Here is a 115343-nt window from a genome sequence, read left to right as displayed (position 1 = left end):
GATGATCTTCTGGCGCTCCAGGGCGGCCAGTCGGCGCAGCTGCATCTCCAGGATGGCGTTCGCCTGGATCTCGTCGATCTCCAGGAGGCCCATCAGGCCCGTACGCGCGATCTCCACGGTGTCGCTGCGCCGGATCAGCGCGATGACCTCGTCGATGGCGTCCAGGGCCTTCAGGAGGCCACGCAGGATGTGCGCCCGCTCCTCGGCCTTGCGCAGCCGGAACTTCGTACGGCGGACGATGACCTCGATCTGGTGCGCCACCCAGTGCCGGATGAACGCGTCCAGGGAGAGGGTCCGCGGCACACCGTCGACCAGCGCCAGCATGTTGGCGCTGAAGTTGGACTGCAGATCCGTGTGCTTGTAGAGGTTGTTCAGTACGACCTTGGCGACCGCGTCCCTCTTGAGGACGATGACGAGGCGCTGGCCGGTACGGGACGACGTCTCGTCGCGGACGTCGGCGATGCCGCCGACCTTGCCGTCCTTCACCAGGTCGGCGATCTTCTGCGCGAGGTTGTCGGGGTTGGTCTGGTAGGGGAGTTCGGTGACCACCAGGCACTGGCGGTTCTGGATCTCCTCGACCTCGACGACCGCGCGCATGGTGATCGAGCCGCGGCCGGTGCGGTACGCCTCTTCGATGCCCTTGCGGCCGACGACGAGCGCGCCGGTCGGGAAGTCGGGGCCCTTGATGCGCTCGATCAGCGCGTCCAGGAGCTCCTCCTGCGAGGCCTCCGGGTTCTCCAGGCACCACTGGGCGCCCGCCGCGACCTCACGGAGGTTGTGCGGCGGAATGTTGGTGGCCATGCCGACCGCGATGCCCGCCGAGCCGTTGATCAGCAGGTTCGGGAAGCGGGCCGGCAGGACGGTCGGCTCCTGGGAGCGGCCGTCGTAGTTGTCCGTGAAGTCGACGGTCTCCTCGTCGATGTCACGGACCATCTCCATCGACAGCGGCGCCATCTTGCACTCGGTGTAGCGCATGGCGGCCGCCGGGTCGTTGCCCGGGGAGCCGAAGTTGCCGTTGGAGTCCACCAGCGGCATCCGCATCGACCACGGCTGCGCGAGGCGGACCAGCGCGTCGTAGATCGAGGAGTCGCCGTGCGGGTGGTAGTTGCCCATGACGTCGCCGACGACACGGGCGCACTTGTAGAAGCCCTTCTCGGGCCGGTAGCCGCCGTCGTACATCGCGTACAGGACGCGGCGGTGCACGGGCTTGAGGCCGTCACGGACGTCGGGCAGGGCTCGCGACACGATGACGGACATCGCGTAGTCGAGGTACGAGCGCTGCATCTCCGTCTCGAGCCCGACGGGCTCGACGCGCTGGGCGATGATGGCGCCCTCTTCAGGCGTACTGGGCGTGTTCTCGTCGGTCATTGCTGGTGGGGATCCTTCCTGGTGCGGTCAGCTGAGACCGACTCAGATGTCGAGGAAGCGGACGTCCTTGGCGTTGCGCTGGATGAACTGGCGGCGCGCCTCGACGTCCTCGCCCATCAGGACCGAGAACAGGTCGTCGGCCTGCGCGGCGTCGTCCAGGGTGACCTGGCCGAGGACGCGGTGCTCCTGGTCCATCGTGGTGACGCGCAGCTCCTCGGCGTTCATCTCGCCGAGACCCTTGAAGCGCTGGATCGAGTCTTCCTTGATCCGCTTGCCGCTCTGCCGGCCCAGCTCGATCAGCGCGTCGCGCTCACGGTCCGAGTACGCGTACTCGAAGTCGTCACGGCCCCACTTGATCTTGTACAGCGGGGGGCGCGACAGGAACACGTGCCCGGCCTCGACCAGCGGCCGCATGAAGCGGAACAGGAAGGTCAGCAGCAGGGTGCTGATGTGCTGACCGTCGACGTCGGCGTCCGCCATCAGGATGATCTTGTGATAGCGCAGCCTGGCGATGTCGAAGTCCTCGTGGACTCCGGTGCCGAAGGCGGAGATCAGTGCCTGGATCTCCTGGTTCTGCAGGATCTTGTCGATCCTGGCCTTCTCGACGTTGAGGATCTTGCCTCGGATCGGGAGGATCGCCTGGTACTGCGGGTTCCGGCCGGACTTGGCCGAGCCGCCGGCGGAGTCACCCTCGACGATGAAGATCTCGCACTTGGTGGGGTCGTTCGACTGGCAGTCGGACAGCTTGCCCGGCAGGGACGCGGTCTCCAGCAACCCCTTGCGACGGGTGAGGTCGCGGGCCTTGCGGGCGGCCACGCGCGCGGTGGCGGCCTGGATGCCCTTGCGGATGATGTCCGCGGCCTCGTTCGGGTTGCGGTCGAGCCAGTCGTTGAGGTGCTCGTAGACCGCCTTCTGTACGAAGGTCTTCGCCTCGGTGTTGCCGAGCTTGGTCTTGGTCTGGCCCTCGAACTGCGGCTCGGCCAGCTTCACCGAGATGATCGCGGTCAGACCCTCGCGGATGTCGTCGCCCGTGAGGTTGTCGTCCTTCTCGCGGAGCAGCTTCTTGTCGCGCGCGTACTTGTTGATCAGCGACGTCAGCGCGGCCCGGAAGCCCTCTTCGTGCGTACCGCCCTCGTGCGTGTGGATGATGTTGGCGAAGGAGTACACACCCTCGCTGTAACCGCTGTTCCACTGCATCGCGACCTCGAGGGACAGGCTCTTGTCCTTGTCCTCCGCCTCCAGGTCGATGATCGTCGGATGCACCACTTCTCCCTTGCGGGAGTTGAGGTACTTCACGTAGTCGACGATGCCGCCCTCGTAGTGGTACGTGACGGACTTGACCTCGTCCTTCTCGTCCGCACCCGCCTCGTCGGCACCGACCGTGGCCTTCGCCACCTCGCGCTCGTCAGTGAGTTTGATCGTCAAACCCTTGTTGAGGAACGCCATCTCCTGGAAGCGCCGCGAGAGCGTCTCGAAGGAGTACTCGGTCGTCTCGAAGACGTCCGGGTCGGCCCAGAAGGTGACCGACGTACCGGTCTCGTCCGTGGCCTCGTGCTGCACGAGCGGGGCCGTCGGCACGCCCAGCTTGTAGTCCTGCGTCCAGCGGTGTCCGTCGGTCCTGATCTCGACGGCGACCTTGCTGGACAGCGCGTTCACCACGGAGACGCCCACGCCGTGCAGACCACCGGAGACCGCGTAGCCGCCGCCCCCGAACTTGCCGCCCGCGTGCAGCACCGTCAGCACGACCTCGACGGCGGGCTTGCCCTCGGACGGGACGATGCCCACCGGGATGCCTCGGCCGTTGTCGATGACGCGCACGCCGCCGTCGTGAAGGATCGTCACGTCGATCGTGTCCGCGTGGCCGGCCAGCGCCTCGTCGACGGAGTTGTCGACGACTTCCTGCACCAGGTGGTGCAGGCCTCGCTCACCGGTCGAACCGATGTACATACCGGGTCGCTTGCGGACCGCGTCCAGACCCTCGAGGACGGTGATGGCGCTGGCGTCGTACGAGGCGGTGACCTCACCGTTCGACGAGGTCACCGCGCCGTTGTCGCCGGCGTCGCTGGACGGGATGTTCTCGTTGGGGTTGCCGGAATCGGCCACGAAGCGCCCTTTCTGGCACAGCACCAGCCAGGCTCGTCGGCGGGTTGCCGGAGCGGCTGCGGCATGTTGCGTTGGTAAGCCTTGATCAGCGTTGCTCAGCTTTTCCCGGGCGGTCCCCATCAGTGGGGCGGGATTAGCTCCCAGTCTACCGGTAGCACCGACAGTGATGGGGGTTTGCCGGTACCTGAGTCCTCATGTGCCGCCCTCAACCGGCGTCTTCCGGGTCCCCATATACGGAGCGGGGCTCCAAGAGGCTCACAGCGGCACTCAGCGCTTCCGGCTGTCAACCCTTGGCTACTTGGGAGTCAGATCGCGATTCGCAACCGCACGCCGTTGCGCGGCCCGGCCGTCACGCACCCAGATATGTGATGTCAGTCACCCATAGGTGTCGCCGGGTCCCTTGCTGCCCGGAGCACGCAGCGGACCGTAATTACGGGCGGGTCCGCTCGGGCCGAGCACCTTGATCACCTTCACCGTGCCGTGACCGAGATCCTCGTTCAGCCGGGCCACCAGGGTGGGCGCCAGCAGGCGCAGATTCGTCGCCCAGGCCGTCGAGTCGCAGCGCACGACCAGCACCTGCTCGTCCTCGTCGTACCGCTCCGGCACGCAGTGCTTGGCCACGTCCTCGCCGACGATCTGCGGCCAGCGCCCCATCACCCCGCCCACCGCGGCCGGGGCCTCCCAACCCCGCTCGGTGATCAGCCGGTTGATCGCCGCACCGAACGCCATGGGGTCGCGTCCGTCGGCGCGCGCGCCGGAGCGCAGGCCCCCGCGCCGCGCCTGCTTCTTCTGCCGCGCCGCGTCCCCACGCGCGCGTGCCTGTTCCTTGGCCGCCCTGAGCGCCACGCGCGCGAGGTCGACGCCGGACGGCTCCGCGGCCTTCTCCGGGACGACGGGCTCTTCGTCGGTCATACGCGCTCCACCGCCCCGTCCGACACCGAGAACCGCGTCCCCGCCAGCACGTGCGGTACGTCGTCGTCGACCGCGGCCGTCACCAGGACCTGCTCCCCGGGCGCGACCAGCTCCGCCAGCCGCTCACGCCGCCGAGTGTCCAGCTCGGCGAACACATCGTCGAGCACCAGCACCGGCTCATTGCCCTCGGCCCGCAACAGGTCGTACGACGCCAGCCGCAGCGCCAGCGCATAGGACCAGGACTCCCCGTGCGAGGCGTACCCCTTGGCCGGCAACTGCCCCAGCTTGAGCACCAGATCGTCCCGATGGGGTCCTACGAGGGTGATGCCCCGCTCGATCTCCTGCTTGCGCGCCTCCGCGAGCGCCCCCATGAGCTGCTCGTAAAGATCCTCACGCGTGTGTGCCTCACCGGGCGCGGACGGCTTGTACTCCAGGGCGATCGGGCCGCCGCCGGGCGCCAGTTGCTCGTACGCCTTGTCGGTCAGCGGCTGGACGGCCGCGATCAGGTCAAGGCGCTGGGCGAGCAACTCGGCGCCCACGCGCGCGAGATGCTGGTCCCAGACGTCGAGCGTCGACAGGTCCATCGAGCGGCCGCCGTGCCGCCGGGCCAGGGCCGCGCTCTTGAGGAGCGTGTTGCGCTGCTTGAGAACACGCTCGTAGTCGGAGCGCACGCCGGCCATGCGCGGGGAGCGTGCGGTGATCAGCTCGTCGAGGAACCGGCGCCGCTCGCCGGGGTCGCCCTTGACCAGGGCGAGGTCCTCGGGCGCGAACAGCACGGTCCGCACGATGCCGAGCACGTCCCGCGGCCTGACCTGCGAAGACCTGTTGATCCGGGCGCGGTTGGCGCGGCCGGGGTTCAGCTCCAGCTCGATCAGCTGCTGCCGATCGCCCTGTTTGACCTGCGCCCGGATGACCGCGCGTTCGGCGCCCATGCGCACCAGGGGGGCGTCGGAGGCGACGCGGTGGCTGCCGAGGGTGGCGAGGTAGCCGACGGCCTCGACGAGGTTCGTCTTCCCCTGCCCGTTGGGGCCCACGAACGCGGTGACGCCGGGGTCGAGCGGGACCTCGACCCCGGCGTACGAGCGGAAGTCGGCCAGCGACAGATGCGTGACGTGCATGGTCGTTCGCCGACCTCCCCCGGGTTGTGGACTGCCGGGCAGCCCTGTGGATTACTTCGTCTCTACCGCGTGGCCGCCGAACTGGTTGCGCAGCGCCGCGATCATCTTCATCTGGGGCGAGTCGTCCTGGCGGGAGGCGAACCGCGCGAACAGCGACGCGGTGATCGTCGGCAACGGCACCGCGTTGTCGATGGCGGCCTCCACGGTCCAGCGGCCCTCGCCGGAGTCCTGTGCGTAGCCCTTGAGCTTGTCGAGGTGCTCGTCGCCGTCGAGCGCGTTCACCGCGAGGTCCAGCAGCCAGGACCGGATCACCGTGCCCTCCTGCCAGGAGCGGAAGACCTCGCGCACGTCCGTGACGGAGTCGACCTTCTCCAGCAGTTCCCAGCCCTCGGCGTAGGCCTGCATCATCGCGTACTCGATGCCGTTGTGGACCATCTTGGCGAAGTGCCCGGCGCCGACCTTGCCGGCGTGCACGGAGCCGAACTCGCCCTCGGGCTTGAGGGCGTCGAAGACCGGCTGCACCTTGGCGACGTTCTCGGCGTCACCGCCGTACATCAGCGCATAGCCGTTCTCGAGGCCCCAGACGCCTCCGGAGACGCCGCAGTCGACGAATCCGATGCCCTTGGCGGCCAGTTCCTCGGCGTGCTTCTCGTCGTCCGTCCAGCGGGAGTTGCCGCCGTCCACGACGACATCGCCCGGCTCCAGGAGCTCGGCCAGTTCGTCGACGGTCGACTGGGTGGGGGCACCGGCCGGGACCATCACCCAGACCACGCGCGGACCTTGGAGTTTGCCCACAAGCTCTTCCAGGCTGTGGACATCGGCGAGGTCCGGGTTGCGGTCGAATCCGACGACGGTGTGGCCTGCGCGGCGGATCCGCTCGCGCATGTTGCCGCCCATCTTGCCGAGGCCGACGAGACCGAGCTCCATCAGTTGTTCCTTAGGTTGCCGAGTGTCGTGTGGGGCACGTGATTCGTACCCACGTCCGAGCCTAAACCCGGACGCTCACGCACACCTGTGGGCATACGCGCTCAAACGTACGCCCCGACCTGCGGGTTTCCGAGGGCGCGCTCAGCCGCTCAGCCGCACCGGCATGATCAAGTACTTGTAGGCCTCGTCCGCCTCGGCGTCCAGCGCCGGCTTGCCGCTGAGCAGCGCGGGCTTCGTGGACGTCGTGAACGACAGCTGGGCGACCGGGGAGTCGATGGCGCTCAGGCCGTCCAGCAGGAACGTCGGGTTGAAGGCGATCGACACGTCGTCGCCCTCCAGCTGCGCGTCGACCCTTTCCACAGCCTGTGCGTCGTCGCTGGAGCCGGCCTCCAGGATCAGCACGCCCTGCTCGAAGCTGAGCCGCACCGGGGTGTTGCGCTCGGCGACCAGGGCCACGCGCTTGACGGCCTCCACGAAGGGGGCGGTCTCGATCACGGCGATCGAGTTGAACTCCGTCGGGAACAGCGAGCGGTACTTCGGGAGGTCGCCCTCCAGGAGCCGGGTCGTCGTACGGCGGCCCGCGCCCTCGAAGCCGATGAGGCCCTCGCCCGCGCCGGAGCCGGACAGCGCCAGGATCACGCTGTCGCCGCTCGTGAGGGCCTTGGCGGTGTCCAGGAGCGTCTTGGCGGGCACCAGGGCGACCGCGGACGCCTCGGGGTTCTCCGGCTTCCACAGGAACTCGCGGACCGCGAAGCGGTAGCGGTCGGTGGAGGCCAGCGTGACCGTGTCGCCCTCGATCTCGATGCGCACACCGGTGAGCACGGGCAGCGTGTCGTCGCGCCCGGCGGCGATGGCCACCTGGGCGGCGGCGGCCGCGAAGACCTCACCGGGGACCGTGCCCGTCGCGTTCGGCATCTGCGGCAGGGCCGGGTACTCCTCCACAGGCAGGGTGTGGAGTGTGAAGCGGGAGGAGCCGCAGACCACCGTCGCCCGTACACCGTCTGTGGAAATCTCCACCGGGCGGTTGGGGAGCGCGCGGCAGATGTCCGCGAGCAGGCGGCCGGAGACCAGGACCGTGCCCTCTTCCTCGACCTCGGTCTCCACCGACACGCGTGCGGAGACCTCGTAGTCGAAGCTGGACAGGCTCAGCTGGCCGTCCTCGGCCTTCAGCAGAAGGCCGGCGAGGACAGGCGCCGGCGGACGGGCCGGGAGGCTGCGTGCCGCCCAGGCAACTGCCTCCGCGAGTACGTCGCGTTCCACCCGGATCTTCACTGTTGCCGCCTCCTGCTGTTGCCGGCGCTTCTCGGCCTGCCTGGCTTCGTCGTCTGTCTCGGTGTTGTCAGCCCCTGTGAAGGGAAGGACACCGGGGAACAGTCTGACGCACCCCACTGACAGTAGGTGCCGCTCGGGGTCAAGTCGTGACGAGGGGCAGTCGGGAGCGAGACAGCGAGTTGTGCACAGGGCCCACTTCGAAACGGTTTCCCAGCTCTCTCTAGTTGCTAGTAGTAGTAGGGCCTGTGGAAACCGTGGATAACCTCGTTTTCCCAGCTCAGAGCGGGAATTTTGTCCACTGGCCCTGTGGGCGGAGGCGGTGGACAACCGGGCGCTTCTGTGGAGAACGGAAAGTTCTGCACACTCCATGCACAGCCGAGGGGCACTTCTCCCCAGCGCCGTCCCCAGCTTTACCCACGTTTCCCACAGCCCAACCCGGCACCTTCGTGTGACGCCTTTCACTCGACCCGGTGATCAGGCGCGTCGCGTTGCCGAACAGTGGACAGGGATGTGGAGAAGCTGGTGATCTCTGGGGACAACCGGCCCTGGCCTGTGGGTTGTCGGTGGACAACTTCGTGCACAGCTTGTGGATCATTCGGCTGTCCACAGTCTGTGGAGATCGTTCGTCCACTAATCCACAGGCACCTGACCTGGCCTGACGGTCTTTCGGCAGGGGCGCCTGTGGACACGATCTGGACAACTTCCCAGTCCCCAGGGTGTGGACGGGAGAAAGTCACCGAATCTGTGGAGAGAGGCCGTAACCCGGCCCGTATTCGAACAGCGGGTTGCCGCGACACGAAGAAGGGCGCCCTCGGGAACTCGTCCCGGGGCGCCCTCAGCGGTCGTCCGCGCGGCTGTCAGCCGTTCTTGATGCGGTTCGTCAGCTCGGTCACCTGGTTGTAGATGGAGCGCCGCTCGGCCATCAGATTGCGGATCTTGCGGTCCGCGTGCATGACGGTGGTGTGGTCGCGGCCGCCGAACAGCGCGCCGATCTTCGGCAGCGACAGGTCGGTCAGCTCCCGGCACAGGTACATGGCGATCTGCCGTGCCGTCACCAGCGCGCGCCCGCGCGAGGTGCCGCACAGGTCCTCGACGGTGAGCCCGAAGTAGTCGGCGGTCGCGCTCATGATGGCCGTCGAGGTGATCTCGGGGGCCGAGTCGTCGCCGCCGGGGATCAGGTCCTTGAGGACGATCTCCGTCAGGCCCAGGTCCACCGGCTGCCGGTTGAGCGACGCGAACGCCGTCACCCGGATCAGCGCGCCCTCCAGCTCGCGGATGTTGCGCGAGATGCGGGACGCGATGAACTCCAGGACCTCCGGCGGGGCGTTGAGCTGCTCCTGCACCGCCTTCTTACGAAGGATGGCGATCCGGGTCTCCAGCTCGGGCGGCTGGACGTCGGTGATCAGACCCCACTCGAAACGGTTCCGCAGCCGGTCCTCCAGCGTCACCAGCTGCTTGGGCGGCCGGTCGCTGGAGAGCACGATCTGCTTGTTCGCGTTGTGGAGCGTGTTGAACGTGTGGAAGAACTCCTCCTGCGTCGACTCCTTGTCCGCGAGGAACTGGATGTCGTCGACCAGGAGGATGTCCATCTCGCGGTACCGCTTGCGGAAACTGTCGCCCTTGCCGTCGCGGATGGAGTTGATGAACTCGTTGGTGAACTCCTCCGAGCTCACGTACCGCACGCGCGTGCCCGGGTAGAGGCTCCGCGCGTAGTGTCCGATCGCGTGCAGCAGGTGCGTCTTGCCGAGCCCCGACTCCCCATAGATGAACAGGGGGTTGTACGCCTTCGCCGGCGCCTCGGCGACGGCCACCGCGGCCGCGTGCGCGAAGCGGTTGGAGGCGCCGATGACGAACGTGTCGAAGAGGTACTTCGGGTTCAACCGCGCGGTCGGCTCGCCGGGACGGGTCGCCGGCGCGGGCTGCGCGGCCAGCGGGCCGGGAGCACCGGGGCTCATGGAGCCGCCGCGGTGGCCGTGCCCGGAGTTCGACGGCGGCTCGGACCGGTCCCGGCGGCCGTCGCGCTGGTCGTAGTCGGACCGGGGCGCGTCGTAGTCGGGACGCGGCTGGTCGTACTCGGAGCGCTGACCGTCGTACGGCGGACGCTCCATCGACTGCGGGCGGTAGTCCTGGGACGGCGGCGCGTAGGAGTCCTGCGGATTGTACGGCTCCTGCTGCTGGCCGTAGGTGTCCTGGGACGGCGAGGCGTAGGGGTCGCGCTCCGGGAAGCCGAGCCGCGGCTGCTGCCAGCTGTACTCGTCCTGGGACGGGCGCGGCCAGGCGCCGGGCTCGGGGCGCTGGTACTCGGAGGGGTAGGCGGGGCGGGCGGTGGGCAGCTGATCCTGGCGTGAGGGGGGCAGCTGGTCGCTCGGGGCGCCGGGCAGTTGGTCGGGGCGGTTCGACCGGCGGTCTTCGGCGCGGTGGCGGCCGTAACCCTCGTACTGGCCGGAGGAGAGCTCGGGCTCCTCGTAGCGCTGCTGGGGGCGGGGCTGCGGGGCCGGCGGGCCGGGAGGCTCGCCCGCGGAGTCGTCGACGGTGATCGCGATCCGGATCGGGCGGCCGCATTCGCGGGTCAGTGATTCGGCGACGATGGGAGCGAGGCGGCCTTCGAGGACGCCCTTCGCAAACTCGTTCGGTACGGCGAGCAGGGCGGTGTCGGCCACCAGCGCGAGGGGCTGGCAGCGGCGGATCCAGTGCTCGTCCTTTGCCTCGACCCCCTGCGCACGGCCCTCACCGAGGAGCTGCTCCAGTACTCGTGGCCACACTGCGGCAAGATCGGCAGGCACGTCAGCCACAGGGCACGCTCTCTCGTGGGTCCCACGAACGTGTGGTTGCGGGACGGATCGGGTGGTAAATGGGGTGGCGGTGGGGACAAGGGAACGAATCGGAGTCCAGCCACGGTAGTCAGGGCGACGGGTGCGGTTCAAGTTGTTGTCCCCAGGCTGTGGATAGTGTCTCCCGGTGGCCCCTGGTTTGACCGGATGGCTCAGCCGCGCGTACCGTAACCAGGTCGAGTTGTCGATGGCTGCTGCCGCCTGCCTCCGATGGGCACAGATCGCTGAAGGTGATCGGGAAGCGGTGCAATCGGGCGTGACGCGAGCTTCTCGTGGGCGCACGGTGACAGCCAGGACGGCACCCGCCAAACCCCGATTGATTTCTGGAGCCCCCGAGTGAGCAAGCGCACCTTCCAGCCGAACAACCGTCGCCGCGCCAAGACCCACGGCTTCCGCCTGCGGATGCGTACCCGTGCCGGCCGCGCGATTCTCGCGAACCGTCGTGGCAAGGGTCGCGCCAGCCTGTCCGCCTGATCCCGGTCAGGTCATGCCGTCGTGCTGCCCACCGAGAACCGGCTGAGGCGGCGCGAGGACTTCGCGACCGCGGTACGACGAGGGCGCCGGGCCGGACGCCCGTCCCTAGTCGTCCATCTTCGTAGCGGTGCCACGGACCCGCACGCGCCAGGGGAGAGCGCTCCCCCGACGCGTGCGGGTTTCGTCGTGAGCAAGGCCGTGGGTGGTGCGGTGGTGCGCAACAAGGTGAAGCGCAGGCTGCGTCACCTGATGCGCGATCGAGTCGCCCTGCTGCCCCCCGGTAGCCTGGTAGTCGTACGAGCGCTGCCCGGTGCGGGTGACGCCGACCATGCACAGCTGGCCCGAGACCTGGATGCCGCCCTGGAGCGGCTGCTGGGAGGGGGCGCGCGATGAAGTACCCGCTGCTTGCACTGATCAAGCTGTACCAGTGGACGATCAGTCCCCTGCTCGGCCCGGTGTGCAAGTACTACCCGTCGTGCTCTCACTACGGCTACACGGCCATCGACCGGCACGGTGCGATCAAGGGCACGGCACTTACCACCTGGCGCATCCTGCGGTGCAATCCGTGGTCGCTGGGCGGTGTGGACCATGTGCCGCCCCGCAAGCGTCCGCGGTGGCACGAAATGCTGCGCGGCGCCCGGCGTGCACGCAAGGGCGGGACCTCCGCCGCCGAACAGGCCATCGAGGGACAGACTCCTTCGAGCCCGGCCGCCGAGACCCCGTCCCATGTCCAAGGAGCATGATTAGTGGACACGATTGCCAGTCTTTTCAGCTTCATCACGACACCCGTTTCCTGGGTCATCGTCCAGTTCCACTCCGTCTACGGGAAGATCTTCGGTCCCGATACGGGCTGGGCCTGGGGCCTGTCGATCGTGTCTCTCGTGATCCTGATCCGCATCTGTCTGATCCCGCTCTTCGTGAAGCAGATCAAGGCGACCCGGGCCATGCAGACGCTGCAGCCCGAGATGAAGAAGATCCAGGAGCGCTACAAGAACGACAAGCAGCGCCAGTCCGAAGAGATGATGAAGCTGTACAAGGAGACGGGCACCAACCCGCTCTCCTCGTGCCTTCCGATCCTGGCGCAGTCCCCGTTCTTCTTCGCGCTGTACCACGTGCTCAACGGCATCGCGACGGGCAAGACGATCGGCGTCATCAACGACCCGCTGCTCGCCAGCGCTCGTAAGGCGCACATCTTCGGTGCCCCGCTGGCGGCGAAGTTCACCGACAGCGCCGACAAGGTCGGCCAGCTCGGTGCCACGCTGACCGACGTCCGCGTCGTCACCGCGATCATGATCGTGATGATGTCGGCGTCGCAGTTCTACACGCAGCGCCAGCTGATGACGAAGAACGTCGACACCACGGTGAAGACGCCGTTCATGCAGCAGCAGAAGATGCTGATGTACGTCTTCCCCGTCATGTTCGCCATCTTCGGCATCAACTTCCCCGTCGGTGTCCTCGTCTACTGGCTGACCACCAACGTGTGGACCATGGGCCAGCAGATGTACGTCATCCGCAACAACCCGACGCCGGGTTCCAAGGCCCAGGCCGCCTACCTGGAGCGCCTGACCAAGCACGTCACGCACCACGGCAGGACCCGCAGGCGGAGCGAGAAGACCATCGTCAAGGCGATCGTCGCCAAGGGCAGGGACCGCAACGAGTTCGAGCGCAAGTTCATCAACGCGCTGAACAAGGCGGGTCTCGCGGCCCAGGCGGACGGCACCGTGGCGAAGGGCGAGGCCGAGGTCACCACGCTGACCGAGGACGGCACGCCCACCGCCGGCGGTGCTCCCAAGCGCCAGCAGCCCAAGCGTCAGTCGAAGGCACAGCGCCAGGGCGGCCCCAGGGTGGCCGGCGAGTCCACCGCCTCCGCCTCCTCGACGCCGTCGACGTCGCTGGAGAAGTCCGACGAGCCACAGGACGCCAAGCCCGCCGACAAGCCTGCGGACAAGCCCGCTCCGAAGTCCGGTGCGAGTGGTCGCAGCAAGGCCCAGTCCGGGCAGCGCAAGGGCGGTCCGCAGCGCCCCAAGTCCCCCTCCAAGAAGTAAGAAGGAGCCCATCCCGTGACGGAAGGCACCACCTCCGCTCCCGCCGAGGGTGTAGACACCCTGTCCCGCCTGGAGCAGGAGGGTGAGATCGCGGCGGACTACCTCGAGGGTCTGCTGGACATCGCCGACCTCGACGGCGACATCGACATGGACGTCGAAGCCGACCGCGCCGCTGTCTCGATCATCAGCGACTCGGGTGGCCGAGACCTGAACAAGCTGGTCGGCCGTGACGGTGAGGTGCTGGAGGCGCTCCAGGAGCTCACGCGCCTCGCCGTGCACCGGGAGACCGGGGACCGCAGCCGCCTGATGCTGGACGTCGCCGGCTACCGCGCCAAGAAGCGCGCCGAGCTCTCCGAGCTGGGCGCCAAGGCCGCCTCCGACGTGAAGAACACCGGCGAGCCGGTGAAGCTCGACCCGATGACGCCGTTCGAGCGCAAGGTCGTGCACGACGCGGTCAAGGCCGCGGGCCTGCGCAGCGAGTCCGAGGGCGAGGAGCCACAGCGCTTCGTCGTCGTGCTTCCCGCCTGATCGGTCCTACGTTCCTCCGGCCCCGTCTGTAGCGCAGACGGGGCCGAAGTTTGTCAGCCTGATAGCTCTGGTGGTCGGCGCTCGGTGCGCTGATGCGGTACGGAAGGACGGTCCCCGTGACGGAGGCAGCGGAACTCCCCCCTGCGCCCGAACAGGCGCGTGAGGTGTTCGGCGATCGGTTCTCGGATGCGGTCCGGTACGCGGAGCTGCTCGCCGAGGCGGGCGTGCAGCGCGGCCTGATCGGTCCGCGTGAGGTGCCCCGGCTGTGGGAGCGGCACCTGTTGAACTGCGCGGTCCTCTCGGAGGTGGTGCCCGAGAACGTGACCGTCTGCGATGTCGGCTCCGGGGCAGGTCTGCCGGGCATTCCCCTGGCGCTGGTCCGGCCGGATCTGAAGATCACGCTGCTGGAGCCCCTGCTGCGCCGGACGAACTTCCTCACCGAGGTCGTCGAGCTGCTGGGCCTGGATCATGTGACGGTCATGCGTGGCCGGGCCGAGGAGGTCATGGGCAAGTTGCCGCCCGTGCACGTGGTGACGGCCCGCGCCGTGGCCCCGCTGGACCGGCTGGCCGCCTGGGGGATCCCGCTCCTTCGCCCGTACGGAGAGATGCTCGCCCTCAAGGGAGACACCGCCGAGGAGGAGCTAAAAGCGGCCGCCACGGCGCTGAGCAAGCTCGGTGCGGTGGAGACGTCGATCCTCCATGTGGGCGACGGCGTCGTGGATCCGCTGTCCACGGTGGTCCGGGTCGAGGTCGGGGAGAGCCCCGGTGGTGTGCGCTTCGCGGCCAAGAAGGCGAAGGCGGCCCGGACCGGACGGGTACGTCGCCGTCGCTGATCCGTCCTGACGACGAGACGTACTCCACACAAGCTGTCAAACCTACGCATGCCGGAGTGTCGCGACAGTTTGGGTCACCACTGCTGTGCATCGTGTTTCACGTGAAACGTCGCTCCTTGTTGCACGGCATCATCAGCCGGGGCCGCGCCGCGGAACCGCGCGACCGAAAACCCCTAGGTTCGCTGAGAGAAGACGCTTCGGATGACGCTCCGTCCCCCTTCAGGGGCACGGAGTTGTCCACAGAGGTGGATTTCTCCACAGAACACCAGGCCTCACTGGTTCACGACCCCGAAGACATGGGAGGCTCTGTTCATTGCGAGCCTGAAGTCGAGGAGAGTGAATCCTTGCGGTCCGACGCCAACATCGCGGGACCGATGACCGATCCGGTCCCCGGTCCCCGTACCGAGTCGATGGGGGAGGATGTTTCACGTGAAACACCGCCTCCGATGGACGACACTCCGATCGGTCGTGCTGCCCAATTGGCTGTAGAGGCTCTTGGCCGTGCTGGCGAGGGGCTGCCCCGCCCCGAGCAGACACGCGTCATGGTGGTCGCCAACCAGAAGGGTGGCGTGGGCAAGACGACGACGACCGTCAATCTTGCCGCTTCCCTTGCTCTGCACGGTGGCCGTGTCCTGGTGATCGACCTCGACCCTCAGGGCAACGCATCCACTGCGCTGGGGATCGACCATCATGCCGAAGTCCCGTCCATCTATGACGTCCTGGTCGAGAGCAGGCCGCTGGCGGAAGTCGTTCAGCCTGTACCTGACGTCGAGGGTCTGTTCTGTGCCCCCGCCACGATCGATCTCGCCGGTGCGGAGATCGAGCTGGTCTCGCTGGTGGCCCGGGAGAGCAGACTGCAGCGGGCCATCCAGGCCTACGAGCAGCCACTCGACTACATCCTCATCGACTGCCCGCCCTCGCTCGGCCTGCTGACGGTCAACGCCTTGGTGGCCGGTGCGGAGGTCCTCATCCCGATCCAGTGCGAGTACTACGCGCTGGAGGGACTGGGTCAACTGCTGCGCAACGTCGACCTGGTACGGGGTCACCTCAACCCCAATCTGCACGTATCGACGATCCTGCTCACCATGTACGACGGCCGGACGCGTCTCGCGTCCCAGGTCGCCGACGAGGTGCGCAGCCACTTCGGTGACGAGGTGTTGAGGACGAGCATTCCCCGCTCGGTCCGGATCTCCGAGGCACCGAGCTACGGGCAGACGGTACTGACGTACGATCCGGGGTCCAGCGGTGCCCTGTCTTATCTTGAGGCGGCACGAGAACTCGCTCTGAAGGGCGTCGGTGTCAGCTATGACCCGACGCAGGCCCACATCGGCGCCCAGAGCAACCCGAGCATGGTGGAGGGCATTCAGTGAGTGAGCGACGGAGGGGTTTGGGCCGTGGTCTCGGCGCACTGATCCCCGCTGCCCCGACGGAGAAGACGCCGGCCCCCGCCGCGGTGGGAGGCAGCGGTTCCGCGTCGCCGACGTCGGTGCCGCTGCTGACGACCGACCGTGGTGTGGCCGCGGCGAAGGTGGCATCGCTGCCGCCTGTTTCACATGAAACAGAGGAGCCGTTCCTCAACGGTGTGGAGACGCCGGCACCTCCCATCGGTGCCCACTTCGCGGAACTCCCCATCGACTCCATCACGGCGAACCCGCGTCAGCCGCGTGAGGTCTTCGACGAGGACGCGCTGCAGGAACTCGTCACCTCCATCAAGGAGGTCGGCCTCCTCCAGCCGGTCGTCGTACGGCAGACGGGTCCGACCCACTACGAGCTCATCATGGGTGAGCGGCGTTGGCGGGCCTGCCGTGAGGCGGGACTCGAAGCGATCCCGGCGATCGTGCGGGCCACGGACGACGAGAAGCTTCTCCTGGACGCCCTCCTGGAGAACCTGCACCGCGCACAGCTGAACCCGCTGGAAGAGGCCGCCGCCTACGACCAGTTGCTGAAGGACTTCAACTGCACGCACGACCAGCTGGCGGACCGCATCGGTCGCTCCCGCCCGCAGGTCTCCAACACCCTGCGTCTGCTGAAGCTGTCGCCGGCCGTTCAGCGCCGGGTCGCGGCAGGAGTCCTCTCGGCGGGTCACGCACGGGCACTGCTCTCCGTGGACGACTCGGAGGAGCAGGACCGGCTGGCTCACCGCATCGTGGCCGAGGGCCTCTCGGTACGGGCGGTCGAGGAGATCGTGACCCTCATGGGGTCGCGTCCGCAGTCGGCTCAGCGCTCCAAGGGACCGCGGGCTGGTGCCCTCGTCTCCCCGGCGCTCACCGATCTCGCGGGGCGTCTCTCGGACCGCTTCGAGACCCGCGTGAAGGTCGACCTGGGTCAGAAGAAGGGCAAGATCACTGTCGAGTTCGCTTCGATGGAGGACCTTGAGCGGATCCTCAGCTCCCTCGCCCCGGGCGAGGGGCCGGTCCTCCAGAAGAGCCTTATGGACGGCGATTCCGAGGAGACCGAGGACTGAGTTCCTCCGTGGCCGGCCGGGCACTCTCGCCCGATCGGCCACCGGAGCGGGCCGTGTCCGGTGTGTACCGGACACGGCCCGCTCTTTGCTTTCAGGCAGTATCGATGGAATCGCATCGTCGATACGATGCGTTCGGGTATGGCACATCCACCTGGCAGCACCTCTTGGGGAGGCAGGGCCATGCGAACGATGAGCCGAACCGGACTGGTGGGCGCTGCCCTGGGACTGGGCGCGGTCGGCGGCTTCGTCGGCAGCCTGCTCAGGGAACACAGCGCTCTGACGGCCGCCCGCGGCGCCGCGGGCGAAGGAAGCGAGGAACAGCCTTCATGGGGCGCCGGCTCGTACCGCTCACGCTGGACAACCTCCCGGACCTTCCCAAGCGGTGCAGGTCATGTGTCTTCTGGGAGTTGGACCCCGTCAGCGGAGAAGCCGCGGTAAGAGGGGGCACGCCCGCTCTGGAGAAGGAAGGGTGGATCTCCGCCGTCCTGCTGGACTGGGGATCCTGCGGTCGGGTCGTCTACGTCGACGACGTACCGGCGGGCTTCGTGCTCTACGCCCCTCCCGCTTACGTGCCACGGGCGACGGCATTCCCCACGAGCCCGGTGTCGCCGGACGCCGTCCAGCTGATGACCGGCTTCATCATGCCGGGCTACCAGGGACAGGGACTGGGCCGCGTGATGGTTCAGACGGTCGCCAAGGATGTGCTGCGCCGAGGCTTCAAGGCGATCGAGGCCTTCGGTGACGCGCGCTGGAAAGAGCCCGGCTGTGTGCTGCCCGCCGACCACTTGTTGGCCGTCGGCTTCAAGACCGTTCGCCAGCACCCCACTTATCCGCGGTTGCGGCTGGAACTACGAACGACCCTCTCCTGGAAGGAAGACGTCGAGATGGCGTTGGACCGGCTGCTGGGGGCCGTACAGAAGGAGCCGGTGCTGCGTCCGCTCTAGCAGCGAGTGGGCCGCACACGAGGGCTCAACGGGGCTCCACGAACACGAATGGGCCGACCCGTCCGGGTCGGCCCATTCGTGTTTCACGTGAAACATCACTCAGCGATGAAGTCCTCGAGGTCGCGAACGATCGCGGCCTTCGGCTTCGCACCGACGATGGTCTTGGCGACCTCGCCGTTCTGGTAGACGTTCAGCGTCGGGATCGACATGACGCCGTACTTGGCGGCCGTACCCGGGTTCTCATCGATGTTCAGCTTGACGATCTCGATCTTGTCGCCGTACTCGGCGGCAATCGCCTCGAGGGACGGAGCGATCTGGCGGCACGGACCGCACCAGGCGGCCCAGAAGTCCACGAGGACGGGCTTGTCGCTCTTGAGGACGTCCTGCTCGAAGGAATCGTCGGTCACGTGCTTCAGGGTGCCGGCCACGGCGGGCTCCTTAACTGGTTGGTGCGGTGGGGCGGGATGGAGGTCAGACAGCGGTCTTCTCGGGCTCGGCGTTCTCCTCGTCCGCCAGTGCGGCGAGGAAACGCTCGGCGTCGAGGGCGGACGAGCAGCCGGTGCCGGCCGCGGTGATCGCCTGCCGGTAGGTGTGGTCGACGACGTCGCCGGCGCCGAAGACACCGGTCAGGTTGGTCTGGGTCGAGGGGGCGTCCACCTTGAGGTAGCCCTCTTCGTCCAGGTCCAGCTGACCCTTGAAGAGCTCGGTGCGCGGGTCGTGGCCGATCGCGATGAAGAGGCCCGTGACCGCCAGGTCGGAGAGCTCACCGGTCTTGAGGTTGCGCAGCTTCAGACCCGCGAGCTTCTGGTCGCCCTGAATCTCCGCGACCTCGCTGTCCCACACGAACTTGATCTTCGGGTCGGCGAAGGCGCGCTCCTGCATCGCCTTGGAGGCGCGCAGGGTGTCCCGGCGGTGGACGATCGTCACGGACTTGGCGAAGCGGGAGAGGAAGGTCGCCTCTTCCATCGCGGTGTCACCGCCGCCGATCACGGCGATGTCCTGGTCCTTGAAGAAGAACCCGTCACAGGTGGCACACCAGGAGACTCCGCGTCCGGAGAGCACGTCCTCCTTGGGCAGACCGAGCTTGCGGTGCTGGGAGCCCGTGGTGACGATGACGGCCTTCGCCTTGTGGACGACGCCCGCGGTGTCGGTGACGGTCTTGATGTCGCCGGTCAGGTCGACGGAGACGATGTCGTCCGGAACGAGCTCGGCGCCGAAGCGCTCGGCCTGGGCGCGCATGTTGTCCATGAGGTCCGGGCCCATGATGCCGTCCCGGAACCCGGGGAAGTTCTCCACGTCGGTGGTGTTCATCAGCGCACCGCCGGCGGTGACGGCGCCCTCGAAGACCAGCGGCTTCAACGACGCGCGCGCGGTGTAGAGCGCCGCCGTGTAGCCGGCGGGCCCGGAGCCGATGATGATCACGTTACGGACGTCGCTCACGACTGGATTCCTCGTCTCTGGACTGCATCGTCAGACCGGTGGGAGCTCCTTTCAGAACTCTCACCCCACCCAACGGATCCTAAGGGGCGTGCATTCCCGCTGTGTCCGGGCACACGGGGGCGAACACAGTGTGCGGGGACGCGGCCGAGAACACCACGGAGCACGCAGACGAAGCGCGGGCGGTCAGGGCTGGGCGTAGGACTTCGTCAGCAGGACCTTCGCCTGAGTGGACGGAGCCTTGGTCGCGCAGGTCGCGTCCACGACGTACGCGGTCACCTTGGCGCTGTCGGAAGCGTCGGTCAGGACGACCAGCAGGACGGGAGTCCCCTTGTAGGTGCCCTGCTTCGTGGCGAGGGCCGCGTCGGACCGGCCGATGCCCCTCTGGATGCACGCGGGAACGTCGGGCACGTTGAAGATCTTGGGAGAGACGGTGTCGGCGCTGGGATCTCCCGCGATCCCGAAGCTGTGGTTGGTGCCGGAGCTGCTTCCGGAGCGGTCGTTCTTGCCGAGGAGATCGGCCACCTGCTTCTGAAGCCCGCCCTCGGAGAAGGTGTCCGCAGCAGTGGACCGGCCGTTCGCCTCCGTGTCGGAGGGCTTGCCGTCGTTGTGCGTGGCGACCAGGACACCACCGAGCCCGAGAGCGGCGACCGCGAAGACACTGCCGAGGACGGCGACCCGTCGACGCCCGGCCGACTTCCGGTCCTTGCGACCCGGCCCAGTAGTCCTGACCCGGGCATGACCCGCCGGCCGGTCAGCCGTTGCCGATGTTTCACGTGAAACATGTGCGCTGTCGCTGTCGCCCTGAGTGGACAGGGACGAAGACGCACCCACGAGCACAGGGGTGGCAGGGATGTCCGTGTGATCGGGCGCCGACGCGTCGAGCAGCGCCTCGGCCGCGAGGGCCGCGTCGATCCGTTCCGCGACATCGTCGGGCATGCGCTGTGCGACCGGCACCGTGCCGAGCAGTCCCCGGATCTCCTCCAGGGAGGCGTACACGTCCGCGCAGAGTTCGCACCCGTCCAGATGCCGTCGTACGTCGGCGGTCCGGGACGGCGGGAGGAGTCCTTCGGTGAGGTCGGAGATCTCGGCGACGTCCGGGTGCCCGGCCATGTCCGTCGTGGATGTCACGCTCGCCCACCTCCGCCCTTCACTGCAGCTGGATCGCTTGGCCCTGTATCGCGTGGACCGGTGCTTGGCGGTCCCGCTGCGGGTGGGACGGATGTCCCCTGCGTCCGGTTCCGCCCCTGGCCCCCTTCCTTTCCGTCACCCGCGTTCTCCGGCCGCAGGTGGGTGAGGAGGGGGAGCAGTCTGGCTCTGCCCCGCGCGCAGCGGCTCTTCACTGTCCCGGTGGGGACGTCGAGCACGCGGGCGGCTTCGGCGACGGGGTATCCCTGCATGTCCACCAGGACGAGGGCCGCGCGCTGGTCGGGCGGCAGTGTGCCGAGGGCTTTGAGGAGCTGGCGGTGCAGGTCGTTGCGCTCGGCCGGCGCCTCCGCAGACTCGTGCGGTTCCAGGAGCTGCTCGAGCCGTTCGTTGTCGTCGACGGGAGAGGTCTTGCGGGAGGCCGCCTTGCGGGCCCGGTCGAGACAGGCGTTCACGGTGATCCGGTGCAGCCACGTCGTGACGGCCGACTGGCCGCGGAAGGTGTGGGCAGCCCGGTAGGCGGAGACGAGGGCGTCCTGCACGGCGTCAGCGGCCTCCTCGCGGTCGCCCAGCGTCCGCAGGGCGACAGCCCAGAGCCGATCACGATGCCGCCGCACGAGCTCACCGAAGGCGTCGGGGTCGCCCTCCACGTGGCGGGCGAGCAACTCCTGGTCACTCGCTCCCGCGTATCCGGCGCCTTCCGCCATCTGACCCCCTCTGCCTTGCCGTCAGCCTCAGCTGGTCACCTTGATGTCCGCCACCCGGCCGCGGTTGCCGTCGTCCGTGAGCGGCAGCTTGGTCAACCAGACCAACAGGTAGCGGGACTTGAGGGACTCGTTCGGCTTGAGGGTGACGCTCGTACCCGAACCGCCGGCGACCTTCTTGTAGGAGTCGAAGGACGTCGGTTCCGAACTCGCGTCACTGGATGCGGCGCGCAGTTCGACGGACGTGTCCCCGATGAAGGTAACCGTCACCTTGCCGACCTGCTGGACCTTGCCGAGATCGAGGATGACACCGAGGCCCGGTTTCAGGTTCCCGAAGGTAGCGCCCTTGTAGTAGTCCGTCTGCCAGTAGGTCGAGAGGCTGTTGTCGTAGGTCTTGCCTATGTCGCCCGGCTTCTCGGACCCATCGCCGAACGGGTCGAAGTCGCGGGCACCGCTGATGGCGATCGGCTTGCTGACCGCCTTCTGCGGGTTCTTGTCGTTGCCGTCCGTCGTCTGGGTCTGGTTCGTGTCGTCGGACTTGTTGCCCTTGTCCATGAGGGCGTCCGCCAACTGCCAGCTGCCGAGGCCGAGCGCGGCGATCAGGAGAGCCGAGACGGCCCACTTGAGGGCCTTGCCGGTGCGGCTCTGCAGCGGGGCCGGCGGTGTCGGCAGCTGCTGAGTGGCGCCCGGGTGCGGCGCGGGGCGGCCGTACGAGCCCTGTTGGTACGTCGTGCGCTGGTACTCCGGCGGAGCCGTGAACGCGGGCTCCGGTGGCCGGATGCGCGGCATCTCGCCGACGGCCTTGACCAGTTCCTCCGGCGTCGTGCACGGAGCCTCGTGACGGGAGGCGGTCGCCCCGTCGTTGGCGAGCGCCCGCATGGAGAGCTCGGACAGGCCCCGGTGGACATGGGCACGCACCTGGTCGGGCGCGATCAGGCCGACGTCCTTGGGCAGCCCGGCCAGACCGTAGGCGTCGTCCTCGTACGGCCAGCGCTGTGTGAGCGCCGCGTACAGGAGGGCGCCGACGGACTCCGTGTCGGTGCGCTGCGGGGTCTCGGACGTGATGCCGCGCAGCGCGGCGTTCACGGCGAGGCCGCGGATACGCCACTGACCGCTGGAGGTGCGCAGCACGGCGTTCGGGTTCAGCCGCAGATGCGCCAGGCCCTCGCGGTGCGCGGCGGCCATCGCCGAGGCGATCTGACTGACCATCTGGTACGCGTCGTGCGGCTCCAGCGGGCCGGGGGCGAGCAGTGACGTCAGCTCGACCGCGTCGGGCAGCCACTCGTGGACGACGTAGACGAGGTCGTCCTCCTCGACGGCGTCGAGGACCTGGACGAAGCGCGGGTCGCCCAGCAGCGCCGACGAACGGGCCGCGGCCAGGACGGAACGTGCCCGCGCATGGTCCGCGGGCAGGAGGTGGACGCCGACAGCGCGGCGCAGTTTCTCGTCGACGGCGCGCCAACTGCTGAATCCGTCCAGACGGGTGACGCACTCCTCGAGCCGATACCGCTTGGCGAGCTTGTGACCGCTGTGCAGCTCGGGCGGTGAGGCCTTCTCGGGACCCTCGGTCCCGCCACTCCCCTGTGCCTCGTCGTTCTCCGTGTCCCGCTCCCGGTTCTGGGCCACGCCGTCGGCCGTGGACTGGTCCGCCTCGGCGGTCAGCGGCTCATCGCCGCTGTTGTCTGCCACGTCGACGGCAGCCGTGCTCCGTTCCGCCACCGTCGTCCCTGCCTCCCCACTCATCGCGCGCCGACCGACTTCCGTGCGCGCCGTCCGACGCCGAACCCAATTGTGCCCACAGTCCGCCGCTATGCACGACACACGATGGCGGACGATGGTTGTGCGCGTACCCCGGCCTCAGCGACCCAGACGTCCACGGACCATGCCTACCAGCGAGTTCAGCTCCTCGATCCGCATGCGCCGGGCCGCGACGAAGAAGATCCCGAGCAGCACTGCTCCACCGGCCAGCAGTGCCGCGAAGGATCCGACAACGCCTTGGCCGAGCGTGTGGCCGATCCCGTAGCAGGCCGCGCCGCTGAGCAGCGCCGCGGGCACCGACGCGATGCAGAGCCGCGCGTACGTCCGCAGGACGCGGTTGCCGTCCAGGTCGCCGTTCAGCCGCTTGCGCAGCCGGTTCCAGGCGACACCGACGCCGATGGCGTAGGCGAGACCGTACGAGGCGGCCATGCCGACCACGGCCCAGCGGGCCGGCAGGAGGTAGTAACAGAGCACCGAGGCCCCGGCGTTGACCGCGGCGACGATGACCGTGTTGTAGAAGGGCGTCCGGGTGTCCTCGTAGGCGTAGAAGGCGCGCAGGACGACGTACTGCACCGAGTACGGGATCAGGCCGAGGGCGAAGGCCATCAGCATGAAGCCCATGTTCGTGGCCTCGCTGGTGCCCGAGGAGCCGAAGATCAGCGTGCACATCGGGATGCCGAGGGAGAGGAGACCAAAGGCGATGGGCACGATCGCCACGGCGGTGGTGCGCAGCCCTTGGGAGATGTCGTCGCGTACGGCGCCGCCGTCGCCCTCGGCCGCGGAGCGCGAGATGCGCGGCAGCAGCGCGGCCATCAGGGAGACGGTGATGATCGCCTGCGGCAGACCCCAGATCAGCTGGGCGTTGGCGTAGGCGGCGAAGCCGGTGCCGTCGACGGGTGAGGACTTGCCAGCGGAGGTGGACAGCTGGGTGACGACCAGTGCGCCGGCCTGGTTGGCGAGGACGAAGAGGACGGTCCACTTGGCGAGCATCGCTGCCTTGCCGAGACCGTGGCCCTTCCAGTCGAAGCGCAGCCGCAGCCGGAATCCCGTCTCGCGCAGGTAGGGGATCATCGCGAGGGCTTGGACGACCAGGCCGAGGAGGATGCCGATGCCGAGGAGTCGCTGACCCTGCGGCGGGATGTTCCCGGCCTCCATGCCGGAGTTGGCGGAGGTGCCGTACACCCAGATGAACATGCCGAGGGTGACGATGATGACGATGTTGTTCAGGACCGGGGTCCACATCATCGCGCCGAACTTCCCGCGCGCGTTGAGGATCTGCCCCATCACGACGTGGATGCCCATGAAGAAGATCGAGGGCAGGAAGTAGCGGGTGAAGGTGACGGCGACCTCATTGGCTGCCGGGTCGTCGGCGACCTTCACCGACAGCAGGCGGACCAGCAGCGGTGCGGCGAAGACGGCGAGTGCCGTGAGCGCGCCCAGCGCAATCATGACAAGGGTCAGCAGCCGGTTGGCGAACGCCTCGCCACCGTCCTCGTCCTCCTTCATGGCGCGTACGAGCTGCGGCACGAAGACGGAGTTGAGGCCGCCGCCGACGGTCAGGATGTAGATCATCGTCGGCAGCTGGTAGGCGACCTGGAAGGTGTCGCCGAGCAGGCCGACGCCCAGGGCGGAGACGATCAGCGCCGAGCGGACGAAGCCGGTGAGGCGGGAGACCATCGTGCCCGCGGCCATCACGGCGCTGGACTTCAGCAGCCCCGTGGCTTTCCCACCGGCCTTCTTCGCGGCCGGAGCAGCGGTCACGGCGGGTGCGGCGGCGAGGTTCATGGTCCGGTCGTCCACGGGCGGCGGAGCCTGGTACGCGGGAACCGGTCCCGGCCCGCCGGGGGCTTGCGCCGGACCCGGAACCGCGGGGGAACCCGACGCGGGGAAGCCGCCGCCCTGTTCCTGGTCGCGGAAGAGGTGCGCGAAGGCGTCCGGCTCGTGGCGCTCCTCGCCGGCCTGCGTGACCAGGTCGTCGACACCGACGTACTGGGTGGTCCGGGGATCGTCGCCGTACGGCAGGTACTGGGTCGCTCCGTCCGGCTCGGGCGCCGGGGTCTGGGCCCACACACGGGGGTCGGGTGCGTACGGGGACTGGGGCGGCTGGCCGTAGAGAGGCTGTTGAGGCTGGTACGTGCCCGGGGGCGGCGGGGGATGCGCGGCGCGGTCGTAGAGCGCCTCGGCGACCGGGTCCTGAGCGGTGAGGTCCTGGGCCCGGTAGGGGTCCTGGTCGTAGGCGTCCTGGAGGTACATGTCGGCGGGGGGCTGCGGCGGTACCTGGCCGTGCTCGGGCGGCGGGCCCTCGGGGTGACCCGAGCTGCCCGCGCCCTGGCCGCGATCACCGTCGTACGGCGCGTTCATGACTTACTCCACCTCATCGTCCCGGGCCCACCGGCCACGACATCCTCAACGGTCCACTCTCTCACCCGTGCCGGACGGGTCGGCGCTTTCCGCTGCGGTGTCCGGTGTCGGGTCACTCGGCTGCTCCGGGTCGTCTGCCCGGGTGCCGGTGCCGGACTCCTCCGTGAGACGGTCCGAGGGGTCCTCGGGGTTCTCCGGGCCGTCGGTGGGATCCGCCGCCTCGTCGGGGCCGTCCTCCTGGGCCTCGCGGGCGGCCGCCCTCTTGCGCTGGGTGTACATCCGGAAACCGGCGAGGACGAGCAGGAGGAAGCCGCCGCCGATGACCAGCATCACGGTGGCCGTGAACTCGGTGACCTTGACGTCGAAGGTGACCGGGGCGCCGTACGGCTGGCCGTCCTGCGTGTACAGCTGGGCGATCACCGTCGCCTGGCCGTTGGCCTTGGCCGAGGTGGTGAACTTCACCGTCTGGCTGTGCCCGCCGGACACCGCGATGGGCTGCTCGAAATAGTCGTGGCCGTGGATCTGCAGGCGGGTCGGGCTCGTCGACGTCAGGCGCAGCATCAGGTGGTCCACGCCCTGCACCAGGTTGTTCTGCACGGTGACCGGGATCGTGGCGCTGCGTCCTGACAGCTTGGTGTCGGACTTGTCGATCAGTCTGACCTGACCGGTGATGTCGTAGAGGTAGGCCTCCACACCGGTGCGGAAGCTGGTGGCGGCGTTCGCCCGGCCCCGCCACGACGTCGACATCTCACGGTTCATGGCCCGCCCGAAGGGGGTCACCACGCGGGCCTGGTCGGTGAGGACCACCTTGAAGCTCTCGAGGCTGCTCTGCGTCCTCGCGATCTGCTCGAAGGCCGACCGCGGCAGCTCCTGCTTGCGCAGAGAGGAGGGGTACGAGGACGCCGACGGCACCTTCGTCGTGGCGCCGGGGTCGGGCTTGGCCTTCGCGGCCGCCGTGAGGTCCTGGGACGCGGACCAGGTGCCGTCCTGCAGGGCGGTCAGCGCGGTGGCCATCGCCTGGGCCTGGCGGGCCGACGGCATCCGCTGCGGGGCGACGACGATGCTGCGCTGGTCGTCCGTCTGGAGGTTGAGCGAGAGGCTCTGCGCGAGGAACTCCTGCACGGCGAGCGTGGCGTCGGAAGCCTTCGTCAGGTCGCCCTGGAACGCCTTGGACAGCCGGGCGTCCGCGACGACCGCCGTGGTGCCGCCGCCGATCGGGCGGGCCGCTGAGGGGGTGTAGGACAGGCCGCCGGTCTCCTGGAGGCTGTCGCTGCGCGCGATCACCTTGTCGGCCCCCGCGGAGGTGGCGACCTTGACGATCGACGGGTCGACGGCGCCGTCGACGGGCCACGCGAAGTCGGTGCTCGGCGTCACGTGCAGGATCGTGTCCACCGTGGTGGCGGCGACGTCGGTCGCCTCGTTGAGGTGGTTCAACGAACCGGTGACGCTCGTGCCGTTGTGGGCGAGGGAGGCCAGGTCGGGATCGGCGAAGGGAAGCGCGACGACGTCCTTCTCCGCCACCGCGCTCTGCAACTCGTCGAGGAACGCCTTGGCGACCGCCTGATGGGTGCCGGCCGTCGTGGTGGTGCCGTCGGCGGACCGGATCCGGTAGCTGCCCGTCATGGCGTCGATCGAGGCCAGCAGGTCCGGATCGATCACCCACGTGACGTCCAGGTCCTTGCCCAGGGACAGCATCTGGTCCAGGCGGCCGCCGGCGGAGATCTCCTTGGCGAGGTCGTCGTTGAGGAAGACCGGCGTCTGCTGCTCGTTCGATCCCGTCTCCGCCGTCATGTGCACGGTCGAGATCAGTGGCCACAGGAACGTGGTCTTCGTCTTCGTGTCCGCCTCTTCGGGCTGCCACGGCAGGAAGGTCCGCTGGATGCCGAGGACCTGGTCCCAGGGTTGCGCGGACGTCTGGCCGGACAGGGAGACGGCGAACGGGTAGACGCCGTCGTCGCCGAGGTCCAGCTTGTCGACCGGCACGGAGATGCTGAAGTGCTCGGCGACGCCGGGAGTGAGTTTGGAGAACTTCTGGACGTACTTGCCGCCGACCTCGGAGCCGGTCGCCGCCTGGGTGTCGGTGCTGCTCTTCGCGGCGTCCTCGATGGCCGACCGTGTGTTCAGCGGAGATCCCAGAGAAAGCCCTACGTGCGCCCCGGTGACCGCCTGCTTGCCGTTGTTGGTCACCGTGCCGGTCACGGTCACCGTGTCGCCGTCCGTGGGGGCGCTGGGGCTGAGGGAATCCAGGGCCACGGACACCGAGCCCGAATCGGCCGCCTGAGCGAGCGTGGCGGCAGGCAGCTGGAACAGACCGGCCAGCAGAGGCGCACCGGCGAGCAGCGCTCCGGTGCGCCGCAGCCACCGGCGGGCAGGTGAGGGACTCGTCCCCGGGAAGTCTGCCGCCTCGGCCACGCGTTCGCCCGTCCCTAGTCGTCGTCAGTGGTCGTCGGAATGTGCGTCCACGCATGGTAACGATGCGCGCGGAGGGGAAGTGCCGCGGACTGGTCCACAAGATCGGCAGACTGGGGCAGGTGCCCTGTATGTGCGGGTATGCAATACCGGCCGCCGCGCATGTCCGGCGAAGCTCTTTGTGGACGTTTAATGGAGACGCCCGCGGTCGCCCGCGCCACGTACCCTCTTCTGTTGTGCCGAACGCCAACGAAGACACCTCCAGCGCCCTCCGTCAGGTGCCGCACCGTGCGGTGAGCGAACCACTCCAGGTCGCCCCTGTCGCCGAGGACCTCGCCCTCCGTTTCCAGGAAGCCGGGTTCTCACTCGCCCTGGTCGGCGGCCCGGTCCGGGACGCGTTGCTCGGCCGGCTCAGCAACGACCTCGACTTCACGACCGACGCCCGCCCCGAGGATGTCCTCAAGATCGTCCGGCCGTGGGCGGACGCCGTGTGGGAGGTCGGCATCGCCTTCGGCACGGTCGGGGTACAGAAGGACGGCCACCAGCTCGAGGTGACCACCTACCGGTCGGAGGCCTACGACCGGACCTCCCGCAAGCCCGAGGTGTCCTACGGCGACTCCATCGAGGAGGACCTCGTCCGGCGGGACTTCACCGTCAACGCGATGGCCCTCGCGCTCCCCGAGAAGAAGTTCATCGATCCGCACGGCGGACTCGACGACCTCGCGGCAGGGGTCCTGCGCACCCCGGGCACTCCCGAGGCGTCCTTCTCCGACGACCCGCTGCGCATGATGCGCGCGGCGCGCTTCGCCGCCCAGCTCGACTTCGAGGTGGCTCCCGAGGTCGTCGCGGCCATGAAGGACATGGCCGGACGGATCGACATCGTCTCGGCGGAGCGGGTACGGGACGAGCTGAACAAGCTCATCCTGTCTCCGCACCCCCGGAAGGGACTGACCCTGCTTGTCGACTCCGGCATCGCCGATCACGTCCTGCCCGAGCTGCCGGCCCTGCGCCTGGAGCGCGACGAGCACCACCGGCACAAGGACGTCTACGACCACACCCTGATCGTCCTTGAGCAGGCGATCGAGCTGGAGCAGGACGGCCCCGACCTGACTCTCCGGCTTGCCGCACTCCTGCACGACATCGGCAAGCCGCGTACGCGTCGGTTCGAGGACGACGGCCGGGTCTCGTTCCACCACCACGAGGTGGTCGGCGCGAAGATGACGAAGAAGCGCATGACGGCGCTCAAGTACTCCAACGAGCTCGTGAAGGACGTCTCACATCTGGTCGAACTCCACCTGCGCTTCCACGGATACGGCACCGGCGAGTGGACGGACTCGGCGGTCCGCCGCTACGTCCGTGACGCGGGACCGCTCCTCGACCGCCTCCACAAGCTGACCCGCTCGGACTGCACGACGCGGAACAAGCGGAAGGCCGCGGCGCTCTCCCGGGCGTACGACGGACTGGAGGAGCGGATCGCCCAACTGCAGGAGCAGGAGGAGCTGGACGCGATCCGTCCGGACCTCGACGGCAACCAGATCATGGAGATCCTCGGGGTCGGCCCCGGCCCGGCCGTCGGTCGCGCCTACAAGCAGATGCTGGAACTCCGTCTGGAGAACGGGCCGATGGGGCACGACGCCGCGGTGGCCGCGCTCAAGGAGTGGTGGGCTCAGCAGGACTGAGTCCGTGGAGCGGGGTCATGTTTCACGTGAAACATGACCCCCACTGCGAACGACCGGGGCCAGGGCGTCGGAGGCGCCAATGAGCTGGGCGCGCCAAGGGGCGATGTTTCACGTGAAACATCGCCCCTTCTGGGTCCTGCTCGTTCTTACTTGTCCTTCAGGCAGAGCAGGAAGTCACTGCCGTCGCCGGACTCCGTGTACGAGTACTGGAAGTCCTTCGCCTGCTCCTCGCACTTGCTCTCCGCCGTCACGGCCGAGTAGTTGCCCTTGATCTTGGCCAGCACCACGTACTGGGCCTTCGCGTCGCTGCAGCCCACGACCTCAAGGTCCGGGTTGGTGTCGCTCGTGCTGCCTCGGTGCATGCAGTCGCCGACCTTCGCCGTGTCGGCGTCGTCGCGGCTGGTTATGTAGCCGCCGATGGCTACGCCCGCGACGACCAGGACGATGACGATGTTCTTGATCGTCTTGAAGCTGAGCTTGCGACCCTGCGGCGGGGCCGGGGCGAACGGAGCGGCTCCCTGAGGGGGGAACCCGGGCTGGCCAGGCTGCTGCGGGTAGCCGGGCTGCGGCGGGTAAGGAGCCTGGCCCTGGGGCTGGCCGGCAGGCTGCTGGGCCTGCGCGAACGGGTTCTGGCCCTGGGGCGGCGGAGTTGTCACTTGGGGGTCCCCCTCAAACATGGATGCGTGTCGCGCGTAAGAAGCGCGTAAGACGGACGTAAATTACCGGCCGCCACTGACATCTCTGTAGCCCCATCGAACTCTGTTTCTTTGATGTGACACTTACTGGCGCTCAAAGCGGGCCATAGCCGCCGCAACTGCCCCGTAGACAACGGCGATTGCGAGGACCAGCGTCACCGAGCGGCCGTCGGGCGGCAGCATCAGGGCGGCCACCGCTGCCGCGCCGACGAAGGCGATGTTGAAGAGGACGTCGTAGACGGAGAAGACCCGCCCGCGGAATCCGTCCTCCACCGAGGACTGCACGATCGTGTCCGTCGCGATCTTCGCGCCCTGGGTGGTGAGGCCCAGGACGAACGCAGCGACCAGCATCGGTGCGGTGGCGAACGGGAGGCCCAGCGCGGGCTCCAGGACCGCGGCCGACGCGGCGCAGACGGCGATCCAGGGGCCCGGTCCGAGGCGTCCGGCTGCCCAGGGGGTCAATACGGCCGCCACGAAGAAGCCGGCGCCGGAAATCCCCAACGCAAGCCCCAGCAGGGCGAGTCCGTCGTCCGTGGTCGTGGAGAAGGCGTAGCGGCAGAGCATCAGCACCATGACCAGCAGGGCGCCGTAGCAGAACCGCATCAGCGTCATCGTCAGGAGCGCCCAGGCGGCCTCCCGACGCGGTGGTGCGGCGAGGTGCCGTACGGCCGCCGCCAGGTCGCGAGCGGTGCCCGAGAGGGCCGTCGTCAGCCTCTGCCGCACCAACTCACGGTCCGGCCCCAGCAGTTCGGGTGCGAGACGCAGTGACGCGAGTGCCGCGCACAGGTACAGGGCGGCGCCCAGCAGCACCACTGCCGCGTCGGAGTCCGCGAACACCAGCCGTACGACGAAGGCGAGACCGCCGCCCGCGGTCGCGGCGAGCGTACCGGCGGTCGGGGAAAGGGAGTTGGCCATCACGAGGCGCTCGGCGTCCACCACGCGTGGCAGCGCGGCGGACAGGCCCGCGAGCACGAAACGGTTGACGGCGGTGACGCACAGGGCGGAGACGTAGAAGAGCCAGTCCGGGACATGGACGAGGATCAGGACGGCCGTCGCCGTCGCCATCAGCGCGCGCAGCAGATTGCCGTAGAGGAAGACCTGGCGGCGGCGCCAGCGGTCCAGCAGGACGCCGGCGAAGGGGCCCACGAGGGAGTACGGGAGCAGCAGGACCGCCATGGCGGAGGCGATCGCAGTGGCCGAGGTCTGTTTCTCCGGGGAGAAGACGACGTACGACGCGAGCGCGACCTGGAAGACGCCGTCGGCTCCCTGTGAAAGCAGGCGTACGGCGAGCAGACGCCGGAAGTTCCCGAGGCGCAGGAGAGCGCGCAGGTCCCGCACGACAGCCATGGGCACAGCCTCACATACGGGGAGGGTCCCGGGGTCGGTGACCCGGGGACCCTCTCAGCCCTGGCAGGAGCGTTCTCAGTGACGCGCGCCGGTGGTGCTCAGCGCTCGACCTCGCCCTTGATGAACTTCTCGACGTTCGCGTAGGCCTCGTCGTCGAAGTACTGGACCGGCGGGGACTTCATGAAGTAGCTCGACGCGGAGAGGATCGGGCCGCCGATACCGCGGTCCTTGGCGATCTTCGCGGCACGCAGGGCGTCGATGATGACACCCGCGGAGTTCGGGGAGTCCCAGACCTCGAGCTTGTACTCCAGGTTCAGCGGGACGTCGCCGAACGCGCGGCCCTCAAGGCGGACGTAGGCCCACTTGCGGTCGTCGAGCCAGGCCACGTAGTCCGAGGGACCGATGTGGACGTTCTTCGCGCCCATGTCGCGGTCCGGGATCTGCGAGGTGACGGCCTGCGTCTTCGAGATCTTCTTGGACTCCAGGCGGTCGCGCTCCAACATGTTCTTGAAGTCCATGTTGCCGCCGACGTTGAGCTGCATGGTGCGCTCGAGACGGACACCGCGGTCCTCGAACAGCTTCGCCATCACGCGGTGCGTGATGGTGGCGCCGACCTGCGACTTGATGTCGTCACCGACGATCGGGACACCGGCCTCGGTGAACTTGTCCGCCCACTCCTTGGTGCCGGCGATGAAGACCGGAAGGGCGTTGACGAAGGCGACCTTGGCGTCGATGGCGCACTGGGCGTAGAACTTCGCCGCGTCCTCGGAGCCGACGGGCAGGTAGCAGATGAGGACGTCGACCTGCTTGTCCCTGAGGATCTGGACGACGTCGACCGGCGCCTCGGCGGACTCCTCGATGGTCTCTCGGTAGTACTTGCCGAGACCGTCGAGGGTGTGGCCGCGCTGGACCGTGACGCCCTTGTTCGGGACGTCGCAGATCTTGATGGTGTTGTTCTCGCTGGCACCGATGGCGTCCGAGAGGTCGAGGCCGACCTTCTTCGCGTCGACGTCGAAGGCGGCGACGAACTCGACGTCACCGACGTGGTATTCGCCGAACTGGACGTGCATCAGGCCGGGCACCTTGGACGCCGGGTCGGCGTCCTTGTAGTACTCGACTCCCTGTACCAGCGACGCGGCGCAGTTGCCCACGCCGACGATGGCTACGCGAACCGAACCCATTCCGGTTGCTCCCTGTGTGTACGAGTGAGGCCCTGGCAGGGACCTCACGTGGTGGTGTCGCCGGGCGTATCCGGCCCGGGGGTGTCCCCGGGCCGGGGCAGGACGCCCGGCGCTCCCTCTGTGGTGTCGCGAGCGGGTTCTCCGTGGGCGGGACCCTTCAGGTCCCGGCCCGCCCGCTCACTTTCGATGAGCTCGTTCAGCCAGCGCACTTCGCGCTCCACGGACTCCATCCCGTGGCGCTGGAGCTCAAGCGTGTAGTCGTCGAGGCGCTCTCGGGTGCGTGCCAGGGAGGCGCCCATCTTCTCCAGGCGCTCCTCCAGCCGGCTGCGACGGCCCTCCAGCACGCGCATCCGTACGTCCCGGGACGTCTGCCCGAAAAAGGCGAAACGAGCGGCGAAGGTCTCGTCCTCGTACGCGTCGGGGCCGGTCTGCGAGAGCAGTTCCTCGAAGTGTTCCTTACCTTCCGCCGTCAACCGATAGACGATCTTGGCGCGACGCCCTGCGAGTGGAGCTGCGAGGGCGTCCTCGGGGGCGTTCCCCGGTTCCTCGATCAACCAGCCGCTCGCGACCAGCGTCTTGAGGCACGGGTACAACGTTCCGTAGCTGAAAGCCCGGAACACGCCCAGCGACGTATTGAGCCGTTTGCGCAGCTCATAGCCGTGCATCGGGGATTCGCGCAACAGGCCGAGGATGGCGAACTCGAGGATCCCGGCACGCCGGCTCATCCGCTCGCCTCCTCGTCTTATGTCGCGCCGATGTATCGACTCGATACATCATGACGATAGAACGGCCTTCCGGATGCGACAAGTGGGGAGACGGTGAACGGGATCACATCACTTATTCACCCGAGGCAAGTTGCCTGATTTGGGGTGAACTTCGGGGCTAGGCAGGTTTTGACGGTGCGTAGTCTGTGCGCCATGGACACCACCGGGAACCGAGTGACGCGAGGGGGCGTCATCGTGCTCGGTGCAGTACGGATGAATGCAGGATCGACCGCATCCGTACTTCGGGGGGACCGGAAACCAGCCGCCGTTTCCAGGCGCGCACGGGTGCGCCTGCCCGAGGAGTAGTCGTTCGATGAGCGAGCACCGTCGCAAACCGCCGCAGCCGCAGGGAGGCGGACGTGCCGAATCCCGACGCGGCCAGTCCGGTGCGTCCTCCGGCCGCCGTGCGGCACCGCGAGGCGCCACCGGATCTCCTGCCGACGCGTACGGGTCTGATTCATACGGTTCGGGAGGCGAGGAGCCGTCGTACGGCGGCCGCGCCGAGGCCCGCCGCGCTGCACAGAGAAGCGGGGGCGGTCGCCGCAGGGCGCCCGAACCCGGTGGCCCCAGCGGACCCGGACGCGGCAGGGGCCGCGCCGTACCCGCCAAGAAGAGGCTGATCGACTATCCGCGCGCGGGCAAGTACGGCGCCGCGCGCTGGGTGCCGTCGTGGAAGCTCATGGCCGGCATGTTCATCGGCTTCTTCGGCAGCCTGGTCGCCGTCGCGGGCGTCGCCTACGCCCTCGTGGGCGTCCCTGACATCGCCAAGACCGCCGAGGCGCAGAACAACGTCTACTACTGGGCCGACGGCAGCGAGATGGTCGCGACGGGTGGTGAGACCAACCGTCAGATCGTCAACCTCTCGCAGATCCCCGAGGCGATGCGGTACGCCGTCATCTCCCAGGAGAACAAGACCTTCTACACCGACAGCGGCATCGACCCCAAGGGCATCGCCCGCGCCGTGTTCAACATGGCCAGGGGCGGTGAGACGCAGGGTGGCTCCACCATCACCCAGCAGTACGTGAAGAACGCCATGCTGGACGACCAGTCGCAGACGATCTCCCGGAAGTTCAAGGAGATCTTCGTCTCGATCAAGGTGGGCACCACGGTCAAGAAGGACCAGATCATGGCCGGCTACCTGAACTCCGCGTACTACGGGCGCAGCGCCTACGGGATCCAGGCCGCCGCCCGCGCGTACTTCAACAAGGACGCCGTCGATCTCAACCCGGGCGAGTGCGCCTTCCTGTCGGCGATGCTGAAGGGCGCCACGTACTACGACCCGGCCGGTGCGACGTCCATCGACTCGGCCGCCACTCCCCAGGCCAACAGCAAGCGTGCCCTGGTCCAGATGCAGGACACCCTGAACAAGATGGTCGAGTACGACCACTTGGACGCCACGGAGCGGGCGAAGTACACCACGCTGCCCAAGGTGCAGAACCCGCGGTCGAACGCCGCGCTCAGCGGGCAGGTCGGCTACCTCGTCGACCTCTCCAAGGCGTATCTGATCAACAACACGAACATCACCGCCGACGACCTGCAGAAGGGCGGCTACTCGATCTACACGACCTTCGACAAGAAGAAGGTCAAGGAGCTCGAGGACTCCGTCAAGAAGGTCCAGAAAGCCAACATCAAGCCCAAGCAACGCCCGGAGACGGACACGCACGTCCAGTTCGGTGGTGCTTCCGTGAATCCGACCACCGGGGCCATCGAGGCCATCTACGGCGGTGAGGACGCGACGAAGCACTTCACCAACAACGCGGATGTGACGGGTGCTCAGGTCGGTTCGACCTTCAAGCCGTTCGTTCTCGCGGCGGCGATGAAGTGGGGCGTGCGGGACAAGAGCCTCGGTGCGGAGCAGGCGCAGGACGAGCGCACCCAGGTGTCCCCGAAGAGCCTGTTCAGCGGTAAGAACAAGCTCAAAATCAAGGACTACGACGATACGGTCTGGAAGAACGAGAAGGGCCAGGAGTGGCTGCAGACCAACGACGGCAACGAGTCGTACGGCAGTCCGCCCAACTACGACATCGACCTCCGCGAGGCGATGCGTGAGTCGGTGAACTCCGCCTTCGTGCAGCTCGGCATGGATGTCGGCCTGGACAAGGTCAAGGAGGCGGCCGTGGACGCCGGTCTGAAGTCGGACAGCCTCGCCGGCACCAGCTTCCCGTCCTTCTCCATCGGTATCTCCGACCCGAGCGCGATCCGCATGGCGGGTGCGTACGGGACCTTCGCCGCCAGTGGTGAGCAGCGTGACCCGTTCTCCGTCCAGAAGGTCACCAGCAAGGACGGCACGGTCTTCACGCACAAGGACAAGCCCAAGCAGGTGTTCACCCGGGCGGTCGCCGACAACGTCACCGACGTGCTGAAGACCGTGGTCGACAAGGGCACGGGCACCAACGCCAAGCTGGACGACCGGGAGGTGGCCGGCAAGACCGGTACCACCGACGGCAACAAGTCCGCCTGGTTCGTGGGCTATACGCCGCAGCTGTCCACGTCGATCACGATGTTCCGGTACGACGACGACGAGACCAAGAAGAACCGCACCTTCCTGGAGATGTACGGAACGGGTGGTCAGAAGAAGATCCACGGTGCCTCGTTCCCGTCCGAGATCTGGCACGACTACATGGAACAGGCGATGAAGGGCGAGAAGGTGCTGTCCTTCCCGACGCCCGAGCCCATCGGTGAGATCGTCAACGAGGAGCCGAGCCCGACGCCCACTCCGACGCCCACCGAGACCGAGGAAGCCACTCCGACCCCGACGCCGACGCCGACCGAGACGGTCGAGAGTCCGACGCCCACGGTGAGCGAGTCCTGCCGGTTCGAGTTCCAGTGCGGTGGCGACGACGGAGGTACCGACGACGGCGGCACGGACGGAGGCGCGTCCTCGACGCCGACGGCCACGGAATCGACAGGCACCGGCACCAGTAGAGGCGAGGACAACGGAGGCATCTTCGGAGGTCCGAACGGCTAGCTGCCAAAACGCCCAGCACGGGTGTTTCACGTGAAACATGCATATGTTTCACGTGAAACAGGGGCCGTCACATCCACCGGATGTGGCGGCCCTCGGCGTATTGCCAGGCTCGTACGGCAGGATGTGCGGCATGCCCAGCGCAGAATCGACGCAAGCGAGCGAGCACGAGTCAGACATGGTGCGGCCCACCAAGGAGGACGAGGTCGCCCGGTCCGGCAGTGAGCTGATCGGCGGTCCCCTCGGGCGACGTGCCCTGCTCGGGACGTCCTGGTGGACTCCCGTCCGGGTCGTCGCTCTCGTCGCGATCGGCATGTTCGCCCTCGGCCTGATCCAGAAGGCCCCCTGCTACAACGGCGCCTGGTTCTTCGGCGCCAGCTCCCAGTACACGAAGGCGTGCTACTCGGACATCCCGCACCTGTACCAGGGGCGTGGTTTCGCCGACGGACTCGTGCCGTACTTCGACAAGCTCTCCGGCGACATGCCGTACCTCGAATACCCGGTGCTGACCGGCGTGTTCATGGAGGTGGCCTCCTGGCTCACGCCGGGCAGCGGCACCATCCAGGACCAGGAACAGTGGTACTGGATGGTCAACGCCGGGATGCTGATGGTGTGCGCGGCCGTCATCGCCGTCTGCGTGGCCCGTACGCACCGGCGGCGGCCCTGGGACGGTCTGTTGGTCGCCCTGGCGCCCGCCTTCGCGCTGACCGCCACCATCAACTGGGACCTCCTGGCGGTCGCTCTGACGGCCGCGGCGATGCTGATGTGGTCCCGAGGTCGCTCGCTCGCTTTCGGCGTCCTCCTGGGGCTCGCCACGGCCGCCAAGCTGTACCCCGTGTTCCTTCTGGGCCCGCTGTTCCTGCTGTGCTGGCGCGCCGGCAAGTGGCGGGACTTCGGCAAGGCGTTCGGCGGAGCGGCCGTCGCCTGGCTGGTCGTGAACCTGCCGGTGATGTACTTCGCCTGGGACGGCTGGGCGCAGTTCTACCGGTTCAGCCAGGAACGAGGCGTGGACTTCGGGTCGTTCTGGCTGATCATGGCCCAGAACTCGTCCGACCCGCTGGACACCGACACCGTCAACACCCTTGCCACGCTGCTGGTGTTGCTGTCCTGCGTGGGCATCGCGGCCCTCACCCTGACCGCCCCGCGCCGACCGCGTTTCGCGCAGCTGGCGTTCCTGATCGTCGCGGCGTTCATCCTCACCAACAAGGTCTACTCACCGCAGTACGTGCTGTGGCTGGTGCCGCTGGCGGTCCTGGCGCGCCCCAAGTGGCGGGACTTCCTGATCTGGCAGGCCTGCGAGGTCGCGTACTTCCTGGGCATCTGGCTGTACCTCGCCTACACGACCAGCGGAGATGCGCACAAGGGCCTGCCGCAGGACGGCTATCACTGGGCCATCGCCGTGCACCTGCTGGGGACGCTGTACTTCTGCGGCATGGTGGTGCGCGACATCCTCATGCCCGACCGGGACCCCGTGCGCAGGTCCGGGGACGACGACCCCTCGGGGGGCGTGCTCGACGGCGCGGAGGACGTCTTCGTCCTCGGACCGGCGGCGAATCCGCCGCGGCACGCCGCCTACTACGAGGGCCCGCAGGTGGAGTGGGGCAGCGGCGGAACGGAGTCTTCCATGGACCGTTCGCTCTGAGCGAACAGGCCATCCGGACGAGCAAGCAGAAGGCCGGGTACGGAGGTTTCCGTACCCGGCCTTTCGCGTGTCGAGAGGGGCTGAGCCCAGCGTGTGGCAGAGAGCCTGGCTCAGCGGTCGACGATCCGGTCGAACTGCGTGGTGGTGTGCCGCAGATGGGCCACGAGCTCGTCACCGACCGTCGGCTCGGCCGCCTCTGACGGCACGAACAGGATCGAGACCTGCATGTGCGGAGGCTCGGCGAACCAGCGCTGCTTGGCGTCCCAGACGAATGGAGAAAGGTTCCGGTTGACCGTGGCCAGGCCGGCCCGGGCGACGCCCTTGGCGCGCGGCATGACGCCGTGCAGGGCCTTCGGGGCCTCCAGGCCCACCCCGTGCGACGTACCGCCCGCCACGACCACCAGGAAGCCGTCGGAGGCCGCCTTCTGCTGCCGGTAGCCGAACCGGTCGCCCTTGGTGACGTGAGTGACGTCCAGGACCGCCCCGCGGTACTCGGTGGCCTCGTGGTCCCCGAGCCACAGCCGCGTGCCGATACGGGCGCGGAAGCGGGTCTGCGGGAACTGCTGCTGCAACCGGGCGAGATCCTCGGCCTTGAGGTGGCTGACGAACATCGTGTGCAGCGGCAGCCGGGCCGCGCGCAGCCGGTCCATCCAGCCGATGACCTCCTCGACGGCGTCCGAGCCGTCGGTGCGGTCCAGCGGCAGGTGGATGGCGAAGCCTTCCAGGCGGACGTTCTCTATGGCCTGGTGCAGCATCGGCAGGTCCTGCTCGCTGATGCCGTGCCGCTTCATCGAGGACATCACCTCGATGACCACGCGGGCCCCCACGAGGCCGTACACGCCGTCCACCGACGACACCGAGCGGATCACCCGGTCGGGCAGCGGGACGGGCTCCTCACCACGCCGGTAGGGCGTCAGCACCAGCAGGTCACCGCCGAACCAGTCCTTGATCCGCGCGGCCTCGTACGTCGTACCGACGGCGAGGACGTCCGATCCCAGACGCGTGGCCTCCTCCGCCAGCCGCTCGTGCCCGAAGCCGTAGCCGTTGCCCTTGCAGACCGGGACGAGCCCCGGGAACTGCTCCTGCACGTGCTTGTGATGCGCCCGCCAGCGCGCGGTGTCGACGTAGAGCGTGAGCGCCATGGCCGGACCTGGAACCTTTCTCGTGGCTGCGGTGTATCAGAGGTATGGAATCACTGAACGTGACGTCAGCGGCGCGACATGTAGATGTCGAGGGCCTTGTGGAGCAGTTTGTTCAGCGGGAAGTCCCACTCGCCCAGGTATTCGGCGGCCTGTCCGCCCGTGCCCACCTTGAACTGGATCAGACCGAAGAGGTGGTCGGTCTCGTCCAGCGAGTCGGAAATGCCCCGCAGGTCGTAGACGGTGGCACCGAGCGCGTACGCGTCGCGCAGCATCCGCCACTGCATCGCGTTCGAGGGCCGGACCTCACGGCCGATGTTGTCGGAGGCGCCGTAGGAGTACCAGACGTGCCCGCCGACGATCAGCATCGTCGCAGCCGACAGGTTCACGCCGTTGTGCTGGGCGAAGTACAGCCGCATGCGGTTGGGGTCCTCGGAGTTGAGGGCCGTCCACATACGCTGGAAGTAGGAGAGCGGGCGGGGCCTGAAGTGGTCGCGCAGGGCCGTGATCTCGTACAGCCGCTGCCATTCCTCGAGGTCGTGGTAGCCGCCCTGGACGACCTCGACACCGGCCTTCTCGGCTTTCTTGATGTTGCGGCGCCACAGCTGGTTGAAGTTCTTGTGGACCTCTTCCAACGACCGGTTGGCGAGGGGCACTTGGTAGACGTAGCGGGGCTGTACGTCACCGAAACCGGCGCCGCCGTCCTCGCCCTGCTGCCAGCCCATCCGACGGAGCTTGTCGGCGACCTCGAAGGCGCGCGGCTCGATGAAGTCGGCCTCGATGTCGCGCAGTCGCTTCACGTCCGGGTTCTGGATGCCGGCCTTGATGGAGGTGGCCTCCCAGCGCCGGATGATGACCGGCGGGCCCATCTTCACCGAGAAGGCGCCCTGGTGCTTGAGATGCGCGAGCATCGGCTCCAGCCACTCGGTGAGATTCGGCGCGTACCAGTTGATGACCGGGCCCTCGGGGAGATAGGCGAGGTAGCGCTTGATCTTGGGGAGCTGCCGGTAGAGGACGAGGCCCGCGCCGACCAGTTCGCCGGTGCGGTCGTCGAACCAGCCGAGGCTCTCGGAGCGCCACTCCGCCTTGACGTCAGCCCATGCAGGGACCTGCATGTGGCTCGCCGAGGGCAGAGTCTGGATGTACGCCAGATGCTGCTCGCGGCTGATCGTCCTCAGGGTCAGGCTCATTCGGGGCGCTCCTCGGGCTGGTGTGTCCCCATGGGTACAGGGGCTCCGGCTCTCGCGCCGAAGCCTACTGCGCCTTGCGAGCGCCCCGACTGGGCGTACGGAACCTGCGCCCCGGCCTGTGGCCCGTCGAGGCGTTCCGTGGTGCTTTGTGCGGTGTTGGGGAGGGGACTCCCTTGGCGTCAGCCGCCGATGACCCCGCCGAAGAGGCCGCCGTGCGCCATGCCGAGGAAGAAGCCGACCCCCGCGGCGCCGAGACCCAGGATGAGTCCGAAGCGTTCGCGTGTCGTCTCCGAGATCCACTGGCCGTACGCGCCGGTGGCGAGGCCGATCAGGCCGGCCCAGGAGCTGAGCAGATGCAGGTTGTGGAACATCGACGAGACGAAAGCCGTGATGCCGAGCACCAGGGTCACCGCGAGCAAGGTGTCCTGGAGCGGGTGGGGCTTGCCGTCCGTGGCGAAAAGGCCGCCGACGGTATTGGGTCGCAATGCCTGTGCCATAGGGCACCTCCTGCGGAAGACGGCGCACGGTAGCGCCATACACACCCGATGTGTACAGACTGACGGTCCCCCGGGCCGGATTTCAACCGGAAGCCGGTGTGCGGGTAGTCTGTACCGTCTGCACGGTGTCTGCCCTTGTCGCGGCGGTGTCTCCGACAAGGAGCCCCCGATTGTCAGTGGTGGCCGATACCGTTGCTTACGCATCACAACCCTCCTGCCACGGAACGACCGTGGCCGCTGAGTCCGAAGGAGGTGGGTTCCACATGCGTCACTACGAGGTGATGGTCATCCTCGACCCCGATCTGGAGGAGCGCGCTGTCGCCCCCCTGATCGAGAACTTCCTCTCCGTCGTCCGTGAGGGCAACGGGAAGGTCGAGAAGGTCGACACCTGGGGCCGTCGTCGTCTCTCGTACGAGATCAAGAAGAAGCCCGAGGGCATCTACTCGGTCATCGACCTGCAGGCCGAGCCTGCGGTCGTCAAGGAGCTCGACCGCCAGATGAACCTGAACGAGTCGGTCCTCCGGACCAAGGTCCTCCGCCCCGAGACCCACTGAGCATCTAGCTCAGCTGATCTCGGGATTCGAGTAGCAGCACCAAGCAGCCAGCAGCAAACCCGCCGAGAGGTTCCCCCATGGCAGGCGAGACCGTCATCACGGTCGTCGGCAATCTTGTCGATGACCCCGAGCTGCGTTTCACCCCGTCCGGTGCGGCGGTCGCGAAGTTCCGTGTCGCGTCCACTCCCCGCACCTTCGACCGTCAGACGAACGAGTGGAAGGACGGCGAGAGCCTGTTCCTGACCTGCTCGGTCTGGCGTCAGGCGGCGGAGAACGTCGCGGAGTCGCTCCAGCGAGGCATGCGCGTCATCGTGCAGGGCCGGCTGAAGCAGCGGTCCTACGAGGACCGTGAGGGCGTCAAGCGCACGGTCTACGAGCTGGACGTCGAGGAAGTCGGCGCCAGCCTGCGCAGTGCCACGGCCAAGGTCACCAAGACCGCCGGTGGCGGTCGCAGTGGCCAGGGCGGCGGTTTCGGCGGTGGCGGTGGCCAGGGTGGCGGCGGCTGGGGTGGAAACTCCGGCGGCGGTCAGCCGGCCGGCGGCGCTCCCGCCGACGACCCGTGGGCAACCGGCGCTCCCGCCGGTGGCAACCAGGGCGGCGGCGCGAGCGGTGGCGGTGGCGGCGGCTGGGGTGGAAACTCCGGCGGCAGCGGCGGTGGCGGCGGCTACTCGGACGAGCCCCCCTTCTAGGCCCTTGGGCCGAGGGGCGGGTCGTACCCAAACTTCTTGATCACACAGGAGAAACACCATGGCGAAGCCGCCTGTGCGCAAGCCTAAGAAAAAGGTCTGCGCTTTCTGCAAGGACAAGGTCACGTACGTGGACTACAAGGACACGAACATGCTGCGGAAGTTCATTTCCGACCGCGGCAAGATTCGCGCCCGCCGCGTGACCGGCAACTGCACGCAGCACCAGCGTGACGTCGCCACGGCTGTCAAGAACAGCCGTGAGATGGCGCTGCTGCCCTACACCTCCACCGCGCGCTAAGGGAAGGGTGACCGACAAATGAAGATCATCCTCACCCACGAGGTCTCCGGCCTCGGTGCCGCGGGCGACGTCGTCGACGTCAAGGACGGTTACGCTCGCAACTACCTGATCCCGCGGAAGTTCGCTATCCGCTGGACCAAGGGTGGCGAGAAGGACGTCGAGCAGATCCGTCGTGCTCGCAAGATCCACGAGATCCAGACCATCGAGCAGGCCAACAGCATCAAGGCCCAGCTCGAGGGTGTGAAGGTCCGTCTGGCCGTCCGCTCCGGCGACGCCGGCCGTCTCTTCGGTTCCGTCACCCCGGCCGACGTCGCTTCGGCGATCGAGGCTGCCGGTGGTCCGAAGGTCGACAAGCGTCGTGTCGAGCTGGGTACGCCCATCAAGACGCTGGGCGCCCACGAGACGACCGTTCGTCTGCACCCCGAGGTTGCCGCCAAGGTCAACATCGAGGTCATCGCAGCCTGACCGCTGCGCTCGGCTTGAGCCGTTGAGAGAAGGGGCCGCACCTGCCTGGTGCGGCCCCTTCTGCATGCCCGGCCCTTCATGCCTAACGGCGGTGGGGCGGCGACCGGGCGGGCGCGGTGTTTCACGTGAAACCGTCCGCCTCGAACCCGCCGTTTCACGTGAAACACTCAGCGCGTCGCGCCCGTGACGAGCCAGCGGCCGGAGCGGGTGCGCAGCCACAGAGTCAGCATCCTTACGGTCATCATCAGCGTCATGGCCGCCCAGAGAGCGGTGAGTCCTCCGCCGAGCGCCGGAACGAACAGAGCGACCGGCGTGAAGACCGCCAGGGTGATCAGCATCGCCCACGCCAAGTAAGGTCCGTCGCCCGCGCCCATCAGGACTCCGTCCAGGACGAAGACGATGCCGCTGATCGGCTGTGCGGCAGCCACGATCAGCAGGGCGGGCAGTGCGGTGTCCTTGACCGAGGGGTCGCCGGTGAACAGGGACAGGAACACCGGTCGGGTGACCAGCACCAGCAAGCCGAGGACGACGCCGGTGGCGATGCCCCACTGCACCATGCGGCGGCAGGCGGCGCGGGCGCCCTGGGTGTCTCCGGCGCCGAGATAGCGCCCGATGATGGCCTGTCCGGCGATGGCGATGGCGTCGAGAGCGAAGGCCAGCAGGCTCCACAGCGACAGGATGATCTGGTGGGCCGCGATGTCGGCGTCACCGAGCCGGGCGGCGATCGCGGTGGCGATCATCAGAATCGCCCGCAAGGACAGTGTGCGCACGAGCAGAGGTGCGCCGGCCTGGGCCGAAGCTCTGATGCCGGCGGCATCGGGACGCAGCGAGGCGCCGTGCCGACGGGCACCGCGGACGACCACGACCAAATAGACGGCGGCCATGCCCCACTGGGCGATGACCGTGCCCCAGGCAGAGCCCGCGATGCCGAGGTCGGCGCCGTAGACGAGGCCGGCGTTGAGGGCGCCGTTGGCGACGAAGCCCGCGACGGCGACGTAGAGCGGTGTCTTGGTGTCCTGGAGGCCGCGCAGGACACCGGTCGCGGCGAGGACGACGAGCATGGCGGGGATGCCCAGGGCAGAGATGCGGAGGTAGGTGGTCGCGTAGGGGGCGGCGGTGTCCGAGGCACCGAAGAGCTCGACCAGGGCCGGTGCGGTGGGAAGGGTGACGGCGATGACGGCGGCACCGAGCAGGAGTGCCAACCAGATGCCGTCGATGCCCTGCCGGATGGCGGCCTGGAGGTCACCGGCGCCGACGCGACGGGCGACGGCCGCCGTGGTGGCGTAGGCAAGGAAGACGAAGACGCTGACCGCTGTCATGAGGAGGGCCGAGGCGACGCCGAGTCCGGCGAGTTGGGCCGTGCCGAGATGGCCCACGATCGCGCTGTCGGCCATGACGAAGAGGGGCTCGGCGACGAGTGCGCCGAAGGCCGGGACGGCCAGTGCGACGATCTCTCGATCGTGCTGTCGCCGGTCGGCCTCGGGGGTCGCGGGAGCCTGTGTCATGAGCACTAATGTAATCGTCCACAGGTAAGAGATGCAATGCAGATGAGACCCTTACTCCGCTTCGCGGCCCGTGCTCTTTCGCGCACCGTTCGAAGTGATCTTGGTCCAACTGGAAAAGTTTTTCTTCTGCACAGCCGGTGGACGGGAAAGCCGCAGGTCAGGATGGGCGTCGCGACGAAGATCGGAGCTTGTTCACAGGGCTGTCCACCGGGTCGTGCACAGGTTTTGCGGAGTTCTCCACAGCATCCGGGCCGTCGTCCACATGGCCTGTGGATAACCAGATTGGCTGACGGTGCCCACAGGCCTACGGTGGTGCGGCGCCCGCTCCGTTCGTCGGCTGGGAAACCATCACAAAACCGACGCGCCATAACCGGAGTTGGGCGTCTTGTTTGTCAGTGCCGTGCCGTAGAAAAGAGAGGCACGGCTAGGTCCGCTCTCGGCGGACGGGAGGAGGTGTCTCGGTGAGCATTTCCGAGCCCTTGGACGATCCGTGGGCCGACAGTGGTCCGAGTGATCGTCTGCCTGCCCGCCGGCGCGGCGAAGGCGGCCGCGGGCGCGACGAGCAGCACGACCGCGGCCGGGAGAACGGCCAGTGGGAGAGCGGCGGGACGTCGTTCGAGCGCGTACCGCCGCAGGATCTCGACGCCGAGCAGTCGGTTCTCGGCGGCATGCTGCTGTCCAAGGACGCCATCGCCGATGTCGTGGAGGTGCTCAAGGGCCACGACTTCTACAAGCCCGCGCACGAGACGGTCTTCCAGGCGATCCTCGACGTCTACGCGAAGGGTGAACCGGCCGACCCGATCACGATCGCCGCCGAGCTCACCAAACGCGGCGAGATCAACAAGGTCGGTGGCGCATCGTATCTGCACACCCTCGTCCAGACGGTGCCGACGGCGGCCAACGCGGAGTACTACGCGGAGATCGTCCACGAGCGGGCGGTGCTGCGCAGGTTGGTCGAGGCCGGAACCCGCATCACCCAGATGGGGTACGCGGCGGACGACGACGTCGACGAGATCGTCAACCGCGCGCAGGCCGAGATCTACGCGGTCACCGAGCAGCGCACCAGCGAGGACTACCTGCCGCTCGGCGACATCATGGAGGGCGCGCTCGACGAGATCGAGGCGATCGGCTCGCGCAGCGGCGAGATGACCGGCGTACCGACCGGGTTCACCGACCTCGACTCGCTCACCAACGGTCTGCACCCGGGCCAGATGATCGTCATCGCGGCCCGACCCGCCATGGGCAAGTCCACGCTCGCGCTGGACTTCGCGCGCGCGGCGTCGATCAAGCACAACCTGCCGAGCGTCATCTTCTCCCTGGAAATGGGCCGCAACGAGATCGCGATGCGTCTGCTGTCCGCCGAGGCGCGGGTGGCCCTGCACCACATGCGTTCCGGCACCATGACCGACGAGGACTGGACCAGGCTGGCGCGCCGGATGCCCGAGGTGTCGTCCGCGCCGCTCTACATCGACGACTCCCCGAACCTGTCGATGATGGAGATCCGCGCTAAGTGCCGCCGGCTCAAGCAGCGCAGCGACATCAAGCTGGTGATCATCGACTATCTGCAGCTGATGCAGGCGGGTGGCTCCAAGCGCTCCGAGAGCCGTCAGCAGGAGGTCTCGGACATGTCCCGAAACCTCAAGCTCCTGGCCAAGGAGCTGGAGGTCCCGGTGATCGCGCTCTCGCAGCTGAACCGTGGTCCCGAGCAGCGCACGGACAAGAAGCCGATGGTGTCCGACCTGCGTGAGTCCGGTTCCATCGAGCAGGACGCCGACATGGTGATCCTGCTCCATCGCGAGGACGCCTACGAGAAGGAGTCACCGCGCGCGGGCGAGGCGGACATCATCGTCGGCAAGCACCGTAACGGCCCCACGGCGACGATCACCGTCGCCTTCCAGGGCCACTACTCGCGGTTCGTGGACATGGCGCAGACCTGATCCGTTCGCCCTGAGACCAGCGCGGTGGTGGTGCTGCTCAGCGCCTCGTCTCGTACCTGGTCACGATCACGCCGCCGGGGAACATCCGCGTCTCGACGAGGTTCAGGTTCACCCAGTTGTCCAGCGCGGTGAAGAACGGCGTGCCGCCGCCCACCAGGACCGGCGCGGTGGCCAGCACGTACTCGTCGATCAGCCCGGCCCGCATGGCCGCCGCGGCGACCGTCGCGCCGCCGATGTCCATCGGGCCACCGTCCTCGGCCTTGAGCCGGGTGATCTCGGCGACCGCGTCCCCGGTGACCAGGCGGGTGTTCCAGTCGACCTTGTCGATCGTCGAGGAGAACACCACCTTCGACATGTCCCGCCAACGGCGCGCGAACTCGACCTCCGCCGGGGTGGCGCCCGGCTGCTGGTCGGCGGTGGGCCAGTGGGAGCTCATCGTCTGCCACAGCTTGCGCCCGTAGAACGACAGGTCGGTCGCCTGCAACTGGTCGGACCAGAACTGGAACAGCTCGTCGCTCGGCGGCCCGCCCCAGCCGATGTCGTCGCCGGGCGCGGCGATGTAACCGTCCAGAGTCAGGTTCATGCCGTAGATCAGTTTCCGCATGGCGCCAGCCTTCCGTGAGTCGGTGTCACGCGTACGGACCGGCGCGGCGCGGGAAACTCATCGCCGCGCGATCCGAACCCACATGCGGTCATCGTGCCCGGTGGTGGCGCTGACGGTCGGCACAACCGAAGGAGCCCGGGTCAGACGGACTGTGCCCCGGGTCAGACGGACTTGACGACGATGCCGGTGTCTTCGAGCGCCGCGACCTCGTCGGCGGGCGCCCCGGTGTCGGTGACGAGGGTGTGCAGGAGGGTGGCGGGGCCGACGTGGGCGTACGCGGTGTGGCCGAGCTTGGTGGCGTCGGTGGCCACGATGATGCGGCGCGCGCCGGCGATGGCGGCCTTCTTCACGGCCGCGTCGTCGAGGTCGTAGGCGGTCAGGCCCTCGGCCGCACTCAACCCGCAGCAGCCCATGACGGCGGTGTCGAAGCGCAGGGCCGCCAGGGACGCGAGGGTGAGCGGGCCGGTGAGGGCTCCCTCCGCGGCCCGGGGCTGCCCGCCGGGCACCATCAGGGTGGCCGGGCCCGGGCCCTCGCCGAGTACCTGGATGGCCTGCAACGACAGGGGCATCACCGTGACCGGCCGTCGGCGTAGCAGATGGGCGACCTCCAGGCAGGTGGTGCCGCTGTCGAGGAGGACGGTCTCGCCGTCGGCGATGAGCGAGGACACCTCGGCCGCGATGCGGCGCTTGGCGTCGACGGAGTCGTGGGAGCGCAGGGCGAAGGGCGGCTCCTCGCCCCTGAGCAGCAGGGTGCGCGCCCCGCCGCGGACCCGCTCCAGGACGCCGTGCGCGGCCAGCGCGTCGAGGTCACGCCGGATGGTCATCTCGGAGGCGCCGGTCAGTTCGACGAGCTCCTGGACCGTGCTCCTGCCCGACTCCCTGACGGCCTGCGCGATCATCCCGTGCCGGTCTGCGTTGCTCATACCGCGATTGAACACCCCACCAAACGAACATGCAATGTGTGCGAAGTGCCAGTATTCAACCATCATTGATGTTCGTTACGGTCGTCGGCATGAGTCATCCGCTGCGTGCCGCCCGAGTCGCGACCTTCGTCTACTTCAGTCTGTGCGGCACCCTGATGGGCACCTGGGTGGTGAACATCCCCGCCATCGAGGAGCGCGTGGACATCAGCCACGCGACGCTCGGGGCCCTGCTGGTGCTGCTGGGGCTCGGTGCCTTTATCGGGATGCAGGTGGCCGGGAGCCTGACCGACCGTCTCGGGGCGCGCACGGTCGTCCCCGCCACTGGTGTCCTGTGCAGCGCGGCTCTGGTGCTGCCCGGCCTGCCCCGTGAACCGTGGACGCTGGCAGCCGCCCTGCTGGTCTTCGGCTTCTGCAACGGCTGCCTGGACGTGAGCATGAACGCCCACGCCGTGCACGTGGAGAAGGCGTACGGCCGCCCCGTCATGTCGGCCTTCCACGCCACCTTCTCGGTCGGCGGCGTCCTCGCCGCACTCGTCGGAGCGGCCACGGCGAGCGCCGGTCTGAGCCCGGCGGCGGGCATGGCCGCCATGGGAGCCCTGGGCATCGCGGTCGCCCTGGTGTCGGCACGCGCCCTGCTGCCCGCCGTACCCGCCGCTGCCGCCGCCGACTCCGTGGGGGAGACCGAGCAGCCGCCGGCCGCCGGGCGCCGCGGCACCAGCAGGCGCATCTGGATCCTCGCCGCCCTGGCGCTCCTGGTCATGCTGTGCGAGGGAGCCGCCAACGACTGGAGCGCGCTGCACCTCAAGGACGTCCTCGGCGCACCCGCGAGCACCGCCGCCTTCGCCTACGGCACCTTCGCCGCGACCATGACCATCGGCCGACTGCTCGCCGACCGCCTCGTCGCCCGGTTCGGGTCCATGGCGATCCTGAGGTACGGCGCGGCGACGGCCGGCGTCGGCATCACGATCGTGACCGTCTCCCCGTGGATCTGGGCCGCGTTCGCGGGGTGGGCGCTGTTCGGCCTGGGTCTGTCCGGCTGTGTCCCGCAGCTGTTCAGCGCGGCCGGGCACGCCGACCCCGCCGCCGCGGGGGCCAATGTCTCCCGGGTCGCCGGGCTCGGCTACGTCGGCATGCTCGCGGGCCCGGCCGTCATCGGCTGGCTGACCCACTTCGTCGCCCTGAACCACGCCTTCGTCCTGCTGATCCTGCTGTGCGCGATCACCACCGTGGCCGCAGGAGTCCTGCGCACCGGATCCGACCGCACGAGCGAGGAGATGGCGCACAGCAGCCACTGACCGCCGGTGCGGCACGGCTCACTCGGTGCCGGACCGGCTTCTCCTCCCGCCCCGGCCACCAGAACCCGGAGGAACCCCCACCATGCCCACCGACCGCGGCATCGTCCTGTTCGACCTCTTCGGCGTCATCGCCCGCCACCAACGCCCGGGTGCCCTGGGAAAGATGGCCGCCCGCTGTCACACACCCACGGATGCCTTCACCACGGCCTACTGGGCCTGCCGCCCGCCCTACGACGCCGGTCGGCAGTCCGCGCCCGAGTACTGGACCGCCGTACTGCGCTGGCTGTCCCGCTCCGCCGACGCCGACACGATCGAGGACCTGCGCCTCATCGACATCGACAGCTGGTCGCGCGTCGACACCTCGATGGTCGCCTACGTCCAGTCCCTGCGCGGCGTCGCCGAGGTCGCCCTGCTGTCCAACATCCCCTCGGACCACGCGGACGCCTTCCTCGCCGCGCAGCCCTGGCTGCGCGAACTGGACCACATCGCCTTCTCCGGGAAGATCGGAGCGGCGAAGCCGGACCCGGCGGCCTTCCGGCACTGCGTCGTCGCCATGGGGGCCGCTCCGAACGACTTCCTCTTCGTCGACGACCGCGAGGAGAACGTACGCGCCGCCCGGGCCACGGGGATGAACGGACACGTCTTCACCGGTCGTGACGCACTGGCGGCCGTCGTCGACACCTGGCTGCCGACCCGACACCCGCGCCCCCGGGGCAAATACGCTCGACGCCCGAGCGGCTCCCGGGGTGGACTGGGGGAATGACGACACCTCAGGAAGAGCTGCTCCCCGCCACGCGACGGGCGCTGCTGCACCGGATCGCCGTGGCCCAGGCCGAAGGGCGCGCGCCGTCGCTGGTCGCGGCGGTGGTACGGGGCGGGCGGACCGTGTGGCACGGGGCGCGGACCTCGGTGGACGGGCACGGTCCTGACGAGAACGTGCAGTACCGGATCGGCTCGATCACCAAGACCTTCACCGCCGTTCTGGTGCTGCGGCTGCGGGACGAGGGCGCGCTCGACCTCGGTGACCCGGTGGAGAAGCATCTGCCGGGCACGGGCGTGGGGGAGGCCACCGTCGCCGACCTCCTCGCGCACACCAGCGGGCTGGCCGCCGAGTCGCCCGCGCCCTGGTGGGAGCGGACTCCGGGCTCGCTGCGCCCCGAACTCGCCGACGTCCTGGGCGAACAGCCCCTCCGGCACCCGGTGGGCCGCCGCTTCCACTACTCCAACCCGGGCTACACCGTGCTGGGCACGCTCGTCGAGAAGCTGCGCGGCGCTCCCTGGGAGGAGGTGCTGCGGCGGGAAGTGCTCGAACCCCTGGGCCTGGACCGCACGAGCGGTCGTCCGAAGGCGCCCCACGCGGGCGGCTGGGCCGTGCATCCCTGGGCCGACGTCATGCTGCCGGAGCCCGCCGAGGACCTCGGGCGCATGGCACCCGCCGGTCAACTCTGGTCCACCACCGGCGACTTGGCGCGGTTCGCGATCTTCCTGGCGCAGGGGGACGACCGGGTCCTGAGCGCCGAGACCGTACGGGAGATGCGTGCGCCGGCGGCGCCGGGCGAGGCCGCGGACGTCGCGGACGGCGTCTCGTACGGACTCGGGCTGCAGATCCAGCAGAGCCACGGTCGGCTGCTGGTGGGCCACTCCGGTTCGCTGCCGGGCTTTCTGGCGAACCTCAGCATCAGCGTCGAGGACGACGTCGCCGCGGTGGTGCTGGCCAACTGCACCTCCGGCCCCCCGCTGTCCACGATCGGCGCCGACCTCGTACGCATCGTCGCCGAGGCCGAGCCCCGCATCCCCGCCCCGTGGCGGCCACTGCCCGAAGTGGACGCGTCCGTAGGGGAGTTGGCGGGCCCGTGGTACTGGGGAACGCACGCGTTCGCCCTCCGGCTGACGGCCGCCGACGGGCTCTCCCTGGGGCCCCTGTCCGGCGGTGGCCGTCGGTCCCGCTTCCGGGCCAACGCCGACGGCACGTGGACCGGACTGGAGGGCTACTACGCCGGAGAGCTCCTGAAGGCCGTACGACGGCCCGACGGGACCGTGAGCCATCTGGACCTCGGGTCCTTCGTGTTCACGCGTCAGCCGTACGACGAGGGGGCTTCCGTGCCGGGTGGAGTCGACCCGGAGGGGTGGCGAGGCATCGGATAGCCGACGTGTCGGCAGGTGGGTGTCGTGTTTCACGTGAAACACGACACCCACCCGACCTCACAGCTGAAGCTTGAAGCCCACGTGTGAGGCGGTGAAGCCGAGCCTCTCGTAGAAGCGGTGGGCGTCGGTGCGGGTGCTGTCGGAGGTCAGCTGGACCAACTGGCAGTTCTGGCGCCGGGATTCGTCGACCGCCCACTCGATGAGCTGCGTGCCCAGGCCGCTGCCGCGCTCATCGGCATGGATGCGGACACCCTCGATGATCGACCTGGTGGCACCCCTGCGTGACAGACCGGGGATGACCGTGAGCTGAAGCGTGCCGACGACCCGGTCCTCACGAACGGCGACGACCAGATGCTGGTTCGGGTCGGCCGCGATGCGCTCCCAGGCGGCCAGGTACGGGGCCGGATCGTCCGGAGACTCGCGCTGGGCGCCGAGCGGGTCGTCGGCGAGCATCGCGACGATCACGGGCACGTCGTCCGCCGTGGCGGGCCGTATCTCAAGATCTCCCATACCCGCAGCCTATGCACAGGGGCGCGCGGTCCGGCTCAGCCGGCGGCCACCGTCAGCGGGGCGAAGCGCCTGGTCCAGTCCCCGGGGAGCTCCGCGATGCCGTAGGTCATGACGGCGTTGTCGGCGACGCGGGCCAGACCGCGTTCCTTGACCCACGCCAGCAGTTCCTCGTGGCGTGCGTCGATGTCGGTGCGCAGGGGGCGGTCGGTGAGGGCGGCGAGAGAAGCGATCAGCGCCTGTGCGGTCTCGGTGTCCTGGGCGATCAGCGGGCCGACGACATGGGTGTCCATGTTGGGCCAGGCCGCCGCGTAGCCGATGAGCCGGCCGTCCCGCTCGGCGACGCGCAACTGGTCCGCGAAGGCGGGGAGTCGGGTGAGGATGTGCGTCCGGTCCAGACCGAACACCTCCTCGTCGAGCCGGAGGATCGAGGTGAGGTCCTCCGCGGTGGCCGCGCGCGTGACGACCTTGGGTTCCGGTCCGCCGGGCGTGAAGTGCCCGAGCAGCATCTCCGCCCGGCCGATGACCTTGAAGCCGAGTTCCTCGTAGAGCGGCCGGCCGTACGGGGTCGCGTGCAGGGTCAGCGGAGTGGTGCCCATCGCCGAGACGAGGTGTCGCATCAGCCGGCGTCCCACGCCCTGACGGACATGCCGTTCGGCGACCAGCACCATGCCGACGGCTCCCAGACCGGGGCGGTCCTGCGGTCCGTACTCGGTGACGACACAGGCGCTGACGAGACCGCCGTCGGGGTCGTCGATCCCGTAACCCTTCCCGGATGCGAGGAGGAAGCCCCACTTGTGTTCCTCGCGCGGCCACCCCCGGTCCTCGGACAAGTCGGCGCAGGCGGTGAGATCGCGAAGCGTCAGACGGCGGATCGGAAGAGCGGCGAGAGAAGGAGTCGGCACGCAGGTCAGGCTGTCTGACGGGTGGCCTCGTCGTCCACCGCTTTCCGGTTCTTCTCAGGCGGGGACACGAGCTTTTGGCCATGTCGTGGGCAGCCGTACACAGAGCCGACAACGGCCGGTGTTTCACGTGAAACACCGTCGCCGAAGAGCCGCCGCGTCGCCGGACTAGTCTCGGTGACCATGGCGCGACTTCATCTCTTCGATCTCGACGGCACGTTGCTGTACGGCACCTCGGCGCCCGTGGAGATCTCACGGCAGTTGGGTCTGGAAGCCGAGACGGTGGCGCTGGACAAGGCGATCTCGGCGGGACTGATCGGACCGCCGGAGTACGCGGCCGGCGTGCGTGAACTCTGGGCGGATCTCACCGAGGCCCATGTGGCGGCGGCCTTCGAGCAGGCACCGTGGCTGGGCCGGATCCGGGAGGTCTGGGCGGCGATCCGGCAGGAGGGCGACTACTGCGCCGTCGTCTCGCTCTCCCCCTCCTTCTTCGTGGAACGGCTCACCGGCTGGGGTGCGCACGCGGCGCATGGATCCCTGTTCCCCGCCGTGCCGTTCACCGAGCCCGTGGATCCAGCCGGGGTGCTCAACGCCGCCGCCAAAGTGAAGATCGCCGGACGGCTGTGTGAGGAGTTCGGAGTGACGTCCGCCGACTGCGTCGCTTATGGCGACTCATTCTCGGACAAGGACCTGTTCGGTGCGGTGTCGACTTCCGTGGCGGTCAATGCGGACCTCCACCTGACCGGTCTCGCGACACACTCGTACATGGGCATGGATCTGTGGGAAGCCTATGAATTGGTGCGCCACGCCCGGTAATTGAAGGAATTGATGGTTCGACCCGCTCCATTCGTGGTGATGGAAGGCCGGACTTGTGATCGAGGCGGTGGCCGGTATGGTCGACTCCGGTTCGCCGGGAGCAGGGGCGCGGAGCGCACTGCGGCCAATGTCACACTCTCGGCTTACTTGTCCGTACGGAATGTGAACGCGGTTTGAATGTGGCTGTATCGGCCACTGGGCGAAACGGGGAAAGCAAGCCGTCTGCGGGGGAAGCAGGCATCTTCCGATCGAGGAGGTGCGCAGACCGACCGAAAGATGTTCGAGGCGAGGCACACCATGGACGCTCCGACCACCACGTCGGGCGACAACGGCACGTCCGGCGGCAGGGCCGGCTGGTTCGCGTCGCACACACCGCCGGAGACCCCCCAGGGCAGTGGGCGCGAGGCCTCCGAGGGCAATCGCCTCGCCGCGATGCGGCCGGTCGGCAGACCCACCGCGGACATCGACCCGGGCCGACAGCGGGAGCCCGCCGGGCAACCGGTCGCGCCGGCCCCCGCAGCCGACCCGTACGTCCCCGCCCAGCGCTCCACCTCCGCCGCCCCGCAGCCCGCTCCCGCCGCCCCGCAGACGGCCGTACCGACCCGTGCGGAGCAGGCCTCGCCGGACGCCGTCCTCATCCGCAGGACGATGGCGGAGGTCGCGCCGGTCGCCGACAAGGTCACCTCGTACTTCTACGCGTTGCTCTTCGTCCGCCACCCCGACCTCCGGTCGCTGTTCCCGGCGGCGATGGACACCCAGCGGGACCGACTGCTGAAGGCGCTGCTCACCGCGGCCGAGCACGTCGACAACACCCCCGTCCTCGTCGACTACCTGCAGAACCTCGGCCGCGGCCACCGCAAGTACGGCACGCGCCCCGAGCACTACCCGGCCGTCGGGGAGTGCCTCATCGGCGCGCTGAGCAAGTACGCGTCGGCCGTCTGGCACCCGGAGACGGAGGCGGCCTGGGTGCGGACGTACACGACGATCTCGCAGGTCATGATCGACGCGGCCGCCGCGGACGAACTGCGCGCCCCGGCCTGGTGGTACGCCGAGATCGTCACGCACGACCTCAGGACCCGTGATGTCGCCGTCCTCACGGTCCGCCCCAACCAGCCCTATCCCTTCCTCGCCGGCCAGTACGCGAGCGTGGAGACACCGTGGTGGCCGCGGATCTGGCGGCATTTCTCCTTCGCCTCGGCGCCTCGCCACGACGGTCTGCTCACGTTCCACGTGAAGGCCGTCCCGGCGGGCTGGGTCTCCAACGCGCTCGTGCACCGCTCCCGGCCCGGTGACATCCTCCGCCTGGGCCCGCCCGCGGGCTCGATGACCGTCGACCACACGACCGACAGCGGCCTGCTCTGCCTGGGCGGCGGCACCGGCATCGCGCCCATCAGGGCGATGGTCGAGGACGTCGCCGAACACGGCGAACGGCGTCCGGTCGAGGTGTTCTACGGCGCCCGCACCGACCACGACCTGTACGACATCGACACGATGCTCAGACTCCAGCAGACCCACCCGTGGCTCACGGTCCGCGCGATCATCGACGAGCAGGCGCATCTCCAACTGCCGGACGCCATCCGCCAGTACACGCCCTGGAGCGGCTACGACGCCTATCTCTCCGGACCGCCCGGCATGATCCGCAGCGGTGTGGACGCGCTCAGGAGCGTCGGGATCCCGCCGGAGCGCATCCGGCACGACTCGGTGGAGGAGCTCGTCGGAGCCGGCGACTGAGACGGCACGAACGGCTGCCTCGGCGTCGCCGACTGACGCGGCGCCGGGATCAGCCGAGGTCGGGCGCGTGCATCGCGCGTACGCCCTCGATGTTCCCGTCCAGGTAGTGCCGCAGCGACAGCGGCACGAGATGGACGGAGGCGATGCCGACCCGGGTGAACGGCACCCGGACGATCTCGTACTCCCCGGCCGGCTCGTCCACTTCCGGGCCATGGCGCAGGGACGTGTCCATGGACTCCAGGTGGCAGACGAAGAAGTGCTGCACCTTCACGCCGGTCGTGGCGGCGTCCTTGCCGATGTGTTCGACGGTGTCCACGAAGCAGGGCACCACATCGGTGATCTTGGCGCCGAGTTCCTCGTCCACTTCGCGATGGAGGGCTTCGACGACGGTTGTGTCCTCGGGCTCGACTCCGCCACCGGGGGTTACCCAGTAGGGATCGACGCCTGGTTTGGTGCGTTTGATCAGGATCAGGTAGTCACCATCGAGCAGAACGGCACGAGCGGTGCGCTTGACCACGGGTCGGACGGTCATGGGAGAAATGTGGCCCGGCTGGTTCCACGTGAAACATCGCAGGGCGTCACCGACCGAGCTCCCCGAGTAGTCGCGACAAAAGGCCAGGTCAGCACCAGTCGGCCGCCGACCGCAACAGCCAGTCGTGCGCCCGCGCGATATGGGGCATCGCCAACGTGCCGGTGCGGACCACCAAGAAGTACGTCCGCAGCGGTGGGACCGTGGGCTCGTGCAGGGCCAGGACTTCACCCCGCTCCAAGGCGGCGGCGCACAGATAGCGGGGCAGCACCGCGAGTCCCGCGCCCGCGACGGCACAGGCGAGGACCGCCCGCAGATCGGGCACGATGACCGTGCCCGGGGTGGCCGGGCGGGAGTCGAAGACGGCGGCCCAGTAGCGGGAGACGAAGGGCAGCGACTCGTGCACCTCGATCACGGGGACGTTCTCCAACGCGGGCGCCCCCTTTCGGCGCGGCTTGCCGGGGATCCGCTCGGCCCGGCTCGGGGCGGCGACCAGGACGTGCTCCTCGTCGCAGAGCGGAGTCGCCGTGAGCAGCGCGCCCCGTGGGCGGGCCGTACTGATGGCCAGATCGTGATGCCCGGCGGCAAGCCCTTCCAGGGTCTCCTCCGCGTTCCCGAACGAGGTGCGCAGTGCGAAGCCCTGGCTGTCCTCGCCGGTCAGCCCGGTGAGGGCGGGCAGCGCGCGCTCGGCGGTGAACTCCGGGGGACCGGCGAGGTGCAGGGTGCGCAGGGAGGAGTCCTCGTCGAGGCCGGTCTCGGTGATCTCCACGAGGGCGTCGAGGTGCGGGGCGGCCTTGTGCGCGAGTTCGTCACCGATGCTCGTCGGCGTCACCCCGCGGGCCTGCCGCAGGAACAGCGGGCGGCCCAGCTGACGCTCCAGCGTGCGGATCTGCGAGGTCACGGCCGGCTGCGACAGACCGAGCAGCGCGGCGGCCCGAGTGAAGGAGCCGGCCCGGTGCACGGTCACGAAAGTGCGCAGCAAGGCCAGATCCATGGCACGCCCTCCCCTTTCCCTGCCCCACTCCCGGCCCCGGGCAGGGCCCAACTATAAATAAGTCGATAGGTCTCTGTCGCTACTGTGATTGGACACTGACACAGAGTCAACTAGCCTTGGTCGCGCGGTTCTTCGCGCGCGGAACCGGGGGCGGTCCGAGCCACGAGGGGGGAGGCTCGGACCGTCCTTTGTCGGTAGGCGGCCGTCGACGGGAGGACCGTAAACCGGTCACCGCGCCGACTCGTCCAGCGCGCGGAGCACGTCCGCCACCAGGTCCTCGGGATCCTCGGCGCCGACCGACAGCCGGATGAAGCCCTCCGGCACCGCGTCCCCGCCCCAGCGACCGCGCCGCTCGGCCGTGGACCGCACCCCGCCGAAGCTCGTCGCGTCGTCCACGAGCCGCAGCGCGTCCAGGAAGGCGTCGGCACGCGTGCGTGTAGGCAGCGTGAAGGAGACCACGCATCCGTAGCGGTGCATCTGCCGTGCGGCCATCTTGTGCGAGGGATCGTCGGGCAGCCCGGGATAGCGCAGCCCGGTCACCTCGGGCCGCTCCCGCAGCGCCTCGGCGACCACGAGGGCCGTCGCGCACTGCCGGTCGACACGGAGCTGGAGGGTGGCGATCGAACGGTGGGCGAGCCAGGCCTCCATGGGTCCCGGAATCGCGCCGACGACCTTCCGCCACCGGCGTACGGCGGTCATCGCCTCGGCGTCGCGGCCGACCACGTACCCGAGGAGCACGTCGCCGTGCCCGGTGAGCTGCTTGGTGCCGCTGGCCACGGCGAAGTCGGCGCCGAGCTCCAGCGGGCGCTGCCCCAGCGGCGTCGCGAGGGTGTTGTCGACGGCGACCAGGGCGCCACGCGCGTGTGCCGCCTCGACGAGCCGCCGGATGTCGCACACGTCGAGCCCGGGGTTCGAGGGCGACTCGATCCACAGCAGCTTGGCGCCGTCCAGCGCGTCCAGTTGGGCGTCGCCGCCGGTCGGCGCCGTGCGCACCTCGATGCCGTACGCCTCCAACTGCTCGCGCACCAGGGGCAGTACCTGGTAGCCGTCGTTGGGCAGGACGACCGTGTCGCCGGCGCGCAGCTGGGAGAAGAGCACCGACGAGATGGCGGCCATCCCGGAGGCGAAGACGAGCGTCTCGACGTCATCCTGCCCGGGCGCCTCCAACTCGCCGATGGCGCGCTCCAGATGCGTCCAGGTCGGGTTCTCGTCCCGGCCGTACTTGTACGGTCCGGTCGCCTCGCCCGGCAGATGGAAGTGGGCGGCGAACACCGGACCGGGCAGCGTCGGCTCGTGCCTGACCGGCTCGGGCAGCCCCGCCCTTACCGCGCGCGTGCCGTCACCGGCGCCGTGTATCGGCGCTCCCGCAGCGGAATCACTCATGCCGCCTGTCCCTCCACTTGCTCGCGAACCGCGGCGAGCAGACCCTCGCTCGCCGCCTCCACCATCTCAAGGCACTCCTCGAAGCCGTCCAGGCCCCCGTAGTAGGGGTCGGGCACGTCGAGGTCGTCGCCTGCGGCGGGGTCGTAGGAGCGGAGCAGGCGCACCTTCGCCGCGTCCTCCGGGGTGGGTGCGAGGCGGCGCAGGGCCCTGAGGTGGCCGGCGTCGAGGGCGACCACCAGGTCGAGGCGGTCGAACCACGACGACAGGAACTGCCGGGCCGTGTGCTCGCCCTCGTAGCCGTGCTCCTCCAGGACCGCGACGGTGCGCGGGTCGGCGCCGTCGCCCTCGTGCCAGCCGCCGGTACCGGCGCTGTCGACCCCGACCCGGTCCGCGAGGCCGGCCTCCGCTATGCGGGCGCGGAAGACGGACTCCGCCATCGGGGACCGGCAGATGTTGCCGGTACAGACGAAACAGACGCGATACGTCATCGCGTGCTCAGTCCCCGTCGGGCAGGACGACGTTGAGCGCCCAGGAGACGATGGAGATGATCAGACCGCCCAGGACGGCTGTCCAGAAGCCTTCCACGTGGAAACTCAGGTCCAGCTTGTCGGCCAGCCACGAGGTGAGCAGCAGCATCAGCGCGTTGATGACCAGCGTGAACAGGCCCAGCGTCAGGATGAACAGCGGGAAGGTCAGCACCTGTAGAACCGGCTTGACCAGGAAGTTCACCACCCCGAAGACCAGTGCGACCAGGAGCAGGGTCCAGACCTTCTTGCCCGTGCTGTCACCGGTCAGGGTGATCTTGTCGAGCAGCCAGACGGCGACCGCCAGGGCGCCCGCGTTGGCGATCGTCTTGACTACGAAATTCTTCATGTGTCTGATCGTGGCAGACGAGATCGGAAACGAGCAGTGGGACGAGGGCGACAAGAGCGATGAAGGCATTCCGGTTGGACGAACTGGAGGCGGAGCGCGCCGCCAACGACGGCGCTTACCTGCAGTTTCTGCGCGAACGGAATATGTCGGTCGGCTTGTACGCGCTCGACGCGGGCAGCCAGGACCCGCAGCAGCCGCACCAGCAGGACGAGGTGTACTTCGTGGTCAGCGGCCGGGCCGCGATCACGGTCGGCATGGAGACGACCCAGGTGGCGCGCGGCAGCGTGGTGTACGTGCCCGCCGGGGTGGCCCACAAGTTCCACCACATCAGCGAGGATCTGCGGGTCCTGGTGGTGTTCTCTCCGCCCGAGAGCTGAGGCCGCGCCTCGGGGTTCCCTAGGGGATCGATCAGGGGAGGACAAGGGATGCCGGGCCTCCGCCGGGGCCCCTGCCGGCTCTAGCATCGAATGCAGGACGACAGGCAGGACAACAGAAGGATCCGGCGTCACAAGCCCGGGTCATCGACGGACCCGGCACCAGCGACGGGCGGAGAGGTAAGGACGACAGCTATGGGAGAGATCTTCTCGACACTGCCCTGGTGGGTGAAGTGGATCGCGGTGCCGGTCATCGCCCTGGTCGTGTTCGGCGGACTGATAGCGACCGTGGTCGGCTTCGTCATCGGACTGCTCTTCAAGGCACTGGTCTTCGTGGCACTGGTCGGCGGACTGATCTACGTCGTACGGAAGTTCACGTCGAGCTCCTCGTCGCGCAGCGACTGGTGAGGCTCGTGGGACACCGGTGATCGGTAACCCATGGGACACCGGTGACCGGTAACAGGAATCACCGGTTCCCTCGCGCGAGGGAAGTTTTCCGGCGGGCCGTCCGCGCGCGGTGACGGACGGTTAGAGTCCGGAATTCGACGCGGGGACGACCCCGCGAGCGGCGTACACCCCCACCCGTGTTCCCCCGCACGGGCTGCCCCCTCGCGCTCCGGGAGTGACCTTTGGCCACGGTAGACACCGGCACCGCAACCACAACCCCCCACGCATCCCCAGCCACACCCTCGCCGGCGGCCCCGCCCCCGGTACGCCCGATCCCGATCCGTCCACCCGAGCAGCCGGGCCCGTCGACACAGGAACGTACGCCGATGCCTCCGGCGGTTGAACAGGAGACAGCGCATCCGGCGTCCGGGCACGGAAGTCCTCCGGGGGCCGGGCCTGCGGGTCCTCCGGGACCTGGGGCCGCGGGGCCTCCGGACTCCGGGCCCGCCAGCCCTCCGGGATCCGGGCCGGCCAAGCCCCCGGGACCTGGGCCCGCCAGCCCTCCGGGATCCGGGCACGCCGAGCCTCCGGTACCTGGGCCCGCCAATCCTTCGGAACCTGGGCCCGCCAATCCTTCGGAACCTGGGCCCGCCAGTCCTCTAGGACCTGTGCACACGAGATCCCCGGAATCCGAGCGCGCAGGGTCCCCTCGATCCGGGCACGCGCCCACCGCACCGTCGGCCCCGCACCCACACCCCCAGGCCGCCGCCACCCTCATCGGATCCGTCCAGCGGGCGATGCGACTCCTCGAGTGCGTCGCGGACCACCCGCACGGAGCCCCCGCCAAGCAACTCGCCCGCGAGACCTTCCTCGCCCTCCCGACGGCGTATCACCTGCTGCGCACCCTCGTGCACGAGGGCTATCTGCGCCGGGACAAGGGGCTGTTCTTCCTCGGTGACGCGGCCGAGCGGCTGAGCAGCAGCGCGGCCCAGCAGAAACGTCGCAGCACGATCGTCGACGCGCTGGCCCACTGGCGGGACGCGATCGGCGTGCCCGTGTACTACGCCGTGTACCGGGACGGCGAGATCGAGGTCATGTGCGTCTCCGACACCCCGGGCAATCCGGCGGTCGAGGAGTGGGCCGACTTCCGCGAGACCGCGCACGCGCACGCGATCGGGCAGTGCCTGCTGTCCCAACTGGACGAGGACGCCCGCCGCGACCACCTCGGGCGCTACCCCGTGCAGTCGATCACCCCGTACACGGTGCGTGACGACCACACCCTGCTGAGGCGGCTCGAACGGACCCGGCGGATGGAACCGGTCGTCGAGCGGCAGGAGTACGCGCTGGGCACGGTCTGCGCGGCGGTCCCCATCACCGTGGGCACGACGGCGGCCACGATGGCCATTTCCCTGCCCTCGCACCAGGCCGATCGGCTGGCGGCCGCGACACGGCAACTGCAGAGCGAGGTAGGGCGGTTGCTGGGGTCACTGGCGATCTCTATCAGTATCTGAAAACTCACTCCTTGTGATCTGTCGCCTACTTTAAGCAAGATGCCAGCAGTGTCAGAGGGATCATTCCTGGCCAATCGGTGGCATATGACGGGGTAGTGACGGGGTAGGCGATGCGCGAGTCCGTACAGGCAGAGGTCATGATGAGCTTCCTCGTCTCCGAGGAGCTCTCCTTCCGTATCCCGGTGGAGCTGAGTTACGAATCCTGTGATCCCTATGCCGTGCGGCTGACCTTCCATCTGCCGGGCGACGCCCCGGTGACGTGGGCCTTCGGCCGCGAGCTGCTGATCGACGGGGTGGGCCGGCCGACCGGAGAAGGGGACGTACGGGTCTCGCCCGCCGACCCCGACTCCCTGGGCGAGCTGCTGATCCGGCTTCAGGTCGGCGGCGACCACGCGCTGTTCCGGTCGTCGACGGCGCCGGTCATCGCCTTCCTCGACCGCACCGACAAGCTGGTGCCGCTCGGCCAGGAGGGTGAGCTCGCCGACTTCGACGCCCATCTCGACGAGGCGCTGGACCGGATCCTGGCGGAGGAGCAGAGCGCGGGCTGATCGGTGTCAGGGTGTCTCGGTGTCTCGGTGTCTCGGTGTCTCGGTGTCTCGGTGTCTCGGTGTCTCGGTGTCAGGGTGTGCGGTCGTGCGGTGGGTGGGATGTGTTCGGACAGCGCGGCGCTACGGGGTTGTGCAGTAACGCTTCTTCTCTGCTCGCCCGCCCTGCCTGTCCGCCCCGCCGCCTGCTCGACCTGACAACGAGGGCGGCGCTTCTCGACCGCTCAGCGCTTGCGACGCCGTCCGTGTCCCGTGCGGGTCTGGATGGGGGCGGTGTCGCTGATCGCCGGATTCGGGGCCGGGGTCGGCCCCGTGGGTGCTGTTGTGGCCGTCGCTACGGCCTTCTCCGCCGTCGGGCGGTCCGCCGAGACCACCAGGGCCGCCAGCAGCGTGGTGACCGGCACCGAGGCGACCAGGCCGATCGAGCCGACCAGGGTTCGTACGATCTCCTCGGCCACCAACTCGCTGTTGGCGACCGCCCCGACGCTGCTCTGCGCGATCGAGAAGAGCAGCAGCAGCGGCAGCGCGGCGCCCGCGTAGGCGAGGACGAGGGTGTTGACCACGGACGCGATGTGGTCGCGGCCGATGCGGATGCCCGCCCGGTACAGCCCGCGCCAGCCCATCGAGGGGTTGGCCTCGTGCAGCTCCCAGACCGCCGAGGTCTGGGTGACCGTCACGTCGTCGAGGACACCGAGCGAGCCGATGATGACGCCCGCGAGCAGCAGACCGCTCATGTCGATCGACGGATACAGGCCATGGATCAGACCCGTGTTGTCGTCGGTGTTGCCGGTGAGCGCGGCCCAGCCGATGAACTGCGAGCCCAGGACGCCGATCAGCACCAGTGAGATCAGCGTGCCCAGCACCGCCACGGACGTTCGGGCGGACAGGCCGTGACACATGTACAGGGCGATCAGCATGATGGCGCTGGACCCGATCACCGCCACGAGCAGCGGGTTCGAGCCCTGGAGGATCGCGGGCAGGATGAAGAAGTTCAGGATCATGAAGCTGATCGCCAGGGCGACCAGGGCCATGATGCCGCGCAGTCGGCCCACCACCACGACGGCGAGCGCGAAGATGCCGGCCAGCACGCCCATCGGGATCCGGCGGTTCACGTCGGTGACCGAGTACTGGAGGTCCTTGGGCGCCGAGGGCTCGTAGGCGACGACGACCTTCTCGCCCTTGTGCAACTGGCGTGACTGGTCCGGCTGCACGATCTCGGTGAACGTACGGCCCGTGTCCTTGCCGGTGTCGACGCGGATGGTCGCCTTCTTGCAGGTGCCGTTCTCCTCCTGCTGGGCGGAGCTGCCCTCGGCGGTGGAGGTGTCACCGGTCGACGAGCCGGACGAGGCGTTCACCGACTTGCAGCTCAGGCTCTGCATCTTGGTGACCGTCGCCTGCTGGGTCTGCCGGTCGAAGCCGACGCCGGTGCGCTCGTGCGCCGGGGCGCCGCCGGGCCACAGCACCACGAGCCCGACCACCACGGCGGCGGTGAACGGGATCAGGATCGCGGCGATGACCTTGCGCAGGTGCTTGGAGACGGGGGCCGCGGGGCCGTGGCTGTGACTGTGCCCGTGACCACCGCCGGAGCCGGAGCCGGGCCCATGCCCATCGCCGGGATCGGGCCCGTGCCCGTGTCCGTCGCCTGGATCCTGGCCGTGACTGCGGCCGTGGTCGTCTCCGGCGCCTTGCCCCTGCCCGAGACCGTGACCGTGCCCGCCGCCCGGGTGAGGTCTCTGATCGTGCCCGCCACCCGAAGAGGGCCGCTGACCGCGCCCACCACCCGAGTTGGGCCCCTGACCAGGCTTCCCGCCGAAGTCGCCGCCGGTGCCTTCACCGAGGCCGCCGGCGGAATTGCCGTCGAAACCACCACCGTATCCACGGCCGTTGGTGCCCTCGCTGTACCCCCGCCCGGGGCCACCGCCGGGGCCATGACCGGGGCCCGGGCCGCGGCGCGGGTCCGGTGGCGGGTATGGAGGCTGATTCGTGGTGGTCACCGCCCGATCATCGCAAGAACGAAAGAGGCCCTCTGTTCACCGCGCCCGAATTGACGCTAGCGTGGAGGCACCTTTGCACACGCGGGAGCTCGGAGCACCGGGCTGAGAGGGCGCTGACCTTCGTCCCAGCGATGTTTCACGTGGAACGTCAGTCGACGGAATTCGAGTCGAGTGATGTTTCACACGAAGCGTCGACAGACGGAAGCCGCTGCGTCGACCGCTGAACCTGTTACCGGGTAATGCCGGCGTAGGGAGTAGGTCTCATGACCATCAAGGACGCAAGCACGCCTGTCTCCAGCCAGGACGAACCGCCCGTTCAGGGCCAAAAGTCCACGGAGACCGGGAAGTCCATCGGCTGGCACAAGGGGTACGTCGAGGGCTCGCGCCCCGATCTGCGCGTGCCGGTCCGTCAGGTGCACCTCACCAACGGGCAGTCGGTCACCCTGTACGACACCTCCGGCCCGTACACCGATCCGCTCGTCGACACCGACGTGCGCCGGGGACTGGCGCCACTGCGGGAGAACTGGGTCATCGCGCGCGGTGACACCGAGGAGTACGCGGGTCGTCCCGTCCGTCCCGAGGACGACGGGATCAAGCACACCTCGCCGCGGGGCGGTCTGCGCAACCTCGACGCGGTCTTCCCCGGGCGACCGCGCCAGCCGCGCCGCAGCCGGGACGGCAGCGCGGTCACGCAGCTCGCCTACGCGCGACGGGGCGAGATCACACCCGAGATGGAGTACGTGGCCATCCGGGAGCAGGTCGAGCCCGAGGTGGTCCGCGAGGAGATCGCGGCGGGCCGTGCGGTGCTGCCGGCCAACGTCAATCACCCGGAGATCGAGCCGATGATCATCGGCAAGCGGTTCCTGGTGAAGGTCAACGCCAACATCGGCAACTCCGCGGTCACTTCCTCGATCGAGGAGGAGGTCGAGAAGATGACCTGGGCGACCCGCTGGGGCGCCGACACGGTCATGGACCTGTCCACCGGCCGCAACATCCACACCACCCGCGAGTGGGTGCTGCGCAACTCCCCCGTCCCCATCGGTACGGTGCCGCTCTACCAGGCGCTGGAGAAGGTCGACGGCCGGGCCGAGGAGCTGACCTGGGAGATCTACAAGGACACGGTCGTCGAGCAGGCCGAGCAGGGCGTGGACTACATGACGGTCCACGCGGGCGTGCGCCTCCCGTTCGTCCCGCTGACCGCCAACCGCAAGACCGGCATCGTCTCGCGCGGCGGCTCGATCATGGCCGCGTGGTGCCTGGCACACCACAAGGAGTCGTTCCTCTACGAGAACTTCGAGGAACTATGCGAGATCCTCGCCGCGTACGACGTCACGTACTCGCTGGGCGACGGCCTGCGGCCCGGCTCGATCGCGGACGCCAACGACGAGGCGCAGTTCGCCGAGTTGAGGACGCTCGGGGAACTCAACACGATCGCCAAGCGTTTCAACGTACAGACCATGATCGAGGGCCCGGGACACGTCCCGATGCACAAGATCAAGGAGAACATCGACCTTCAGCAGGAGATCTGCGATGAAGCTCCGTTCTATACGCTCGGCCCGCTGACCACGGACGTCGCGCCCGCGTACGACCACATCACCTCCGGTATCGGTGCGGCGATGATCGCCTGGTGGGGGACGGCGATGCTCTGCTACGTCACGCCCAAGGAGCATCTCGGTCTGCCCAACCGTGACGACGTCAAGACCGGCGTCATCACCTACAAGATCGCCGCCCATGCCGCCGACGTCGCCAAGGGACACCCCGGCGCGCAGGACTGGGACGACGCGCTGTCCGACGCCCGGTTCGAGTTCCGGTGGGAGGACCAGTTCAACCTCGCCCTGGACCCGGTCACCGCGCGGGAGTTCCACGACGAGACGCTGCCGGCGGAGCCTGCCAAGACGGCCCACTTCTGCTCGATGTGCGGGCCGAAGTTCTGCTCGATGAAGATCTCCCAGGACATCCGTCGCGAACACGGCGGGACCAGGGCGGAGGTCGAGGAGGGCATGGCCCAGAAGTCGAAGGAGTTCGCGGCGGCGGGCAACCGGGTGTACCTGCCGATCGCCGACTGAGGCGCAGGGCTGAGGAGTCAGGGCTGAAGGTTCAAGGCTGAGCCCTGACGGCCACAGGGTGACGAGGGGGCGGGACCGGCTGGGCTGCCCCCTCGTCACCGACACCACCGCAGCGGTCCCCGACCGCCCACCGGTCTGTCGGTCATTCGGCCGACACCGGATCGCAGCCGCGCTCCTACGCTGAACCGCGTGGACTGGAAACGCCTGCTCAACCCGGCCGCCGGTCGGCTGCTCAAGGTCAGCAGCCTGATCGCGTTCGTGCTCACCTGGACCGCGGACCTCGCCGTGCTCGGCCGGAGCGCCGATCCCTACGGATCGCCCACCACCTGGCTGCCCGTGTACGTCACCGGTCCGCTGCTGGGGCTGCTCGCCCTCGGCCTGCCGCGCTCGGCAGGTCTGGTCAGGCGCGTTGTCGCCGCGGTGGCGATCTCTCTCGCGACGACCGTCTGGACCATGATCGAACCCTCCGACCTGGGGTGGTGGGGGACGCTGGAGACAGCAGGGTTGCTCGTCCTCGTCGTGCACACCACGGGGCACTCCTGGCGGCCGGGAATCGCGACCGCGTACACCCTCACCGTGATCGTCGCGATCCTCGCGGTGCCGCTGCGCAGCGGGTCATGGGAGGTGTTCGTCGCCGGCGGCTACGTCCTGACCATCGCCCTGGCGATCTGCGTCGTCGTGGGCTGCGCCATCCGTTCCCTGGAGGTCCGCAGGGAACGCGCGGTGCACGACGTACGCCAGACCGAACGCCTGGCCCTGGCCCGCGATCTGCACGACCTGATCGCCCATCACATGACCGGCATCATCGTCCAGGCCAACGCGGCGCTGACCATCAGGGCCACCGCCCCCGCCAAGGTGGAGCCCATCCTGCGTGAGATCGCCCGGTCGGGGACGGAGACCCTGGAGTCGATGCGCCGCCTGGTACGCGTCCTGCGCGAGGACAACCACGCCGCCCTGCGCCCCGGCGACCTGCTCACCGAACTCGCCGACCTGGTCTCCGCCCACTCCACCGCCGCCGGCGAGGGCACACCGGCCCGGCTGGAGGTCACGGCGGCGGCCCGCACCGCCCGCCTGAGCCCCGAGGTCGAACTCTCGGTGCAGCGGCTGGCCCAGGAGGCCCTCACCAACGTCCGCCGCCACGCCCCCGACGTCCGGGCGCAGCCTGCGGGCCAGTTCGACGCACTCCACGCCGTCGGCCGCCTCGCCGACGACGTCGATGTCCGGCTGCGCCCCCAGGATCAGACTGAATCCGGTGCGCACCAGCTGCTGGTCGTCGGCGATCACCACAGTGATCCGTGTATCGGCCACTGCCCGTTCGTACCACGGCGTGAGCAACGGCCACGTCGACCGTGCCCACGGTTCTCACGCGCGGTTGTCGGTCATTCGGCCGACAGAACGAGTGTTCGGCTTGCGCTCCCCCGAAGGGGTCTGTCGAGGCGGAGGGCGCAAGCCGAGGGTTACTCCGGCTGGTGGTCCGGGCCTCCGAAGTCCGGGCTGGTGTAGTCCGGGCTCGTGAAGCTCGGGCGTGGGCCGGCGGCCGGGCCGTCGTCCGGGCTGGTGAAGCCCGGGCGGTCGTAGCCTAGGTGCGGGATGCGGCCGGTCGGTGCCGACGGTGCCGTGGGGTGCAGGGCCACGGCGGTGCCGGGATCGGCCAGCGCGTCTCGCAGGAAGGGCAGGATGCCGCGCTCCAGGAGGGCCTCGCGCCAGGCTTCCCTGGCTCGGGTCACCTCCTCGCCGAGTTCGCCGTAGAGGCCGGTCTCGAGCGAGGGCCTGTTGCGCAGTGCGGTGAGCAGCAGCCCGACGGCGGCGACGAGGATCGCGGCCGCGGTCATGGCGCCGAACACCCATCCGGCGGTGAGCATGGTCTGGGCGAAGGCCGGTTCGGGGGTGAGCATCTTGAGGATGTAGCCCACGAGCAGGAAGATCGCCGCGGCCGTGCCGGCGAGGACGGGGGTGAGGACCGCGGCGACGGCGACGGCGCCCGCCCCTTCGGCTGCCTCCCCCAGGGTGGTGGCGAGCCCCATCGCGCCCACGCCCGACTCGGCCGAGCCGGTCTCGCGGGTGGACGACGGGGTGGACGACGCCGGCTGGCGCAGTTCCTCGCGGACCTTCACGTAGTGCTGGTACTCGGTCGCGGCGGCCACCGTGATGAGGGCGGTGGCGTTCAGCGCCATGGTGCGCAGCTGTTCGGGGTTCAGCCGCTGTCCGACAGCGGCCAGTTCCGGGCGGGTAGGGGCGGAGCGCAGCGCCTCGTCGAGGATCCGCTCGTACTCTTGGCGGTCCTCGCTGTGCAGGTGCTGCGGAACGCTGTTCATGTGCATCCCCCGATGCTCCGTAGGGCTTGGGGCTCGCATGCCAACGAGCCGTCGGGCAGAAACGGAGGGGAGCCTGCTACGGATAAGCCGATGGTAGAGCGGCGACGGCACAGGGTGACAGGGGGTTTCCAGAAATTGGGCCCTGGCCTGCGCTGTTCTTCGCGGTCGCGATGTGGGCGGCTGCTTGCCCTGTGAACGTCTAGTTTTCCAGCGGCAGTTGCTGGACCAGCAGTTTTCCGGCCATGGTCACGCCGCCGTCCATCGCGATGGCCAGTCCGTCGGCGTAGATGTGCGGTCCCTCGACCAACGGCCGGGGCTCCTCCTCGCTCTCCTCGGAGCCGACTTCGCCCAGCAGATAGGGGATCGGGCTGTGGCCGTGCACGATGCGGGTGCCGCCGTACATGTCCAGCAGCGAGCGCACGGCGTCCGCGCCGCCCTCGTCGCGGAAGGAGAACCGCTTGGTGAACTTGCGGAACAGGTCCCAGCATTCGTCCGCGTCGTTGCGGGTGAGGGTCTCGCGGACGGTGTCGTTGACCGCCTCGATCGAGTCGCCGTAGTCGAGGTAGGCGGTGGTGTCCGAGTGGACGAGGAGATAGCCGTCCACCTCCTCGACGGCGTCGAGGCGGGCCATCCACTGCAGATGGTGGTCCTGGAGGCGGTCCATGTCGGTCTTCTGGCCGCCGTTGAGCAGCCAGGCCGCCTGGAAGGTGGCGGTGCCCGCGCCGGAGTTGACGGGGGTGTCGGAGAACCGCTTGGCGCCGAGCAGCAGCAACTCGTGGTTGCCCATGAGGGCCTTGCAGTAGCCGCCGGCCGCCGCCGCCTCGGCGGACAGCCGCATCACGAGGTCGATGACGCCGATGCCGTCGGGGCCGCGGTCGGTGAAGTCGCCGAGGAACCACAGCCGGGCGGTGCCCGCGCTCCAGTTGCCCGCGGAGTCGATCAGGCCCCGCTCCTGGAGGGCGGCCAGCAGTTCGTCGAGGTAGCCGTGCACGTCACCGACGACGAAGAGCGGCCCCGCGGCGCCTTCCTCGCGGTCCGGGGCGGCCAGCAAGGCGGGGTCGACAGGCACCTGAAGCGTGTCACCGCGGTTGATGACGGGCAGGTCCCGCCGGGTCGGCGTGTACCCGTCGGGGTGGTCGGCCGCCTCCTCGACGGGTACGGCGACATCACCCGGGTGCGTGGTGTCGCCGTACGGACCGGTCTCGTGGACGTATGCCGGCACCCGGAAGTCGCGCAGCGTCGCCGCCCGCTCCGCCTCGGGTCCCTGACCGGCCCCCTGAGTCATCAGACCCCTCCACCATCACGCCGCATCTGAACCGCTTCGGACTGCCTGGTCGCAGCGGCCCGCGGTGTCGTGGGCCCATCATAGGAATGCCGATCGCGCCATGTGATGACCCAGGGGTGGTGAATCGGAGCAAGAGGCCGGTTCACCGCGGCTTTCGCCCCGATTGGGCAGGGCTTGGACCACCCCGGGTGAGGGGCGACCTACCCCTTCTCGGGTGACCTCGGAGGGCTGACCGTCGTGCGCGGGGGACGCCGCTGGGACGAGGTGCGCACGATCAGCTCCGTCGGTATCACCTGCTCGACCGGTTGGTCCGATTCGACCCCCTCGATCGCGTCGATGAGGAGCTGCACCACGGCGGTGCCGATGCGACGCGGCTTCAGCGAGAGCGTGGTGACGGGCGGCTCGGTGTTGGCGTACACCGTGGACTCGCTGCAGCAGACCAGAAGCAGGTCGTCCGGTACGCGCAGTCCGTAGCGCCGGGCCGCGGCGAGCAGATCGGTGCCGTTGGGATCGAACAGGCCGTAGACGGCGTCGGGACGGTCCGGGCGGGCGAGCAGCCGGTCGGCGGCGACGGCGCCCGCGCACGGGTCGTGCGCCGGGTACTCCTCGTAGACCGGGTCCTGGCCGACGCGTTCGCACCAGCGCAGGTACGCCGTGGTCGACAGCCGCGTGTAGGTGTCCGTGGTCGTGCCGGTCAGCAGGCCGATGCGGCGGGCGCCGGCGTCGGCCAGGTGGTCGAGGATGCCGAGTACGGCGGCCTCGTGGTCGTTGTCGACCCACGCGGTGACCGGGAGCGAGCCGGCCGGGCGGCCGTCGGAGACGACCGGTAAACCCTGCCGGACCAGCTCGCTGACCACCGGGTCCTGGTCGGAGGGGTCGATGACGACCGTGCCGTCCAGGGCGACGTTCGACCACACGTCGTGGCGCGAGGTCGCGGGGAGGATCACCAGCGCGTAGCCGCGGGCGAGCGCGGCCGAGGTGGCGGCTCTGGCCATCTCCGCGAAGTACGCGAACTCGGTGAAGGTGAAAGGTTCATCCCCGTACGTCGTCACGGTCAGGCCGATGAGACCCGACTTGCCGGTACGGAGGGTGCGGGCGGCGGCCGACGGGCGGTAGCCCAGCCGGTCGGCGACCTCGCGGACGTGGCGACGGGTGGCGTCCGGGAGCCTGCCCTTGCCGTTCAGGGCGTCGGAGACGGTCGTGATGGAGACTCCGGCGGCGGCGGCCACGTCTCTGATGCCCGCCCGGCCCGGCCTGCTCCCTCGACGTGAGGTTTCCGCGCGGCTCACCTGGTGCTTCCCTGCTGCTGTCATGGCGAGCCGATAGTAGGGCTCATGCGGTCGGGTAGGGCGGACGCATATGCACGCGTTGACAGGCACGTTTCTGCATGGTCATTTAGGGTCAACTACCTTTGAAACAAAGTCAGTTGAGCGATCCAATGGCACTACGTGACTTGTCGGCACGCATGAGCCTGCCAACTCCCCGATGTCTCGAAGAGGTCTCAACTCACCTGCACGGGTGATGCGCGCCACGGCGTGAGCCACCAGTGCATAGATATATGTATGTGCGCCCCCCGATTCGTCATCCTTCGTGCCCTGATGCCCGTGATGCGGATGTGGCGGATGAGGTCTGATCAGGAAGAGCCTCGGCTGTACGCACCGGCGGCGAATCCTCATAAGGTGAGAAGTATTGGAAGCCGGTGGTGGCGACGGGTCCGCCGGTGGTCGCGAGGAGGACTGCGGTGAGCGAGAAGAGCCCCAAGCTGCGCGCCGAGCTGGCGGGTATCCCCACCTACAAGCCGGGCAAGCCCGCGGCCGCCGGCGGGCCGGTGGCGTACAAGCTGTCCTCCAACGAGAACCCGTATCCGCCGCTGCCCGGTGTGCTGGAGAGCGTGACGGCCGCGGCCTCCTCCTTCAACCGCTACCCGGACATGGCCTGCACGGGTCTGATGAACGAGTTGTCGGACCGGTTCGGCGTCCCGCTGACCGACCTGGCCACCGGCACCGGCTCGGTCGGTGTCGCCCAGCAGCTGCTGCAGGCGACCGCGGGACCCGGTGACGAGGTCATCTACGCCTGGCGGTCCTTCGAGGCGTACCCGATCATCACGCAGATCAGCGGTGCCACGGCGGTGCCGGTGCCGCTGACCCCGGGCGATGTGCACGACCTGGACGCGATGGCGGACGCGATCACCGAGCGGACCCGGCTGATCTTCGTCTGCAACCCCAACAACCCGACGGGCACGGTCGTACGGCGGGCCGAGCTGGAGCGGTTCCTGGACCGGGTGCCCGCTGATGTGCTCGTCGTCCTGGACGAGGCCTACCGCGAGTTCATCCGGGACATCGAGGTGCCGGACGGGGTGGAGCTGTACCGGCAGCGGCCCAACGTCTGCGTGCTGCGGACCTTCTCCAAGGCGTACGGGCTCGCCGGTCTGCGCGTCGGTTTCGCGATCGCCCATGAGCCGGTGGCGGCGGCGCTGCGCAAGACGGCGGTGCCCTTCGGCGTGAGCCAGCTCGCCCAGGACGCGGCGGTCGCCTCGCTGCGGGCCGAGGACGAACTGCTCGGCCGGGTCGGCTCGTTGGTCGGCGAGCGTCACCGTGTGGTCGAGACGCTGCGGGGCCAGGGCTGGACGGTGCCCGAGACCCAGGCCAACTTCGTGTGGCTGCGGCTGGGGGAGCGCACGCTCGACTTCGCGGCGGCCGCCGAGCAGCACGGGGTGGTGGTCCGGCCGTTCGCCGGTGAGGGCGCGCGGATCACGGTGGGGGAGACCGAGGCGAACGACATCTTCCTGAAGGTGGCGGAGGCGTTCCGCAAGGAGCTCTAGCCTCCGGCGGTGTCCGGAACCCCAGCCTCCCGTAGCGGTCCGCCGATGTGATGTGGGTCCCCTTTGCCCGTCAGGGGGCCCCACCCGCCCGGAGTCGAACTGTCATGCGTCATACTTGCTTGTGAATGTGAACGCGTTCACAAGCGTGTCCCATTGCTCCGCTTTGTATGTGACAAAGGGGGCAAACTGCCGCTGTGACCACGGCGACATAAGGAGACTGACGACGTGGAATTGGCTCTGGCGCCGGAGACACTGGCGCGCTGGCAGTTCGGCATCACCACCGTCTACCACTTCCTCTTCGTCCCCCTGACGATCTCGCTCGCCGCGCTCACGGCCGGCCTGCAGACCGCCTGGGTGCGCACGGAGAAGGAGAAGTACCTCAGGGCGACCAAGTTCTGGGGCAAGCTCTTCCTGATCAACATCGCGATGGGTGTCGTCACGGGCATCGTGCAGGAGTTCCAGTTCGGCATGAACTGGTCCGACTACTCGCGCTTCGTCGGTGACATCTTCGGCGCCCCGCTCGCCTTCGAGGCGCTGATCGCCTTCTTCTTCGAGTCGACCTTCATCGGTCTGTGGATCTTCGGCTGGGACAAGCTGCCCAAGAAGATCCACCTGGCCTGCATCTGGATGGTCTCGATCGGCACGATCCTGTCGGCGTACTTCATCCTCGCGGCCAACTCGTGGATGCAGCACCCCGTCGGCTACCGGATCAACAAGGCCAGGGGACGCGCCGAACTCACCGACTTCTGGCAGGTGCTGACGCAGAACACCGCGCTGGCGCAGGCCTTCCACACGCTCAGCGCGTCCTTCCTGACCGGTGGCGCGTTCATGGTCGGCATCGCGGCCTTCCACCTGTTCCGCAAGAAGCACGTCTCCGTGATGAAGAGCTCGCTGCGGCTCGGGCTGATCACCGTCGTCATCGCGGGCATGCTCACCGCGCTGAGCGGTGACACCCTCGGCAAGGTCATGTTCAAGCAGCAGCCGATGAAGATGGCCGCCGCCGAGGCGCTGTGGGACGGCCAGGACTCCGCGCCGTTCTCGATCTTCGCGTACGGCGATGTCAGCAAGGGCCACAACAGCGTCGAGCTGTCCATCCCCGGGATACTGTCCTTCCTCGCCGACGACGACTTCAATTCGTACGTCCCCGGCATCAACGACACCAACAAGGCCGAGCAGGAGAAGTACGGACCCGGCGACTACCGGCCCAACATCCCGGTCGCCTTCTGGGCGTTCCGCTGGATGATCGGCTTCGGCATGACGTCCTTCGCCATCGGTCTGCTCGGCCTCTGGCTGACCCGCAAGAAGTTCATGCTGCCGCAGCACCTGCGGGTCGCCGACGACGAAGTGCCGAACCTGGTCCTCTTCCGCAACAAGGCCCTCAGCCCCAAGCTCGGCCGCCTCTACTGGCTCGTGGCCATGTGGACCCTGGGCTTCCCGCTGATCGCCAACTCCTGGGGCTGGATCTTCACCGAGAACGGCCGCCAGCCCTGGGTCGTCTACGGCGTCCTGCAGACCCGGCACGCGGTCTCCCCCGGGGTCTCCCAGTGGGAGGTCCTCACCTCGATGATCGTCTTCACCCTGCTCTACGCGGTCCTCGCCGTCATCGAGGTCAAGCTGCTCGTGAAGTACGTCAAGGCCGGACCGCCCGAGCTCACCGAGGCCGACCTCAACCCGCCCACGAAGATCGGCGGCGACACCCGTGACGCCGACAAGCCGATGGCCTTCTCGTACTAGGCCCAGGGAGATCGAGTCATGGAACTTCACGACGTCTGGTTCGTCCTCATCGCCGTCCTGTGGACCGGCTACTTCTTCCTGGAGGGCTTCGACTTCGGGGTCGGCATCCTCACCAAGCTGCTCGCCCGCAACCGCACCGAGAAGCGGGTACTGATCAACACCATCGGACCGGTCTGGGACGGCAACGAGGTGTGGCTGCTCACGGCCGGCGGCGCGACCTTCGCCGCCTTCCCCGACTGGTACGCCACCCTCTTCTCCGGCTTCTATCTGCCCCTGCTGCTCATCCTGGTCTGCCTGATCGTGCGCGGGGTCGCCTTCGAGTACCGGGCCAAGCGGCCCGAGGAGCACTGGCAGCGCAACTGGGAGACCGCGATCTTCTGGACCTCGCTGCTCCCCGCCTTCCTCTGGGGCGTGGCCTTCGGCAACATCGTGCGGGGCGTGAAGATCGACAAGGACTTCGAGTACGTCGGCAACCTCGGCGACCTGCTCAACCCCTACGCCCTGCTCGGCGGGTTGGTGACGCTGACGCTGTTCACCTTCCACGGGGCGGTGTTCACGGGGCTCAAGACCGTGGGGGACATCCGGGAGCGGTCGCGCCGACTGGCCCTTCAGGTCGGCGCCCTGACCGCCGTACTGGCGCTGGCCTTCCTGCTCTGGACGCAGGTCGACAGCGGTGACGGCAAGAGCCTGGTCGCGCTCGTCGTGGCCGTGGTGGCGCTGCTCGCCGCGCTGGGGGCGACGGCGGCCGGCCGTGAGGGCTGGGCGTTCGCGCTGTCCGGCGTCACGATCGTGGCGGCCGTCGCGATGCTCTTCCTGTCGCTGTTCCCGAACGTCATGCCGTCCTCGCTCAACGCGGACTGGAGCCTCACGGTCACCAACGCCTCGTCGAGCCCGTACACCCTGAAGATCATGACCTGGTGTGCGGGGATCGCCACCCCGATCGTGCTGCTCTACCAGAGCTGGACCTACTGGGTGTTCCGTAAGCGGATCGGTACGCAGCACATCGCGGACGCCGCGCACTGAGTCGAGGTGGGGCATGTTTCACGTGAAACATGCCCCTTGAGAAGAGGGTGTGTTTCACGTGAAACCGATCGACCCACGTCTGCTGCGATACGCCCGCGCTACCCGCGCGTTCATGATGGCGGTCGTCGGACTGGGCGCCGTCGGGGCGGCGTTGGTGATCGCCCAGGCGATGCTCATCGCCGAGATCGTGGTCGGTGCCTTCCAGCACGGGATGTCGGTCGCCGAACTCCGCACTCCCCTGCTGCTGTTGGCGGCCGTCGCCGTCGGCCGTGCCCTGGTCGCCTGGCTCACGGAACTCGCCGCGCACCGAGCCAGCGCGGCGGTGAAGTCGGAGCTGCGAGGGCGGCTGCTGGAGCGGTCCGTGGCGCTGGGCCCGGGATGGCTGAGCGGGCAGCGGACCGGATCACTGGTCGCCCTCGCCACCCGCGGGGTCGACGCCCTCGACGACTACTTCTCGCGCTACCTCCCGCAGTTGGGCCTCGCGGTGGTCGTCCCCGTCGCGGTACTGGCCCGGATCGTCACCGAGGACTGGGTCTCGGCGGCGATCATCGTCGGCACCCTCCCGCTGATCCCGGTCTTTATGATCCTGATCGGCTGGGCCACGCAGTCCCGGATGGACCGTCAATGGCGGCTGCTATCCCGGCTGTCCGGGCATTTCCTGGACGTGGTCGCGGGACTGCCGACCCTCAAGGTCTTCGGACGGGCCAAGGCGCAGGCCGACTCGATCCGCCGCATCACCGGCGAGTACCGCCAGGCGACCATGCGTACCCTCCGCATCGCCTTCATCTCGTCCTTCGCGCTGGAACTGCTCGCGACGCTCTCGGTGGCGCTCGTCGCCGTGACGATCGGCATGCGGCTGGTCCATGGCGACATGGACCTCTACGTCGGTCTGGTCGTCCTCGTCCTCGCCCCCGAGGCGTATCTGCCGCTGCGCCAGGTCGGCGCCCAGTACCACGCGGCGGCCGAGGGGCTGGCCGCGGCCGAGGAGATCTTCTCGGTGCTGGAGACACCGGTGCCGGACTCGGGGACGGAGTCCGTGCCGGCCGGGGGCATCACCTTCCAGGGAGTCACGGTCCGGTATCCCGGGCGGGCCGAGGGCGCCGTCTCGGACGCGTCCTTCACCGTCGAGCCCGGGGAGACGGTCGCCCTCGTCGGACCGAGCGGCGCGGGCAAGACGACGCTGCTGAACGTGCTGCTGGGCTTCGTGCCGGCCACCGAGGGGCAGATCCTGGTCGGTGGCACCGACCTCGCCGACATCGACCCGGAGCAGTGGCGCTCGCGGATCGCCTGGGTACCGCAGCGCCCGCAGCTGTTCGCCGGCACGATCGCCGAGAACGTACGCCTCGCCCGTCCCGATGCCGACGAGGCCGCTGTGCGGCGGGCGTTGGCGGATGCCGGGGCGCTGGAGTTCGTGGACGCGCTGCCCGAGGGCGTCGACACCGCGCTCGGTGAGGACGGGTCGGGGCTGTCGGCCGGGCAGCGGCAACGGCTCGCGCTGGCCCGGGCGTTCCTCGCGGACCGGCCCGTGCTCCTGCTCGACGAGCCGACGGCGGCGCTGGACGGGGCCACCGAGGCCGAGGTCGTGGCGGCGGTACGGCGGCTCGCGGTGGGGCGGACCGTGCTGCTGGTCGTGCACCGGCCGGCGCTCCTCGGCGTGGCCGACCGGGTGGTGCGGCTGGCGGCACCCGTGGCCGCCGCTCCCCTGGAGGCTGCTTCTCCGGATGCCGATTCCAGTGCCGCCGAGGCCCGGCCGATCGAGACCGTCGCCGTGACCGACGAGGCGGAGCCGGAGACGACCGGGCGGACGGCTACCGGGTCGACGACGACCACTCGCCGTGTCCTCGCCCGCGTCCGCGCCATGTCCGGCCCCCGTCGTGGCCGTCTCCTCCTGGCTCTCCTGCTCGGAAGTCTCGCCACCGGCAGTGCCGTCGGGCTCATGGCGACCTCCGGCTGGCTGATCTCGCGGGCCTCGCAGCAGCCGCCGGTGCTGTATCTGATGGTGGCCGTGACGGCGACCAGGGCGTTCGGCATCGGCCGGGCCGTCTTCCGGTACGCCGAGCGGCTCGTGTCGCACGACGCCGTGCTGCGGATGCTCGCCGACACCCGGGTCACCGTCTACCGACGCCTGGAGCGGCTGGCGCCCGCCGGGCTGCGCCGCACCCGCCGGGGCGACCTGCTGTCGCGCCTTGTCGCCGACGTGGACGCCCTCCAGGACTACTGGCTGCGCTGGCTGTTGCCCGCCGGTGCCGCCGTCGCCGTGTCCGCCGCGTCCGTCGGCTTCACGGCCTGGCTGCTGCCGGAGGCCGGTGCCGTGCTCGCCGTCGGACTGCTCGCGGCCGGCGCCGGAGTCCCCCTGCTCACCGGCGCGGTCGCCCGACGCGCCGAGCACCGGCTGGCCCCCGCCCGCGGAGCGCTGGCGACCCGGGTGACCGATCTGCTCACCGGAACCGCCGAGTTGACCGTCGCCGGCGCCCTGCCCGCCCGTACCGCCGAGACCCGACGGGCCGACGGCGCCCTCACCCGCATCGCCTCACGCGCCGCGGCCGCGACCGCCCTCGGCGACGGACTCACCGCCCTGATCTCGGGCCTGACCGTCACCGCCACCGCCCTGGTCGGCGCCCAGGCCGTCGTCGACGGACGGCTCGGCGGCGTGACGATGGCCGTGGTCGTCCTCACCCCGCTCGCCGCCTTCGAGGCCGTCCTCGGACTCCCGCTCGCCGTCCGCTACCGACAGCGCGTGCACCGCAGCGCGGAGCGCGTGTTCGAGGTCCTCGACGCGCCCGAGCCGGTACGGGAGCCGGAGCGGCCCCGGCAGGCGCCCGCCTCGCCGTTCCCCGTCGCCCTCAAGGGCCTGGCCGCCCGGCACGACGGGCAGGACCGGGACGCCCTCGCAGGCCTCGACCTGACCCTCGAGGAGGGGCGCCGGATCGCCGTGGTCGGACCGTCCGGCTCCGGCAAGACGACACTCGCCCAGGTGCTGCTGCGGTTCCTGGACCCGGAGGCCGGCTCGTACACGCTGGCCGGGGTCGACGCGTACGCCCTCGACGGCGACGACGTACGACGGCTGGTGGGGCTGTGTGCGCAGGACGCGCACCTCTTCGACAGTTCGGTGCGCGAGAACCTGCTGCTGGCCAGGAAGGACGCCACCGAGGACGAGGTGCGGGACGCCCTGCGGCGGGCCCGGCTCCTCGACTGGGCCGACGGCCTGCCCGACGGGCTCGACACGCTGGTCGGCGAGCACGGGGCCCGGCTGTCGGGCGGCCAGCGGCAGCGGTTGGCGCTGGCCCGCGCGCTGCTCGCCGACTTCCCCGTCCTCGTGCTCGACGAGCCCGCCGAACACCTCGACCTGCCCACCGCCGACGCCCTCACCGCCGACCTGCTGGCCGCCACCGAGGGCCGTACGACCCTCCTCATCACCCACCGTCTCGCCGGACTGGAAGCCGTGGACGAGGTCGTCGTGCTGGGTGAGGGACGGGTCGTACAGCGCGGGACCTACGGGGAACTGGCCGCGGTGGAGGGGCCGTTGCGGGCGATGGCGGAACGGGAGGCGGAGACGGAGCTGTTGGTGGGGGCCGGATAGCGGTCTGCGGGGTGGATCGGCTCGACTTTCCGTAACAAACACGACTAATTACGCTCAGGTCATGTCCCGAGACCCGTCTCCCGACCCGTCCGTCGGCCTGGCTGCGCGCGTGCCGCAGCTGCTGGCGGCGATGCGGTCCGTCGGGAGCGGTCTCGAACTGCACTCCACGCTGGACCGGATCTGTGCGACCGCGGCGGCCCTGACCGGTGCCCGGTACGCGGCCATCGGTGTCGTGGACGGGGAGCGCGCGGGGCTCACCGACTTCGTCTGGTACGGCGTCGACGAGGCGACCGCTCGCCGGATCGGCCGGCCGCCCGACGGGCGGAAGGGCCTGCTGGGGGCGCTCATCCGGGAGCCGGAACCGGATCCGGTGCGGCTCGCGGAGCTGACGACGGATCCGCGCTGCTGCGGCTTTCCCGACCACCATCCGTCGATGCACGCCTTCCTGGGCCTGCCCATCCGCGTCCAGGGCGAGATCTTCGGGAACCTCTATCTGGCCGAGAAGTCGGACGGGGAGCCGTTCGACGACGGCGACCTCGACCTGGTGCGGGTGCTGGCCACGGAGGCCGGTATCGCCATCGGCAACGCCCGGCTGTACGAGGCCGCCCAGCAGCGGGAGCGCTGGATCGACGGCTCGGTCGCCGTCACCACGGCCCTGCTCTCCGGCGGCGACACGGAGGACGCCCTCCAGGTCGTCGCGGAGCAGGCCCGTCGGCTGTCCGGGGCCGCGGCCGGGATCGTGCTGCTGCCCGCCGACGAGGGCGGCCTGGAGATCGTCGCCGTGGCCTCCGAGAAGCCGTCGGGCCACCTCGGCCGGGTCATCCCGCCCGAGAGCGAGGTCGTCGCCGAACTCCTCGCCGGGCGGCCCGTGTTCGTGGCGGACGCCGGCACCGACCCGCGCATGCTGTCGTCGCTCGCGCGCGCCTACGGCCCGATCATGATGCTGCCGCTGCAGAGCGACGGCCGGGTGCTGGGCAGTCTCGTCATGCCCCGGGCGCGTGGCGAGCAGCCGTTCACGGAGAGCGAGCGCGTCCTCGGCACCCAGTTCGCCGCGCAGGCCGCGCTCGCGCTGAAGATGGCCGACGCGCAGCGCGACCGGGAGCGGCTCGCGGTCTACGAGGACCGCGACCGGATCGCCCGTGACCTGCACGATCTCGTCATCCAGCGGCTGTTCGCGACGGGCATGATGCTGGAGAGCGCCCAGCGCGGGGCGGTCGTGCCCGAGGTGCGGGACGGTGTCGGCAAGGCCGTCGGTGAACTCGACGTCACCATCCAGGAGATCCGCACCGCGATCTTCGCGCTCCAACAAGGCTCCGCCGAGGCGCCGTCGGGGCTGCGCACGCGGGTGCTGCGCGAGATCAACATGGCCGCGGTGCCGCTCGGCTTCCGGCCCGCGCACCGCTTCGTCGGCCCGGTCGACACCGTCGTGGGCGACCTGACCGGCAAGAACATCGTCGCCGCTCTGCGCGAGGCCCTCTCCAACGCGTTCCGGCATGCCGGGGCCTCCCGGATCGACGTCGTGGTCGACGCGACGGCGACGCTGCCGGACGGGTGCCCCGGCGTGCGGCTGACGGTCGCGGACGACGGCGTCGGCATCCCCGAGGGCGGTCGCCGCAGCGGCCTGAAGAACCTCAAGCGCCGGGCCGAGTCGCTGGGTGGCGACAGCCGGCTCGGGCCGGGCATCGGCGAGAACGGCGGCGGCACGACGGTGGTGTGGCAGGCGCCGTACTGACTCCGGCGCGAGGCGGTGGTGTGCGACTCCTGCCGCCCCTCCCCGGACGCCCGTCAGTGACCCGTCCGCAGCAACCTGTCCCCCAGGCGTACGACGTGAACAGGCCAAGTAGCCGAGGTTCGGGTCACGATCGCTGACATGGGCTCACCTCGCCGTCCCCCCTTGTTCGTTCCGGCTCTGCTGTGCGCGTTGGCGGTGCTGGCGGCACGGGCCACGGCTGCCGACGGCGGATCGGGCGACGGCGCGTACGGCGCCGGAGCGAGCGCCGGTGACATGAGCGTCGGTGAGCAGGTGGCCCGGCTCTACGAGGACGCGGCGCTGGCGACACGGCAGTACGAGGCGGGCCGGCAGCAGGCGGAGGTCCAGCGGGCGCGGGCGCAGCGGGCCGAGGAACTGCTGGACCGGGAACGGCGGGAGATCGCCGTACTGCACGAGGACCTGGGCCGGATCGCGCGCGCCCAGTACCGCGACGGCGGGGGTCTGCCGATGGCCGCGCAGATCGTCCTGGCGAGCAGCGCGGACGAGTTGATGCGCGGTCAGCACGTCTTCTCGCAGGTGAACCTGGCCGTCGGCAACGCGCTCGACAAGAGCCGCCGTGCCGAGGCCCGGCTCGCCGCCGACCGGACGAAGGCGGCGACGGCCTGGCGGTCGCTGGAGCGGCGCAGCATCGAGCTCGCCGCCGTGAAGAACACCATCCAGGGCAAACTCGACGAGGCCCGGGGGCAGTTGCAGGGCCAGGCGGACGTCTCGGTCGCGGCGGGCGCCTGCCGGGGCGCGGTCCGGCTCGACCAGCCGCGGACGCAGGTGACGGGCGCGTGGGTGACGCCCGTGGAGAGCTACGAACTGTCCGCGGGCTTCGGCAGCGGTGGCGCCCGCTGGGCCAACCGGCACACCGGGCAGGACTTCGCGGTACCGATCGGGACGCCGGTACGGGCGGCCGGCGCGGGGCGGGTGGTGAAGGTGTCGTGCGGGGGAGCCTTCGGGATCGAGATCGTGATCGAACACCCGGGCGGCTACTACACGCAGTACGCCCATCTCGCCGCCGTCGCCGTCGACCAGGGCGAGCGCGTGGCCGCCGGCCAGTGGATCGGCCAGTCGGGCACGTCCGGCAACTCCACCGGCCCGCACCTGCACTTCGAGGTACGCGTCACACCGGAACTGGGCTCGGCGGTGGACCCGGTGCCGTGGCTGGCGGCACGGGGCGTGCCCGTCGGCTGACCGGCGGGGCGCCTAGGGCAGACGCTCCAGCAGCTCCTCGATCACGACCGCCACGCCGTCCTCGTTGTTGGCGACGGTCCGGCCCGAGGCCGCGGCGACGACGTCCGGGTGGGCGTTGCCCATCGCGTACGACCGGCCGGCCCAGGTGAGCATCTCCACGTCGTTGGGCATGTCGCCGAAGGCGACGACCTCCTCGTGCGAGATCCCGCGCTCGGCACAGCACAGGGCGAGCGTGCTGGCCTTGGAGACGTCCGGGCCGCTGATCTCCAGCAGGGCGCTGGGGCTGGAGCGGGTGACGTTGGCGCGGTCGCCGATGGCGAGCCGGGACAGCGTGAGGAAGGCGTCCGGGTCGAGGGTCGGGTGGTACGCGAGGATCTTCAGCACCGGCTCCCCGGCCCCCGGCGCGTCCGGCGCCAGGAGTCGCTCGGCGGGCGCGAGGGTGTCCGGCGTCTCCATGTGCAGCTTGGGATAGTCGGGTTCCTGGTAGAAGCCGTACGTCTGCTCGACCGCGTACACCGTGCCCGGCGCCGCGTCCCGCAGCAGTCGTACGGCGTCCAGCGCGTTGTCCCGTGCCAGCTCCCGCACCTTCACGAACCGGTGGGCGCCGGGGCCGCCGTGCAGGTCGACCACGGCGGCGCCGTTGCCGCAGATCGCCAGGCCGTGGCCGTGCACGTGTTCGCTGACGACGTCCATCCAGCGGGCCGGGCGGCCGGTGACGAAGAAGACCTCGATGCCCGCCTCCTCGGCGGCGGCGAGGGCGGCGACCGTGCGCGGGGAGACCGATTTGTCGTCCCGCAGCAGGGTGCCGTCGAGATCGGTGGCTATGAGCCGCGGTGGGGCGGCGGATGCCGGGGTCTCGGGCTGTCGAGTCGCTGAGGTCACCGGCCCATTCTCCCGCATATGCGCGCACGCCCGTGCGCCGGAGTGCACAGATGAGACATAGATGACCCTCAGCCCAGGTCAGCCCAGCTGCGCCGTCGCCTCCATGGCGATCTGCTCGAAGACCTTCTCGTCGGCGGCGAAGTCGGAGTCGGGGATCGGCCAGTGGATCACGATCTCGGTGAAGCCGAGGTCCCGGTGGCGGCCCGCGAAGTCGACGAACGCGTCGAGGGAGGACAGCGGGCGGGCGCGGTCCGGGGTGAAGCCGGTGAGCAGGACCTTGTCCAGCTCGTCCGCGTCCCGGCCGAGCTCCGCGCAGGCGTCGGTGAGCCTGTCGAGCTGGCCGCGCAGGGCCCGCACCGACTGCTCCGGCGTGCCCTCGTCGTACAGCTTGGGGTCGCCGGTGGTCACCCACGCCTGGCCGTACCGGGCGGCGAGCCGCAGCCCGCGCGGGCCCGTCGCGGCGACCGCGAAGGGCAGCCGGGGGCGCTGCACACAGCCGGGGATGTCGCGCGCCTCGTGCGCCGAGTAGAAGTCGCCCTCGTAGGAGACCGAGTCCTCGGTGAGCAGCCGGTCCAGGAGCGGTACGAACTCGGCGAGCCGGTTGGCGCGCTCGCGCGGGGTCCAGGGTTCCTGGCCGAGCGCGGTGGCGTCGAAGCCGGTGCCGCCGGCGCCGATGCCGAGGGTGATCCGGCCGCCGGAGATGTCGTCGAGGGAGATCAGCTCCTTGGCGAGGGTCACCGGGTGCCGGAAGTTCGGCGAGGTGACCAGCGTGCCGAGGCGCACCCGCTCGGTCACGGCCGCGGCGGCGGTCAGCGTCGGCACGGCCCCGAACCACGGGCCGTCGCGGAAGGTGCGCCAGGACAGGTGGTCGTAGGTGTAGGCGGTGTGGAAGCCGAGCTGCTCGGCCCGCTGCCAGGTCGCACGCCCGCCCTCGTGCCAGCGGAGGTACGGGAGGATCACGGTGCTCAGACGCAGACTCATGCGATCGAGCCTACGGGTCCGCACCGACAACGGACGAAACGGTCACCGGCCGCCGCACACGTACACGCACACGCACCCGTGCCCGGGTGAGCGGCAGGCCTCAGTGCCCCTGGGGAAACCGCAGGTACTCCGCCGGTACCGCCTTCGTCAGCCACACCCCGTTCGCGCTGACCTGGAACTCGTGGCCGTCGCGGTGCATCGCGGCGGTGTCGACGGAGAGCACCACCGGGCGGCCGCGGCGGGCGCCGACGCGGGTGGCCGTCTCGCGGTCGGGTGAGAGGTGCACGTCGTGCCGGTTCATGGGCCGCAGGCCCTCGGCGCGGATCGCGTCCAGGTTGGCGGCCACGGTCCCGTGGTAGAGGTACGGCGGCGGGGTGGCCGGGGGCAGTCCGAGGTCGACCTCGACGCTGTGGCCCTGGCTGGCGCGGATCCGGGTGCCGTCGACGGCAAAGCGCTGCTTGTCGTTGGCGGCGACCACGTGGTCCAGCTCGTCCCGGGTGAACCGGAACCCGTGCGCGGCGGCCGCGGCGATCAGTACGTCGATCTCGACCCAGCCGGCCTCGTCGAGGGTCAGCCCGATCCGCTCCGGCTGATGCCGCAGGTGCTTCGAGAGGCACTTCGACACCTTCACGGTGCGTCGCTCGTCTTTGTCTCGTTCTTTGGGTCTTTCTTCCATCCGGTCAGCATGACGGGAGAGACGTGCGTCACGCATTTTCTTTTGGAGCGAAGTTTGGTCCACAACCAACTGTAGTTATCCACAGGGTAATTGGCGGTTCTGTGGACAACTCCCTTTCCTGTCACACCCCTTCGTCAAGGTCAGCTGGGGGCCCGCCCCTTGGCATGAGCGCATCCAACCCCCTTGCCCGCACCTCCCGTTCAGCCGCCAACGCGATGAACTCACCCGCCCGCTCCGCCCCAACCAGCCCCTCCACCGCCCGAATCGTCCCCTCGGGCAACACCACGGAGCGTGACGCGCCACGGGACTCGACACCCGTCTCCTCCGTACCACCGTCCCCCAGCTGCCGCCGCAGCTGCCGTACCGCCAACAGCCGCATCGCCCGCGCCAGTTCCGCGTCCACCGTCTGCTGCGCCAGTGGCCGCAGCCGCCGCACCAGCGAGGCCGCCTCGGCCGCGTCCGCGTCGCTGGGCAGGTGCGTTCCGTGCAGGTAGCGCGCGAAGACGTGCTCGGTCGTGAACTCCAGGAACCTGGCCGCGATGTGCTCGACCTGACCCCTCAACTCCCGCAGATGATCCGCGATCGCGGACAACGGCACGCCCGCCTCGTACAACTCCACGGCCACCGCCAGCTCTTGGGGGCTCGGCACGAGGAACGAGTCCGTGTCCCCCGGCACCGGCTCCAGTACCCCCAGCTCGACCGCGTCCGCGACCGCCGCGTCGTCCGGCGACCCGCCGAACCGCTCGTCGAGTTCGGCCCGCGAGATCCGTACCGCCTCCTCGTCCGTCCACGGCCCGTCGACCTCGGCGACCAGACCCAGCACGCCACCGAGGCCCCGGCCGGCGTCCCACGCGGCCAGCAACTCCTTGATGGAGGCCAGGGTGTAGCCGCGGTCGAGCAGGTCGGCGATCTGGCGCAGCCGGACGAGGTGGGCGTCGGAGTAGAGGTTGGCCCGGCCGCGGCGCTCGGGGCGGGGGAGCAGGCCGCGGTCCTGGTAGGCGCGGATGGTGCGGACGGTGGCACCGCTGACGTGCGCCAGGTCCTCTATGCGATAGCCGGCCGGGGCGTTCACGCCACCGACCTCGCCGCCGGTGACCTGCGCAGATACTCCACCGCCCGGCTCATCGAACCCTCCTGGGAGGGGTGGTAGGAGCGCCGCAGATAGCGGGGGATCGCCGCGCCGAGATCCCGCCACGCGGGCAACAGGCCTTTGCGTACGGCTCGTTCGTGCGCGACGAGGGAGTAGCGCAGTCGGCCCGCGAGCTTCGGGTCGTGGCGGATCAGGTAGGCCGATCCCCACAGCCACATGGAGAGCATCACGGGCGCGGTGACGGCCATGCCCGCGACGCGGAAGGCGTAGCGGGGCGCGCCGGTGCCGCCGCAGTGCTGGAACATGTCGAAGGCGACCGCGCGGTGTTCGACCTCCTCGGCGCCGTGCCAGCGCAGCAGGTCGAGCATGACCTCGTCGGCGCCGGCCGCGTCCAGGGCGTCGGCGGCCAGGATCCAGTCGCCGAGCACCGCGGTGAACTGCTCGATCGCCGCGACCACCGAGAGCCGGAAGCGCAGCCACTCGCGCCGGGGGATCGGGACGCCGAGCGGCGGGCGCTCGCCCAGCAGCCGCTCGAAGAGGAAGTCGACGTACTTGGTGAAGTCCTCGGTGTCGAGGTGCTGCGCGGCCAGGTGGTCGAGGACGTGCGAGTGCTGCACGCTGTGCGTGGCCTCCTGGCCCATGAACCCCTTGACGTCCACGAGCAGTTCGGGGTCCTTGATACGCGGCAGCGCCTCCTTGAAGACCTGCACGAACCACCGCTCCCCCGCCGGCAGCAGCAGATGCAGCACGTTGATGACGTGGGTCGCGGTCGGCTCTCGCGGGATCCAGTGCAGGGGTGTGCGCGACCAGTCGAAGGACACCCGGCGCGGCGCGATCCGCCCGCTCACAGCGGCGACCCCAGCTGCGAGACCCACACGCTCCGCCCGCTCACAGCGGCGGCTCCATCCGCGCGATCGCCCGCAGCGCACCCGGCGCGAACCGGCCCAGGAGCCGGGCGCCGCGCGCCTCCGGGGTGACCGGCACGACCGCCTCGTTGCGCACGACCGCCCGCAGGATCGCGTCGGCGACCTTCTCCGGCGGGTAGTTGCGCAGCCCGTACAGCCGCGCCGACCTCTTCTGCCGCCGCTTCTCCTCGTCGGCGTCGACCCCGGCGAAGCGCGCGGTCGAGGTGATGTTGGTGTTGACGAAGCCGGGGCAGATGGCGCTCACCCCGATGCCCTGCCCGGCGAGTTCGGCGCGCAGGCACTCGCTGAGCATCAGCACGGCCGCCTTGGAGGTGCTGTAGGCGGGCAGCGCCTTGGAGGGCTGATAGGCCGCCGCCGAGGCGGTGTTGACGATGTGGCCGCCCTGGCCGCGCTCGGCCATCTGCTTCCCGAAGAGCCGGCAGCCGTGGATGACGCCCCACAGGTTGACGTCGAGGACCTTCTTCCAGTCCTCGGGGCTGGTGTCGAAGAAGGAGCCGGACAGGCCGATCCCGGCGTTGTTCACCAGCACGTCCACCACCCCGTACTCGGCGGCGACCTTGGCGGCGAGTTTCTCCATGGCCTGCTCGTCGGAGACGTCGGTGGTCTCGGCCCAGGCCCGGGGGGCGCCGAGCAGCCGGGACAGCTCGGCGGTGCGCTCCGCGGCCTCCTGGTCGCGGTCGACGGCGATCACGCGCGCGCCGGACTCGGCGAACGCGAACGCCGTCGCCCGCCCGATGCCGCTGCCCGCGCCGGTGACCAGGACGAGCTGCCCGCCGAAGCGCTCGGCGTACTTGCCGCCGGCCTTCGTCTGCGTCCTGCCGTCCGCCGTGCTCTCCGTGGTCGTCACGAACTCTCCGATCCAGGCGGCCAGTTGGTCGGGCCGGGTGCGCGGGATCCAGTGCTTGGCCGGGATCGTGCGCCGGGTCAGCCGCGGGGCCCACTCCTCCAGTTCGTCATAGAGCCGCTCGGACAGGAACGCGTCACCGAGGGGCGTGATGAGCTGCACGGGCGCGTGCGCGTAGGCGTCGGCGCGGGGCCTGCGCAGCCGGGCGCGGACGTTGTCCCGGTACAGCCACGCCCCGTGGGCCGCGTCCTGGGGCAGCGAGGAGGTCGGGTAGGCGCCGCGGGGCACCTTCTCGACGCGTTCCAGGATGCGCGGCCAGCGCTTGCCGAGGGGGCCGCGCCAGGCCAGTTCGGGCAGCACGGGCGTGTGCAGCAGGTACACGTACCAGGACTTGGCGCCCTGGCCCAGGAGTTGGCCGACCCGGCGCGGAGTGGGCTTGCGCAGGCGTTTGTTGATCCAGTGCCCGAAGTGGTCGAGGGAGGGTCCGGACATCGACGTGAAGGAGGCGATGCGGCCCTCGGTGCGTCCGACGGTGACGAACTCCCAGGACTGCACCGAGCCCCAGTCGTGCCCCACCAGATGCACCGGCTTGTCCGGGCTGACCGCGTCGATCACCGCGAGGAAGTCGTCCGTGAGCTTCTCCAGGGTGAAGCCCCCGCGCAGCGGCTGCGGCGCGCTGGAGCGGCCGTGGCCGCGGACGTCGTACAGGACGACGTGGAAGCGGTCGGCGAGCCGGGCGGCGACCTCGGACCACACCTCCTTGCTGTCCGGGTAGCCGTGCACCAGGACCACCGTCGGCCGCCCGGGGTCCCCCAGCTCGGCGACGCACAGTTCGACGTCACCGGTCAGCACGCGGCGCTCGCGGGCGCCCTGGAGCAGCACCTCCACCTGGCCGCGATCCGCCGCCGTGCCCTTTTTCCCGGACTTCTCGGTCTTCCCGGGTTCCCTCGCCACCGTCACTTCTCCTCCGCCCAGCGCCGCACGTGCGGCAGATCGTCGTCCAGCCAGAAGGCGCTCTCCTCGGGATCGCTCGAGTCGGTGACCACGAGGATCTCCTCGAACTTGGCGCCCGTGCCCCGGAATCCGAGGTGGGGTTCGACCGCCCACAGGCCCGGCTGCGGCGGGTGGTCGGAGAAGCGGTACGGCGACCACAGCGGGGACCAGCCGTCCCGGTGGCCGTGCAGCGCGTCGCTCGCCAGGCCCTTGAGGGACTGGGTGCCGAACCCGAACAGGTGGGGCGAGAAGCGGCGCGGCTTGACCTGGTCGACCTTGTGGGCGATCACGCCGAAGGGGTAGGCGCGGTGCCGGTTGGCGTAGCCCTGGCGGACCATGAGGCGGTCCACGTCCTCGTAGATCGTGCGCAGCGGGCGCCTCTCGCGGACCTCGCGGAGGATCAGCTCGCGGTGCGCCTCCAGGTCGGCCATGAGCCGGTCCTGGACCGGGTTCGCGCCGAGGGAGCCCGAGTAGCCGATGTCGGCCGTGTAGCCCTCGTAGACCGGGGCCATGTCGAGGATGAACGGCATGCCGGGCGCAAGGCGGCGGTCGGTGGGGAAGAACTGCAGCGGGACGCGGAAGTTCACGAACGCCGTGCGGTCCCCGAACCAGGCGAAGGGGAGGTGGAACCAGTCCCGCACTCCCCGCGCGCGCAGCCACTCGCGCTGCATCCGCGCGGCCCGCCGCTCCGACACGCCCGGCTCCAGGCGGGCCGCGACCGCCTCCGCGCACTCGTACGCGAGCTGCTGGACCTGCCTGAACCCCCGCAATCGCGCGGAGAGTTCGCTCGTCACCGCCGTCGTCATGCCGACCCCGCCCCACCGTCTCCATCGACTGCGCTACGTGTCCGTAACTTGACACCAGCGAATGTGACAGTAGTTAGAGGCTGCGTCAATAGGCGGGCTCCGGGCTGTGGACAACCCCGCGTTGTGGATAACTCTGCGTAGCTCTCAGGTAGGGGTATCCCCTAAGGATCCGTACATCTGGAGTGTGAGACGAAGACAGCTCTTCGGTCTGACGACCGACGTGGTCCGCGTCACTACCTTCTTAAACGTGACTGTGATCGCGACCGAAAGCCTGAGCAAGCGGTTCCCCAGGGTGACCGCGCTTGACCGGCTGTCCGTCGACGTCGGGCCCGGTGTGACCGGGCTCGTCGGCGCGAACGGAGCCGGCAAGTCCACGTTGATCAAGATCCTTCTGGGTCTGTCCCCCGCCACCGAGGGCCGTGCCGAAGTGCTCGGCCTCGACGTCGCGACCAAGGGAGCCGCCATCCGCGAGCGGGTCGGCTACATGCCGGAGCACGACTGCCTGCCGCCGGACGTGTCGGCGACCGAGTTCGTCGTGCACATGGCCCGCATGTCCGGCCTGCCGCCGGCCGCGGCGCGTGAGCGCACCGCGGACACGCTGCGCCACGTCGGACTGTACGAGGAGCGCTACCGCCCCATCGGCGGCTACTCCACCGGCATGAAGCAGCGCGTGAAGCTGGCCCAGGCCCTGGTCCACGACCCGCAGCTGGTCTTCCTCGACGAGCCGACCAACGGCCTCGACCCGGTGGGCCGCGACGAGATGCTCGGCCTCATCCGCCGTATCCACACCGACTTCGGCATCTCGGTCCTGGTCACCTCCCACCTCCTCGGCGAGCTGGAGCGCACCTGCGACCACGTGATCGTGGTCGACGGCGGCAAGCTCCTGCGCTCCAGTTCCACCACGGACTTCACCCAGATCACCACCACCCTCGCCGTCGAGGTCACCGACTCCGACACGCACCGTGACGGCACGCGCGTGGTGCGCGAGGCGCTCCACGCGCGCGGGGTCGAGGTCCTCGACGGCACCAACGGCCTGCCCGGCGCCGGCCACATCCTGCTGCTGACCGCGCAGGGCGAGGAGACGTACGACGTGGTCCGCGACATCGTCGCCGACCTCGGACTCGGCCTGGTGCGCATGGAGCAGCGCCGGCACCACATCTCCGAGGTCTTCACGAACGAGGCCGACGAGGCAGAGCAGCGGAAGGAGGCGGTCGGCCATGGCAGTTGAGCAGCCCCTCCAGACATCCGTACCGGCCCCGGGTGACCAGACCCGCATCCACAACATCGGGTACCGCAACTACGACGGCCCCCGCCTGGGCCGTTCCTACGCCACCCGCTCGCTGTACTCGCAGTCCCTGCGCGGCTCCTACGGCCTCGGCCGTTCGGTCAAGTCCAAGGTGCTGCCGATGCTGCTCTTCGTGGTGATGTGCGTGCCCGCGGCCATCATGGTCGCCGTCGCGGTCGCCACGAAGGCCAAGGACCTGCCGGTCGACTACACGCGCTACGCGATCATCATGCAGGCCGTCATCAGCCTGTACGTCGCCTCCCAGGCGCCCCAGTCCGTCTCGCGCGACCTGCGCTTCAAGACCGTGCCGCTGTACTTCTCGCGGCCGATCGAGACCGCCGACTACGTGCGCGCCAAGTACGCGGCGCTGGCCTCCGCGATGTTCATCCTGACCGCGGCCCCGCTGCTCGTCCTCTATGTGGGCGCCCTGCTGGCCAAACTCGACTTCGCCGACCAGACCAAGGGGTTCGCCCAGGGGCTCGTCTCCGTGGCCCTCCTCTCGGTGCTCTTCGCCGGCATCGGCCTGGTCATCGCCTCGATCACCCCGCGGCGCGGCTTCGGCATCGCGGCCGTCATCGCCGTGATGACGATCTCCTACGGCGCGGTCTCCACGCTCCAGGCGATCGCCGAGACGCAGGACAGCACCGGTGCCATCCCCTGGATGGGCCTCTTCTCGCCCGTCACGCTCATCGACGGCGTGCAATCGGCCTTCCTGGGCGCGGAGTCGGCCTTCCCCGGCGCCGTCGGACCCAGCAACGGTGAGGGCGTGGTCTACGTCCTCGTCCTCCTGGGCCTGATCGCCGCGTGCTACGGCCTCCTGATGCGCCGCTACCGAAAGGTCGGACTGTGACCACGCTCTCCATCGACCACGTCTCCCGCTGGTTCGGCAACGTGGTCGCCGTCAACGACGTCACCATGACCATCGGTCCCGGCGTCACCGGCCTGCTCGGCCCCAACGGCGCCGGCAAGTCCACCCTGATCAACATGATGGGCGGCTTCCTGGCCCCCTCCACCGGCACCGTCACCCTCGACGGCGAGCAGGTCTGGCGCAACGAACAGATCTACAAGCACATCGGCATCGTCCCCGAGCGCGAGGCGATGTACGACTTCCTCACCGGCCGCGAATTCGTCGTCGCCAACGCCGAGTTGCACGGTCTCGGCGCCAAGGCCGCCCAGAAGGCCCTGGCGACGGTCGAGATGGAGTACGCGCAGGACCGCAAGATCTCGACGTACTCCAAGGGCATGCGCCAGCGCGTGAAGATGGCGAGCGCCCTGGTGCACAACCCCTCGCTCCTCCTGCTCGACGAGCCCTTCAACGGCATGGACCCGCGCCAGCGCATGCAACTGATGGACCTGCTGCGGAAGATGGGCGACGAGGGCCGCACGGTGCTCTTCTCGTCCCACATCCTCGAAGAGGTCGAACAGCTCGCCTGGCACATCGAGGTCGTCGTCGCCGGACGGCACGCGGCCAGCGGCGACTTCCGCAAGATCCGCCGCCTGATGACCGACCGCCCGCACCGCTACCTGGTGCGCTCCAGCGACGACCGCGCCCTCGCGGCCGCCCTGATCGCCGACCCGTCGACCGCAGGGATCGAAGTCGACCTGGCCGAGGGCGCGTTGCGCATCCAGGCCGTCGACTTCGGCCGGTTCACGGCCCTGCTGCCCAAGGTGGCCAGGGACCACGGCATCCGGCTGCTCACGGTCTCGCCGTCGGACGAGTCCCTCGAGTCCGTCTTCTCGTATCTCGTCGCGGCGTAGGAGGCCAAGAGATGTACGACCCCACAGTCGCCCGACTCACCTACCGGGCCCTGCTCGGCCGCCGCCGGGCCCTCATCCTGGGCGCCCTGCCGCTGCTGCTGATCGTGATCTCGGTCGTCGTCCGCGGCCTCGCCGGCGCCGACGACCAGACCGCCGCCGACCTGCTCGGCGGGCTCGCGCTGGCCACGATGGTGCCGATCATCGGCGTCATCGCGGGCACCGGCGCGATCGGCCCGGAGATCGACGACGGCTCCGTCGTCTACCTCCTGTCCAAGCCGCTCAAGCGCCCCACGATCATCTTCACGAAGCTCATCGTGGCGATCGGCGTGACAATGGTGTTCTCGGCCCTGCCGACGCTCATCGCGGGCTTCATCCTCAACGGCAACGGCCAACAGATCGCCGTCGCCTACACGGTGGCCGCGCTGGTCGCCTCGATCGCCTACGCGTCGATGTTCCTGCTCCTGGGCACGGTGTCCCGGCACGCGGTGGTCTTCGGCCTGGTCTACGCCCTGGTCTGGGAGGCCCTGTTCGGCTCCCTGGTCTCCGGCGCCCGCACCCTGAGCGTCCAGCAGTGGTCGCTCGCCGTCGCCCACAAGGTGGCCGGTGGCGACCTGGTCACCTCGGACGTCGGACTGACCACGGCGGTCGTCCTGCTGGTCGTGGTGACGGTCCTGGCGACCTGGTACGCCGGCCAGAAGCTGCGCACGCTGACGCTCGCCGGCGAGGAGTGACGCGACAGACAGACCCCGTGCCCGGACAGCTCCGGATCTTGACGGAGGCTTCACCTCTGTCCGGGCACACTGGGGTAAAGGGGACGGACGGCTAGGAGGAACGGGGATGGCGGAGAAGGCCTCGCAGTACGGGGACGGCGCCTGGGACGACCTGGTCCTGGACGATGACTTCATACGGTCCGCGGAGACGTCCGAGCCGTCCGCCCGGGCCCGTATGCTCGCCGCGCGCTGGCGCCGGGAGGAGCCCGAGCCGCAGCCCTGGCGCTCCGACGAGCCGCCGGCGGGCTGGTTCTTCAGCAAGAGCCGTCGACGCAAGTGGCGCCGCCGGTAGTGCGCAGGTCGGCGCGGCGGTTCGCTGATTTATTCGGTGGCGCCCAACTCGTTCTCCCGGCACAGTGGTTGTCGTCCACCACAAGCTGGGAGAGGAGCCGGACGATGTCCATGCACGGCAGTCCGTCCAGCTCCCGACAGGGCAGTTCACGGCGGACTCCGGTGTAGTTACCCCACCGTCGAGTCCACCCACCCGAACTGTCCGGGGCGGCCGCTTCGAGCACGCGACGTCGCTCTCGCGTGGGCCGCCTTCCCGGAGGATTGGCCGAGTGGAAAGGCACCGGCTTGCGCTGTGTTCCATCAGAAGCGAGTCGTGGTCGGGTGTGAAAGCCCGCGCACGTTCGATCCGTGCATCCTCCGCAAGACGCCGTCACTGAAGACCAAGGCCGAGTGGTCCCGCCCAGGGGCGCGGGGAACTGCGCGACCAGCCCCCACCGGCCCGCAGCATCCCGACGACCTCAAGCCAGCAGTCGCTCCAGGACCACCGCGATCCCGTCGTCCTCATTCGACGAAGTCACCTCGTCGGCAACGGCCTTCAGCTCCTCATGAGCGTTGGCCATCGCCACTCCCCGAGCCGCCCACGCGAACATCGCGATGTCGTTCGGCATATCGCCGAAGGCAATCGTGTCGGCGGCCTTGATGCCGAGACGCCGGGCCGCCAATGACAGCCCCGTCGCCTTCGACAACCCCAGTGGCAACAGCTCGACGATCCCCTCACCGGCCATCGCCACCGTGACGAAACCGCCGGCGGCACGCGTTGCCGCCTCGGCGAGTTCGTCGTCCGTGAGGGTCGGGTGCTGGATGTAGATCTTGTTCAGCGGCGCCGCCCACAGCTCGGACACGTCCGAGAGCGGGGTCGAGGGCAGCGAGCCCGTGACCGCGTACCCGTCGCCGACCAGCACCTCCCCGTCCAGCCCGTCCCGGCTCGCCGCCAGGTACAGCGGACCGACCTCCGCCTCGATCTTGGCCAGGGCCACCGCCGCCAGCTGCCGGTCCAGCGTCACCGAGGTCAGCAGGCGGTGCGCGCCGGCGTCGTAGACCTGTGCGCCCTGGCCGCAGACCGCGAGGCCCTCGTAGCCGAGGTCGTCGAGGATGTGCCGGGTCCAGGGGACCGCGCGGCCGGTCACCACGATGTGCGCGGCGCCGGCCTCCGTGGCCGCCGCCAGGGCGGCACGGGTGCGCGGGGAGACCGACTCGTCGGAACGCAGCAGCGTCCCGTCGAGGTCGGTCGCGATCAGTTTGTACGGGAAGCCGGTGCTCACTTGGCGACCGGCTCCAGCAGCTCCCGGCCGCCGAGGTACGGGCGCAGCACCTCGGGCACGCGCACGGAGCCGTCGGCCAGCTGGTGGTTCTCCAGGATCGCCACGATCGTGCGCGGTACGGCGCACAGCGTGCCGTTGAGCGTCGCCAGCGGCTGCACCTTGTTCTTGCCGTCGCTGGTGTCGCGCATCCGCACGGACAGGCGCCGAGCCTGGAAGCCGTCGCAGTTGGAGGCCGAGGTCAGCTCGCGGTACTTGCCCTGGGTCGGGATCCACGCCTCGCAGTCGTACTTGCGGGAGGCCGACGCGCCGAGGTCGCCCGAGGCCACGTCGATGACCTGGAAGGGCAGCTCGAGGCCGCCCAGCCACTGCTTCTCCCAGTCCAGGAGCCGCTTGTGCTCGTTCTCCGCGTCCGCCGGGTCGACGTACGAGAACATCTCGACCTTGTCGAACTGGTGCACGCGGAAGATGCCGCGGGTGTCCTTGCCGTAGGTGCCGGCCTCGCGGCGGAAGCAGGGCGAGAAGCCCGCGTAGCGCAGCGGCAGCTTGTCGGCGTCGAGGATCTCGTCCATGTGGTACGCGGCGAGCGGGACCTCGGAGGTGCCGACCAGGTAGTAGTCGTCCTTCTCCAGGTGGTACACGTTCTCCGCGGCCTGGCCGAGGAAGCCGGTGCCCTCCATGGCGCGCGGGCGGACCAGCGCGGGGGTCAGCATCGGGGTGAAGCCGGCCTCGGTGGCCTGGGCGATCGCCGCGTTGACGAGAGCCAGCTCCAGCAGGGCGCCGACGCCCGTCAGGTAGTAGAAGCGCGAGCCGGAGACCTTGGCGCCGCGCTCGACGTCGATGGCGCCCAGCGCCTCGCCGAGCTCCAGGTGGTCCTTGGGCTCGAAGCCCTCGGCGGCGAAGTCGCGGATCGTGCCGTGCGTCTCCAGGACGACGAAGTCCTCCTCGCCGCCCACGGGGACGTCGGGGTGCACGAGGTTGCCGAGCTGGAGGAGGAGCCGCTTGGTCTCCTCGTCCGCCTCGTGCTGCTCCGCGTCGGCCGCCTTGACGTCGGCGGCGAGCTGACCAGTCTTCTTGAGCAGCTCGGCCTTCTCGTCGCCGGAGGCCTTGGAGATGAGCTTGCCGATGCTCTTCTGCTCGGAACGCAGCTCGTCGAAGCGGACGCCGGACGACCTGCGCCGCTCGTCGGCGGACAGGAGAGAGTCGACGAGCGCGACGTCCTCTCCACGGGCGCGCTGGGACGCGCGCACACGGTCGGGGTCCTCACGAAGCAGGCGAAGGTCAATCACGCGGTCAAGGCTACCGGTGCGGGGATACGCCTCACGACTCACTATTCGCGACTGCCCCGAAACCGCACCGAATAGCGGCTTGCGTTCCGTTATGCGTCAATTGCGAAGCGTGTCAATAAAGTGCGTCTCACTCCCCGGGACGGGGCAGGCGTGAGGCGCCGCGTTGACTCGATTTCCTTGTGGGGAACGGGATTTGAGGCGGGTGTTGTCCACAGGGAGACACCCTCTCCGCAGAGTTATCCACAGGGTGTGTGGTGGATCTGTGGATTTCGGAATCGATCACTCCGAAACCCGTCCGTCACACCCGAGTTTCATGGGTCAAACCCACCTTTACCACTACTTTCGAGTGGAAAGGGGTCGCCCCAAAGGGTTGCCTAATGGAAAAGAGTGGACGAACGGTGATGTGCGCGCCGGTGGACGCCGTAACGGCCTGAGGACCGATTTGTCGACAAGGTAGTGCTTCACTGTCGACTTGTCCCCAGGTCGAGAAGCGGACCTGTGGATAACTCCTGTGGATAACTAAAATCTGCAGGTAGGACCGGCCGGAAACGTGCCCTGGGACACGTTCCTCAGAAGCGTCCGTCCTGGCACCGCGCCACCCAGTCGGAGGCCGAGAGGAACTCCTCGTCCGAGGTCCCCGGTCGCGGCGCGCGCACGTCCTCGACGCCGATGTCCGCACGCGGGTACGAGCCCAGGAAGCGCACCTCCAGGCAGATCCGCTTCAGCCCCATCAGGGTCTCGGCCACCCGGCGGTCGGAGATGTGGCCCTCGGCGTCGAGACAGAAGCAGTAGTTGCCGATGCCGGCGCCGGTGGGGCGGGACTGGAGCAGCATCAGGTTGACGCCACGGGTCGCGAACTCGCCCAGCAGGTCGCGCAGTCCACCGGGGTGGTCGTCGCGCTGCCACAGCACGACGGACGTCTTGTCGGCGCCGGTCGGCGCGGCGGGCCGGGCGGGCCTGCCCACCAGGACGAACCGCGTCTGCGCGTTCTCGGCGTCGTGGATGTTGGTCTCAAGGGCCTCGAGTCCGTACCGGGCGGCGGCGAACTCACCGGCGAAGGCGGCGTCGTACTGGCCCTCCTGGACCAGCCGGGCCGCGTCCGCGTTCGAGGCGGCCGACTCCCACAGCGCGTCCGGGAGGTTCGCCTTCAGCCAGTTGCGCACCTGCGGCTGGGCGGCCGGGTGCGCGGAGACCGTCTTGATGTCCGAGATCTTCGTGCCCGGCCTGACCAGCAGCGCGAAGGTGATCGACAGCAGCACCTCGCGGTAGATCATCAGCGGGGCGCCCGCGACCAGTTCGTCGAGGGTCGTCGTGATGCCGCCCTCGACGGAGTTCTCGATCGGCACGAAGGCGGCCTCGGCCTCGCCGGTGCGGACCGCGTCCAGCGCGGACTGCACGGACACGTACGGGATCAGCTCCCGGGTGGCCGTCTCCGGAAGAGTGCGCAGGGCGACTTCGGTGAAGGTGCCCTCGGGGCCGAGATAGGCATAGCTCGCTGGCATGACCTCACCCTAATGGCCCTTGCGGGGGCGCCGTGCGCGTGTCTCACGACCGGGTGAATCAGCGTGACCTCAGCTCTCCAGCAGCCGTTGCCCCACGTACTCGCCGTCCGCCGCCCCGCCCGGCACCGCGAAGAGCCCGCTGGCCTCGTGGCGGATGTACTTCGAGAGGGCGTCACCGCGGTCCAGCTTGCGCTGGAGCGGCACGAAGCCGCGCAGCGGATCCGCCTGCCAGCACACGAAGAGCAGCCCGGCGTCCGGGACACCGTCCGCCTCGAAGCCGTCGTGGTACGAGAACGGTCGCCGCAGGATCGCCGCCCCGCCGTTCTGGTCGGGCCTGGTGATCCGGGCGTGCGCGTTGACGGGGACGACCAGCTCGCCGTTCGCGTCGGTCTTCTCCAGGTCCATCGCGGTCGTCTCGGTGCCGCCGGTCAGCGCCGCCCCGGTCGACTTGCGGCGCCCGACGACGTTCTCCTGGGCGGCGAGCGAGAGCTTCTCCCAGTCGTCGAGGAGCATGCGGATCCGGCGTACGACCGCGTAGGAGCCGTTCGCCATCCAGGACGGGTCCTTGGCGCCGGACGCGGGCACGAAGATCCGCCGGTCGAAGTCGGACTCGGTCGGCTTGGGATTGCGGGTGCCGTCGAGCTGGCCCATGAGGTTGCGGGCGGTCATGCGGTGGGCCGTGGCGCCCGGGGTCCGGTTGAAGCCGTTCATCTGCCAGCGGACCCGGGCCGCGCTGCCCGCCTCCTTCTGGATCGCGCGCAGGGCGTGGAAGGCGACCAGGGCGTCGTCGGCGCCGATCTGCACCCACAGGTCGCCGTCGCTGCGCGCCTTGTCGAGCTGGTCGGAGGAGAAGTCGGGCAAGGGGTCGAGGGAGACCGGGCGCTGCTTCTCCAGACCGGTGCGGGAGAAGAAGCTGTGGCCGAAGCCGAAGGTCACCGTCAGCGAGGACGGTCCGGCGTCCCGGGCCACGTCCGTGTCGTCGTGCGCCGCCGCCTCGCCCGCCATGAGCCGCTCGGCGGTCGCCGACCAGCGGCGCAGCAGCGCGGCGGCCTCCTTGCGGCCCGCGCCCGCCGCCAGGTCGAAGGCGACGAGGTGGCCGCGCGCCTGGAGGCCCTCGGTGATGCCCGGCTGATGTGTCCCGTGAAACATCGCCCGGTCGCTGCCGAGCGAGGTGAGCGGGGTCGCCCCGGCGGGCGCGGCGGCATAGCCCACGCCCGCACCGGCCGCGCCGAGCACGAGCCCGGTCGCGCCGGCGCTGCCGAGCAGGGCGCGCCGCGAAACGCCCCTCCCTGGGGTGACGTTCTCGGAATCGCCCCCCTTGTCGCTCTCCTTGAGGGCGACGTTTCCGGAATCGGCCTCCTTGAGGACGACGTTCTCGGAAACGGCCTCCTCGGGGGCGGCCTCGGAGGTGCGGGCCTCGGGGACGGACTGGTCGGTCATGGCGTGGTTCAGCCGATCTGAGCGTTCTTGGAGACGGTCACCTGGTCGATGTCGGAGGTGCGCACGGTCACGGCGACCTTCCAGTCACCGGCCATGGGGATCTGCACCCCGCTCGCCGACCAGTGTCCGGTGGCGACGTGGTCCGGGGCGACCGGCAGCGGTCCGATCTTCTTCGCCTCCAGGGTGAAGGCGACCTTCACCTCGGGGATGTCGAAGGCGCGGCCGTTGGGCCGGGTGACGTAGACGTGCATCTCGTTGCCGCCCACGCGCGCGGGGTCGAAGTCGACCGACACGACACCCTTGCCGTCGGTGCCGCCGGTGTCGAACGACATGGTCAGGGTCAGCGCCCCGGACGAGGAGTCGGACGCGGAGGAAGAGGACGACGAGGAGGCGTTGGCCGCCTTGGCATCCTCCTCGGTGCGCCCCGGCTCGGTCTGCGTCAACACCGTGGTGACGGCGAGCAGCACGACGGCCACACCGGCCTCGGCGAGCACGGACCGGCGCAGCCCGAAGCGGCGCGGATCGGCGTCCCGCTGCCGCTTCTGCAGTGCGGTCGCGACGGCGGCCTTCTGCCGGGCGAGCTGAGCGGCCCGCTTGGAGCCGGAAGCGGTCTTCGAGTCACCGGAACCCGAACCCGAACTGGAACCGGAACCCGAACCGGAGCCTGAATCCGCGCCCTTGGCGCCCTTGCCGGCGGAGCCACCGGCCCGTGCGGCGGCGGGCTCCTTCTCACCGAGGACGCCCTCCTCAGCCGTATCCGTGTCGGTGGCGGTCGTGGCCGTCCCCGCCAACTGTCCGGTCCAGCGCCGCGAGATGAACGCGATGCCCACCAGCACCGCCACGAGCCCGATCTTGACCAGCAGCAGCTGCCCGTACCCCGTGTCGGTGAAGGCCGACCAGGAGCCGAGCTGGCGCCAGGACTGGTAGATGCCGGTCGCGACGACCGCGACCACGCTGCCGAAGGCGACCTGGGAGAAGCGGCGTACGGCCGGGGCCTCGATCGGGACCTCGGACCGGTACAGCGCGACGAGCAGCGCGGACAGCCCGCCCAGCCAGGTGGCGACGGCCAGCAGGTGGATGACGTCGACCGGCATCGCGATGCCCGGCTGAAGGCCGGTCGAGGCGTGCTCGGCCAGCGCCCAGCTCGCCGCGAGCCCGGCGGCCACCACGGACCCGCCGATCGCGAGCCCGAAGGTCAGATCCTGCTTCTCCTCGGCCTCCCGCTTCTCGTACGCGCCGAAGAGCACCGCGATGAAGAGGGCCGCCGCGGCGAGCAGCAGCAGCCGGGAGATCAGGGCCGCGCCCGTCTTGGTCTGGAGCACCTGCCCGAGCAGGTTCAGGTCGAAGATCGCGCCGACCTTGCCGGAACTGGTGTAGGAGCCGCGCAGGAGCAGCAGCAGAAGGGTGGACGCGGTGATCGTCAGCCACCCGGAGACCACGAGGCGCTGCACGGGCCGCACGCCGGCCCCGCGCTGCCAGCAGGCCAGTACGAAGGCGCCCCCGCCGACCATGAGGATGAAACCGGCGTACGACATGTACCGCCCGAAGCCGTACAGCCAGCCGACGACTCCGCCGCCGACGGTCTCGTCGGAGACCGAGACGGTGGTCGTGGAGGGGGCGCCGATGGAGAAGGTGAAGGCGCCGGCGACGGGGTGGCTGTCGGCCGAGACGACCTGCCAGGACACCGTGTAGGTGCCGTCGGGCAGGCCGCTGTGCAGCGGTACGGCGTACGTCGTGCCGCTGGTCTCGGTCGGTTTGCCGGTGTCGACGCGTTTGCCCTTGGGGTCAAGGACACGCAGGGAGTCGCTGGAGGTGGCCACCTTCTCGGAGAAGGTGAGCGCCACCTCGGTGGGCGCCTTGTCGACCACCACCCCCTGAGCGGGGTCGCTGCCGGTCAGCGCGGCGTGCGCGGAGGCCGGTCCGGCGCCGGCGAGCAGCGCGCCGAAGACGGCCAGGAACAGCAGCACCAGCGTGCGCGTGCGGCGGGCGGTGATGGTCGGTGTCACGGTCGTGCCTCCCTCAGTGGCCGGTCGCAGGGTTGTACGTGGCCGACTTCACCGGCATCTCGACCGTGATCGGGCCGGACTTGGCGAAGTGCAGTTCGACGGTCACGTTCTCGCCCTGCTTCGGCTTCCGCTTCAGCTTCTCGAACATCAGGTGATTACCGCCGCTCTTGAACACGAGTTGACCGTGTGCGGGCACATCGAGGGACGTGACCTCCTCCATCGACTGCCCGACCGTCTCGTGCACGGAGACGCTGCCCGCGGCGGCGCTGGTGACCGAGGTCAGTTCGTCCTTCGCGCCGCCCTTGTTGGCGATGGTCAGGAAGCCGGCCGCCATGTCCGAGACCGGCTGGGGCATGTACGAGGAGCTGACGGACAGTTCGGCCTTGTTGTCGCCGGAACCTCCGCACCCGGTCAGGACGACCGCCCCCGCCAGCACCGCGGCGGGCAGCGCGAGGCGCCGCACGGGAAGGGCGAGGTGCCTCACGGGTTCTCACCCTTGATCAGCTTGGGGAGGTCCTTGGTGTAGTCGTCGACGGTCGCGTCCTCGCCGTACAGGACGTAACCGCCGTCGGTCTTCGGTGAGAAGGCGATGACCTGGGTGCCGTGCACCGAGACGACCTTGCCGGTCTTCTTGTCCTTGTGGGTCGGCTCGATGGAGATGCCCAGGGTGCGGGCGCCGGCCTGGATGGTGGCGAAGTCGCCGGTCAGGCCGACGATCTGGGAGTCGATGCCCTTGAGCCACTTGCCCAGTTCGGCCGGGGTGTCACGGCCCGGGTCGGTGGTCACGAACACGATCCGCAGCTTGTCCTGCTCCGCCTTCGGCAGCTGCTTCTTGGCGACGGCGAGGTTGTTCATCGTCAGCGGGCAGATGTCGGGGCAGTGGGTGTAGCCGAAGTAGACCAGGGTCGGCCGGCCCGCGGTCTCCTTGCGGAGGTCGTACTTCTCGCCCTTGGTGTCGGTCAGGACGAGGTCGGGCTTCTCGAACGGCTTGTCCAGCACGGTCGCGGCCTTCTGCGAGGTGTCCTCGGAGACCACGGCGACCGGTGAGTTGTCGCTGTCGCCGCTGCCGCAGGCGGAGAGAGTGAAGGAGGCGGCGGCGAGCAGCGCGGCCGCGGCGAACGTCTTCTTGCGCATAGAAAAATGTCCCAGATGTGAGAGCTCCGCTGTGCACCGGGGTCGCCCGGACCCCGGTGCACGCGGACCGGAGTGGCCTCAGGCGTCGGTACGCCGACGGCCGGCCAGCACGCCGTACGCCACGCCCAGCGCGCCCACCACGATCCCGACGACGCCGAGCACGCGCGCGGTGGTGTCACTGCTGTCGGAGGAGGAGGCGGTGGTCTCGGCGGCCGTCTTCTCGGTCGCCTCGGTGTCGTCGGAGGCGTCCTCGGCGGTCGTCGAGCCGTGGTGGTCCTCGGTGGCGGCCGAGAGGGCGAGCACCGGGGCCGGGTTCTCGGGCTCCTCCTGGCCGTCCTCCTGGACCTCGATCCAGCGCACGACCTCCTTGTTGGAGTACGTCTGGATCGCCTTGAAGACCAGTTCGTCGGCGTCCTCGGGCAGGGCGCCCACGGAGACCGGGAACTTCTGGAAGTAGCCGGGCTCGACGCCCTTGCCCGTGGCGGTCCAGGTGATCTTGGAGACCGCCTCGCTGATCTTCTCGCCGTGCATCTCCAGCGGCTTGGCCAGCTTCGCCTTGGTGACCTGGATCTTCCAGCCGGCCATCGGCTCCGGCATCGCCGAGGCCAGCGGGTGGTCGGTCGGGAAGGAGACCTCCAGCTTGGTCGTCGAGGCGTCGTCGCGCTCGTTGGGGACCTTGAAGTCCACGACGGCGTAACCGCCCTTGGCGGCGGCGCCTTCGGCGGCCACGCTGACGTGCGCGAAGGCGGGCGAGGACAGGACGACGACGGCAGCGGCGGCGACGGCGCCGGTGGTGGCGAGACGGGAAGACTTCATGGCAGGGAGCACTCCGATTCGAGTGTGGTTCCGGTGATCCGGATGGTCTGAGGGGCGCGGGTGCCGAACGGGCACGCACGCGTGTGCCGCACGACGGCGGCCCCTCTCCGGTCCCGGCGGATGTCCCCAGGGATGCGTCCAGCCGGAGGTGTCCCGCTGGATACGGAGTGGCGGTCGCGTCGCGTCAGGCGGCGAGGGCGAGAACGCGTGCGTCGGCGGCCGGCGGACCGCGCCTGATCACCGTGTGCTGGAGCGCGGCGGTACGCGGCCGGGGCGGCGCGAGCAGGGCGGTGCGCGGCGGCCCCGGGACCGTGGCGGGCGTGGCCGGGAGCCCGGCACGCAGGGCGCGCACCAGGGCGAGCGCCGCGCGCAGGGACCGTACGAGCGCCCCCTCGGTCAGGGAGAGGGCGGACAGTTCGACGAGCCGTCGCACGGCCAGGTCCCCGCGGCGCAGCAGCCAGCCGGCGGCGATCCCCGCGAGGACGTGCGCGAGCAGCATCGGCAGGGACGGCAGCAGCGAGGCGGCCGAACCGGCACTGGACAGGGCGTCCGCGGGGTGGTGCATGGAGCCCATGTCCATGCCCGACATGCCCGTGGCCGGATCGGTGGTGAGCCGGGCGTCGGAGAGGATCTGACGCGCCTGGGTGGGGCTGATGGCCGCCGCGGTGGTGCCGCAGACGATCCGGGCCGCCCGCTCCACGAGGGACAGGTCCGTCGTCGACATCGACGCCATCGAGGACGCCGAACCGGACGTCATGCCCGCCATGTTCGTCATGCCGTGCTGTCCGAGTCCGAACAGCGTGTGCAGCACGGTCTGGCCGAGGGCGAGGAGGGCCGCGATCCCGGGCAGCGAGCGCTCGCGTCCGGCGAGCGGGGCCGCGACCAGGACGACGCCGACGAAGCCCGCGAGGAGCGTCCACGGCGGGACCGTGGCGCAGGAGGCGACCGCGTGACCTGCCCCGGCCAGCACGACGCAGACCGCGGCGAACACCGCGGCCCGCAGGATCCGGAGGTCTCTTCCGGAACGCGCCGTACGCTCGTGGGGGGCAGTCATGGCGGGCTCATCATCGCACTGGGCTTACGGCTCCCATACGGCAGGTCCGCAAGATGACATAACAACCGGAAGATCACTCTCTGGACCGGGCCGCCCTCACATACACCGATTCCACCCGAGGCACATCGACCGTATGGGCGGTATCACGTCAACTCCACGCTTATACCCGGGCACTGGCGGCAATAGGTAACGGTATGTCGAGCCGCGGCCAGAGAGGCTGGAGCATGAGCATCTGGTGGTCACTCCATCTGCGCCGCGAGGCCGCGAGCGTGCCGCTCGCGCGGCGCCTGCTGCTCGGCACCATGGAGACCGCGGGCGTCGACCCGGACGTCTCCTACGACCTCTCGGTCGCCCTCAGCGAGGCCTGTGCGAACGCCGTCGAGCACGGCGGTTCCGCCGCGTCCGGCGGCTCCTCGGAGGCGTACCGGGTCACCGCGTACCTGGACGGCGTCAAGTGCCGTATCGAGGTGACCGATTCGGGCCCCGGCTTCACCGCCCCGGCCGTCCTGGCCCGCCCCGCCCGCACGGACTCCGAGCACGGCCGGGGTCTGACCCTGATCCAGGAACTCGCCGACCACGTCCACATCGGCAACAAGCCGGGCCGCGCGGGCACGGTGGTGAGCTTCGACAAGATCCTCAAGTGGCAGGAGGACGCACCGCTGATGGCGGTGTAGATCCACTGCGCTCGGCTTCGGGCCCACCTCACTTCTGCGGGCGCTGTCTCGTCACTGGGGCATGAACACGAAAATCCGGTACGCGGCTCTCGGCCTGCTGGCCGTGGTGGCCCTGTACACAGGCTTCTGGGCGTACTTCTCCCCGACGGGTTGGTACGCGAACTTCCCCGGCCTCGGACTGAGCTGGCTGCCTCAGCTGGGCCCCTACAACGAACACCTCGCGAAGGACGCCGGCGCCATGTTCCTGGCGCTGGGCGCCCTGACGCTCATCGCCCTGCGCTCCGTGCGCAACACCCGGCTGGTGCAGACGACGGGCGCGGTGTGGCTGGTCTTCAACGTCCTGCACTTCAGCTATCACGTGCAGCACCTCGACATGTACGGGACGCGTGACCAGGTGCTCAACGTGGTGTTCCTGGCCGCGCTGGTGCTGTTGGCGATCGTCCTGCTGCTGCCGGTCCGGTCCGTCCGAGAGGGCGGCACCCGATGACGTACGGGACGATGAGTGCGAAGGAGAGGCGCGGTATGCGGATCGCGGTGGCGGGCGGGACCGGGCTGGTCGGACGGCTGGTGGTCGAGGAACTGACCGCGGCGGGGCAGGAGCCGGTGGTGCTGTCCCGGTCGCGCGGGGTGGACCTCGTCGCCGGTACGGGACTCGACGCGGCCCTCGCGGGCGTGGACGCGGTCGTCGACGTGAGCAACGTGATGACGACGAGCGCAAAGAACTCCGTCGCGTTCTTCGAGAGCGCGAGCCGCAATCTCCTGGACGCCGAAGCGCGGGCCGGCGTACGGCATCACGTGGCGCTGTCGATCGTCGGCATCGACCGGGTCGGCCTCGGCTACTACCAGGGCAAACTCCGTCAGGAGGAGATCGTCAGGAGCGGTCCGACGCCGTGGACGGTGCTGCGCGCCACGCAGTTCCACGAGTTCGCGGAGCAGACCCTCGACCGGATCCCGAAGCCCCTCGCCGTGGTGCCCCGGATGCGCACCCAGCCGGTCGCGGCCCGCGAGGTCGCCCAGGATCTCGTGCGACTCGTGCTGGCCCCGGCCCAGGGCATGGCCCCCGACCTCGCCGGACCGCGGGTCGAGCAGCTCGTCGACATGGTGCGGCGGCTGCTGAAGGCCCGCCACCAGCGCCGCCTGCTCGTGCCGGTCAGGCTCCCCGGCGCCACGGGCGCGGCCATGATCGGCGGCGGCCAGCTGCCGACCGGACCGGGCACGCAAGGGACCCAGACCTTCGACGCCTGGCTCGCCGACCACGTCGTACAGGGAGGCTGACCGCGCCGTGCCCCCGCCGACCGGACCCGACCAGGACCCCACCCTCGGCTCGCTCAGGACCGAGCGGCGCCGGCTGCTCAACCTCGGCTACCGGATGCTCGGGTCGGTGCAGGACGCCGAGGACGTGGTCCAGGAGACGTACGCCCGCTGGTACGCCCTGCCCGAGGAGAAGCAGCGGTCGATCGAGGTACCGCTGGCCTGGCTGACCCGGGTCGCCTCGCGCATCTGCCTCGACCAGCTCGCCTCGGCCCGGGTGCGCCGGGAGCGCTACACCGGCGAGTGGCTGCCCGAGCCCGTCCGGCACGGCGCCACCTGGACCAGTACCGGCGAGGACGCGGGCGGCGACGATCCCGCCGACCGGATCACCCTCGACGAGTCGGTCAGCATGGGGATGCTCGTGGTCCTGGACTCGGTCACGCCCGCGGAGCGCGTCGCCTTCGTGCTCCACGACGTCTTCGGCGTGCCGTTCGCGGAGATCGCCGAGACGGTGGGTCGCAGCTCCGCGGCCTGCCGCCAGCTCGCCGCGTCCGCGCGCCGCCGGCTGGCCGACCAACGGCCCGGCGGCAGTACGGCGCAGGAGCACCGGCGGGTCGTCTCCGCGTTCCGTGCGGCGTGCGAGACGGGCGACCTCGACGCGCTCGTCGCCCTGCTCGATCCCGCCGTCGAGTCGCGCAGCGACGGCGGCGGCAAGGTGCGGGCCGCTCTGCGCCCGATCGTCGGCCGCGACAAGGTGGCCCGGCTCTTCCTCGGTCTCATGCGCCGGGAACCCGAGGTGGAACTCGTGGACGAGGACGTCAACGGCACGCCCGGTGTGGTGGTCAACATCCACGGCACCACCTTCGCCGTCCTCGCCGCGGAGGTCCGCGACGGCCTGATCACCGACCTCTGGCTGGTGGTCAACCCGGACAAGCTGCACGCGTGGACCGCCTGACGGAGTGCGCGGCAGGTGCCCCCGTCCCTCGGCTTCCCCGGCGCTCACAGGTTGCTCTTATCCCGACCCGACATCCTTGACGGCCGGGGTACTTACCTTCCCGCTGATGACGGGATGCAGAGGAGGCATCCATGAGCAGCCGTGCGGACGAGACGCTGGCGAGGACCGCGGTGGCCGCGCTGACCGGGCAGCTGGCGCTGGCTCCCAAGCCGGGCCTGCCCGACCCGCGCGACCTCGGCGCGCGCGCCCGCTGCCGGGACCACGGTTCGCTGCGCTGGTCGGCCAAGGCGCTCGCCCCTGGCCTCGCGGCGATGGCCGCCGCCGCCCGCCGCATCGGAGAGCCCACGCCCGCGTTACGGGCCGAGTTGGGCGCGATCGGCAGATCCACCGAGCACTCCGTGGGCCTCACGGGCGGCGGCCACAAGGGTGCCCTGTGGGCGCTCGGCTTCCTCGTCGCGGCCGCCGCGCTCACCCCCGGCGCCGGTGGCCGCGAGACGGCCGCGGTGGCCAAGCGGATCGCCGCCTTCAACGACAAGGGTGCCCCGCGCCGGCCCTCGCGCGGCTCGTCGATCTCCGTGAAGTACGGCGCCGCGGGCGCCCGGGGCGAGGCCCGCGCCGGATTCCCGCACGTACGCCGGGCGTTGGACGCCCTCGCGACGGCCCGCTCGGCCGGCGCCACGGAGACCGAGGCCCGCCTGGACGCCCTGTGCACCGTGATGTCCACCCTCCAGGACACGGAACTGCTGTACACCGCAGGCCCGTTGGGCCTGCGGCACGTGCAGGCGGGCGCCCGCGGGGTGCTCGAAGCAGGCGGTACGTCGACGGCGGCGGGCGCCGAAGCCCTCGCGAGCCTCGACGCCGATCTGCACGCACGCGCGTGGAGCCCGCGGGGGAGCGCAGGCCTGCTGGCGGGGGCGCTCTTCCTGGACGCCCTGCCGGTCAGCTCGCGAGCACCGGCCGCCTGACCGGCTCGCTCTCGGCGCCCGCCGCCCGGCCCGCCGCCCGCCGGGTCGCAGGGCCCATCGCGTACGACGCCACCACGGTCGCCCCGCCCAGCAGCAGCCACCCGGGCGTCCCCCACCCCACGAGCAGCGAGGTCAGCACCAGCGGCCCCATCGTCCGGGCCACCGTGACGCCGGTCCCGAAGAACCCCTGGTACTCGCCGACCCGGTCGGCCGGCGCCAGGTCGAAGGACAGCTGCCAGGACCCGGCCGACTGCCCCATCTCGGCGACCACCTGAAGCACCGCCCCGACCACGAGCACGCCCACCGCGACCCACGGCGACACCCCGGCCGACAGCGCGAACACCGCGCACGCCGCGAGCATGATCCACCCCGACCGCCGCACCGCGCGCGTGGCCGACGCGAGCCCGCTGATCCCGCGCGCGGTCCGCACCTGGAACAGCATCACGACCCCGGTGTTGAGCACGAACAGCGCGGAGACCAGCCAGGTCGGCGCCTCGGTCCGCTCGGCGATCCACAGCGGCAGCCCGAGGCTCAGCAGTGGCATCCGCAGCAGCAGCACGGTGTTGAGGAGGGTGATCACGGCGTACGGGCGGTCCCGCAGCACGCCGAGCGAGTCCCGCCGGCGGGCGGCGACGGGCGCCGGCGACGGCAGCCGCAGCAGTACCCCGGCGCACAGCAGGAAGCTCAGCGCGTCCAGTGCGAACACCCCGAGATACGCGCCCCTGGTCCCCGCCTGCAACGCCAGTCCGCCCAGACCCGCGCCCACCGCGAGCCCGGCGTTGAGCGTCGATTGGAGATGCGCGAGCAGCCCGGTCCGCTCCCCGGCGGACACCAGCCCCGCCAGCAGCGCCTGCCGGGCCGCGGCAAGGCCCGACTGCGCCGTCGCGTACGCGCACGCGGCCGCCACGAACGGCACGAAGTCCCGTACGACCAGGAAGGACGCCACCGCCAAGCCGGTCGCGAGGGCCAGCAGCACCGCCGTGCCGCGCGGCCCGCGCCGGTCGGCGAGCCGCCCCAGCGGCACCCCGGCCAGCGAGCCGACGGCCCAGGCGACGGTCAGCCCGAGCCCCACGCGCGCGGGGGCGAGCCCCACGACGTGGGTGAAGTAGAGCGCCGAGGTCACGTAGTAGGCGCCGTCACCGACGGAGTTGGTCAACTGGGCGAGCGCCAGGGTCCGTTGGGGGCCGGCGGGCGGGACTAGGCGAGAGCTGCGGCGAGGGGTCATGAGTACGACGGTAGGGGCTTATTGGGCCGTCGAGCAGGCCCAATTATCGACCGTCTCATTGGTCCAATTACAGACCTCGGCCGTCCTCGGTCGTCCTCGCTGTCCTCGATAGTCCTCAGTCGTCCGCCAGCACCTTGCCCAGCGCCTCCAAGGCCTCCGGATACACGCGCTCCCGGGGCGTCCCGTACCCCACGACCAGTCCCTGCGGGCGCCCGTCCGCGGGTGTGTGCCAGTGGTCGCCGAGGCGGCCCACCGCGAGGCCCTCCGCCTCGGCCCGCGCGAGCACCTCCGTCTCGTCGCCGACCTCCACGAGCGCGTGCAGCCCGGCCGCGATGCCGCGCACGCCGCGCCGGTTGCCGAGCCGGTCCAGGAGTTGGTCGCGGCGGCGCCGGTATCTGAGCCGGCACGCGCGCACGTGACGGTCGTAGGCGTGGCTCTCGATCAGTTCGGCGAGCGCCAACTGGCCGATGGTCTCGGTGTGGTGGTCGCTGTGCAGCTTGGCATCGGCGACCGCGTCGACCAGGTGCGGCGGCAGGACCATCCAGCCGAGTCGCAGGGCAGGGCCGAGGGTCTTGGAGGCGGTGCCCAGGTAGACGACCTGGCCGGGGGCCATGCCCTGGAGCGCGCCGACCGGCTGGCGGTCGTAGCGGAACTCCCCGTCGTAGTCGTCCTCGATGATCAGCGCGCCACGCGCGCGTGCCCAGTCGGTGAGCGCCCGTCGCCGTGTGGGGTGCAGGGTCACGCCGGTCGGGTACTGGTGGGCCGGTGTGACGACCACGGCGGCGACCTCGCCCAACTGATCGGGGCACACTCCCCGTTCGTCCACCGCGACGGGCACCACGGTCCCGCCGTTGCGCCGGACCACTTCGCGGTGGAAGGGCAGCCCCGGGTCCTCCATGGCGATGTCGGCGCCGTCCAGCACGCGCGTGAGGAGGGCGAGCCCCTGCACATAGCCGGAGGTGATCACGATCCGCTCGGGCGGCGCGATCACGCCCCGCGTGCGCCCCAGATACCCCGACAGCGCCGTCCGCAGCTCGATCCGCCCGCGCGGATCCCCGTAGTCGTACGCCAGCAGGGGAGCCGTCGCGATGGCCCGGCGCAGCGCCCGCAGCCAGGCCGCCGCCGGGAACGCCCCGACGTCCGGGCTCCCGGGCCGCAGGTCGAAGCGGGGCGCACGCGCGTGTGCCGCCGCGTCGGGGGCCTCGGTGTCGGTCGAGGGCAGCTGCGCGACCTGCGTGCCCGAGCCCTGCCGCGCGGTCAGATAGCCCTCGGCGACGAGCTGGTCGTAGGCGGCCTTGGCGGTGCCCCGCGAGATCCCGAGCTCACCGGCCAGCCGTCTGGTCGCCGGCAAGCGGGTCCCGGGCGACAACCGCCCGTCCCGCACGGCGTCCCGCAGCGCCCGCTCGAGACCGACCCGGCGCCCGTCACCGGCCTCCGGCTCCAGATGCAGATCGACACCGACACCGGACCAGAAGTCCCCCACGAAAACCTTCCCCCTCAGGTACGTGAATCACGGCGCATGCGTCGAGGCATGCGCACCGGGCATACGCATCACGGCACGTGAATGGCCGGGCACCGCACTGGTACCCGGCCATCCTTCGTGTGTCAGCCCTTGAGCGAGGCCATCCACGCCTCGACGTCGTCGGACCGCCTGGGCAGCCCGTCCGACAGGTTCCTGTTGCCGTTCTCCGTCACCAGGATGTCGTCCTCGATGCGGACGCCGATCCCGCGGTACTCCTCGGGCACGGTCAGGTCGTCGGCCTGGAAGTACAGCCCCGGCTCGACGGTCAGCACCACGCCCGGCTCCAGCGTCCCGTCGACGTACGACTCCACGCGCGCGGCGGCGCAGTCGTGGACGTCCATGCCGAGCATGTGACCCGTGCCGTGCAGCGTCCAGCGCCGCTGGAGCCCCAGCTCCAGGACTCGCTCCACGGGTCCCTCGACCAGCCCCCACTCGACGAGCTTCGTGGCCAGCACGTGCTGCGCCGCGTCGTGGAAGTCGCGGTACTTGGCGCCCGGCTGCACCGCCGCGATGCCGGCCTCCTGGGCCTCGTACACGGCGTCGTAGACCCGCTTCTGGACCTCGCTGAAGCGGCCGTTGACGGGCAGCGTGCGGGTGACGTCCGCGGTGTAGTACGTGTGTGTCTCGACGCCCGCGTCCAGCAGGAGCAGGTCGCCGGAGCGCACCGGGCCGTCGTTGCGCACCCAGTGCAGGGTGCAGGCGTGCGCGCCCGCGGCGGCGATCGTGCCGTAGCCGATGTCGTTGCCCTCCACGCGCGCGCGGAGGAAGAAGGTGCCCTCGATGTAGCGCTCGCTGGTCGCCTCGGCCTTGTCGAGGACCTTCACGACGTCCTCGAAGCCGCGGACAGTCGAGTCCACGGCCTTCTGCAGCTCGCCGATCTCGAACGCGTCCTTGACCAGCCGAGCCTCGGAGAGGAAGACCCGCAGTTCCTCGTCGCGCTCGGCGGTGACCTTGTCGGTCAGGGCCGCCTCGACGCCTGCGTCGTAGCCGCGCACGACCCGCACCGGGCCGGTCGCCTCGCGCAGCTTGTCCGCCAGCTCGCGCACGTCGGAGGCGGGGATGCCGTGGAGCGTGCCGGCCTCGGTCAGCGAGTGGCGGCGGCCGACCCACAGCTCGCCCTGGCCGGAGAGCCAGAACTCGCCGTTGTCGCGGTCGGAGCGCGGCAGCAGGTAGATCGTCGCCTCGTGGCCCTCGGCCGTGGGCTCCAGGACCAGGACGCCGTCCTCGGTCTGGTTGCCGGTGAGGTACGCGTACTCGACCGACGCCCGGAAGGGGTAATCGGTGTCGTTCGAGCGGGTCTTGAGATTGCCGGACGGGATCACCAGACGGTCGCCCGGGAAGCGGGCGGAGAGCGCGGCCCGGCGGGCGGCGGTCTCGGCGACCTGGGCGATCGGCTCCAGGTCACGCAACTCGGTGTCGGCCCAACCGGACTTCATGATCTCGGCCAGCTCGTCGGACACGCCCGGGTACAGGCCGTTCTTGCGCTGCTTGATCGGCTCTTCGCTCTCTTCCGGGGTCGCCGGTGTGAGCTCCTCCGCCACGGTCATCCTCCTAGATACGGCACTGGACCCCCTCCATCGTACGGTCGTACGGAAGGGGTCCCAGGGCCGGAAGGCCTGTTACCGACGGCAGCGGCGCACTCCGTGAGAACGCACGCCCTGAACTCACGCCGCACGCCCCGGCAGTCGGCACCGGTTCCGCCCCCTGACTCCGGTTCCGACGTCGACCGACGCCTCGCCCACCTGCGTGGACTCATGCCGACTCCACGCCCGAGCGCCACGCAGTGGCGGTCACTCGAAGCGGGCCGCCAGCAACACCACGTCCTCCGCGCTGTCCTGCGCGTCCAGGCCGTCCGGCAGCATCGTGCGCAGGACGTGCTCGGCGATCGCGTCCGGGTCGTGGCGTACTGCCTTCGGGACGCCGGCCGCGGCCGCGTGCAGGCGGGCGAAGGCGCGGTCGGTGGCGTCGCCGGTGCGGTGCAGCAGGCCGTCGGTGTAGAGGAGCACGGTCTCGCCGGGCTCGGCCTGGAGCTCCACGCTCGGCGCCTCCCAGCAGGCCAGCATGCCCAGCGGCGCGGAGACGGAGGTCTCCACGAACTCCGTTCGCCGCTCGCCGACCAGCAGCGGCGGACAGTGTCCGGCACCGGCGAGGGTGATCTTGCGCAGCGCGGGTTCGCAGAAGGCGAACAGGGCGGTGGCCGAGCGGGCGGGCTCGGTCAGCCGCATCAGCAGCTCCAGATCGGACAGGACGGCGACCGGGTCCTCGCCCTCCATCACGGCGTACGCCCGCAGGCTCGCCCGCAGCCGGCCCATCGCGGCGACCGCGCTCGGCCCGGAGCCGGTGACCGAGCCGACCGCGAGACCCAGCGCCGCGTCCGGCAGCGGCAGCGCGTCGTACCAGTCGCCGCCCCCGCGCGGGCCGGTACGGTGCCGGGCCGCGAGCTGGACGCCGGCCACCCGGGGGAGCCGGGACGGCAGCAGCTCCTCGGAGATCGTCGCCACGCACGCGCGCGTGCGCTCCACCTCGACCAGCAGCGCCAGGTGCTCGGCGGCACACCGGGCGTAGAGGCCGATCAGGTGCCGCTGCCGCTCGACCGGCTCGGCGGGCTCGTCGTAGAGCCACACGGCGGCGCCGATCCGGCCCGCGCTCTCGGCGGTCAGCGGGAGGGCGTAGCAGGCCGCGTAGCCCAGGCGCGCGGCGACCTCGCGGTGACGGGGGTCCAGGCTGTCCTCGGCGAGCAGGTCCGGCTCGGCGATCTCGCCGTCCGCGCCCGGCAGTCCGTCGAGGATGCGGCCGTAGGACATCGCGCTGCGCGGCACGGTCTCGATGTGACCGAGGTCGGCCCGGGCCAGACCCAGGCCGATCGTCGTGTCGGGGCCCAGGCCGTCGCCCGGTTCCAGGACGACGAGTCCGCGCCGGGCGCCCACGAGGGCGGCTCCGGCGTGCAGGAGTTCCTGGAGCGCGCCGTCGAGTGTGTCGGTGCGGGCGAGCCGTTCCGTGAGTTCGTGGAGGGTCGTGAGGTCCGAGACCCAACCGGCGAGACGGTCCTGGAGCAGGGCGCTCGGGGCGCCTGGAGAGGTGCCCGGGACGGCAGGCGCGGGCGCGACAGTGTGTGCGGGCGAGGGAACCGTTGAATCGATTCCGGCCACTTTCGGAGGGTGAGGGGCGTTCATGGCGTCCGGCTTTCCGACCGGTGCGTATTGCTCAAAAGCATCGCAAACCCCCATGTCATTCTGCGCCGCTAGCGGTGTCTCCACATGTACACGCACTCGTGAGGGGATGTCCAGCATTGTCCTGCCGGGATTCCTGGTGTCCATGGGCAACCAGTGCACCCCTTGCGGAAAAGCAAAGTTGGCTTAAAACTGACTCGGGTAACGGGGTATTGCGGTCGACTGGCCTTGCTCCACGGAGCGTCACACCGGTCGTGATGGGTACGTACTCGGAGAAGGCCAGGGGTGGTTGACAGTCACCCGGAACCTGGTGACCGACCCGAGCGTCTTAGCCACCGACGACCGTGCCCCATCCTCCCGTGGCGGAGGCGAAGAGAAGAATGCGGGACGGCAAAACGCCAGACTTCGCCACCCCCACGCCACGCCCATGCTTTTGATGGATGCAGCGATACGGCATGGACGAGGCTGCCGAGGAAGCAGCCGACGCTCGGCCCATAGGGGTTCCCTCTGGTTTTCGCAGGGGTGTGATGCGCCAACAGGTACGCACAGTGAAGTGATCGACACATGATGTGATGTGGCCCACGGTGTTGCCAGCGGTGCAACGGAAAGGAACGAGCGCTCATGCGCGAGATCCTCGGAAAGCGACGCAGGCTCCTGTCCCAGCGCAGCGACGGGGGGCCTGAACTGATCAGCGCGGCCCTGACCTTCGCGACCCAATGGCAGTGGCCCGTACTCCCGGGCGTGGCGGCGGACCCGCAGGGTCGCTGCGGCTGCCCGGACCCGGAGTGCACGGTGCCCGGTGCCCACCCCTTCGACCCCGGCCTGCTGGCCGGCACCACCGACGCCCGCATGGTGCGCTGGTGGTGGACCAACCGACCCACCGCGCCGATCATCCTGGCCACCGGTGGCAAGGCACCCTGCGCGGTCAGCCTGCCGGCCCTCGCGGCCTCGCACGCCCTGGCCGCACTCGACCGCAGGGGCATGCGGCTCGGCCCGGTCGTCGCGACGGCGAGCCGTTGGGCGTTCCTCGTGAAGCCGTACTCCATGGAGCAGTTGGGCGAACTGCTCTACGCCAAGGACTTCGTCCCCGGCTCCCTGCGCTTCCACGGCGAGGGCGGCTACCTCGCCCTGCCCCCGTCCGAGTCGGGCGAGGGCGAGATCCGCTGGGAGCGCGCTCCACTGCCCGGCACCGCCTCTCCCTGGGTGCCCGACGTCGAGGCCGTGGTGGACGCGGTCGTCGAGGCCCTCACTCGTACGGGTGTGAGCGCCCCCGAGTTGTAGGGGTGTCCGGCGCGCGCGGGACTGCCCACCCGCGCGCGGAAGTTATCTTCCGTCCATGCTGCGCGAATCCGGGGGACACAGCGCCCCACAGCCGCCTCACGGCGGGCCTGACCCCCGAAGAGTTCGTCTCCTCGCCCTCGCGGGCGTCGTGGTCGCCGCGGTCGTACTGCCGCTGGCCGTGGCGTCCGCGGGCCCGGTGGGCGACGCGGGCCACGCGGTCGTCCGTGCCCCCGCCGCCGTACGCTCCTCCCCGGCCGACGACGCCAAGGCGGCGCCCTCCGTCGAGCCCACCCGCTCCCCCCTCCTGCTCGGCCTCGGTCTGGCCACCGCCGCGCGCTGCGGCCCCCAACTCACCTCGCCCGACGGCATCGAAGCGCAGACCTGTGTCCTCACCCAGGGTGAGGAGACCTGGGCGCGCACCTACTACCGCAACGCCACCGGTGACGCCCTGGACGCCGTCCTGACCCTCATGGCCCCCGCCGACCGCACGGTGCGGATGAACTGCGCGGTGGGCGCGGGGGACGATCCGGGGACGTGTGAGACACCACGGGAGCGCAGTCAGGGCGGACCCGACGCCTACACGGCGGTCGCGGAGTTCGCGGCGCGAGCCGGACGCGGGCCTTTGCTGCTGCGCTCGGGCAGCGACCCGGGTGGCGAGCCCGCGGCACATCCGGAAGCCGACTCGGCGGGCAACTCCGGGGCCTCTACGGGCAGTTGACAGAGGCCCGCGCTCCGTAAACGAAGGGCGGGCATGCAAAGACCCGGTTGCTGGCGACGGGGGATGCACCAGCAACCGGGCTACTCGAACGGTAACAAGAGATCGGCGGTTCGCAAATTCGATCCGGGCTTTCCAGTCACGGATTCGCTTGTGGAGAGCGGGACTTGTGACCGGAGTCACCGATTCCGAGTCTGCGGGTCGAGCCGGCCGATCGGCCGGGGGGGCCCCCGCGCGGGCCCCGCCGGTCACATTGGGGGGCCGGGCGGGGGGGGGTGCCGCCCCGCGCGCGGGGCGCGGGGGGGGGGGGGGGGCCCG

The 115343-nt window shown here is 69.7% G+C and carries 100 protein-coding genes, 1 tRNA gene, 2 pseudogenes and 1 riboswitch (1 of these 104 cut by a window edge); of the genes and pseudogenes, 47 read left to right on the top strand and 56 right to left on the bottom strand.

What is annotated here, in order from left to right:
• The 7 genes from gyrA to dnaA form a co-directional block, all read right to left on the bottom strand.
• On the bottom strand, window positions 1-1368 hold the 5' portion of the coding sequence (gyrA, locus tag ACIP6U_RS21955) for a DNA gyrase subunit A (protein WP_401720243.1). 1227 nt of this gene lie to the left of the window's left edge; 1368 of the gene's 2595 nt are visible here — the first part of the coding sequence; it begins with the start codon at window positions 1366-1368; its stop codon lies beyond the left edge, outside the window.
• 42 nt (window positions 1369-1410) lie between these two features.
• A complete protein-coding gene (gyrB, locus tag ACIP6U_RS21950; protein WP_401720240.1) occupies window positions 1411-3471 on the bottom strand; it encodes a DNA topoisomerase (ATP-hydrolyzing) subunit B in 2061 nt (686 codons plus the stop codon).
• A gap of 375 nt (window positions 3472-3846) precedes the next feature.
• Complete coding sequence (locus ACIP6U_RS21945; RefSeq protein WP_401720237.1) at window positions 3847-4383, bottom strand: DUF721 domain-containing protein; 537 nt, start codon at window positions 4381-4383, stop codon at window positions 3847-3849.
• Window positions 4380-5501: a DNA replication/repair protein RecF gene (recF, locus tag ACIP6U_RS21940; RefSeq protein WP_401720234.1), complete on the bottom strand. Its 1122-nt coding sequence runs from the start codon at window positions 5499-5501 to the stop codon at window positions 4380-4382. The genes ACIP6U_RS21945 and recF overlap by 4 nt, the downstream gene beginning before the upstream one ends.
• A gap of 51 nt (window positions 5502-5552) precedes the next feature.
• Window positions 5553-6428: a phosphogluconate dehydrogenase (NAD(+)-dependent, decarboxylating) gene (gene gnd / locus ACIP6U_RS21935; protein WP_401720231.1), complete on the bottom strand. Its 876-nt coding sequence runs from the start codon at window positions 6426-6428 to the stop codon at window positions 5553-5555.
• A 141-nt stretch (window positions 6429-6569) separates the two neighbouring features.
• The gene (gene dnaN / locus ACIP6U_RS21930; protein WP_123998963.1) at window positions 6570-7700 is read right to left on the bottom strand and encodes a DNA polymerase III subunit beta; all 1131 of its coding nucleotides are present in this window, start codon (window positions 7698-7700) and stop codon (window positions 6570-6572) included.
• Window positions 7701-8557: 857 nt separating this feature from the next.
• Window positions 8558-10492, bottom strand: coding sequence for a chromosomal replication initiator protein DnaA (dnaA, locus tag ACIP6U_RS21925; protein ID WP_401720227.1), 1935 nt, complete (start codon window positions 10490-10492; stop codon window positions 8558-8560).
• Between the two features lie 375 nt (window positions 10493-10867).
• On the opposite strand from dnaA, the gene rpmH reads away from it, so the two are divergent.
• The 9 genes from rpmH to ACIP6U_RS21880 all read left to right on the top strand — a co-directional run bounded on the left by rpmH (window position 10868) and on the right by ACIP6U_RS21880 (window position 17819).
• The gene (gene rpmH / locus ACIP6U_RS21920) at window positions 10868-11005 is read left to right on the top strand and encodes a 50S ribosomal protein L34 (protein ID WP_006381191.1); all 138 of its coding nucleotides are present in this window, start codon (window positions 10868-10870) and stop codon (window positions 11003-11005) included.
• Between the two features lie 21 nt (window positions 11006-11026).
• Window positions 11027-11398, top strand: a complete 372-nt coding sequence (gene rnpA / locus ACIP6U_RS21915; protein WP_079078065.1) for a ribonuclease P protein component — start codon at window positions 11027-11029, stop codon at window positions 11396-11398.
• Window positions 11395-11748: a membrane protein insertion efficiency factor YidD gene (gene yidD, locus ACIP6U_RS21910; protein ID WP_401720224.1), complete on the top strand. Its 354-nt coding sequence runs from the start codon at window positions 11395-11397 to the stop codon at window positions 11746-11748. Before rnpA ends, yidD begins: the two co-directional genes overlap by 4 nt.
• 3 nt (window positions 11749-11751) lie before the next feature.
• Entirely contained in the window at window positions 11752-13050 is a 1299-nt protein-coding gene (gene yidC, locus ACIP6U_RS21905) for a membrane protein insertase YidC (RefSeq protein ID WP_401720221.1), read from the top strand.
• A 15-nt stretch (window positions 13051-13065) separates the two neighbouring features.
• Complete coding sequence (locus tag ACIP6U_RS21900; RefSeq protein WP_401720218.1) at window positions 13066-13578, top strand: protein jag; 513 nt, start codon at window positions 13066-13068, stop codon at window positions 13576-13578.
• Window positions 13579-13694: 116 nt separating this feature from the next.
• Window positions 13695-14411 carry a 16S rRNA (guanine(527)-N(7))-methyltransferase RsmG gene (gene rsmG / locus ACIP6U_RS21895; protein WP_401720215.1) on the top strand — a complete coding sequence of 239 codons (717 nt, stop codon included), beginning with the start codon at window positions 13695-13697 and terminating at the stop codon, window positions 14409-14411.
• Window positions 14412-14707: 296 nt separating this feature from the next.
• Entirely contained in the window at window positions 14708-15781 is a 1074-nt protein-coding gene (locus ACIP6U_RS21890) for a ParA family protein (protein WP_280876266.1), read from the top strand.
• A complete protein-coding gene (locus ACIP6U_RS21885; RefSeq protein ID WP_401720214.1) occupies window positions 15778-16875 on the top strand; it encodes a ParB/RepB/Spo0J family partition protein in 1098 nt (365 codons plus the stop codon). The genes ACIP6U_RS21890 and ACIP6U_RS21885 overlap by 4 nt, the downstream gene beginning before the upstream one ends.
• Before the next feature lie 326 nt (window positions 16876-17201).
• Window positions 17202-17819 (top strand): GNAT family N-acetyltransferase, encoded by a 618-nt coding sequence (locus ACIP6U_RS21880; RefSeq protein WP_401720211.1) that lies wholly within the window; start codon window positions 17202-17204, stop codon window positions 17817-17819.
• Between the two features lie 95 nt (window positions 17820-17914).
• Here ACIP6U_RS21880 and trxA read toward each other — a convergent pair whose 3' ends face one another.
• From trxA to ACIP6U_RS21845, 7 genes are all read right to left on the bottom strand, one after another.
• Window positions 17915-18247 (bottom strand): thioredoxin, encoded by a 333-nt coding sequence (trxA, locus tag ACIP6U_RS21875; protein ID WP_123998972.1) that lies wholly within the window; start codon window positions 18245-18247, stop codon window positions 17915-17917.
• A gap of 43 nt (window positions 18248-18290) precedes the next feature.
• Window positions 18291-19259 carry a thioredoxin-disulfide reductase gene (gene trxB, locus ACIP6U_RS21870; protein ID WP_401720208.1) on the bottom strand — a complete coding sequence of 323 codons (969 nt, stop codon included), beginning with the start codon at window positions 19257-19259 and terminating at the stop codon, window positions 18291-18293.
• A 183-nt stretch (window positions 19260-19442) separates the two neighbouring features.
• The gene (locus tag ACIP6U_RS21865; RefSeq protein WP_401720205.1) at window positions 19443-20387 is read right to left on the bottom strand and encodes an anti-sigma factor family protein; all 945 of its coding nucleotides are present in this window, start codon (window positions 20385-20387) and stop codon (window positions 19443-19445) included.
• Window positions 20384-21109 carry an RNA polymerase sigma factor SigM gene (gene sigM, locus ACIP6U_RS21860; protein WP_401720202.1) on the bottom strand — a complete coding sequence of 242 codons (726 nt, stop codon included), beginning with the start codon at window positions 21107-21109 and terminating at the stop codon, window positions 20384-20386. The genes ACIP6U_RS21865 and sigM overlap by 4 nt, the downstream gene beginning before the upstream one ends.
• A gap of 27 nt (window positions 21110-21136) precedes the next feature.
• Window positions 21137-22825 (bottom strand): protein kinase family protein, encoded by a 1689-nt coding sequence (locus tag ACIP6U_RS21855; RefSeq protein ID WP_401720199.1) that lies wholly within the window; start codon window positions 22823-22825, stop codon window positions 21137-21139.
• Between the two features lie 138 nt (window positions 22826-22963).
• A complete protein-coding gene (gene murJ, locus ACIP6U_RS21850) occupies window positions 22964-25225 on the bottom strand; it encodes a murein biosynthesis integral membrane protein MurJ (protein ID WP_401720196.1) in 2262 nt (753 codons plus the stop codon).
• A gap of 45 nt (window positions 25226-25270) precedes the next feature.
• Window positions 25271-27637, bottom strand: coding sequence for a DUF6049 family protein (locus tag ACIP6U_RS21845; RefSeq protein ID WP_401720193.1), 2367 nt, complete (start codon window positions 27635-27637; stop codon window positions 25271-25273).
• Window positions 27638-27870: 233 nt separating this feature from the next.
• On the opposite strand from ACIP6U_RS21845, the gene ACIP6U_RS21840 reads away from it, so the two are divergent.
• A complete protein-coding gene (locus tag ACIP6U_RS21840; protein WP_401720190.1) occupies window positions 27871-29313 on the top strand; it encodes a CCA tRNA nucleotidyltransferase in 1443 nt (480 codons plus the stop codon).
• 146 nt (window positions 29314-29459) lie between these two features.
• Here the strand turns inward: ACIP6U_RS21840 and ACIP6U_RS21835 are convergent, their stop codons facing one another.
• The 4 genes from ACIP6U_RS21835 to ACIP6U_RS21820 form a co-directional block, all read right to left on the bottom strand.
• Window positions 29460-29969, bottom strand: coding sequence for a hypothetical protein (locus ACIP6U_RS21835; protein ID WP_401720187.1), 510 nt, complete (start codon window positions 29967-29969; stop codon window positions 29460-29462).
• A 123-nt stretch (window positions 29970-30092) separates the two neighbouring features.
• Window positions 30093-31355, bottom strand: a complete 1263-nt coding sequence (locus ACIP6U_RS21830) for an MFS transporter (protein ID WP_401720185.1) — start codon at window positions 31353-31355, stop codon at window positions 30093-30095.
• Between the two features lie 98 nt (window positions 31356-31453).
• Window positions 31454-32536: an inositol-3-phosphate synthase gene (locus ACIP6U_RS21825; protein ID WP_401720182.1), complete on the bottom strand. Its 1083-nt coding sequence runs from the start codon at window positions 32534-32536 to the stop codon at window positions 31454-31456.
• Between the two features lie 44 nt (window positions 32537-32580).
• Window positions 32581-33261, bottom strand: a complete 681-nt coding sequence (locus ACIP6U_RS21820; protein WP_401720179.1) for a PadR family transcriptional regulator — start codon at window positions 33259-33261, stop codon at window positions 32581-32583.
• 352 nt (window positions 33262-33613) lie between these two features.
• Here ACIP6U_RS21820 and ACIP6U_RS21815 point away from each other — a divergent pair, with 352 nt between their 5' ends.
• Window positions 33614-36268: a transglycosylase domain-containing protein gene (locus ACIP6U_RS21815; protein ID WP_401720176.1), complete on the top strand. Its 2655-nt coding sequence runs from the start codon at window positions 33614-33616 to the stop codon at window positions 36266-36268.
• A 130-nt stretch (window positions 36269-36398) separates the two neighbouring features.
• Window positions 36399-37907, top strand: a complete 1509-nt coding sequence (locus tag ACIP6U_RS21810) for a glycosyltransferase family 87 protein (protein WP_401720173.1) — start codon at window positions 36399-36401, stop codon at window positions 37905-37907.
• 110 nt (window positions 37908-38017) lie between these two features.
• Here ACIP6U_RS21810 and ACIP6U_RS21805 read toward each other — a convergent pair whose 3' ends face one another.
• From ACIP6U_RS21805 to ACIP6U_RS21795, 3 genes are all read right to left on the bottom strand, one after another.
• The gene (locus ACIP6U_RS21805) at window positions 38018-39049 is read right to left on the bottom strand and encodes an alanine racemase (RefSeq protein WP_401720171.1); all 1032 of its coding nucleotides are present in this window, start codon (window positions 39047-39049) and stop codon (window positions 38018-38020) included.
• A 65-nt stretch (window positions 39050-39114) separates the two neighbouring features.
• Window positions 39115-40236, bottom strand: a complete 1122-nt coding sequence (femX, locus tag ACIP6U_RS21800) for a peptidoglycan bridge formation glycyltransferase FemX (protein ID WP_401720168.1) — start codon at window positions 40234-40236, stop codon at window positions 39115-39117.
• A 179-nt stretch (window positions 40237-40415) separates the two neighbouring features.
• On the bottom strand, window positions 40416-40733 hold the full coding sequence (locus ACIP6U_RS21795; RefSeq protein WP_123998988.1) for a hypothetical protein: 318 nt from the start codon (window positions 40731-40733) through the stop codon (window positions 40416-40418).
• Between the two features lie 263 nt (window positions 40734-40996).
• Here ACIP6U_RS21795 and rpsF point away from each other — a divergent pair, with 263 nt between their 5' ends.
• The 4 genes from rpsF to rplI all read left to right on the top strand — a co-directional run bounded on the left by rpsF (window position 40997) and on the right by rplI (window position 42736).
• Complete coding sequence (rpsF, locus tag ACIP6U_RS21790; protein WP_005482942.1) at window positions 40997-41287, top strand: 30S ribosomal protein S6; 291 nt, start codon at window positions 40997-40999, stop codon at window positions 41285-41287.
• 77 nt (window positions 41288-41364) lie between these two features.
• Window positions 41365-41976, top strand: a complete 612-nt coding sequence (locus tag ACIP6U_RS21785) for a single-stranded DNA-binding protein (protein WP_401720165.1) — start codon at window positions 41365-41367, stop codon at window positions 41974-41976.
• Window positions 41977-42034: 58 nt separating this feature from the next.
• The gene (rpsR, locus tag ACIP6U_RS21780) at window positions 42035-42271 is read left to right on the top strand and encodes a 30S ribosomal protein S18 (RefSeq protein ID WP_003949403.1); all 237 of its coding nucleotides are present in this window, start codon (window positions 42035-42037) and stop codon (window positions 42269-42271) included.
• An 18-nt stretch (window positions 42272-42289) separates the two neighbouring features.
• Window positions 42290-42736, top strand: a complete 447-nt coding sequence (gene rplI, locus ACIP6U_RS21775) for a 50S ribosomal protein L9 (protein WP_401720162.1) — start codon at window positions 42290-42292, stop codon at window positions 42734-42736.
• A gap of 167 nt (window positions 42737-42903) precedes the next feature.
• Here rplI and ACIP6U_RS21770 read toward each other — a convergent pair whose 3' ends face one another.
• The gene (locus ACIP6U_RS21770) at window positions 42904-44241 is read right to left on the bottom strand and encodes an MATE family efflux transporter (RefSeq protein WP_401720160.1); all 1338 of its coding nucleotides are present in this window, start codon (window positions 44239-44241) and stop codon (window positions 42904-42906) included.
• 461 nt (window positions 44242-44702) lie between these two features.
• On the opposite strand from ACIP6U_RS21770, the gene dnaB reads away from it, so the two are divergent.
• Window positions 44703-46178 (top strand): replicative DNA helicase, encoded by a 1476-nt coding sequence (gene dnaB / locus ACIP6U_RS21765; protein ID WP_123998992.1) that lies wholly within the window; start codon window positions 44703-44705, stop codon window positions 46176-46178.
• A 37-nt stretch (window positions 46179-46215) separates the two neighbouring features.
• Here the strand turns inward: dnaB and ACIP6U_RS21760 are convergent, their stop codons facing one another.
• Together ACIP6U_RS21760 and ACIP6U_RS21755 are read right to left on the bottom strand one after the other, a co-directional pair.
• On the bottom strand, window positions 46216-46782 hold the full coding sequence (locus tag ACIP6U_RS21760; RefSeq protein ID WP_401720156.1) for a dihydrofolate reductase family protein: 567 nt from the start codon (window positions 46780-46782) through the stop codon (window positions 46216-46218).
• 161 nt (window positions 46783-46943) lie between these two features.
• Window positions 46944-47705, bottom strand: coding sequence for a DeoR/GlpR family DNA-binding transcription regulator (locus tag ACIP6U_RS21755; protein ID WP_401720153.1), 762 nt, complete (start codon window positions 47703-47705; stop codon window positions 46944-46946).
• Between the two features lie 89 nt (window positions 47706-47794).
• Between ACIP6U_RS21755 and ACIP6U_RS21750 the strand changes: the two genes are divergently transcribed.
• The 3 genes from ACIP6U_RS21750 (at window position 47795) to ACIP6U_RS21740 (ending at window position 51145) form a co-directional block, all read left to right on the top strand.
• Complete coding sequence (locus ACIP6U_RS21750) at window positions 47795-49000, top strand: MFS transporter (RefSeq protein ID WP_401720151.1); 1206 nt, start codon at window positions 47795-47797, stop codon at window positions 48998-49000.
• An 82-nt stretch (window positions 49001-49082) separates the two neighbouring features.
• The gene (locus tag ACIP6U_RS21745; protein ID WP_401720148.1) at window positions 49083-49763 is read left to right on the top strand and encodes an HAD family hydrolase; all 681 of its coding nucleotides are present in this window, start codon (window positions 49083-49085) and stop codon (window positions 49761-49763) included.
• Window positions 49760-51145, top strand: coding sequence for a serine hydrolase domain-containing protein (locus ACIP6U_RS21740; protein WP_401720145.1), 1386 nt, complete (start codon window positions 49760-49762; stop codon window positions 51143-51145). The genes ACIP6U_RS21745 and ACIP6U_RS21740 overlap by 4 nt, the downstream gene beginning before the upstream one ends.
• Before the next feature lie 57 nt (window positions 51146-51202).
• Here the strand turns inward: ACIP6U_RS21740 and ACIP6U_RS21735 are convergent, their stop codons facing one another.
• Window positions 51203-51655, bottom strand: coding sequence for a GNAT family N-acetyltransferase (locus tag ACIP6U_RS21735; RefSeq protein ID WP_401720142.1), 453 nt, complete (start codon window positions 51653-51655; stop codon window positions 51203-51205).
• A 35-nt stretch (window positions 51656-51690) separates the two neighbouring features.
• Window positions 51691-52557, bottom strand: a complete 867-nt coding sequence (locus tag ACIP6U_RS21730) for a GNAT family N-acetyltransferase (protein ID WP_401720141.1) — start codon at window positions 52555-52557, stop codon at window positions 51691-51693.
• 180 nt (window positions 52558-52737) lie between these two features.
• Here ACIP6U_RS21730 and ACIP6U_RS21725 point away from each other — a divergent pair, with 180 nt between their 5' ends.
• Both ACIP6U_RS21725 and ACIP6U_RS21720 read left to right on the top strand, forming a co-directional pair.
• Window positions 52738-53370, top strand: a complete 633-nt coding sequence (locus ACIP6U_RS21725; RefSeq protein WP_401720139.1) for an HAD family hydrolase — start codon at window positions 52738-52740, stop codon at window positions 53368-53370.
• A gap of 297 nt (window positions 53371-53667) precedes the next feature.
• The gene (locus ACIP6U_RS21720) at window positions 53668-55101 is read left to right on the top strand and encodes a globin domain-containing protein (RefSeq protein WP_401720136.1); all 1434 of its coding nucleotides are present in this window, start codon (window positions 53668-53670) and stop codon (window positions 55099-55101) included.
• A 49-nt stretch (window positions 55102-55150) separates the two neighbouring features.
• Here the strand turns inward: ACIP6U_RS21720 and ACIP6U_RS21715 are convergent, their stop codons facing one another.
• The 5 genes from ACIP6U_RS21715 to ACIP6U_RS21695 form a co-directional block, all read right to left on the bottom strand.
• Window positions 55151-55633: an NUDIX domain-containing protein gene (locus ACIP6U_RS21715; RefSeq protein ID WP_401720135.1), complete on the bottom strand. Its 483-nt coding sequence runs from the start codon at window positions 55631-55633 to the stop codon at window positions 55151-55153.
• 88 nt (window positions 55634-55721) lie between these two features.
• Window positions 55722-56624, bottom strand: a complete 903-nt coding sequence (locus tag ACIP6U_RS21710) for a LysR family transcriptional regulator (RefSeq protein WP_401720132.1) — start codon at window positions 56622-56624, stop codon at window positions 55722-55724.
• 228 nt (window positions 56625-56852) lie between these two features.
• Window positions 56853-58007, bottom strand: coding sequence for a cystathionine gamma-lyase (locus ACIP6U_RS21705; RefSeq protein ID WP_401720129.1), 1155 nt, complete (start codon window positions 58005-58007; stop codon window positions 56853-56855).
• Window positions 58004-58495 carry a low molecular weight protein-tyrosine-phosphatase gene (locus ACIP6U_RS21700; RefSeq protein ID WP_401720126.1) on the bottom strand — a complete coding sequence of 164 codons (492 nt, stop codon included), beginning with the start codon at window positions 58493-58495 and terminating at the stop codon, window positions 58004-58006. The genes ACIP6U_RS21705 and ACIP6U_RS21700 overlap by 4 nt, the downstream gene beginning before the upstream one ends.
• Window positions 58496-58502: 7 nt before the next feature.
• A complete protein-coding gene (locus ACIP6U_RS21695) occupies window positions 58503-58880 on the bottom strand; it encodes a phage holin family protein (RefSeq protein ID WP_401720123.1) in 378 nt (125 codons plus the stop codon).
• 59 nt (window positions 58881-58939) lie between these two features.
• Here ACIP6U_RS21695 and ACIP6U_RS21690 point away from each other — a divergent pair, with 59 nt between their 5' ends.
• The 4 genes from ACIP6U_RS21690 (at window position 58940) to ACIP6U_RS21675 (ending at window position 61700) form a co-directional block, all read left to right on the top strand.
• Window positions 58940-59257 carry a cupin domain-containing protein gene (locus ACIP6U_RS21690; RefSeq protein ID WP_401720121.1) on the top strand — a complete coding sequence of 106 codons (318 nt, stop codon included), beginning with the start codon at window positions 58940-58942 and terminating at the stop codon, window positions 59255-59257.
• Between the two features lie 192 nt (window positions 59258-59449).
• Window positions 59450-59662 (top strand): DUF5326 family protein, encoded by a 213-nt coding sequence (locus ACIP6U_RS21685; RefSeq protein WP_123999010.1) that lies wholly within the window; start codon window positions 59450-59452, stop codon window positions 59660-59662.
• A 755-nt stretch (window positions 59663-60417) separates the two neighbouring features.
• On the top strand, window positions 60418-61152 hold the full coding sequence (locus tag ACIP6U_RS21680) for an IclR family transcriptional regulator (RefSeq protein ID WP_401720598.1): 735 nt from the start codon (window positions 60418-60420) through the stop codon (window positions 61150-61152).
• 110 nt (window positions 61153-61262) lie between these two features.
• Window positions 61263-61700: an SsgA family sporulation/cell division regulator gene (locus ACIP6U_RS21675; RefSeq protein ID WP_401720118.1), complete on the top strand. Its 438-nt coding sequence runs from the start codon at window positions 61263-61265 to the stop codon at window positions 61698-61700.
• A gap of 221 nt (window positions 61701-61921) precedes the next feature.
• Here ACIP6U_RS21675 and ACIP6U_RS21670 read toward each other — a convergent pair whose 3' ends face one another.
• Window positions 61922-63691, bottom strand: a complete 1770-nt coding sequence (locus ACIP6U_RS21670) for a YibE/F family protein (protein ID WP_401720115.1) — start codon at window positions 63689-63691, stop codon at window positions 61922-61924.
• Between the two features lie 71 nt (window positions 63692-63762).
• A riboswitch (TPP riboswitch) is annotated at window positions 63763-63962 on the top strand.
• Here ACIP6U_RS21670 and thiC point away from each other — a divergent pair.
• Together thiC and ACIP6U_RS21660 are read left to right on the top strand one after the other, a co-directional pair.
• Window positions 63955-65757 carry a phosphomethylpyrimidine synthase ThiC gene (gene thiC / locus ACIP6U_RS21665; RefSeq protein WP_401720112.1) on the top strand — a complete coding sequence of 601 codons (1803 nt, stop codon included), beginning with the start codon at window positions 63955-63957 and terminating at the stop codon, window positions 65755-65757. (Overlaps the previous riboswitch by 8 nt.)
• Before the next feature lie 453 nt (window positions 65758-66210).
• A pseudogene (locus ACIP6U_RS21660) lies at window positions 66211-66687 on the top strand (histidine kinase); the annotation flags it as partial.
• 216 nt (window positions 66688-66903) lie between these two features.
• Here ACIP6U_RS21660 and ACIP6U_RS21655 read toward each other — a convergent pair.
• The 4 genes and pseudogenes from ACIP6U_RS21655 to ACIP6U_RS21640 all read right to left on the bottom strand — a co-directional run.
• A pseudogene (locus tag ACIP6U_RS21655) lies at window positions 66904-67065 on the bottom strand (response regulator transcription factor); the annotation flags it as partial.
• Window positions 67066-67214: 149 nt separating this feature from the next.
• A complete protein-coding gene (locus tag ACIP6U_RS21650; protein ID WP_401720110.1) occupies window positions 67215-68078 on the bottom strand; it encodes a hypothetical protein in 864 nt (287 codons plus the stop codon).
• A 193-nt stretch (window positions 68079-68271) separates the two neighbouring features.
• On the bottom strand, window positions 68272-69357 hold the full coding sequence (locus tag ACIP6U_RS21645) for a metallophosphoesterase (RefSeq protein ID WP_401720107.1): 1086 nt from the start codon (window positions 69355-69357) through the stop codon (window positions 68272-68274).
• 200 nt (window positions 69358-69557) lie between these two features.
• The gene (locus ACIP6U_RS21640) at window positions 69558-70670 is read right to left on the bottom strand and encodes a LacI family DNA-binding transcriptional regulator (protein WP_123999019.1); all 1113 of its coding nucleotides are present in this window, start codon (window positions 70668-70670) and stop codon (window positions 69558-69560) included.
• Window positions 70671-71098: 428 nt separating this feature from the next.
• On the opposite strand from ACIP6U_RS21640, the gene hisC reads away from it, so the two are divergent.
• From hisC to ACIP6U_RS21610, 6 genes are all read left to right on the top strand, one after another.
• The gene (gene hisC, locus ACIP6U_RS21635) at window positions 71099-72178 is read left to right on the top strand and encodes a histidinol-phosphate transaminase (RefSeq protein WP_401720104.1); all 1080 of its coding nucleotides are present in this window, start codon (window positions 71099-71101) and stop codon (window positions 72176-72178) included.
• A 225-nt stretch (window positions 72179-72403) separates the two neighbouring features.
• A complete protein-coding gene (locus ACIP6U_RS21630; RefSeq protein WP_401720101.1) occupies window positions 72404-73912 on the top strand; it encodes a cytochrome ubiquinol oxidase subunit I in 1509 nt (502 codons plus the stop codon).
• An 18-nt stretch (window positions 73913-73930) separates the two neighbouring features.
• The gene (gene cydB / locus ACIP6U_RS21625; protein WP_401720098.1) at window positions 73931-74935 is read left to right on the top strand and encodes a cytochrome d ubiquinol oxidase subunit II; all 1005 of its coding nucleotides are present in this window, start codon (window positions 73931-73933) and stop codon (window positions 74933-74935) included.
• A gap of 58 nt (window positions 74936-74993) precedes the next feature.
• Window positions 74994-78515: a thiol reductant ABC exporter subunit CydD gene (cydD, locus tag ACIP6U_RS21620; RefSeq protein ID WP_401720095.1), complete on the top strand. Its 3522-nt coding sequence runs from the start codon at window positions 74994-74996 to the stop codon at window positions 78513-78515.
• Window positions 78516-78576: 61 nt separating this feature from the next.
• Window positions 78577-80247, top strand: a complete 1671-nt coding sequence (locus tag ACIP6U_RS21615) for a GAF domain-containing sensor histidine kinase (protein ID WP_401720092.1) — start codon at window positions 78577-78579, stop codon at window positions 80245-80247.
• Window positions 80248-80385: 138 nt separating this feature from the next.
• Window positions 80386-81465, top strand: coding sequence for a peptidoglycan DD-metalloendopeptidase family protein (locus tag ACIP6U_RS21610; protein ID WP_401720089.1), 1080 nt, complete (start codon window positions 80386-80388; stop codon window positions 81463-81465).
• 12 nt (window positions 81466-81477) lie between these two features.
• Here ACIP6U_RS21610 and ACIP6U_RS21605 read toward each other — a convergent pair whose 3' ends face one another.
• The 7 genes from ACIP6U_RS21605 to ACIP6U_RS21575 form a co-directional block, all read right to left on the bottom strand.
• Window positions 81478-82365, bottom strand: a complete 888-nt coding sequence (locus tag ACIP6U_RS21605; protein WP_401720086.1) for an HAD hydrolase family protein — start codon at window positions 82363-82365, stop codon at window positions 81478-81480.
• A 60-nt stretch (window positions 82366-82425) separates the two neighbouring features.
• Window positions 82426-83328 (bottom strand): LLM class flavin-dependent oxidoreductase, encoded by a 903-nt coding sequence (locus ACIP6U_RS21600; protein ID WP_401720083.1) that lies wholly within the window; start codon window positions 83326-83328, stop codon window positions 82426-82428.
• Between the two features lie 100 nt (window positions 83329-83428).
• Window positions 83429-84004, bottom strand: coding sequence for an RNA 2'-phosphotransferase (locus ACIP6U_RS21595; RefSeq protein WP_401720081.1), 576 nt, complete (start codon window positions 84002-84004; stop codon window positions 83429-83431).
• 121 nt (window positions 84005-84125) lie between these two features.
• The gene (locus ACIP6U_RS21590) at window positions 84126-85076 is read right to left on the bottom strand and encodes a MerR family transcriptional regulator (RefSeq protein ID WP_401720078.1); all 951 of its coding nucleotides are present in this window, start codon (window positions 85074-85076) and stop codon (window positions 84126-84128) included.
• The gene (locus ACIP6U_RS21585) at window positions 85073-85942 is read right to left on the bottom strand and encodes a metal-dependent hydrolase (protein ID WP_401720075.1); all 870 of its coding nucleotides are present in this window, start codon (window positions 85940-85942) and stop codon (window positions 85073-85075) included. Before ACIP6U_RS21585 ends, ACIP6U_RS21590 begins: the two co-directional genes overlap by 4 nt.
• A gap of 40 nt (window positions 85943-85982) precedes the next feature.
• On the bottom strand, window positions 85983-87746 hold the full coding sequence (locus ACIP6U_RS21580; RefSeq protein ID WP_401720595.1) for an SDR family oxidoreductase: 1764 nt from the start codon (window positions 87744-87746) through the stop codon (window positions 85983-85985).
• Window positions 87747-87820: 74 nt separating this feature from the next.
• The gene (locus tag ACIP6U_RS21575) at window positions 87821-88663 is read right to left on the bottom strand and encodes a M24 family metallopeptidase (RefSeq protein ID WP_401720073.1); all 843 of its coding nucleotides are present in this window, start codon (window positions 88661-88663) and stop codon (window positions 87821-87823) included.
• 253 nt (window positions 88664-88916) lie between these two features.
• On the opposite strand from ACIP6U_RS21575, the gene ACIP6U_RS21570 reads away from it, so the two are divergent.
• From ACIP6U_RS21570 to ACIP6U_RS21545, 6 genes are all read left to right on the top strand, one after another.
• Window positions 88917-89891, top strand: coding sequence for an ABC transporter ATP-binding protein (locus ACIP6U_RS21570; RefSeq protein WP_401720592.1), 975 nt, complete (start codon window positions 88917-88919; stop codon window positions 89889-89891).
• Window positions 89881-90798: an ABC transporter permease gene (locus ACIP6U_RS21565; RefSeq protein WP_123999031.1), complete on the top strand. Its 918-nt coding sequence runs from the start codon at window positions 89881-89883 to the stop codon at window positions 90796-90798. Before ACIP6U_RS21570 ends, ACIP6U_RS21565 begins: the two co-directional genes overlap by 11 nt.
• Window positions 90795-91706, top strand: coding sequence for an ABC transporter ATP-binding protein (locus tag ACIP6U_RS21560; RefSeq protein WP_401720071.1), 912 nt, complete (start codon window positions 90795-90797; stop codon window positions 91704-91706). The genes ACIP6U_RS21565 and ACIP6U_RS21560 overlap by 4 nt, the downstream gene beginning before the upstream one ends.
• 11 nt (window positions 91707-91717) lie before the next feature.
• A complete protein-coding gene (locus ACIP6U_RS21555; RefSeq protein ID WP_401720069.1) occupies window positions 91718-92437 on the top strand; it encodes an ABC transporter permease subunit in 720 nt (239 codons plus the stop codon).
• 106 nt (window positions 92438-92543) lie between these two features.
• Window positions 92544-92768, top strand: coding sequence for a hypothetical protein (locus ACIP6U_RS21550; RefSeq protein WP_401720067.1), 225 nt, complete (start codon window positions 92544-92546; stop codon window positions 92766-92768).
• A 254-nt stretch (window positions 92769-93022) separates the two neighbouring features.
• A tRNA-OTHER gene (locus ACIP6U_RS21545) sits at window positions 93023-93127 on the top strand.
• Window positions 93128-93225: 98 nt separating this feature from the next.
• On the opposite strand, the gene ACIP6U_RS21540 is transcribed toward ACIP6U_RS21545, so the two are convergent.
• From ACIP6U_RS21540 to ACIP6U_RS21500, 9 genes are all read right to left on the bottom strand, one after another.
• Entirely contained in the window at window positions 93226-94029 is an 804-nt protein-coding gene (locus ACIP6U_RS21540; protein ID WP_401720065.1) for an HAD family hydrolase, read from the bottom strand.
• Entirely contained in the window at window positions 94026-95315 is a 1290-nt protein-coding gene (gene serS, locus ACIP6U_RS21535; RefSeq protein ID WP_401720062.1) for a serine--tRNA ligase, read from the bottom strand. The genes ACIP6U_RS21540 and serS overlap by 4 nt, the downstream gene beginning before the upstream one ends.
• A 569-nt stretch (window positions 95316-95884) precedes the next feature.
• Window positions 95885-96817: a prephenate dehydratase gene (gene pheA, locus ACIP6U_RS21530; RefSeq protein ID WP_401720059.1), complete on the bottom strand. Its 933-nt coding sequence runs from the start codon at window positions 96815-96817 to the stop codon at window positions 95885-95887.
• A 69-nt stretch (window positions 96818-96886) separates the two neighbouring features.
• A complete protein-coding gene (gene efeB / locus ACIP6U_RS21525; RefSeq protein ID WP_401720056.1) occupies window positions 96887-98257 on the bottom strand; it encodes an iron uptake transporter deferrochelatase/peroxidase subunit in 1371 nt (456 codons plus the stop codon).
• An 8-nt stretch (window positions 98258-98265) separates the two neighbouring features.
• Entirely contained in the window at window positions 98266-100263 is a 1998-nt protein-coding gene (locus ACIP6U_RS21520) for a copper resistance CopC/CopD family protein (RefSeq protein ID WP_401720053.1), read from the bottom strand.
• A 13-nt stretch (window positions 100264-100276) separates the two neighbouring features.
• Entirely contained in the window at window positions 100277-100726 is a 450-nt protein-coding gene (locus ACIP6U_RS21515; RefSeq protein WP_401720590.1) for a copper chaperone PCu(A)C, read from the bottom strand.
• Between the two features lie 17 nt (window positions 100727-100743).
• The gene (locus ACIP6U_RS21510) at window positions 100744-101397 is read right to left on the bottom strand and encodes an SCO family protein (protein ID WP_401720050.1); all 654 of its coding nucleotides are present in this window, start codon (window positions 101395-101397) and stop codon (window positions 100744-100746) included.
• A 78-nt stretch (window positions 101398-101475) separates the two neighbouring features.
• Window positions 101476-102213, bottom strand: coding sequence for a YcnI family protein (locus tag ACIP6U_RS21505; protein WP_401720047.1), 738 nt, complete (start codon window positions 102211-102213; stop codon window positions 101476-101478).
• Window positions 102214-102397: 184 nt separating this feature from the next.
• Window positions 102398-103267, bottom strand: a complete 870-nt coding sequence (locus ACIP6U_RS21500) for a hypothetical protein (RefSeq protein ID WP_401720044.1) — start codon at window positions 103265-103267, stop codon at window positions 102398-102400.
• Between the two features lie 224 nt (window positions 103268-103491).
• Between ACIP6U_RS21500 and ACIP6U_RS21495 the strand changes: the two genes are divergently transcribed.
• The 5 genes from ACIP6U_RS21495 to ACIP6U_RS21475 all read left to right on the top strand — a co-directional run bounded on the left by ACIP6U_RS21495 (window position 103492) and on the right by ACIP6U_RS21475 (window position 107112).
• Window positions 103492-103941 (top strand): ATP-binding protein, encoded by a 450-nt coding sequence (locus ACIP6U_RS21495; RefSeq protein WP_401720042.1) that lies wholly within the window; start codon window positions 103492-103494, stop codon window positions 103939-103941.
• A 61-nt stretch (window positions 103942-104002) separates the two neighbouring features.
• On the top strand, window positions 104003-104428 hold the full coding sequence (locus ACIP6U_RS21490) for a hypothetical protein (protein WP_401720039.1): 426 nt from the start codon (window positions 104003-104005) through the stop codon (window positions 104426-104428).
• Window positions 104429-104463: 35 nt separating this feature from the next.
• Complete coding sequence (locus tag ACIP6U_RS21485) at window positions 104464-105216, top strand: SDR family oxidoreductase (RefSeq protein WP_401720037.1); 753 nt, start codon at window positions 104464-104466, stop codon at window positions 105214-105216.
• Between the two features lie 7 nt (window positions 105217-105223).
• Window positions 105224-106147: an RNA polymerase sigma factor SigJ gene (gene sigJ, locus ACIP6U_RS21480; RefSeq protein WP_401720034.1), complete on the top strand. Its 924-nt coding sequence runs from the start codon at window positions 105224-105226 to the stop codon at window positions 106145-106147.
• 131 nt (window positions 106148-106278) lie between these two features.
• Window positions 106279-107112 (top strand): triphosphoribosyl-dephospho-CoA synthase, encoded by an 834-nt coding sequence (locus ACIP6U_RS21475; protein WP_401720031.1) that lies wholly within the window; start codon window positions 106279-106281, stop codon window positions 107110-107112.
• Here the strand turns inward: ACIP6U_RS21475 and ACIP6U_RS21470 are convergent.
• The 4 genes from ACIP6U_RS21470 to ACIP6U_RS21455 form a co-directional block, all read right to left on the bottom strand.
• Window positions 107087-108337, bottom strand: coding sequence for an MFS transporter (locus tag ACIP6U_RS21470; RefSeq protein ID WP_401720028.1), 1251 nt, complete (start codon window positions 108335-108337; stop codon window positions 107087-107089). The genes ACIP6U_RS21475 and ACIP6U_RS21470 overlap by 26 nt on opposite strands.
• Before the next feature lie 115 nt (window positions 108338-108452).
• Window positions 108453-109820 carry a PLP-dependent aminotransferase family protein gene (locus ACIP6U_RS21465; RefSeq protein WP_401720026.1) on the bottom strand — a complete coding sequence of 456 codons (1368 nt, stop codon included), beginning with the start codon at window positions 109818-109820 and terminating at the stop codon, window positions 108453-108455.
• A 122-nt stretch (window positions 109821-109942) separates the two neighbouring features.
• Window positions 109943-111406: an aminopeptidase P family protein gene (locus ACIP6U_RS21460; RefSeq protein ID WP_401720024.1), complete on the bottom strand. Its 1464-nt coding sequence runs from the start codon at window positions 111404-111406 to the stop codon at window positions 109943-109945.
• A gap of 243 nt (window positions 111407-111649) precedes the next feature.
• Window positions 111650-113149: a PP2C family protein-serine/threonine phosphatase gene (locus tag ACIP6U_RS21455; RefSeq protein ID WP_401720588.1), complete on the bottom strand. Its 1500-nt coding sequence runs from the start codon at window positions 113147-113149 to the stop codon at window positions 111650-111652.
• A gap of 501 nt (window positions 113150-113650) precedes the next feature.
• Between ACIP6U_RS21455 and ACIP6U_RS21450 the strand changes: the two genes are divergently transcribed.
• Window positions 113651-114310, top strand: coding sequence for a bifunctional DNA primase/polymerase (locus ACIP6U_RS21450; RefSeq protein ID WP_401720021.1), 660 nt, complete (start codon window positions 113651-113653; stop codon window positions 114308-114310).
• Window positions 114311-114365: 55 nt separating this feature from the next.
• Complete coding sequence (locus ACIP6U_RS21445) at window positions 114366-115028, top strand: hypothetical protein (protein WP_401720018.1); 663 nt, start codon at window positions 114366-114368, stop codon at window positions 115026-115028.
• Window positions 115029-115343 lie beyond the last annotated feature (315 nt).

It is taken from the genome of Streptomyces sp. NPDC088794, from assembly GCF_044750545.1.
In the GTDB taxonomy this organism is placed as follows: domain Bacteria; phylum Actinomycetota; class Actinomycetes; order Streptomycetales; family Streptomycetaceae; genus Streptomyces.
This window is presented reverse-complemented; position numbering and strand designations above follow the sequence as displayed.

Excerpts from the sequence above, each read along its gene's own strand:
- ACIP6U_RS21945 (WP_401720237.1), bottom strand. The coding sequence starts at position 4,383 with ATGACCGACGAAGAGCCCGTCGTCCCGGAGAAGGCCGCGGAGCCGTCC.
- recF (WP_401720234.1), bottom strand. The coding sequence starts at position 5,501 with ATGCACGTCACGCATCTGTCGCTGGCCGACTTCCGCTCGTACGCCGGG.
- gnd (WP_401720231.1), bottom strand. The coding sequence starts at position 6,428 with ATGGAGCTCGGTCTCGTCGGCCTCGGCAAGATGGGCGGCAACATGCGC.
- yidD (WP_401720224.1), top strand. The coding sequence starts at position 11,395 with ATGAAGTACCCGCTGCTTGCACTGATCAAGCTGTACCAGTGGACGATC.
- ACIP6U_RS21890 (WP_280876266.1), top strand. The coding sequence starts at position 14,708 with ATGGGAGGCTCTGTTCATTGCGAGCCTGAAGTCGAGGAGAGTGAATCC.
- ACIP6U_RS21880 (WP_401720211.1), top strand. The coding sequence starts at position 17,202 with ATGGGGCGCCGGCTCGTACCGCTCACGCTGGACAACCTCCCGGACCTT.
- sigM (WP_401720202.1), bottom strand. The coding sequence starts at position 21,109 with ATGGCGGAAGGCGCCGGATACGCGGGAGCGAGTGACCAGGAGTTGCTC.
- murJ (WP_401720196.1), bottom strand. The coding sequence starts at position 25,225 with ATGAACGCGCCGTACGACGGTGATCGCGGCCAGGGCGCGGGCAGCTCG.
- ACIP6U_RS21830 (WP_401720185.1), bottom strand. The coding sequence starts at position 31,355 with ATGGCTGTCGTGCGGGACCTGCGCGCTCTCCTGCGCCTCGGGAACTTC.
- ACIP6U_RS21825 (WP_401720182.1), bottom strand. The coding sequence starts at position 32,536 with ATGGGTTCGGTTCGCGTAGCCATCGTCGGCGTGGGCAACTGCGCCGCG.
- ACIP6U_RS21820 (WP_401720179.1), bottom strand. The coding sequence starts at position 33,261 with ATGAGCCGGCGTGCCGGGATCCTCGAGTTCGCCATCCTCGGCCTGTTG.
- ACIP6U_RS21815 (WP_401720176.1), top strand. The coding sequence starts at position 33,614 with ATGAGCGAGCACCGTCGCAAACCGCCGCAGCCGCAGGGAGGCGGACGT.
- ACIP6U_RS21810 (WP_401720173.1), top strand. The coding sequence starts at position 36,399 with ATGCCCAGCGCAGAATCGACGCAAGCGAGCGAGCACGAGTCAGACATG.
- ACIP6U_RS21805 (WP_401720171.1), bottom strand. The coding sequence starts at position 39,049 with ATGGCGCTCACGCTCTACGTCGACACCGCGCGCTGGCGGGCGCATCAC.
- femX (WP_401720168.1), bottom strand. The coding sequence starts at position 40,236 with ATGAGCCTGACCCTGAGGACGATCAGCCGCGAGCAGCATCTGGCGTAC.
- ACIP6U_RS21795 (WP_123998988.1), bottom strand. The coding sequence starts at position 40,733 with ATGGCACAGGCATTGCGACCCAATACCGTCGGCGGCCTTTTCGCCACG.
- rpsF (WP_005482942.1), top strand. The coding sequence starts at position 40,997 with ATGCGTCACTACGAGGTGATGGTCATCCTCGACCCCGATCTGGAGGAG.
- ACIP6U_RS21785 (WP_401720165.1), top strand. The coding sequence starts at position 41,365 with ATGGCAGGCGAGACCGTCATCACGGTCGTCGGCAATCTTGTCGATGAC.
- rpsR (WP_003949403.1), top strand. The coding sequence starts at position 42,035 with ATGGCGAAGCCGCCTGTGCGCAAGCCTAAGAAAAAGGTCTGCGCTTTC.
- rplI (WP_401720162.1), top strand. The coding sequence starts at position 42,290 with ATGAAGATCATCCTCACCCACGAGGTCTCCGGCCTCGGTGCCGCGGGC.
- ACIP6U_RS21770 (WP_401720160.1), bottom strand. The coding sequence starts at position 44,241 with ATGACACAGGCTCCCGCGACCCCCGAGGCCGACCGGCGACAGCACGAT.
- ACIP6U_RS21760 (WP_401720156.1), bottom strand. The coding sequence starts at position 46,782 with ATGCGGAAACTGATCTACGGCATGAACCTGACTCTGGACGGTTACATC.
- ACIP6U_RS21755 (WP_401720153.1), bottom strand. The coding sequence starts at position 47,705 with ATGAGCAACGCAGACCGGCACGGGATGATCGCGCAGGCCGTCAGGGAG.
- ACIP6U_RS21750 (WP_401720151.1), top strand. The coding sequence starts at position 47,795 with ATGAGTCATCCGCTGCGTGCCGCCCGAGTCGCGACCTTCGTCTACTTC.
- ACIP6U_RS21745 (WP_401720148.1), top strand. The coding sequence starts at position 49,083 with ATGCCCACCGACCGCGGCATCGTCCTGTTCGACCTCTTCGGCGTCATC.
- ACIP6U_RS21740 (WP_401720145.1), top strand. The coding sequence starts at position 49,760 with ATGACGACACCTCAGGAAGAGCTGCTCCCCGCCACGCGACGGGCGCTG.
- ACIP6U_RS21735 (WP_401720142.1), bottom strand. The coding sequence starts at position 51,655 with ATGGGAGATCTTGAGATACGGCCCGCCACGGCGGACGACGTGCCCGTG.
- ACIP6U_RS21725 (WP_401720139.1), top strand. The coding sequence starts at position 52,738 with ATGGCGCGACTTCATCTCTTCGATCTCGACGGCACGTTGCTGTACGGC.
- ACIP6U_RS21720 (WP_401720136.1), top strand. The coding sequence starts at position 53,668 with ATGGACGCTCCGACCACCACGTCGGGCGACAACGGCACGTCCGGCGGC.
- ACIP6U_RS21715 (WP_401720135.1), bottom strand. The coding sequence starts at position 55,633 with ATGACCGTCCGACCCGTGGTCAAGCGCACCGCTCGTGCCGTTCTGCTC.
- ACIP6U_RS21710 (WP_401720132.1), bottom strand. The coding sequence starts at position 56,624 with ATGGATCTGGCCTTGCTGCGCACTTTCGTGACCGTGCACCGGGCCGGC.
- ACIP6U_RS21705 (WP_401720129.1), bottom strand. The coding sequence starts at position 58,007 with ATGAGTGATTCCGCTGCGGGAGCGCCGATACACGGCGCCGGTGACGGC.
- ACIP6U_RS21700 (WP_401720126.1), bottom strand. The coding sequence starts at position 58,495 with ATGACGTATCGCGTCTGTTTCGTCTGTACCGGCAACATCTGCCGGTCC.
- ACIP6U_RS21695 (WP_401720123.1), bottom strand. The coding sequence starts at position 58,880 with ATGAAGAATTTCGTAGTCAAGACGATCGCCAACGCGGGCGCCCTGGCG.
- ACIP6U_RS21690 (WP_401720121.1), top strand. The coding sequence starts at position 58,940 with ATGAAGGCATTCCGGTTGGACGAACTGGAGGCGGAGCGCGCCGCCAAC.
- ACIP6U_RS21685 (WP_123999010.1), top strand. The coding sequence starts at position 59,450 with ATGGGAGAGATCTTCTCGACACTGCCCTGGTGGGTGAAGTGGATCGCG.
- ACIP6U_RS21675 (WP_401720118.1), top strand. The coding sequence starts at position 61,263 with ATGCGCGAGTCCGTACAGGCAGAGGTCATGATGAGCTTCCTCGTCTCC.
- thiC (WP_401720112.1), top strand. The coding sequence starts at position 63,955 with ATGACCATCAAGGACGCAAGCACGCCTGTCTCCAGCCAGGACGAACCG.
- ACIP6U_RS21650 (WP_401720110.1), bottom strand. The coding sequence starts at position 68,078 with ATGCACATGAACAGCGTTCCGCAGCACCTGCACAGCGAGGACCGCCAA.
- ACIP6U_RS21645 (WP_401720107.1), bottom strand. The coding sequence starts at position 69,357 with ATGACTCAGGGGGCCGGTCAGGGACCCGAGGCGGAGCGGGCGGCGACG.
- ACIP6U_RS21640 (WP_123999019.1), bottom strand. The coding sequence starts at position 70,670 with ATGACAGCAGCAGGGAAGCACCAGGTGAGCCGCGCGGAAACCTCACGT.
- cydB (WP_401720098.1), top strand. The coding sequence starts at position 73,931 with ATGGAACTTCACGACGTCTGGTTCGTCCTCATCGCCGTCCTGTGGACC.
- ACIP6U_RS21615 (WP_401720092.1), top strand. The coding sequence starts at position 78,577 with ATGTCCCGAGACCCGTCTCCCGACCCGTCCGTCGGCCTGGCTGCGCGC.
- ACIP6U_RS21610 (WP_401720089.1), top strand. The coding sequence starts at position 80,386 with ATGGGCTCACCTCGCCGTCCCCCCTTGTTCGTTCCGGCTCTGCTGTGC.
- ACIP6U_RS21605 (WP_401720086.1), bottom strand. The coding sequence starts at position 82,365 with ATGCGGGAGAATGGGCCGGTGACCTCAGCGACTCGACAGCCCGAGACC.
- ACIP6U_RS21600 (WP_401720083.1), bottom strand. The coding sequence starts at position 83,328 with ATGAGTCTGCGTCTGAGCACCGTGATCCTCCCGTACCTCCGCTGGCAC.
- ACIP6U_RS21595 (WP_401720081.1), bottom strand. The coding sequence starts at position 84,004 with ATGGAAGAAAGACCCAAAGAACGAGACAAAGACGAGCGACGCACCGTG.
- ACIP6U_RS21575 (WP_401720073.1), bottom strand. The coding sequence starts at position 88,663 with ATGACGACGGCGGTGACGAGCGAACTCTCCGCGCGATTGCGGGGGTTC.
- ACIP6U_RS21565 (WP_123999031.1), top strand. The coding sequence starts at position 89,881 with ATGGCAGTTGAGCAGCCCCTCCAGACATCCGTACCGGCCCCGGGTGAC.
- ACIP6U_RS21555 (WP_401720069.1), top strand. The coding sequence starts at position 91,718 with ATGTACGACCCCACAGTCGCCCGACTCACCTACCGGGCCCTGCTCGGC.
- ACIP6U_RS21550 (WP_401720067.1), top strand. The coding sequence starts at position 92,544 with ATGGCGGAGAAGGCCTCGCAGTACGGGGACGGCGCCTGGGACGACCTG.
- pheA (WP_401720059.1), bottom strand. The coding sequence starts at position 96,817 with ATGCCAGCGAGCTATGCCTATCTCGGCCCCGAGGGCACCTTCACCGAA.
- efeB (WP_401720056.1), bottom strand. The coding sequence starts at position 98,257 with ATGACCGACCAGTCCGTCCCCGAGGCCCGCACCTCCGAGGCCGCCCCC.
- ACIP6U_RS21510 (WP_401720050.1), bottom strand. The coding sequence starts at position 101,397 with ATGCGCAAGAAGACGTTCGCCGCGGCCGCGCTGCTCGCCGCCGCCTCC.
- ACIP6U_RS21505 (WP_401720047.1), bottom strand. The coding sequence starts at position 102,213 with ATGAAGTCTTCCCGTCTCGCCACCACCGGCGCCGTCGCCGCCGCTGCC.
- ACIP6U_RS21500 (WP_401720044.1), bottom strand. The coding sequence starts at position 103,267 with ATGACTGCCCCCCACGAGCGTACGGCGCGTTCCGGAAGAGACCTCCGG.
- ACIP6U_RS21495 (WP_401720042.1), top strand. The coding sequence starts at position 103,492 with ATGAGCATCTGGTGGTCACTCCATCTGCGCCGCGAGGCCGCGAGCGTG.
- ACIP6U_RS21490 (WP_401720039.1), top strand. The coding sequence starts at position 104,003 with ATGAACACGAAAATCCGGTACGCGGCTCTCGGCCTGCTGGCCGTGGTG.
- ACIP6U_RS21485 (WP_401720037.1), top strand. The coding sequence starts at position 104,464 with ATGCGGATCGCGGTGGCGGGCGGGACCGGGCTGGTCGGACGGCTGGTG.
- ACIP6U_RS21475 (WP_401720031.1), top strand. The coding sequence starts at position 106,279 with ATGAGCAGCCGTGCGGACGAGACGCTGGCGAGGACCGCGGTGGCCGCG.
- ACIP6U_RS21470 (WP_401720028.1), bottom strand. The coding sequence starts at position 108,337 with ATGACCCCTCGCCGCAGCTCTCGCCTAGTCCCGCCCGCCGGCCCCCAA.
- ACIP6U_RS21460 (WP_401720024.1), bottom strand. The coding sequence starts at position 111,406 with ATGACCGTGGCGGAGGAGCTCACACCGGCGACCCCGGAAGAGAGCGAA.
- ACIP6U_RS21455 (WP_401720588.1), bottom strand. The coding sequence starts at position 113,149 with ATGCTGGACATCCCCTCACGAGTGCGTGTACATGTGGAGACACCGCTA.
- ACIP6U_RS21450 (WP_401720021.1), top strand. The coding sequence starts at position 113,651 with ATGCGCGAGATCCTCGGAAAGCGACGCAGGCTCCTGTCCCAGCGCAGC.
- ACIP6U_RS21445 (WP_401720018.1), top strand. The coding sequence starts at position 114,366 with ATGCTGCGCGAATCCGGGGGACACAGCGCCCCACAGCCGCCTCACGGC.